General features: G+C 67.4%; 103 protein-coding genes and 5 pseudogenes (2 of these 108 running past the window's edge). 68 read left to right on the top strand and 40 right to left on the bottom strand.

Annotated elements, in window-relative coordinates; all coding sequences use genetic code 11:
• The 3 genes in view from ABID97_RS10460 to ABID97_RS10450 are tightly spaced (at most 35 nt apart) and all read right to left on the bottom strand, a layout consistent with a single transcriptional unit that may run on beyond the window.
• Positions 1–931: the 5' portion of a PDR/VanB family oxidoreductase gene (locus tag ABID97_RS10460; protein ID WP_354398430.1), read on the bottom strand. Its footprint begins 56 nt before the window's first position; 931 of the gene's 987 nt are visible here — the first part of the coding sequence; it begins with the start codon at positions 929–931; its stop codon lies beyond the left edge, outside the window.
• Positions 932–966: 35 nt separating this feature from the next.
• Positions 967–1,743: a GntR family transcriptional regulator gene (locus tag ABID97_RS10455; RefSeq protein ID WP_354398429.1), complete on the bottom strand. Its 777-nt coding sequence runs from the start codon at positions 1,741–1,743 to the stop codon at positions 967–969.
• The gene (locus ABID97_RS10450) at positions 1,740–2,846 is read right to left on the bottom strand and encodes an aromatic ring-hydroxylating dioxygenase subunit alpha (RefSeq protein ID WP_354398428.1); all 1,107 of its coding nucleotides are present in this window, start codon (positions 2,844–2,846) and stop codon (positions 1,740–1,742) included. The genes ABID97_RS10455 and ABID97_RS10450 overlap by 4 nt, the downstream gene beginning before the upstream one ends.
• A gap of 144 nt (positions 2,847–2,990) precedes the next feature.
• Here ABID97_RS10450 and ABID97_RS10445 point away from each other — a divergent pair, with 144 nt between their 5' ends.
• The 3 genes from ABID97_RS10445 to ABID97_RS10435 are packed head-to-tail and all read left to right on the top strand — an operon-like array spanning position 2,991 to position 6,238.
• Positions 2,991–4,112 carry a 5-methyltetrahydropteroyltriglutamate--homocysteine S-methyltransferase gene (locus ABID97_RS10445; protein WP_354398427.1) on the top strand — a complete coding sequence of 374 codons (1,122 nt, stop codon included), beginning with the start codon at positions 2,991–2,993 and terminating at the stop codon, positions 4,110–4,112.
• A gap of 27 nt (positions 4,113–4,139) precedes the next feature.
• Positions 4,140–4,817, top strand: a complete 678-nt coding sequence (locus tag ABID97_RS10440) for a glutathione S-transferase family protein (RefSeq protein ID WP_354398426.1) — start codon at positions 4,140–4,142, stop codon at positions 4,815–4,817.
• A gap of 41 nt (positions 4,818–4,858) precedes the next feature.
• The gene (locus tag ABID97_RS10435) at positions 4,859–6,238 is read left to right on the top strand and encodes a phospholipase D-like domain-containing protein (RefSeq protein WP_354398425.1); all 1,380 of its coding nucleotides are present in this window, start codon (positions 4,859–4,861) and stop codon (positions 6,236–6,238) included.
• Here ABID97_RS10435 and ABID97_RS10430 read toward each other — a convergent pair.
• The gene (locus tag ABID97_RS10430; RefSeq protein ID WP_354398424.1) at positions 6,216–6,941 is read right to left on the bottom strand and encodes a TetR/AcrR family transcriptional regulator; all 726 of its coding nucleotides are present in this window, start codon (positions 6,939–6,941) and stop codon (positions 6,216–6,218) included. The two genes, ABID97_RS10435 and ABID97_RS10430, sit on opposite strands and share 23 nt — an antisense overlap.
• A gap of 102 nt (positions 6,942–7,043) precedes the next feature.
• Here ABID97_RS10430 and ABID97_RS10425 point away from each other — a divergent pair, with 102 nt between their 5' ends.
• The 5 genes and pseudogenes from ABID97_RS10425 to ABID97_RS10405 form a co-directional block, all read left to right on the top strand.
• Positions 7,044–8,063, top strand: a complete 1,020-nt coding sequence (locus ABID97_RS10425; protein WP_354398423.1) for an HlyD family secretion protein — start codon at positions 7,044–7,046, stop codon at positions 8,061–8,063.
• Positions 8,063–9,862, top strand: a complete 1,800-nt coding sequence (locus ABID97_RS10420; RefSeq protein ID WP_354398422.1) for an ATP-binding cassette domain-containing protein — start codon at positions 8,063–8,065, stop codon at positions 9,860–9,862. The genes ABID97_RS10425 and ABID97_RS10420 overlap by 1 nt, the downstream gene beginning before the upstream one ends.
• A complete protein-coding gene (locus tag ABID97_RS10415; protein WP_354398421.1) occupies positions 9,859–10,998 on the top strand; it encodes an ABC transporter permease in 1,140 nt (379 codons plus the stop codon). The genes ABID97_RS10420 and ABID97_RS10415 overlap by 4 nt, the downstream gene beginning before the upstream one ends.
• 13 nt (positions 10,999–11,011) lie before the next feature.
• Positions 11,012–12,130: an ABC transporter permease gene (locus ABID97_RS10410; protein WP_354398420.1), complete on the top strand. Its 1,119-nt coding sequence runs from the start codon at positions 11,012–11,014 to the stop codon at positions 12,128–12,130.
• Between the two features lie 15 nt (positions 12,131–12,145).
• A pseudogene (locus ABID97_RS10405) lies at positions 12,146–13,585 on the top strand (efflux transporter outer membrane subunit); the annotation flags it as partial.
• Positions 13,586–13,678: 93 nt separating this feature from the next.
• Here the strand turns inward: ABID97_RS10405 and ABID97_RS10400 are convergent.
• A complete protein-coding gene (locus ABID97_RS10400; protein WP_354398419.1) occupies positions 13,679–14,731 on the bottom strand; it encodes an ROK family protein in 1,053 nt (350 codons plus the stop codon).
• Between the two features lie 111 nt (positions 14,732–14,842).
• Here ABID97_RS10400 and ABID97_RS10395 point away from each other — a divergent pair, with 111 nt between their 5' ends.
• Positions 14,843–16,390: an ABC transporter permease/substrate-binding protein gene (locus ABID97_RS10395; protein WP_354398418.1), complete on the top strand. Its 1,548-nt coding sequence runs from the start codon at positions 14,843–14,845 to the stop codon at positions 16,388–16,390.
• 49 nt (positions 16,391–16,439) lie between these two features.
• Here the strand turns inward: ABID97_RS10395 and ABID97_RS10390 are convergent.
• Positions 16,440–17,252 (bottom strand): annotated as a pseudogene (locus ABID97_RS10390) (LysR family transcriptional regulator); the annotation flags it as partial.
• A 100-nt stretch (positions 17,253–17,352) separates the two neighbouring features.
• Between ABID97_RS10390 and ABID97_RS10385 the strand changes: the two are divergent.
• Entirely contained in the window at positions 17,353–18,588 is a 1,236-nt protein-coding gene (locus ABID97_RS10385; RefSeq protein ID WP_354398417.1) for an MFS transporter, read from the top strand.
• Between the two features lie 39 nt (positions 18,589–18,627).
• Here the strand turns inward: ABID97_RS10385 and ABID97_RS10380 are convergent, their stop codons facing one another.
• From ABID97_RS10380 to ABID97_RS10355, 6 genes are all read right to left on the bottom strand, one after another.
• Positions 18,628–20,064 (bottom strand): aldehyde dehydrogenase family protein, encoded by a 1,437-nt coding sequence (locus tag ABID97_RS10380; RefSeq protein WP_354398344.1) that lies wholly within the window; start codon positions 20,062–20,064, stop codon positions 18,628–18,630.
• An 88-nt stretch (positions 20,065–20,152) separates the two neighbouring features.
• Positions 20,153–21,511: a glucarate dehydratase gene (gene gudD / locus ABID97_RS10375; RefSeq protein WP_354398416.1), complete on the bottom strand. Its 1,359-nt coding sequence runs from the start codon at positions 21,509–21,511 to the stop codon at positions 20,153–20,155.
• Between the two features lie 25 nt (positions 21,512–21,536).
• The gene (locus ABID97_RS10370) at positions 21,537–21,986 is read right to left on the bottom strand and encodes a nuclear transport factor 2 family protein (RefSeq protein ID WP_354398415.1); all 450 of its coding nucleotides are present in this window, start codon (positions 21,984–21,986) and stop codon (positions 21,537–21,539) included.
• Between the two features lie 40 nt (positions 21,987–22,026).
• On the bottom strand, positions 22,027–22,938 hold the full coding sequence (gene kdgD / locus ABID97_RS10365; RefSeq protein WP_354398414.1) for a 5-dehydro-4-deoxyglucarate dehydratase: 912 nt from the start codon (positions 22,936–22,938) through the stop codon (positions 22,027–22,029).
• A gap of 76 nt (positions 22,939–23,014) precedes the next feature.
• Entirely contained in the window at positions 23,015–23,989 is a 975-nt protein-coding gene (locus ABID97_RS10360) for a Bug family tripartite tricarboxylate transporter substrate binding protein (protein WP_354398413.1), read from the bottom strand.
• Between the two features lie 81 nt (positions 23,990–24,070).
• The gene (locus ABID97_RS10355) at positions 24,071–24,886 is read right to left on the bottom strand and encodes a FadR/GntR family transcriptional regulator (RefSeq protein ID WP_354401727.1); all 816 of its coding nucleotides are present in this window, start codon (positions 24,884–24,886) and stop codon (positions 24,071–24,073) included.
• A 209-nt stretch (positions 24,887–25,095) separates the two neighbouring features.
• Between ABID97_RS10355 and ABID97_RS10350 the strand changes: the two genes are divergently transcribed.
• From ABID97_RS10350 to ABID97_RS10260, 19 genes and pseudogenes are all read left to right on the top strand, one after another.
• Positions 25,096–25,926 (top strand): NAD-dependent epimerase/dehydratase family protein, encoded by an 831-nt coding sequence (locus ABID97_RS10350; protein ID WP_354398412.1) that lies wholly within the window; start codon positions 25,096–25,098, stop codon positions 25,924–25,926.
• Between the two features lie 8 nt (positions 25,927–25,934).
• Entirely contained in the window at positions 25,935–26,834 is a 900-nt protein-coding gene (locus ABID97_RS10345) for an SMP-30/gluconolactonase/LRE family protein (protein ID WP_354398411.1), read from the top strand.
• Positions 26,835–26,869: 35 nt separating this feature from the next.
• A complete protein-coding gene (locus ABID97_RS10340; protein WP_354398410.1) occupies positions 26,870–27,838 on the top strand; it encodes a TRAP transporter substrate-binding protein in 969 nt (322 codons plus the stop codon).
• Between the two features lie 201 nt (positions 27,839–28,039).
• Positions 28,040–28,486, top strand: a complete 447-nt coding sequence (locus tag ABID97_RS10335) for a TRAP transporter small permease (RefSeq protein WP_354401726.1) — start codon at positions 28,040–28,042, stop codon at positions 28,484–28,486.
• Positions 28,477–29,775 carry a TRAP transporter large permease gene (locus tag ABID97_RS10330; protein ID WP_354398409.1) on the top strand — a complete coding sequence of 433 codons (1,299 nt, stop codon included), beginning with the start codon at positions 28,477–28,479 and terminating at the stop codon, positions 29,773–29,775. The genes ABID97_RS10335 and ABID97_RS10330 overlap by 10 nt, the downstream gene beginning before the upstream one ends.
• A gap of 32 nt (positions 29,776–29,807) precedes the next feature.
• A complete protein-coding gene (gene garD, locus ABID97_RS10325; protein WP_354398408.1) occupies positions 29,808–31,415 on the top strand; it encodes a galactarate dehydratase in 1,608 nt (535 codons plus the stop codon).
• Between the two features lie 17 nt (positions 31,416–31,432).
• The gene (locus ABID97_RS10320; protein WP_354398407.1) at positions 31,433–32,194 is read left to right on the top strand and encodes an SDR family NAD(P)-dependent oxidoreductase; all 762 of its coding nucleotides are present in this window, start codon (positions 31,433–31,435) and stop codon (positions 32,192–32,194) included.
• A gap of 68 nt (positions 32,195–32,262) precedes the next feature.
• A complete protein-coding gene (locus ABID97_RS10315; RefSeq protein ID WP_354398406.1) occupies positions 32,263–33,249 on the top strand; it encodes a Bug family tripartite tricarboxylate transporter substrate binding protein in 987 nt (328 codons plus the stop codon).
• 62 nt (positions 33,250–33,311) lie between these two features.
• Positions 33,312–34,376, top strand: a complete 1,065-nt coding sequence (locus tag ABID97_RS10310; protein ID WP_354401724.1) for a lactonase family protein — start codon at positions 33,312–33,314, stop codon at positions 34,374–34,376.
• Between the two features lie 37 nt (positions 34,377–34,413).
• Positions 34,414–35,406, top strand: coding sequence for a Bug family tripartite tricarboxylate transporter substrate binding protein (locus ABID97_RS10305; RefSeq protein WP_354398405.1), 993 nt, complete (start codon positions 34,414–34,416; stop codon positions 35,404–35,406).
• Between the two features lie 142 nt (positions 35,407–35,548).
• Positions 35,549–36,400, top strand: a complete 852-nt coding sequence (gene asd / locus ABID97_RS10300) for an archaetidylserine decarboxylase (RefSeq protein ID WP_354398404.1) — start codon at positions 35,549–35,551, stop codon at positions 36,398–36,400.
• Positions 36,401–36,530: 130 nt separating this feature from the next.
• Positions 36,531–36,995 carry a winged helix-turn-helix transcriptional regulator gene (locus ABID97_RS10295; RefSeq protein WP_354398403.1) on the top strand — a complete coding sequence of 155 codons (465 nt, stop codon included), beginning with the start codon at positions 36,531–36,533 and terminating at the stop codon, positions 36,993–36,995.
• A 95-nt stretch (positions 36,996–37,090) separates the two neighbouring features.
• Complete coding sequence (locus tag ABID97_RS10290) at positions 37,091–37,441, top strand: FKBP-type peptidyl-prolyl cis-trans isomerase (RefSeq protein WP_012746856.1); 351 nt, start codon at positions 37,091–37,093, stop codon at positions 37,439–37,441.
• A gap of 227 nt (positions 37,442–37,668) precedes the next feature.
• Positions 37,669–38,244, top strand: coding sequence for a nucleotide exchange factor GrpE (gene grpE, locus ABID97_RS10285; RefSeq protein ID WP_354398402.1), 576 nt, complete (start codon positions 37,669–37,671; stop codon positions 38,242–38,244).
• A 118-nt stretch (positions 38,245–38,362) separates the two neighbouring features.
• The gene (dnaK, locus tag ABID97_RS10280) at positions 38,363–40,300 is read left to right on the top strand and encodes a molecular chaperone DnaK (RefSeq protein WP_354398401.1); all 1,938 of its coding nucleotides are present in this window, start codon (positions 38,363–38,365) and stop codon (positions 40,298–40,300) included.
• 97 nt (positions 40,301–40,397) lie between these two features.
• Positions 40,398–41,534 carry a molecular chaperone DnaJ gene (gene dnaJ / locus ABID97_RS10275; RefSeq protein ID WP_354398400.1) on the top strand — a complete coding sequence of 379 codons (1,137 nt, stop codon included), beginning with the start codon at positions 40,398–40,400 and terminating at the stop codon, positions 41,532–41,534.
• Between the two features lie 679 nt (positions 41,535–42,213).
• Positions 42,214–44,136: a PrkA family serine protein kinase gene (locus ABID97_RS10270; protein ID WP_307580975.1), complete on the top strand. Its 1,923-nt coding sequence runs from the start codon at positions 42,214–42,216 to the stop codon at positions 44,134–44,136.
• 63 nt (positions 44,137–44,199) lie between these two features.
• On the top strand, positions 44,200–45,492 hold the full coding sequence (locus tag ABID97_RS10265; protein ID WP_354398399.1) for a YeaH/YhbH family protein: 1,293 nt from the start codon (positions 44,200–44,202) through the stop codon (positions 45,490–45,492).
• Positions 45,489–47,028 (top strand): annotated as a pseudogene (locus ABID97_RS10260) (SpoVR family protein). The gene ABID97_RS10265 and the pseudogene ABID97_RS10260 overlap by 4 nt, the downstream one beginning before the upstream one ends.
• Before the next feature lie 37 nt (positions 47,029–47,065).
• Here the strand turns inward: ABID97_RS10260 and aroQ are convergent.
• Positions 47,066–47,506 (bottom strand): type II 3-dehydroquinate dehydratase, encoded by a 441-nt coding sequence (gene aroQ / locus ABID97_RS10255; protein WP_354401723.1) that lies wholly within the window; start codon positions 47,504–47,506, stop codon positions 47,066–47,068.
• Between the two features lie 71 nt (positions 47,507–47,577).
• Between aroQ and ABID97_RS10250 the strand changes: the two genes are divergently transcribed.
• From ABID97_RS10250 to ABID97_RS10205, 10 genes are read left to right on the top strand one after another with little or no spacing between them, the layout of a single operon-like run.
• Complete coding sequence (locus ABID97_RS10250) at positions 47,578–48,270, top strand: Rieske 2Fe-2S domain-containing protein (protein WP_354398398.1); 693 nt, start codon at positions 47,578–47,580, stop codon at positions 48,268–48,270.
• A gap of 18 nt (positions 48,271–48,288) precedes the next feature.
• Positions 48,289–49,152, top strand: a complete 864-nt coding sequence (locus tag ABID97_RS10245) for an aromatic ring-hydroxylating dioxygenase subunit alpha (protein WP_354398397.1) — start codon at positions 48,289–48,291, stop codon at positions 49,150–49,152.
• The gene (locus ABID97_RS10240; RefSeq protein ID WP_354398396.1) at positions 49,149–49,787 is read left to right on the top strand and encodes a glutathione S-transferase family protein; all 639 of its coding nucleotides are present in this window, start codon (positions 49,149–49,151) and stop codon (positions 49,785–49,787) included. Before ABID97_RS10245 ends, ABID97_RS10240 begins: the two co-directional genes overlap by 4 nt.
• Before the next feature lie 50 nt (positions 49,788–49,837).
• Positions 49,838–50,944 (top strand): S-(hydroxymethyl)glutathione dehydrogenase/class III alcohol dehydrogenase, encoded by a 1,107-nt coding sequence (locus ABID97_RS10235; protein WP_354398395.1) that lies wholly within the window; start codon positions 49,838–49,840, stop codon positions 50,942–50,944.
• Between the two features lie 20 nt (positions 50,945–50,964).
• Positions 50,965–51,891: an alpha/beta fold hydrolase gene (locus tag ABID97_RS10230; protein WP_354398394.1), complete on the top strand. Its 927-nt coding sequence runs from the start codon at positions 50,965–50,967 to the stop codon at positions 51,889–51,891.
• On the top strand, positions 51,888–52,763 hold the full coding sequence (fghA, locus tag ABID97_RS10225) for an S-formylglutathione hydrolase (RefSeq protein ID WP_354398393.1): 876 nt from the start codon (positions 51,888–51,890) through the stop codon (positions 52,761–52,763). The genes ABID97_RS10230 and fghA overlap by 4 nt, the downstream gene beginning before the upstream one ends.
• Positions 52,764–52,799: 36 nt before the next feature.
• On the top strand, positions 52,800–53,303 hold the full coding sequence (locus ABID97_RS10220; protein WP_354398392.1) for a GNAT family N-acetyltransferase: 504 nt from the start codon (positions 52,800–52,802) through the stop codon (positions 53,301–53,303).
• A 21-nt stretch (positions 53,304–53,324) separates the two neighbouring features.
• Positions 53,325–53,714 (top strand): VOC family protein, encoded by a 390-nt coding sequence (locus ABID97_RS10215; protein WP_354398391.1) that lies wholly within the window; start codon positions 53,325–53,327, stop codon positions 53,712–53,714.
• A 12-nt stretch (positions 53,715–53,726) separates the two neighbouring features.
• A complete protein-coding gene (locus ABID97_RS10210; protein WP_354398390.1) occupies positions 53,727–54,140 on the top strand; it encodes a TfoX/Sxy family protein in 414 nt (137 codons plus the stop codon).
• The gene (locus tag ABID97_RS10205; RefSeq protein ID WP_354398389.1) at positions 54,137–54,748 is read left to right on the top strand and encodes a 3'-5' exonuclease; all 612 of its coding nucleotides are present in this window, start codon (positions 54,137–54,139) and stop codon (positions 54,746–54,748) included. The genes ABID97_RS10210 and ABID97_RS10205 overlap by 4 nt, the downstream gene beginning before the upstream one ends.
• Positions 54,749–54,763: 15 nt before the next feature.
• Here ABID97_RS10205 and ABID97_RS10200 read toward each other — a convergent pair whose 3' ends face one another.
• The gene (locus ABID97_RS10200; protein WP_354398388.1) at positions 54,764–55,492 is read right to left on the bottom strand and encodes an alpha/beta fold hydrolase; all 729 of its coding nucleotides are present in this window, start codon (positions 55,490–55,492) and stop codon (positions 54,764–54,766) included.
• A gap of 120 nt (positions 55,493–55,612) precedes the next feature.
• Positions 55,613–56,602 carry an AraC-like ligand-binding domain-containing protein gene (locus ABID97_RS10195; RefSeq protein WP_503012762.1) on the bottom strand — a complete coding sequence of 330 codons (990 nt, stop codon included), beginning with the start codon at positions 56,600–56,602 and terminating at the stop codon, positions 55,613–55,615.
• Between the two features lie 118 nt (positions 56,603–56,720).
• Between ABID97_RS10195 and gnd the strand changes: the two genes are divergently transcribed.
• The gene (gene gnd / locus ABID97_RS10190) at positions 56,721–58,145 is read left to right on the top strand and encodes a decarboxylating NADP(+)-dependent phosphogluconate dehydrogenase (RefSeq protein WP_354398386.1); all 1,425 of its coding nucleotides are present in this window, start codon (positions 56,721–56,723) and stop codon (positions 58,143–58,145) included.
• Between the two features lie 12 nt (positions 58,146–58,157).
• Here the strand turns inward: gnd and ABID97_RS10185 are convergent, their stop codons facing one another.
• Positions 58,158–58,664, bottom strand: a complete 507-nt coding sequence (locus ABID97_RS10185; RefSeq protein ID WP_354398385.1) for a gluconokinase — start codon at positions 58,662–58,664, stop codon at positions 58,158–58,160.
• Positions 58,665–58,774: 110 nt separating this feature from the next.
• Between ABID97_RS10185 and ABID97_RS10180 the strand changes: the two genes are divergently transcribed.
• Genes ABID97_RS10180 through ABID97_RS10170 form a run of 3 tightly spaced genes read left to right on the top strand, consistent with a single transcriptional unit; the run spans position 58,775 to position 64,738 of the window.
• Positions 58,775–61,993: an efflux RND transporter permease subunit gene (locus ABID97_RS10180; RefSeq protein ID WP_354398384.1), complete on the top strand. Its 3,219-nt coding sequence runs from the start codon at positions 58,775–58,777 to the stop codon at positions 61,991–61,993.
• Between the two features lie 4 nt (positions 61,994–61,997).
• A complete protein-coding gene (locus ABID97_RS10175; RefSeq protein WP_354398383.1) occupies positions 61,998–63,254 on the top strand; it encodes an efflux RND transporter periplasmic adaptor subunit in 1,257 nt (418 codons plus the stop codon).
• A 35-nt stretch (positions 63,255–63,289) separates the two neighbouring features.
• On the top strand, positions 63,290–64,738 hold the full coding sequence (locus ABID97_RS10170) for an efflux transporter outer membrane subunit (protein WP_354401721.1): 1,449 nt from the start codon (positions 63,290–63,292) through the stop codon (positions 64,736–64,738).
• Here ABID97_RS10170 and ABID97_RS10165 read toward each other — a convergent pair.
• Positions 64,689–65,783, bottom strand: a complete 1,095-nt coding sequence (locus tag ABID97_RS10165) for a PA0069 family radical SAM protein (RefSeq protein WP_354398382.1) — start codon at positions 65,781–65,783, stop codon at positions 64,689–64,691. The two genes, ABID97_RS10170 and ABID97_RS10165, sit on opposite strands and share 50 nt — an antisense overlap.
• Before the next feature lie 121 nt (positions 65,784–65,904).
• Between ABID97_RS10165 and ABID97_RS10160 the strand changes: the two genes are divergently transcribed.
• From ABID97_RS10160 to ABID97_RS10135, 6 genes are read left to right on the top strand one after another with little or no spacing between them, the layout of a single operon-like run.
• The gene (locus ABID97_RS10160) at positions 65,905–66,492 is read left to right on the top strand and encodes a GbsR/MarR family transcriptional regulator (protein ID WP_354398381.1); all 588 of its coding nucleotides are present in this window, start codon (positions 65,905–65,907) and stop codon (positions 66,490–66,492) included.
• Positions 66,493–66,551: 59 nt separating this feature from the next.
• Complete coding sequence (locus ABID97_RS10155) at positions 66,552–66,974, top strand: thiol-disulfide oxidoreductase DCC family protein (protein ID WP_354398380.1); 423 nt, start codon at positions 66,552–66,554, stop codon at positions 66,972–66,974.
• 12 nt (positions 66,975–66,986) lie between these two features.
• Complete coding sequence (locus ABID97_RS10150; protein ID WP_354398379.1) at positions 66,987–67,952, top strand: SAM-dependent methyltransferase; 966 nt, start codon at positions 66,987–66,989, stop codon at positions 67,950–67,952.
• A 42-nt stretch (positions 67,953–67,994) separates the two neighbouring features.
• The gene (locus ABID97_RS10145) at positions 67,995–69,041 is read left to right on the top strand and encodes an SRPBCC family protein (RefSeq protein WP_354398378.1); all 1,047 of its coding nucleotides are present in this window, start codon (positions 67,995–67,997) and stop codon (positions 69,039–69,041) included.
• Positions 69,038–69,658 carry a DUF4166 domain-containing protein gene (locus tag ABID97_RS10140; protein WP_354398377.1) on the top strand — a complete coding sequence of 207 codons (621 nt, stop codon included), beginning with the start codon at positions 69,038–69,040 and terminating at the stop codon, positions 69,656–69,658. Before ABID97_RS10145 ends, ABID97_RS10140 begins: the two co-directional genes overlap by 4 nt.
• A gap of 4 nt (positions 69,659–69,662) precedes the next feature.
• Positions 69,663–70,010 (top strand): DOPA 4,5-dioxygenase family protein, encoded by a 348-nt coding sequence (locus tag ABID97_RS10135; RefSeq protein WP_354398376.1) that lies wholly within the window; start codon positions 69,663–69,665, stop codon positions 70,008–70,010.
• A 26-nt stretch (positions 70,011–70,036) separates the two neighbouring features.
• Here the strand turns inward: ABID97_RS10135 and ABID97_RS10130 are convergent, their stop codons facing one another.
• Positions 70,037–70,693, bottom strand: coding sequence for a glutathione S-transferase (locus tag ABID97_RS10130; protein ID WP_354398375.1), 657 nt, complete (start codon positions 70,691–70,693; stop codon positions 70,037–70,039).
• Between the two features lie 103 nt (positions 70,694–70,796).
• Here ABID97_RS10130 and ABID97_RS10125 point away from each other — a divergent pair, with 103 nt between their 5' ends.
• Complete coding sequence (locus ABID97_RS10125) at positions 70,797–72,014, top strand: polyhydroxyalkanoate depolymerase (protein WP_354398374.1); 1,218 nt, start codon at positions 70,797–70,799, stop codon at positions 72,012–72,014.
• Between the two features lie 15 nt (positions 72,015–72,029).
• Here the strand turns inward: ABID97_RS10125 and ABID97_RS10120 are convergent, their stop codons facing one another.
• On the bottom strand, positions 72,030–72,989 hold the full coding sequence (locus ABID97_RS10120) for a LysR family transcriptional regulator (RefSeq protein ID WP_354398373.1): 960 nt from the start codon (positions 72,987–72,989) through the stop codon (positions 72,030–72,032).
• A gap of 84 nt (positions 72,990–73,073) precedes the next feature.
• Between ABID97_RS10120 and add the strand changes: the two genes are divergently transcribed.
• Positions 73,074–74,165: an adenosine deaminase gene (gene add, locus ABID97_RS10115; RefSeq protein WP_354398372.1), complete on the top strand. Its 1,092-nt coding sequence runs from the start codon at positions 73,074–73,076 to the stop codon at positions 74,163–74,165.
• An 8-nt stretch (positions 74,166–74,173) separates the two neighbouring features.
• Positions 74,174–75,154: a Bug family tripartite tricarboxylate transporter substrate binding protein gene (locus ABID97_RS10110; RefSeq protein WP_354398371.1), complete on the top strand. Its 981-nt coding sequence runs from the start codon at positions 74,174–74,176 to the stop codon at positions 75,152–75,154.
• Between the two features lie 31 nt (positions 75,155–75,185).
• Here ABID97_RS10110 and ABID97_RS10105 read toward each other — a convergent pair whose 3' ends face one another.
• Positions 75,186–75,626, bottom strand: coding sequence for a CBS domain-containing protein (locus ABID97_RS10105; RefSeq protein WP_354398370.1), 441 nt, complete (start codon positions 75,624–75,626; stop codon positions 75,186–75,188).
• Positions 75,627–75,769: 143 nt separating this feature from the next.
• Between ABID97_RS10105 and ABID97_RS10100 the strand changes: the two genes are divergently transcribed.
• Both ABID97_RS10100 and ABID97_RS10095 read left to right on the top strand, forming a co-directional pair.
• Positions 75,770–77,080 carry an O-acetylhomoserine aminocarboxypropyltransferase gene (locus tag ABID97_RS10100; RefSeq protein ID WP_354398369.1) on the top strand — a complete coding sequence of 437 codons (1,311 nt, stop codon included), beginning with the start codon at positions 75,770–75,772 and terminating at the stop codon, positions 77,078–77,080.
• A 238-nt stretch (positions 77,081–77,318) separates the two neighbouring features.
• Positions 77,319–78,131 carry an alpha/beta fold hydrolase gene (locus tag ABID97_RS10095; RefSeq protein WP_354398368.1) on the top strand — a complete coding sequence of 271 codons (813 nt, stop codon included), beginning with the start codon at positions 77,319–77,321 and terminating at the stop codon, positions 78,129–78,131.
• A gap of 12 nt (positions 78,132–78,143) precedes the next feature.
• On the opposite strand, the gene ABID97_RS10090 is transcribed toward ABID97_RS10095, so the two are convergent.
• On the bottom strand, positions 78,144–79,136 hold the full coding sequence (locus ABID97_RS10090; RefSeq protein ID WP_354398367.1) for a Bug family tripartite tricarboxylate transporter substrate binding protein: 993 nt from the start codon (positions 79,134–79,136) through the stop codon (positions 78,144–78,146).
• 24 nt (positions 79,137–79,160) lie between these two features.
• Complete coding sequence (locus tag ABID97_RS10085; RefSeq protein WP_354398366.1) at positions 79,161–80,579, bottom strand: M20 family metallopeptidase; 1,419 nt, start codon at positions 80,577–80,579, stop codon at positions 79,161–79,163.
• A 108-nt stretch (positions 80,580–80,687) separates the two neighbouring features.
• Here ABID97_RS10085 and ABID97_RS10080 point away from each other — a divergent pair, with 108 nt between their 5' ends.
• Positions 80,688–81,632, top strand: a complete 945-nt coding sequence (locus ABID97_RS10080) for a LysR family transcriptional regulator (protein ID WP_354398365.1) — start codon at positions 80,688–80,690, stop codon at positions 81,630–81,632.
• 17 nt (positions 81,633–81,649) lie between these two features.
• Here ABID97_RS10080 and ABID97_RS10075 read toward each other — a convergent pair whose 3' ends face one another.
• Both ABID97_RS10075 and ABID97_RS10070 read right to left on the bottom strand, forming a co-directional pair.
• Positions 81,650–82,033 carry a thioredoxin family protein gene (locus tag ABID97_RS10075; RefSeq protein WP_354398364.1) on the bottom strand — a complete coding sequence of 128 codons (384 nt, stop codon included), beginning with the start codon at positions 82,031–82,033 and terminating at the stop codon, positions 81,650–81,652.
• A 199-nt stretch (positions 82,034–82,232) separates the two neighbouring features.
• Complete coding sequence (locus ABID97_RS10070; RefSeq protein ID WP_354398363.1) at positions 82,233–83,444, bottom strand: YihY family inner membrane protein; 1,212 nt, start codon at positions 83,442–83,444, stop codon at positions 82,233–82,235.
• 64 nt (positions 83,445–83,508) lie between these two features.
• Between ABID97_RS10070 and ABID97_RS10065 the strand changes: the two genes are divergently transcribed.
• Positions 83,509–83,916 (top strand): DUF2069 domain-containing protein, encoded by a 408-nt coding sequence (locus tag ABID97_RS10065; protein WP_354398362.1) that lies wholly within the window; start codon positions 83,509–83,511, stop codon positions 83,914–83,916.
• A 5-nt stretch (positions 83,917–83,921) separates the two neighbouring features.
• On the top strand, positions 83,922–85,349 hold the full coding sequence (locus tag ABID97_RS10060; protein ID WP_354398361.1) for an FAD-binding oxidoreductase: 1,428 nt from the start codon (positions 83,922–83,924) through the stop codon (positions 85,347–85,349).
• On the opposite strand, the gene ABID97_RS10055 is transcribed toward ABID97_RS10060, so the two are convergent.
• The 3 genes from ABID97_RS10055 to nthA are packed head-to-tail and all read right to left on the bottom strand — an operon-like array spanning position 85,346 to position 87,017.
• Complete coding sequence (locus ABID97_RS10055) at positions 85,346–85,720, bottom strand: nitrile hydratase accessory protein (RefSeq protein ID WP_354398360.1); 375 nt, start codon at positions 85,718–85,720, stop codon at positions 85,346–85,348. The two genes, ABID97_RS10060 and ABID97_RS10055, sit on opposite strands and share 4 nt — an antisense overlap.
• The gene (gene nthB / locus ABID97_RS10050; RefSeq protein ID WP_354398359.1) at positions 85,717–86,382 is read right to left on the bottom strand and encodes a nitrile hydratase subunit beta; all 666 of its coding nucleotides are present in this window, start codon (positions 86,380–86,382) and stop codon (positions 85,717–85,719) included. Before nthB ends, ABID97_RS10055 begins: the two co-directional genes overlap by 4 nt.
• Positions 86,379–87,017, bottom strand: a complete 639-nt coding sequence (nthA, locus tag ABID97_RS10045) for a nitrile hydratase subunit alpha (protein ID WP_354398358.1) — start codon at positions 87,015–87,017, stop codon at positions 86,379–86,381. The genes nthB and nthA overlap by 4 nt, the downstream gene beginning before the upstream one ends.
• 36 nt (positions 87,018–87,053) lie before the next feature.
• Here nthA and ABID97_RS10040 point away from each other — a divergent pair, with 36 nt between their 5' ends.
• From ABID97_RS10040 to ABID97_RS10030, 3 genes are all read left to right on the top strand, one after another.
• A complete protein-coding gene (locus ABID97_RS10040; protein ID WP_354398357.1) occupies positions 87,054–87,893 on the top strand; it encodes a thymidylate synthase in 840 nt (279 codons plus the stop codon).
• A 16-nt stretch (positions 87,894–87,909) separates the two neighbouring features.
• Entirely contained in the window at positions 87,910–88,437 is a 528-nt protein-coding gene (locus ABID97_RS10035) for a dihydrofolate reductase (protein ID WP_354398356.1), read from the top strand.
• Positions 88,438–88,633: 196 nt separating this feature from the next.
• On the top strand, positions 88,634–88,876 hold the full coding sequence (locus ABID97_RS10030) for a hypothetical protein (protein WP_354398355.1): 243 nt from the start codon (positions 88,634–88,636) through the stop codon (positions 88,874–88,876).
• Between the two features lie 7 nt (positions 88,877–88,883).
• Here the strand turns inward: ABID97_RS10030 and ligD are convergent.
• The 8 genes and pseudogenes from ligD to ABID97_RS09990 all read right to left on the bottom strand — a co-directional run bounded on the left by ligD (position 88,884) and on the right by ABID97_RS09990 (position 98,178).
• Positions 88,884–91,476: pseudogene (ligD, locus tag ABID97_RS10025) on the bottom strand (DNA ligase D).
• Entirely contained in the window at positions 91,455–92,471 is a 1,017-nt protein-coding gene (locus ABID97_RS10020) for a lysylphosphatidylglycerol synthase domain-containing protein (RefSeq protein WP_354398354.1), read from the bottom strand. The pseudogene ligD and the gene ABID97_RS10020 overlap by 22 nt, the downstream one beginning before the upstream one ends.
• The gene (locus ABID97_RS10015; RefSeq protein ID WP_354398353.1) at positions 92,468–94,018 is read right to left on the bottom strand and encodes a hybrid sensor histidine kinase/response regulator; all 1,551 of its coding nucleotides are present in this window, start codon (positions 94,016–94,018) and stop codon (positions 92,468–92,470) included. The genes ABID97_RS10020 and ABID97_RS10015 overlap by 4 nt, the downstream gene beginning before the upstream one ends.
• The gene (locus tag ABID97_RS10010) at positions 94,015–95,514 is read right to left on the bottom strand and encodes an ATPase domain-containing protein (protein ID WP_354398352.1); all 1,500 of its coding nucleotides are present in this window, start codon (positions 95,512–95,514) and stop codon (positions 94,015–94,017) included. The genes ABID97_RS10015 and ABID97_RS10010 overlap by 4 nt, the downstream gene beginning before the upstream one ends.
• 197 nt (positions 95,515–95,711) lie before the next feature.
• Positions 95,712–95,897: a hypothetical protein gene (locus tag ABID97_RS10005; protein WP_354398351.1), complete on the bottom strand. Its 186-nt coding sequence runs from the start codon at positions 95,895–95,897 to the stop codon at positions 95,712–95,714.
• Between the two features lie 76 nt (positions 95,898–95,973).
• Positions 95,974–96,918 carry a cation diffusion facilitator family transporter gene (locus tag ABID97_RS10000; RefSeq protein WP_354398350.1) on the bottom strand — a complete coding sequence of 315 codons (945 nt, stop codon included), beginning with the start codon at positions 96,916–96,918 and terminating at the stop codon, positions 95,974–95,976.
• A 42-nt stretch (positions 96,919–96,960) separates the two neighbouring features.
• On the bottom strand, positions 96,961–97,137 hold the full coding sequence (locus ABID97_RS09995) for a DUF3606 domain-containing protein (protein WP_354398349.1): 177 nt from the start codon (positions 97,135–97,137) through the stop codon (positions 96,961–96,963).
• Between the two features lie 90 nt (positions 97,138–97,227).
• Complete coding sequence (locus ABID97_RS09990) at positions 97,228–98,178, bottom strand: LysR family transcriptional regulator (protein WP_354398348.1); 951 nt, start codon at positions 98,176–98,178, stop codon at positions 97,228–97,230.
• 111 nt (positions 98,179–98,289) lie between these two features.
• On the opposite strand from ABID97_RS09990, the gene ABID97_RS09985 reads away from it, so the two are divergent.
• The 8 genes and pseudogenes from ABID97_RS09985 (at position 98,290) to ABID97_RS09950 (ending at position 106,899) form a co-directional block, all read left to right on the top strand.
• Positions 98,290–99,255 (top strand): Bug family tripartite tricarboxylate transporter substrate binding protein, encoded by a 966-nt coding sequence (locus tag ABID97_RS09985; protein WP_503012761.1) that lies wholly within the window; start codon positions 98,290–98,292, stop codon positions 99,253–99,255.
• Positions 99,256–99,264: 9 nt separating this feature from the next.
• Positions 99,265–100,315: pseudogene (locus tag ABID97_RS09980) on the top strand (4-hydroxythreonine-4-phosphate dehydrogenase PdxA).
• A gap of 38 nt (positions 100,316–100,353) precedes the next feature.
• On the top strand, positions 100,354–101,526 hold the full coding sequence (locus tag ABID97_RS09975; RefSeq protein ID WP_354398347.1) for an L-rhamnonate dehydratase: 1,173 nt from the start codon (positions 100,354–100,356) through the stop codon (positions 101,524–101,526).
• Between the two features lie 13 nt (positions 101,527–101,539).
• Positions 101,540–103,081 (top strand): UxaA family hydrolase, encoded by a 1,542-nt coding sequence (locus tag ABID97_RS09970; RefSeq protein WP_354398346.1) that lies wholly within the window; start codon positions 101,540–101,542, stop codon positions 103,079–103,081.
• A gap of 20 nt (positions 103,082–103,101) precedes the next feature.
• Positions 103,102–104,031 (top strand): dihydrodipicolinate synthase family protein, encoded by a 930-nt coding sequence (locus ABID97_RS09965; protein ID WP_354398345.1) that lies wholly within the window; start codon positions 103,102–103,104, stop codon positions 104,029–104,031.
• Between the two features lie 14 nt (positions 104,032–104,045).
• Positions 104,046–105,482: an aldehyde dehydrogenase family protein gene (locus tag ABID97_RS09960; RefSeq protein WP_354398344.1), complete on the top strand. Its 1,437-nt coding sequence runs from the start codon at positions 104,046–104,048 to the stop codon at positions 105,480–105,482.
• A gap of 116 nt (positions 105,483–105,598) precedes the next feature.
• The gene (gene xth, locus ABID97_RS09955) at positions 105,599–106,384 is read left to right on the top strand and encodes an exodeoxyribonuclease III (RefSeq protein WP_354398343.1); all 786 of its coding nucleotides are present in this window, start codon (positions 105,599–105,601) and stop codon (positions 106,382–106,384) included.
• 14 nt (positions 106,385–106,398) lie between these two features.
• Entirely contained in the window at positions 106,399–106,899 is a 501-nt protein-coding gene (locus tag ABID97_RS09950; protein ID WP_354398342.1) for a hypothetical protein, read from the top strand.
• A 30-nt stretch (positions 106,900–106,929) separates the two neighbouring features.
• Here ABID97_RS09950 and ntrC read toward each other — a convergent pair whose 3' ends face one another.
• The 5 genes from ntrC to ABID97_RS09925 form a co-directional block, all read right to left on the bottom strand.
• Entirely contained in the window at positions 106,930–108,459 is a 1,530-nt protein-coding gene (gene ntrC / locus ABID97_RS09945) for a nitrogen regulation protein NR(I) (RefSeq protein WP_354398341.1), read from the bottom strand.
• Between the two features lie 23 nt (positions 108,460–108,482).
• A complete protein-coding gene (glnL, locus tag ABID97_RS09940; RefSeq protein ID WP_354398340.1) occupies positions 108,483–109,562 on the bottom strand; it encodes a nitrogen regulation protein NR(II) in 1,080 nt (359 codons plus the stop codon).
• Between the two features lie 3 nt (positions 109,563–109,565).
• Entirely contained in the window at positions 109,566–110,069 is a 504-nt protein-coding gene (locus ABID97_RS09935) for a hypothetical protein (RefSeq protein WP_354398339.1), read from the bottom strand.
• Between the two features lie 133 nt (positions 110,070–110,202).
• Positions 110,203–111,618, bottom strand: coding sequence for a type I glutamate--ammonia ligase (gene glnA / locus ABID97_RS09930; protein WP_012746775.1), 1,416 nt, complete (start codon positions 111,616–111,618; stop codon positions 110,203–110,205).
• 140 nt (positions 111,619–111,758) lie between these two features.
• Positions 111,759–111,884, bottom strand: the final stretch of a protein-coding gene (locus tag ABID97_RS09925; protein WP_354398338.1) for a competence/damage-inducible protein A. It continues 681 nt past the right edge of the window; 126 of the gene's 807 nt are visible here — the last part of the coding sequence; its start codon lies off the right edge, out of view; its stop codon occupies positions 111,759–111,761.

The raw sequence follows: 111,884 nt of genomic DNA, 5'->3' as shown, positions 1-111,884 counted from the left end.
CGCAGGCGCAGATGCGGGTGCCCGCCTCTTTCTCGTGCGCGCCCAGGAACACGTCGCGGTGATCCAGTTCGCCCTCCACCGCCAGCACGTCCATGGCGCACAGGCCGCATTCGCCGCGCTTGCAGTCGGAGAGCGTTTGTACGCCGGCGGCTTCGAGCGCTTCGAGCAAAGTGCAATCCGCCGGCACGGTGATCGCCAGGCCATGCCGGGGAATGCGCACTGTGAAGGCCTGCGTCGGAAGCCGGCCGCTGCTGCCGAAGGTCTCGAAGCGCAGGTCGGCCGGGGCGCGGCCCGCCGCCTGCCAGGCGCGCTTGACGGCTTCGAGCATCGGCACCGGACCGCAGGTGTAGAGCTGCCCCCCCGGAGGCAGGGCCGCGATGGCGGCCGCGAAGTCGATCGGCGCCGCGCCCTCGTGCACCTCGACCTGGCCGCCCAATGCGTCGCGCAACTTTTCGAGGTAGGCGAGTTCGCCCGCATGGCGCGCGCCGTAGAGCATCCTCACCGGCACGCCGCTGCGCCGTGCGTGATCGCCCAGGCGCTGGGCCATCATCACGAGCGGCGTGATGCCGATGCCGCCGGCCACCAGCAGGTACCCGGGCGCCGAGAGGTCCAGCGCAAAGTGGTTCTGCGGCGCGCCCACCTGCAGCCGGTCGCCCACGGCCAGGCGCCACATGGCGAGCGAGCCGCCGCGGCCATCGTCGAGCCGCTTGACCGCAATGCGCCAGCACTGGCCGTCGCCCTCCCCCACCAGCGAGTACGAGCGCGTCTGCAGCTTGCCATGGCCCGCCATCACCTGCACCTGCAGATGCGAGCCGGGCTCGTACGTGGCGGCAAAGCCCGTCTCGGGCCGCAGCTCGAACTCGCGCACCGTGGGTGTGACGTCGCGCAGCGCAACGACCTGCGCCTGCATCCATTGGAGATCGTTTTTCATCGGGAAGAGAACCAGCGGAAAGGGAAACCGGCCGCTCAGCCGCGGCGGCGGATCAGCTGCACGCCGGGCAGAGGCCGCTGCTCGGCGCCGCCGGGCATGCCGTGCAGCGCATCGCGCAGGTTGCGCCGCGCAATGCGGCTGTGCTCGCGCATCAGCGCCTCGGCGCGCGAGCCTTCGCCGGCCTCGATCGCGTCGAGCACCTGCAGGTGCTGGTCTTGCGCAATCACGAGCATGTCGCGCGCGGCGGGCGAGTTGGCCTGCACGACGACGAAGCCCGACGGCGAAGCGAACGGCAGGTTGACCACGCGCTCGAGCTGCTGCGCGATGACCGGGCTGGCCGCCATCTCGCACAGCAGTGCATGGAACTTCTCGTTGTGCGTCACGTAGCGCGAAAAAGCCGCGTCGTCGAGCGCGGGTTCGCGCAGCAGCTCGTCGATGCGCGCCAGGCAGGCGCGCGCCTCGCGCAGCACCACCGGCGGGGCGCCGCGCTCGGCTGCGAGACGCGCCACCAGGCCCTCGAGCGTGCCGCGCAGTTCGATGGCGTCGGCCACGTCGCGCTCGGAAAAGGTTCGCACCGCATAGCCGCCGTTGGGCAGCGCCTCGAGCAGGCCTTCCTGTTCCAGCCGCATCAGCGCGCTGCGCACCGGCGTGCGCGAGACTCCGAGCTGTTCGGAGATGGCCACTTCAGCAATGCGCGCACCGCCCGGCAGCTCGCCGGCCAGGATCATTTCGCGCAAGCGCAGCTGCGCCTTCACCGCCTGCGAGCTGCCGCCGTCGCCAGGCTCGATGGGGGATACGGCCGCGGTTTTCATGCCGTCTGCGTTCCCGCGGGGCGGATCGGAATCGCGGCGCGCGCGGGTGTTTCCTTCTCGATCATGCGGTCGATCAGGCGGCGCGCCCACATCGAGCCGGCGTCGATGTTGAGGTTGTAGAACTGGTGGCCGGGACGCTCGTCCATGGCTTTCTGCTGCGCCTCGAGCACGATCTCGTCCTCGCGGAAGATGCCGGCCACGCCTTCGCGCAGCTCGTGCGTGAGGCGCTGCTCGCCCAGGCAGTAGTTGCGCGCGAAGGCCCAGAAATAAAGGCAGGTCTTGTCGGTCTCGGGCGTGATGGTGTTGAGCACGTAGCCGTTCACGCCCTTGCTGCGGTCGCCGGGGTTGCCGTCCTTCGGCACCGCGCCGCTGCCCGCCTCGGCCACACCCACGTCGATGTTCACCGTGCACGGCCCTTCGAAGCGGATGATCTGCCAGCGGTCCACCTTGCCGATGTAGCCGCGCGCATGGCGGATCTGGCCGCCCCAGAACGGCGGCGGGTCGATGTTTTCCATCCAGCGCGTCACGGTGGCCGAGCGGTCGCCGTGGGTGGCGACAAAGGGGGCCTCGGCGACTTCGCGGCTGCCGATCGACGAACCGTGCACGAAGGTCTCGTGCGTCAGGTCCATGAGGTTGTCGACCACCAGCCGGTAGTCGCAGGCCACGCGGATCATCTTGCCGTCGCCGGCCCAGGCCGGGTCGTCGTTCCAGTGCATGTCGGGCACCAGCGCGGGGTCGGCCTTGGCCGGATCGCCGGGCCAGATCCAGATGAAGCGATGCTTCTCGACCACCGGGAAACTGCGCACGCAGGCCGAGGGATTGAGCGTCTCCTGGCTCGGCATGTGGGTGCATCGGCCCTGGCTGTTGTAGACCAGGCCGTGGTAGCCGCAGACCAGCTCGTCGCTTTCGAGGCGGCCGAGCGAGAGCGGCATCAGCCGATGCCAGCAGGCGTCTTCGAGCGCGGCCACCTGCCCGTCGGTGCGCCGGTACAGCACCAGCTTTTCGTTGCAGATCGTGCGCGGCAGCAGCGCATGACGCACTTCGACGTCGTAGGCGGCGGCATACCAGGCATTCAATGGAAAGGCGTTCGCGGGCGTTTTCATGGATACGCAATGTATACATAAACAAAGAAAATTCCACAGAATACACAGATATCAAGGGTAAACACTGACTTATGTGTATACACGCAAGATGGTTTCCAAGGCGATACGATGATCGACTCGTTTTCAGACACGACGGAGATTCCCATGTCCCAGCACGCCGCCCTGCCCGCCCGCTACGACCACGTCGGCAGCTTCTTGCGCCCCAAATACCTGCTCGAGGCGCGTGAGCAGAAAGCCAAGGGCGAGATCACGCCCGAGCAGTTGCGCAAGGTCGAAGACCAGGCCATCACCGAGATCGTCCGGTTCCAGGAAGACATCGGGCTGAAGAGCATCACCGACGGCGAGTTCCGCCGCACGTATTTCCACATCGACTTTCTCGACCAGCTCGGCGGCGTGAAGACCGACATCCCGGTCACCATCCGCAGGCCCGACGGCACCGAGGAACTCGCGCCGCCTGCCATGCGCGTGATCGACAAGGTGCGCCACGTCAAGGACATCCAGCTGGCGGACTTCCAGTACCTGAAGAGCCAGGTCTCGGCGGGCCGCACGCCCAAGGTGACGATTCCCTCGCCGACGATGCTGCACTTCCGCGGCGGCCGCGCAGGCATCAGCAAGGACGCGTATCCCGAACTCGACCCGGTGTTCTACGACGACGTGGCCAAGGCCTATGGCGACGAACTGCGCTCGCTGGCCGCGGCGGGATGCACCTACGTGCAGATGGACGACACCAATCTGGCCTACCTGTGCGACGAGCACATGCGCGAGGCGGCCCGCAAGCGCGGCGACGACCCGAACGAACTGCCGCACCGCTATGCCGCCTTCATCAACAAGGTGGTGGCGCAGAAGCCGCCGGGCATGCTGCTGGCCATGCACCTGTGCCGCGGCAACTTCAAGAGCACGCATGCCGCGGCCGGCAACTACGAGCCGGTGGCCGAGGCGCTCCTGAAGGAGATGGACCTGGACGCCTACTTCATGGAATACGACGACGCCCGCTCGGGCGACTTCAAGCCGCTGCGCTACCTGCCCAAGGGCAAGACCGTGGTGCTGGGCCTCGTGACCACCAAGTTCGGCCAGATGGAAGACAAGGACGAACTCAAGCGCCGCATCGAGGATGCCGCCAAGTACGCCCCGATCGAACAGCTCGCGCTGTCGCCGCAATGCGGCTTCTCGAGCACGGTGCACGGCAACAACATCGCGGTGGAAGCGCAGCGCAACAAGCTGCGCCTCGTGGTCGAGACGGCGCAGGAGGTCTGGGGCTCGACCTGACGCGCCATTTCTGGTGAAGTCGGGGGCATGACGAAGACCGCTACAAAAATCTACTCAGGCCCCCTCAGCATGTTCGGCGCGAAGGTGCAGATCGCCGCGCTCGAGAAAGGCATCGACTTCGACCTCGTCATGGTGCCGTTCACCAAGGACGACGCCTACGAGCCCAAGCACCCCGAGGTGCTGCGCGTGAGCCCGGTGAAGCAGCAGGTCCCGGTGCTGGTCGACGACGAAGTCGAACTGTTCGACTCCACGCAGATCTTCGAGTACCTCGAAGACCGCTACCCCGCGCCCGCGCTGTGGCCCCGGGGCGTTGCCGAACGGGCCCGCGCGCGGCAGCTCGAGCAGAAGTCGGACGAGGTCTTCTTCCCGAACGTGATCCGGCTCTTCGGCCTGCAGCACGACATGCAGAGCGCGCCCGCGGTGGCGGCCTGCGCCGCGTGCGCCCGCTACTACGACGAGATGGAAAGCCTGCTGGCCGCGCGCGAGTACCTGGCCGGACCCTACTCCTTCGCGGACATCGCCTTCTACATGGCCTGCATCTTCGCCGACCGAAAGGGTGCGCGGATGACGCCGGCCACGCCGCGCCTCGTGGCCTGGCGCGGCCGCATGGGCGAGCGGGACGCCGTGCGTACGGTGGTCGAGCCGATGATGCAGTTCCTGGCCTCCGAAGGGCGCGACGTGGCCTCGTTCCTGGTGCCGCGCTGACCGCTGGCGGCAACCCGCGGATCCTCAGGCATCATTGCCGCATGCCGAACACGCGACTCGACTGGCTGCCTTCACCCTCACAGCATTTTCTTGTCGTCACCTTCGCGCTGCTGGTCTACATACTGACCACGCGCGCGCGCCGCGAGCAGCGCGCGCCCACCACGGCCATTGCGTGGGTCATGGGGCTGGTGCTCATGCCCTACGTCATCCTGCCGATCTACCTGCTCTTCGGCCAGCGCAAGCTGCGCCCGGCCGGTTCTCCGCGGCCGCCGCGCTCGGTGCCGCCGGGCCACTGGGCGGCCGACCTGATCGAGAGCTTCGGCCTTGCGCCGCCGGGGCGCTGCGCGATCCGCCTGCATGCCGATGGCGAGGCAGCGCGCGAGGCGCTGTGGCAGGTGATCGACGGTGCGCGCGAGCGCATCGACGTGTGCACCTTCATCATCGGCGACGACGCGCTGGGCCGCGCAATCATCGCGCGGCTGGCGGAGCGTGCGCGCGAGGGCATCAAGGTGCGCGTGCTGCTCGATGGCTTCGGCGCGCTGACGCTGCCGCGCCGCCACTTCGAAGTGCTGTGCGCGGCGGGCGGCGAGGTCGCGGTGTTCCGCCCCTTCTTCAGCCTGCGCCGCATCGGGCCGCGCAACCTGCGCAACCACCGCAAGTTCACCATCGCGGACGACGGCTGGCTGTGGTCGGGCGGGCGCAACCTGGCGGGCGAATACTTCACCGGCAACGACAGGTACCCTGAAGCCTGGCGCGATCTTTCCTTCGACCTGCGCGGCAGCGTGGCCGCGGCCGCGGCGCGCCAGTTCGACCACGACTGGAGCTCGGTGCGCGGGCGCAAGGCGCGCGCCATCACGGCCGACGACATCGATGAAAGCACGGACGGCGCCATGGCGCAGTTCCTGCCGAGCGGCCCCGACCAGACCGAGGACACGGCCCACGCGCTGCTGATCGACGCCTGCTTCCGGGCCGAGCACCGGGTGCTCGCGATCACGCCCTACTTCGTGCCCGGCGACGGCTTGCGCGATGCGCTGCGGCTGGCCGCGCGGCGCGGCGTGGAAGTGACCATCGCCATCCCCGCGCAGTCGAACCACCGGCTGGCCGACTTCGTGCGCACGCGCGCCATGCGCGACCTGGCGCGCGCGGGCGTGAGCTTTCGCATGCTGCCCTTCATGGCGCACGCCAAGGCCGTGGTGGTCGACGACGAGCTGGCCATGTGCGGCTCCATCAACCTGGACCTGCGCAGCCTGCTGCTCAACCACGAGGCGGCGGTGGTGTTCTACGGCCCGCGCGAGATCGACTGGCTGGCCGAGTGGATCGGCACCACGGCTTCCGCCGGCGAGCCCTACCGCGCGCGGCGCCCGGGCCTGCTGCGCGACGTGGCCGAAGGGCTGCTGCTCACCGTCGCTTTCCAGCTGTAGGGCGCGCGGCGGCCTTGGCCTCCTTTGCCATGGCGTCGAGTCCGGCGAAGACATAGCGCATCAGGTCGTCCGCGAGGCCTTCGGCATTCTTCAGCGCCGGGAGCACCTCGCTGCGCAGGTTCCTGGGCGCCACCGTCATCACGATGCACGGGAGCACCACGAACAGCATGGCGCGCTGCACCGAGGGATGGTCGTCCGGCAGGTCCATGATGCCGCCGATCAAGCCTCGGATCAGCTTGGCCTTGGGCAACACCGCCTGACGGATCATCACCGGCAGGGCCGGCGACGGCGAGAGCGCCTCGCGCAGCACGACGCGGAATCCCCAGGGCGCCTTGGGCTGGCTGCCCATCTCGATCAGGTGCGTGAGAAATGCGCGCAGCTTGAGCCGCGGATCGGCCGCGGCGCTGGCCAGGCTGACCAGCTCGTCGATGCTCACGAGCTGGCGGTGCGCCTCGATCAGCACGGCCTCGTAGAGCCCGTCCCTGCTGCCGAAGTGGTAGTTCACGGCCGCCATGTTGGTGCCCGCGCGGGTGCAGATTTCCTTGCTGGTGCTCTCGGCAAAGCCGCGCTCCGCGAACAGCTGGCCGGCGGTTTCCAGGATGTGCAGGCGCGTGGTGCTGCCGTCGGGCCGGGAGGTGCGGGGAATGCGCGCCGCAGCCGGGCGCGGGGCGGGAGAAGGAGTGCTGGAAGAACGGGAAGCCATGGCCCGAGATTAATCGAATTGAAAAAATACTTCAAATTCAAATTTGAATTTGATAAGATCCGGGCCTCTCCCGATCTGGAACCCGGCAGGAGCCCGCCTCTCATGAACAAGAAACCCCTCATTGCCGCCGCCGTCCTGGTGCTGGCCGCCGCCGCAGGTGGCTGGTGGTACGCGCATCGTTCGGCCGAGCCGTCCAGCCAGCTCGTGCTGTACGGCAACGTCGACCTGCGCCAGGTCTCGCTGGCCTTCAACGCCAACGAGCGCGTCGCCGAACTCGCGGTGCGCGAGGGTGACCGTGTGCGGGCCGGGCAGCTGCTCGGAAGGCTGGACACCCGGTCGCTCGCGCTGCGCGTGGCGCAGTCGCAGGCGCGCATCGGCGTGCAGGAGCAGGCGCTGCTGCGCCTGAAGACCGGCAGCCGCCCCGAGGAACTCGCGCAGGCCGGCGCCCAGGTGGCCGCGGCGCAGGCCGATGCCGACCTTGCGCAGCAGCAGCTCGCGCGCCTGCAGTCCATCGGCCAGACCACCGCCGGCCGCGCCGTGAGCCAGCAGGACCTGGACAGCGCCCAGGCCCGCCGCAAGGTGGCGCTGGCGCAGCTGGACAACGTGCGCAGGGCGCAGCAGCTCGCCGTCGCCGGCCCGCGCAAGGAAGACATCGCGCAGGCGCAGGCCCAGCTCGAATCCGCGCGCGCCGACCTCGCGCTCATGAACCACCAGCTGGCCGAGGCCGAGCTCAAGGCCCCCATCGACGCCGTGGTGCGCGCCCGCCTGCTCGAGCCCGGCGACATGGCTTCTCCGCAGCGCCCGGCCTTCACGCTCGCGATCACCGATCCCAAGTGGGTGCGCGCCTATGTGGCCGAGCCCGACCTCGGCCGCGTCCAACCCGGCCAGGAAGCCCGCGTGACCACCGACAGCCAGCCCGGCCAGCCGATCATGGGCAAGGTGGGCTACATCTCGTCGGTGGCCGAGTTCACGCCCAAGACGGTGCAGACCGAGGAGCTGCGCAGCAGCCTGGTCTACGAGATCCGCGTCATGGTCGACGACAGGGAAGACCGCCTGCGGCTCGGCATGCCGGCCACCGTGCGGCTGCAGCTCGCCGCCCCCGCATCCACCGGCAAGCCCTGATGCATGCCACCGGGCCCGCCGTGGCCGCCCGCTCCCTGCACAAGCGCTTCGTCGCCAAGGCCTCGAAGCAGGTGGTGCGCGCACTCGGCGGCGTGTCGCTCGACGTGGCGGCAGGCACGCTCACCGCGCTGGTCGGACCCGACGGCGCGGGCAAGACCACGCTGCTGCGCCTCATGGCCGGCCTGATGCGCGCCGACGAGGGCGAACTGCGCGTGCTCGGCATCGACGTGTCCGCCGACCCTCAAGCGGTGCAGGACCGCATCAGCTACATGCCCCAGCGCTTCGGGCTCTATGAAGACCTGAGCGTGCAGGAGAACCTCGACCTCTACGCCGACCTGCACGGGGTTTCTGCCGGAAAACGCCGCGAGCGCTATGCGCGCCTGATGGAAATGACCGACCTCGGCCGCTTCACCGCTCGTCCGGCGGGCAAACTCTCCGGCGGCATGAAGCAGAAACTCGGCCTGGCCTGCGCGCTGGTGCGTTCGCCCGACCTGCTGCTGCTCGACGAGCCCACGGTGGGCGTCGATCCGCTCTCGCGGCGCGAGCTCTGGCAGATCGTGCAGCAGCTGGTCGACGACGAAAAGCTCTCGGTCATCGTGAGCACCGCATACCTCGACGAAGCCGAGCGCTGCAGCCAGGTGTTCGTGCTGCAGGAAGGCCAGTTGATCGCCGAGGGCACGCCAGCCGAGATCCGTGGCCGCGCGGAGGGCCTGTGCTTCGTCGCCACGCCGCCGGCCGGCGAGGCGCCGCGTTGGATGCAGGCCCGCCTGCTCGACGCGCACCAGGACATCGTCGACGCCGTGCCGCACGGCGGCGAGGTGCACTTCATCCGCCGCCAGGGCGCGACCGACGCGGCGCTTGCCGCACTGCTGGCGGGCGCACGCGCCGAGCCGGTGCCGCCTCGCCTCGAAGACGGTTTCATGATGCTGCTGCGCACGCAGCGGGGTGCTCCCACAGACATGGCGCCGGCCGCGCCCCCGGGCCCTGCAACTGCCAAGGGACAGCCCGGTGAAATCGTCATCGAGGTGAAAGACCTGGTGCGCCGATTCGGCGATTTCGTGGCCGTGGCGAGCACCAGCTTTTCGGTGCGGCGCGGCGAGATCTTCGGCCTGCTCGGCCCCAACGGCGCGGGCAAGACCACCACCTTCCGCATGCTCTGCGGACTGCTGCCTGCGAGCGGCGGACAGCTGCGCGTGGCCGGCGTCGACCTGCGCCATGCCCGCGCGCAAGCCCGCCAGCGCATCGGCTACGTGTCGCAGAAGTTCGCGCTCTACGGCAACCTCACGGTGCGCGAGAACCTCTCGTTCTTCGGCGGCGCCTACGGGCTGCGCGGAGACAGGCTGCGCGAACGCATGGACACCGTGCTGAGGCAGTTCGACCTGGGACGTGAACTCGACGCGCCCAGCGGACAGCTGCCCGGCGGCTACAAGCAGCGCCTGGCGATGGCGACCGGCCTGCTGCACGAGCCCGAGATCCTGTTCCTGGACGAGCCGACCAGCGGCGCCGACCCGCTGGCGCGGCGCGAGTTCTGGCGCCGCATCACGGCGCTGGCCGAAGGCGGCACCACCATCGTCATCACGACGCACTTCATGGAAGAGGCCGAATACTGCGACCGCATCGTGATCCAGGATGCGGGCAAGGTACTGGCCATCGGCACGCCGCGTGAAGTGCGCCTGCAGGCGCTCGACGGAGAGGAAGGCGAAAGGCGCATCGACATGGAACAGGCCTTCATCGGCATCGTCGAGAAGGCGCGCACGCAAGGCAGGAAATCCTCGACGCAAGCAAAGGCCGTGCAATGAACGCGAAATTCTGGTTGCGGCTGGTCTCGCTCACGCGCAAGGAATTCCGCCAGCTGCTGCGCGACCGCAGCAACCTGGCCATCGGCATCCTGCTGCCGATGGTGCTGATCCTGATCTTCGGCTACGGCATGTCGCTCGACGTGAAGAACGCGCCGGTGGGGGTGGTGCTCGAAGACCCCTCGCCCACGGCGCACGAAGCCATTGCGGGCCTGCAGCTCTCGCCGACCATCGCGCCCGTGCTGCTGGCCTCCATGCACGACGCCGAGGCCCTGATGCGGGAACGCAAGATCGACGGCATCGTGCGCGTGCCCTCCGATTTCAGCCGTTCGCTCGCTGCGGGCAACGCGCGCGTGCAGCTCATCGTTCACGGGGCGGACGCCGGGCGCGCGTCCATCATCCAGGCTTATGTGAGCGGCGCCCTCGCGCAGGCGGCCGTGCGCCGGGCCGATCGCGGCGGCAGGGCCGGCGGCGCGGACGCTCCCGCAACGGGCCGCGTGACCGTGGAGCAGCGCATGTGGTTCAACGCCGCGAACACCAGCACCTGGTACCTCGTGCCAGGTCTCATCGTGCTGATCATGACCCTGGTCGGCGCCTTTCTCACCGCGCTGGTCATGGCCCGCGAATGGGAGCGCGGCACGCTCGAGGCGTTGTTCGTCACGCCGGTGCGGCCGGTGGAAATACTGCTGGCCAAGATCATTCCGTACTTCGCGGTCGGCATGCTGGGTCTGGCGCTGTGCCTTCTGGCTGCGCGCTTTCTCTTTGCAGTGCCGATGCACGGCTCGCTGCTCGTGGTGGTGCTCAGCTCGATGCTCTACCTGATCGTGGCGGTGAGCCTGGGATTGGTGATCTCGTCGGTCACGCGCAACCAGTTCCTTGCCAGCCAGGTGGCACTGATCGCGACCTTCATGCCGTCGATGATGCTGTCGGGCTTCCTGTTCGACCTGCGCAACGTGCCCACCGCCGTGCGCGTGATCGGCCACGTGCTGCCGGCCACCTATTTCATGGACCTGATCAAGACGCTGTTCCTTGCGGGCGACGTCTGGCCGCTGATCTGGCGCAACTGCGCGATCCTGACCGCCTATGCGGTGGGGCTGCTTTTGCTGGCCCGCGCCGTCACGCGCAAGAGCCTCGACTGAAGGACCCGCTGCCATGACCGACTTCCTGCTGCGCATCGCGAACCTCTGCCGGAAAGAGCTGCTCGCCATCTTCAAGGATCCGGCAAGCCGCGTGATCCTGTTCGTGCCGGCCATCATGCAGAGCCTGATCTTCGGCTACGGCGCCACCTACGACCTCTCGAACGTGCCCTATGCGTTGCTCGACCAGAGCCGCACGGGCGCATCGACCGAACTCATCGCACACCTGGACAGCACCGGCGTCTTCCATCGCGTGGCCACGCTGCGCACGCAGGCCGACATCCGCGAGGTGATCGACACCGAAGAGGCGCTGCTGGTGATCCAGATTGCGCCCAACTTCGAGCAGCAGCTCAGCGCGGGCCAGCCCGCGGCCGTCCAGCTGATCCTGGATGCGCGCAACTCCAACACCGCAGGTTCTGCGGCCGGCTACGTGAGCGCGGTGGTCGAGCGGTACAACGCCGAGCTGCGCACGCGCGCCGGCGCGCCGCCGAACCCGCTCACCATCGAGTCGCGTGCCTGGTTCAACCCAAACCTCGAAACACGGTGGAACCTGCTGCCCGGCCTGATCGCGGCGCTCAGCATGCTGCAGACGCTGCTGCTCACCGCGCTCTCGGTGGCACGCGAGCGCGAGCAAGGCACCTTCGACCAGCTGCTGGTCACGCCGATGTCGCCGCTCGAAATCATGATCGGCAAGGCACTGCCGCCGGTGCTGGTCGGCCTTGCGCAATCGACGCTCATCCTGCTGGTGGCGCTGTTCTGGTTCGGCATTCCGATGGCGGGCTCGCTGGCCACGCTCTACACCGGGCTGGTCTTCTTCACCGTGGCCAGCGTGGGCATCGGCCTGTCGATCTCCGCGGTGTCGGCCAACATGCAGCAGGCCATGCTCTACACCTTCGTGCTGCTGATGCCGATGATGCTGCTGTCGGGCCTGACCACGCCGGTGCGCAACATGCCGCAGGTGCTGCAGTCGATCACCATGGCCAACCCGCTGCGCTTTGCCATCGACCTGGTGCAGCGCGTGTACCTGGAGGGCGTGGGCCTGGGCACGGTGTGGCACGACCTCGTTCCGCTTTCCATCATCGCCATCGTCACGCTGCCGCTGGCAGCCTGGCTGTTTCGCCATCGCCTGGCCTGAACCCCGGAGCTTCCCATGCCTGCCTCACGCCTCCTCGTTTCCTGTTCCGCGCTCATGCTCCTTCTCGCCGGTTGTGCCGTGGGGCCGGACCACCGGCCTGCGCAAGCGCCGGCGCCGGCGGATTGGTCTGCAGGGCACGGCGGCTCGCCGGCACTGCTCGGGCCCGAGCGGAATGCCGCGCCCGTGGGCACCCCGTCCGGCGACTGGAAAGCCTTCGGCGATCCGCTGCTCGACCGCCTGCTCGCGCTATCGCTGCAGGCCAACCATGACCTCCAGACCGCCGCGCTGCGCTTTGCGCAAAGCCGCGTCCAGCGCACCGCGGCGGCATCGCAGCAGGGACCGCAGCTCGGCGCCAGCGGCGGCATCAACCGGCAGCGGCAAAGCGAAACCGGCGCCGCCACACGCATGATCGATGCGCTGGGTTCGTCGGTGGCCAACCGCGACCAGCTGATCCGCAATCTGAGCGAGCCCTACAACCTCTACCAGGCCGGCTTCGATGCATCATGGGAAATCGACCTGTGGGGCCGCGTGCGGCGCAGCATCGAGGCCGCCGATGCGGACTCCGGCGCCTCGGCCGCGTTGTTGCGGCAGGCGCAGCAGAGCGTGCAGGCCGAGGTGGCGCGCAGCTACTTCGAGTTGCGCGGCGCGCAGCGCGAGCTGCGGCTGGCGCGCGCCGACGTCGCGGCCGCGGCCGAAGCGCTCGAGCTGGTGCAGGCCCGTGCCGACGGCGGCCTGGTGGCCGACCTCGACCCCACGCGCCAGCGCACGCAGCTGGCCGAGCTCAAGGCGCGCCTTCCGATGCTGTTGCAGCAGGAAGCGCAGGCCATGAACCAGATCACGCTGCTGGCCGGCGCGTTGCCGGGCGCGCTGAACGCCGAACTCGCCGAGCCGCCTTCGGACGGAACGATCGACACGCGCCAGGCGCTGGCCGCGCCGCAACTGCCCGACCTCGCCCTCGGGCTGCCTTCGGACCTCGTGCGCCGTCGCCCCGACATTGCCGCAGCGGAGGCGCAACTGCATGCCGCCACCGCCCGCATCGGCGTGGCCGTGGCCGACCTCTACCCGCGCGTGACGCTCGGTGCGGGCTTCGGCTTCGAATCGGCCGGCAGCGAGCGGTTCGGCGAATGGGGCAGCCGCCAATGGCACGTCGGCCCTTCGATCAGCCTGCCGATCTTCGACCACGGACGTCGCCGCAGCACCGTGACCCTGCGCGAGCTGCAGCAGCAGGAGGCCGCGGTGGCTTTCCAGCAGGCGGTGCTCAAGGCGTGGCACGAGATCGATTCGGCGCTGAGCGCCTACACGGCCGAGCGCCAGCGCCATGCGGAGCTGGTCGAGCGCGAGCGCAACAGCCGCGACGCGCTCACGCTGGCGCATGCGCGCTATGCGAACGGGCTGACGGATTTCGGCGTCGAGCTCGACGCCCGCCGCACGCTGCTGCAGGCGCGGCGCGACCAGGTGCAGAGCGCGAGCCGCATGGCGGTCGGCCTGGTGGCAATCTACAAGGCGCTCGGCGGTGCCGCGCCGTCCGGGGCCGCCGCGGCACCGGGGCTAGAAGGTGTTGGTGAAGCTCGCGTTGCCAAGGCCGGTGCCGATGGTCAGCACGCCCCAGTGCGAAACATCGCGCATGAACGGCAGCTCGCTCAGGCCCTGCACCACCGCGTCGTTGTGCATGAGGATCAGCGTCGGGCCGGAGCCGATCATCGGCATGCGCTGCCACAGCGCGCTGGGCAGGTGGAACGCGCGGCTCTGCCAGTCACCCGGCAGGTTCTGCGTGCCGCGCTCGATCGAACCGTCCTTGCGGATCAGGCCCGGGCATGCAATGCCGATGAAGGGCGCCAGGCTGATGTCCTTGCGCTCGCAATAGCGGACCATGTCCTCCAGCATCAGCGCGATCCGCTCGACCATGTCGGTGCGGTTCGGGCCGTCGTCCGCATGGCGCCATTTCTCGCGCCGCACCACCCTGGCCAGCGACAGGTCCGACGCCTTGCGCCGGCGAGTCTTGACGATGCCGCAACGCACGTTGGTGCCGCCGATGTCCACGGCCAGGATGGCGTCGTGCTTTTTCAGCATGTCCTTCGGCGTGAGGTGGACCCAGCCGATCAGGCCGCCGTCGTCGACGTCGTGCGAGAGCCGGCCGAGCTGCACGTGCACGCCCATGTCCTCGAGGATGGCCGCGGTCTGAAGGATGGCGCGCTCGCCCACGTCGCTTTCGATGAAACCGCCGCCCACCACGATGCGCTCCACCTTCTTCCATGAGGGCTGCCGCGTGAAACGCTGGATCACGAAGGCCAGTTCCTCGGCGAATTCCTCGATGGCGCCGTGCATCAGGTCGCCCGCGTCCGAGGGCTCGCGCAGCACGCGGTCCAGCTGCTTCTTGCTGAGGTCGCGCGAATGTTGCTTGCCCAGCGGATCGGTGCCGGTCTTGCGGCGGCGCTTGCGCCAGCGTTCGAGCAATTCCCTGAACGCCGTCTGGCTGGCCTGGTCGCCGACAAAGCCGTCCTTGTCGCGCAGCTGCAGGCTGTAGCCCTCCACCCTGAGGCCCGGAAGTTCGCGCAGGCCGTGCACGTCGGGGTCTGGCTGGCGCTCGGGTTTCTTCTTCATGGCGGCAATGATGGGTGAGATCTCATCCACGAAGCATCGGTAGCCCGCACCAGGGGTTGTAGGAGATTGGCGGGTGCGCCCACGGGGGCGATGTCTATACACTGGCCCCCGATGCACCTGCCCCATCGCATCCTTCGCAGCGCCCTGCTGCTGCTCACCCTGGCCTGGCTCGGCGCCGCGGCATCGGCGCAACCCGGCGAGGGCACGCTGCGCGTCGGGTCCAAGCGCTTCACCGAGTCGTACATCCTGGCCGAGCTGCTGGCGCAGACGGCAGCGCCGCACACCCCGTCGCCGCCCGTGCTGCGGCAGGGGCTGGGCAACACCGCCATCGTCTACGAAGCGCTGCGCTCGGGTGCGATCGACCTTTATGCCGAATACACCGGCACCATCGCCCTCGAGATCCTCAAGGGTTCGCCGGCGGAGACGCGCGAGGCGATGAATGCGGCGCTGGCGCCGCTGGGCCTGGGGGTGGCCATTCCGCTCGGCTTCAATGACGGCTATGCGCTGGCGGTGCGGGCGGCGGATGCCGAACGCCTCGGCCTGCGCACGCTCAGCGACCTGGCCAGGCACCCCGAACTCAAGCTCGGCCTCTCGAACGAGTTCATCGGCCGCGCCGACGGCTGGAAGGGCCTGGCCGCGCGCTACGGCTTCACGCAGGCGCCGACCGGCCTCGACCACGGCCTGGCCTATGAAGCCATGGCCGCGAAGCAGATCGATGCGATCGACATCTACACCACCGATGCCAAGATCGACCACCTCGGCCTGCGCGTGCTGGAAGACGACAGGAAGTACTTTCCCCGTTATGACGCCGTGGTGCTTTACCGGCTCGACCTGCCGGCGCGGCTGCCGAAGGCATGGGCCGCGCTGCAGGCGCTCGAAGGCCGCATCGACGAAAAAGCGATGATCGCGATGAATGCGCGCGCCGAGTTGCAAAGCGTGCCCTTCGACGCGATTGCGCGCGACTTCCTGGCCAACGCGGGTGGCAAGGCGCAGCCCCGGGAACCGAGGCGGGGGTTCGCAGCCAAGCTGTTCGGCCCCGATCTCTGGCAGCTCGCACGGCAGCATCTGCTGCTGGTGGTGGTGTCGGTGGGCATTGCGATCCTGCTCGGCGTGCCGCTCGCGATCCTCGTGTTTGCGCACGTGCGGCTGCGCGCGCTGGTGCTCGGCATCGCCAGCATCCTGCAGACCGTGCCGTCGCTCGCATTGCTGGCGGTGCTGATCTCGCTGCTCGGCGCGATCGGTGCGCTGCCCGCGCTGATTGCGCTCACGCTCTATTCGCTGCTGCCGATCATGCGCAACACGGTGACCGGCCTGGCCGAAGTGCCGAACGGGCTGCGCATGGCCGGCACTGCCCTGGGCATGACGCCGCCGCAAAGCCTTCGGCTGGTGCTGCTGCCGCTGGCGCTCCCCACGCTGCTGGCGGGAGTGCGGACCGCCACGGCCATTGCCATCGGCACCGCGACCATCGCGGCCTTCATCGGGGCCGGAGGCTTCGGCGAGCGCATCGTGACGGGGCTGGCGCTCAACGACCGCGAGCTGCTGCTGGCGGGCGCGCTGCCGGCCGCGGCGCTGGCGCTGTTGAGCGAGGGGATCTTCGAACTGCTCGAGATGCTGTTGCGCCGCCGCCGGACAGCGCCGCCGTCTGCACTTCCGCAATGAGGCAGTCGCGCAGCAGCGTGGCGCCGGCGCCGAGCGCCTGGTCGGCGCGGTGGCAGAAGTACGACGGCTGTTCCGTTCCGCCGCCGGGTCCGATGCGGCTCACCGGCAGCCGCACCAGCGTGCCGGCGGCCAGGTCGCCGGCCACCAGCCATGCCGGCATCTTTCCCCATCCGAGGCCGGTGCGCAGCAGTTCGAGCTTGATGTACATGTCGGTCACGCGCCAGGTCGCGGGCGAGAGCACGTCGATGTCGTAGCCCTGGCTCAGCATGCTCGGGTCTTCCACCACGATCTGCACCTGCTCCGCCAGGGCGGCATCCAGGCCCGCGCCGCCTTGCCGCCCTGCATGCGCCGAGAGCGCATGCGACGGCGCGGCGACGGCCACCGTATGAAGCTGCATCAGGAATTCGCGGCTGATCTTTTCATCGGCATGGCCGAAGGCCGCAACCGCGAGATCGCATCGCCCCGAGGTCAGCGCATCGATGGTGCCGCCCATCGAGCTGTATTCGATGCGTATCGCGATGTCCGGATACACCGCATGCATCCCGCGCAGGGCATTGGCCACCATGGCCGGCGGAAAGAGCGTGTCCACCGCCAGTGCCAGCCCGAGTTCGATGCCCTGCTCCAGCCCGTGCGCACGCGAGCGCAAGGCCTCGACCTTCGACAGGATGACCCTCACGTCGCCCAGCAGCGCCTTGCCCGTGGGCGTGAGCACCGGCTTGTGGCCCGAGCGGTCGAAAAGCCGCACCTGCAGCTGCTCTTCCAGGTTCGCGATGGCATGGCTCACGGCCGATTGCACGCGGTGCAGCCGGGCGGCGCCGGCGCGAAAGCTCCCGGCGTCCGCCACCGCGACGAACATCTGCATCTGGCTCAGTGTGAGGATGTCCAGCATGATCACTTCAATCGATTGGGTCGGTCGATATTATTCGCTTTCATCGATCGGGCATCCGCCGCAAAGTGGCGGCATGCAAAAGCAATTCGAAATGGCCGGCGCGCCGTCCTCGGCGCCGTCCCTCCCCCCTTCCTCGACGCACTGGTGCGGCGTGGCGCTGGTCGTTGCCGCCGGCGTGGCCGCTTCCCTTCAGGTCGGCAAGGTCGCCATCGCGGTGCCGCAGTTGCGCGCGGACTTCGGCCTCGATCTCTCGATGGTCGGATGGCTGATGGCGATGTTCTCGCTGCTGGGCGTGATTGGCGCCGTGCCTGTCGGCGCATGGGTCGCGCGTGCCGGCGACAGGCGCCTGTTGGTGGCCGGCCTGTTGGCCATAGCCATGGGCAGTGCGGCCGGCGCCATCGCGAACGGCGTTGCGGTGCTGCTGGCCAGCCGCATCGTCGAAGGCCTGGGTTTCGTGCTGATCACCATTGCCGGTCCCTCGGTGCTGCGGCGCATGGTTGCGCCGGGCGGCAAGGACCTGGCCTTCGCGATCTGGAGCTGCTTCATGCCCGCGGGGATTGCGATGGCGCTGTTCAGCGGCTCGCTGCTCGAAGAGTGGCGAGGCTTCTGGCTCGGCAATGCCGCGCTTTCCGCAGTGCTCGCGATGCTGTTGGCAATGGGCGTTCCGCGCGGCCCGCTCGGCCGCGAGGCGCTCGTGTCGTGGCGCGGCATGGCGCGCGACGCAGCCGCCACGCTGAAAGCCGGTGCGCCGGCGCTGATCTCGGCGTCGTTCGTGGTCTACAGCCTGCAGTTCTTCGCGCTCTTCAGCTTCCTGCCGGTGCTGCTGATCGAGCGCATGGGCGTGGGGACGGCGATGGCCGGATCGCTGAGTGCGGTGGCCTGCTGCGTCAACGTGGCGGGCAATCTGGTGGCCGGCGTGCTGCTCGGGCGCGGCGCGCCGCGCTGGCTGCTGGCGGCGTCCGCAAGCGCCTTGATGGGCCTCGCGGCGCTCGGCATCTTCCTGCCGGTGCTGGGTGCGGTGCCGGCCTTTGCGCTGTGCCTGGCGTTTTCGGGCGCGGGCGGCCTGCTGCCGGCGACGCTGATCGGCACCTCCGCCCTCGTGGCGCCGAGCGAGCGGCTGGCACCGATGTCGATGGGGCTGCTCATGCTGGGGAGCAACCTGGGCCAGATGATCGGCCCGGTGGTGGTCGGGGGCGCGGTGGACGCGGCGGGCTGGCCCGCGGCGGCCGCCATCGTTGCGGTGGCGGGCGTGTGCGGCGTGCTGCTCGCACTGGGGCTGCGGCGCTCGCTGGCGCGCAGGGTTCGCTGAAACGAACGGCCGGGCGCGGCGCGCCCGGCCAGCAGAACATCAAGCCAGCGTATAAGCCGTCTTCACCGTGGTGAAGAACTCCTGCGCATACTTGCCCTGCTCCCGCGGCCCGTAGCTCGAACCCTTGCGCCCGCCGAACGGCACGTGATAGTCCACCCCCGCCGTGGGCAGGTTCACCATCACCATGCCCGCCTGGCTGTGGCGCTTGAAGTGCGTCGCATGCTTCAGGCTCGTGGTCGCGATCCCTGCCGACAGGCCGAACTCCGTGTCGTTGGCCGTGGCCAGCGCTTCTTCATAGTCCTTCACCCGGATCACGCTCGCCACCGGCCCGAAGATCTCCTCCTTGTTGATGCGCATCGCCGCGGCCGATTCGCTGAAAAGCGCCGGCGACATGTAGTAGCCGTCCGTCTCCAGCTTCAGCAGCTCGCCGCCCGCGGCCAGCGTGGCCCCTTCGCCCCGGCCGATGGCCACGTACTCCAGGTCCTGGTCCAGCTGCGACCTGGACGACACCGGCCCGATGTCCGTGCCCTGCGCCAGCGCATCGCCCACCTTGATCCTGGCCATGCGCGTCTTCATCGCCTCGATGAACTTCGGATAGATGCCCTCGGTCACGATCAGCCGGCTGGACGCCGTGCAGCGCTGGCCGGTGGAGTAGAAGGCGCTTTGCACGCTCAGCTCCACCGCCTGGGCCAGGTCGGCGTCGTCCAGGATCACCTGCGGGTTCTTGCCGCCCATCTCCAGCTGCACCTTCTTGTGGTTGGTGACGCACTGCACGGCGATGTTGCGCCCCACGCCCACGGAACCCGTGAAGCTGATGGCGTGGATGCCAGGATGCTCGACCAGGGCGTTGCCGATGACGCTGCCGCGGCCCATCACCAGGTTGAACACGCCCGCGGGGATGCCCGAGCGGTGGATGATCTCGGACAAGGCCCAGGCGCAGCCGGGCACGAGGTCCGCGGGCTTCAGGACCACGCAGTTGCCGAAGGCCAGGGCCGGGGCGATCTTCCAGGCCGGAATGGCGATGGGGAAGTTCCACGGGGTGATGAGGCCCACCACGCCCACGGGCTCGCGGGTGATCTCCACGCCGATGTGGGGGCGCACCGAGGGCAGCAGTTCGCCCGACAGGCGCAGGCACTCGCCGGCGAAGAACTTGAAGATCTGGCCGGCGCGGGTGGCTTCGCCGATGCCTTCGGCGCGCGTCTTGCCTTCTTCGCGCGCAAGCAGGGTGCCCAGTTCTTCCTTGCGCGCGAGGATCTCGGTGCCGATCTTGTCCAGGGCGTCGGAGCGCGCCTGGATGCTGCCGGTGGCCCAGGCGGGGAAGGCGGCAGTGGCGGCGGCCACGGCGGCTTGGACGTCGGCGGCGCTGCCCTGGGCGTAGTGGCCCAGCACGTCGCCAAGGTTGCTGGGGTTGACGTTGGGGCTGTAGCTGGCGCCGGCGCGCCATTCGCCGTTGATCAGGTTGTCGTGGTTTTGCACTGATATTCCTTGCTGCTCGATGGAAAGAAAGAAGCCGGAGCACTGCGTGTCCGGCTGCGGAAAATCGAAACGTGAAGAGACTAAACCTTCAACGGACCATGCAGGGTTTCTTGTTGTCGAAAGTCCATCCGGGGATCAGGTATTGCATGGCCTGCGCGTCGTTGCGCGCGCCGAGGCCGTGCTTCAGGTACAGCTGGTGCGCCTTCTCGACCTCGTCCATGTCGAGCTCCACGCCCAGTCCGCCGCGCGTGGGCACCTTCACGTAGCCGCCTTCGATCTGCAGCGGTGCCTTCGTGAGGCGTTGGCCGTCCTGCCAGATCCAGTGCGTGTCGATGGCCGTGACCTTGCCCGGCGCCGCGGCCGCCACGTGCGTGAACATCGCCAACGACACATCGAAGTGGTTGTTGGAGTGCGATCCCCAGGTCAGGCCCCAGGCCTGGCACAGCTGCGCCACGCGCACCGAGCCCTGCATCGTCCAGAAGTGCGGATCGGCCAGCGGAATGTCGACCGATTGCAGCGAGAGGCTGTGCACCATCTCGCGCCAATCGGTGGCCACCATGTTGGTGGCCGTCGGCAGGCCCGTGGCGCGCCGGAACTCGGCCATCACCTCGCGGCCGGAGAACACGCCTTCGGCGCCGCAGGGGTCTTCGGCATAGGCCATCACGCCATGCAGGTCGCGGCACAGGCGGATCGCGTCGGCCAGCAGCCAGCCGCCATTCGGATCCAGCGTGACGCGCGCGTCCGGAAAGCGCTCGTGCAGCGCGCGGATGGCCTCGACCTCTTCCTCGCCGCGCAGCACGCCGCCCTTGAGCTTGAAGTCGGTGAAGCCGTAGCGCGCATGCGTGGCCTCGGCCAGCCGCACGATGGCTTCGGGCGTCATCGCTTCTTCATGGCGCAGGCGGAACCAGTCGTTGTCCGCACCGGGATCGGTCTCGTACGGCAGATCGGTCTTGTTGCGGTCGCCCACGTAGAACAGGTAGCCCAGCATCTGCACCGCGTCGCGCTGCTGGCCTTCGCCCAGCAATGCGGCCACCGGCACTTCGAGGTGCTGGCCCAGCAGGTCGAGCAGCGCCGCCTCGACGGCCGTGACCGCATGGATGGTCACGCGCAGGTCGAAGGTCTGCTGGCCCCGGCCGCCGCTGTCGCGGTTGGCGAAGGCACTGCGCATGCTGTTGAGCACCGCGTGGTGCTTGCCCAGGGGCTGGCCCACGATGAGGTCGCGCGCATCCTCCAGGGTCTGGCGGATCTTCTCGCCGCCCGGCACTTCGCCGACGCCGGTGTGGCCCGCGCTGTCGGTCAGGATCAGCAGGTTGCGCGTGAAGAACGGGCCGTGCGCGCCGCTCAGGTTCATCAGCATGCTGTCGTGGCCCGCGACGGGAACCACGCGCATGCCGGTGACGACCGGCGCGCCGGAGACGGAGGAAGTGGAGGCGGATGAAAGTGTCATTTGCGCGAACCTGGAGATGCAGTGGCTAGATTCTCACGGCCTGGCGGGCCAGCAGCTTCCAGTCGCCGCCCTGCTTCTGCCAGATGCCGAGAATCTTCAGCGCCACCTTGCCGGGCTTGCCCGAATCGAGCGTGTCGGCCGCGAGCGTGTGGCGCACGATGGCCGTCTGGCCGTCCACCACCTTGACGGTCTGCTCGGTGATCGTGATGGACACGAAGTCCGACCTGCCGGCCACCAGGTCCGCGATGAAGCTGGCCTTGGTGTCGACCTTGCCGCCCGAATGGCCGTAGCTCAGGTCGTCGGACACCAGTGCGCCCAGGGCGGCCGGTGTCGGGTCGATCATCGCGATGCGCAGGCGCTCGGCGGCCGCGGCCACCGCCGGCTCGGCCGAAGCGCCACCGCTGGCCGGAACCATCGCGCAGCCGCTGAACAGGACCGCCGAGGCGGCGATGAGAAGAAGCTTTTTCATGAGCATGCCGTGTTGTCTCCGTTGTTGTTGCTGGTGGCAGGTGCGGTTACTGCGGGCCGAGCGCGTCGATCAGCACCTTGAGCTGTTCCATCTCGGCAGGCTTCAGGTCGGTCAGCGGCGCGCGCACCGGGCCGGCATCGTGGCCGACGATCTTGGCGCCGGCCTTGACGATGCTCACGGCGTAGCCCGGCGTGCGGTTGCGCAGCTCGAGGTAGGGCATGAAGAAGTTCTTCAGCAGCCGATGCTGGGTGGCCATGTCGTCGTCGCGCACGGCTTCGTAGAACTGCACCGCGGTCTTCGGGATGAAGTTGAACACGGCCGACGAGTACACCGGCGTGCCGAGGGCCTTGTAGGCCGCTGCATAGACCTCGGCCGTGGGCAGGCCGCCCAGGTAGGCGAAGCGGTCGCCCATCTTCTGGTAGATGGCGACCATGGCTTCGATGTCGCCGACGCCGTCCTTGAAGCCGACGAGGTTCGGATTGCGCTCGGCCAGGCCGGCCAGCGTGTCGGGTTTGAGGCGGCTGGCGGCGCGGTTGTAGACGATGACGCCGAACTTCACGCTCTTGCACACCGCTTCCACGTGCGCGGCCAGGCCTTCCTGGCCGGCTTCTGTGAGGTAGTGCGGCAGCAGCAGGATGCCGTGCGCGCCGGCCTTCTCGGCCGCCTGTGCGCACTGGATCGCGAAGCGCGTCGGGCCGCCGGCGCCGGCAATGATCGGCACCACGCCGCGGCAGGTGTCGACCGCGCTCTGGATGATGCCGGGGTACTCGTCGCCGGTGAGCGAGAAGAATTCACCCGTGCCGCCGGCCGCGAACAGCGCGCTGGCGCCATAGGGCGCGAGCCATTCGAGACGCTTCTCGTAGCCCTTGCGGTTGAAATCGCCGTTCGCGTCGAAGTCGGTCAACGGGAACGAGAGCAGGCCGGAGCCCATGATGGATTTAAGTTCTTGAGGGTTCATCGAGGCACCAATGGACAAGTGGGTTGAAGGGGAGAAATGATCTGATTTGAAATGCGCGAAGACGACGGAGAGCTTCTTAATCCAGCTTGATGCCGGCATCTGCCACTACCTTGGCCCAGCGTGCGCGTTCCTTGCTGAAGAACTGCTCTTCCTCGGCCGGCGCCATGGTCACCACTTCGGCACCCTGCCCTGCAAGGCGCGAGCGGATGTCGGCGGCGCGAATGACGGTGATGAGTTCCTTGTTGAGGCGCTGCACGATCGCATCGGGCGTGCCCTTGGCAACCCTGATGCCCTGCCAGGTGCCCGACTCGAACCCCGGAACGCCCTGCTCCGCGATGGTGGGCACGTTGCCGATAAGCGGCATGCGCGTCGACTTGGAAACGCCGAGCACCTTGAGCTTGCCGCTTTGCACGTGCGGCAAGGTGGCCAGCATGCCGTTCATGAGAATCTGGGTCTGGCCGGCAACCGTGTCTTGCACCGCCTGCACGCCGCCCTTGTAGGGCACGTATTGCCAGCGTGCGCCGCTGGCGCGCTCGAGCGCCACGCCGGCAAGGTGCGGCGCGCTGCCCGTGGCGGTGACGGCGAAATTGATTTCCGACTTCTTCGACAGCGCGATCAGTTCCTTCAGGCTGTTGGCCTGGACCGACGGATGCACCACCAGCAGGTGCGGCGAATAGGCCAGCATCGTCACGCCGCGCAGGTCTTTCGAAGGATCGAAAGGCAGGCGCGTGTAGACCGAGGGGCTGATGGCCAGCGCGCCGACGTCGCACAGCAGCAGCGTGTAGCCATCGGGCTTGGACTTGGCGACGAAATCGGCGCCGAGGTTGCCGTTGGCGCCCGGCTTGTTCTCGACGATGACCGGCTGGCCGAGCGCTTCCGACAGCGGCTGGCTGATGGAGCGCGCGATGATGTCGGACGAACCGCCCGGCGGGTACGGCACCACGATGCGCAGCGGCTTGGTGGGCCAGGCGTCGGCGGCATGCACACCGCCGGCGGCCAGCACGCCGCCGCCCAGGGCGCCGAGCATCAGGTCACGTCGTTTCAAGCTCATTCAGGTCTCCTGCAGGGTTGTGTTGTCAGTCATCGTACAACTACAGATGACGCTTGTCCAGCGTCGCACCCGAAATTTCTCTCAGGTGGTTGCGGGCGGCGTCTTGGCGGCGGCCTGCTGGGCCGCTTCCTGCGCCAGGCGCAGCCGCTCGCGGCTGTTGGTCAGGTGGATGCGCATGGCCGCGCGGGCCGACTCCGGATCGCGGCGCGCGATGGCCGCATAGATCTCTTCATGCTCCCGGTTCACGCGGCTCAGGTATTCACCGCGCCGGTCGTAGTTGCGAATGGCCGTGATGCGCGTGCGCGGAATGATCGTGGTGCCCAGGTGGCTCATGATGTCCGCGAAATACGGGTTGCCGGTGGCCTGGGCGATCTGCAGGTGAAAGCGGAAATCGGGCGCCACGGTGTCCCCCGCTACCGCCACGTTGCGCTCGAAATCGTCGAGCGCCTGGCGCATGGCCAGCAGGTTCTCTTCAGTGCGGCGCGTGGCGGCCAGCCCGGCGGACTCGGTCTCCAGGCTGATGCGCAGCTCCAGCACGGCCAGCACGTCCACCGAGGTGGCGATGTCGGCCGAATCGAGCCGGAACATGCCCGCCGCGCGCGGCTGCAGCACGAAGGTGCCGACGCCATGGTGCGTTTCGACCAGCCCGGCGGCCTGCAGCTTCGACAGCGCCTCGCGCACCACCGTGCGGCTCACGCCGAAGGTTTTCATGATGGCCGATTCGGTGGGCAGCTTGTCGCCCGGGCGCAGCGACTGGGAGCGGATCTTCTCGCCCAGGTCTTCCACCAGGCCATGGGCGAGACCGCGCGGACGCGGGCGTCCCACGAAGGAGCCGCCGCCTCCGACTTCGGTTGACGCGCCAGAAATTGAGGGATTACCCGTAGCCGTTTGGACCATGGTCACGATAATAATCCCCTCTTAGTTGTACGACAACAGATAACTTATCACTTTAAACCTTCGCCAGTGCTGTTCTATCCGCCGGCCGGTTATTTGGACCGCCGCCGGTCGGACGACTCCCCTGCCCCGACGAGGCCGCCTCGGGTCCGCGGGCCGGCTGGTGCAGGTGGGCCTCCAGCGCGCCAGAACCAACCATTGAACGCTCACATATGTCGACGACTCCACAAGCCTCGCACAACAAGCTCCATCGGATTCTCCTGACCGGCGCGGCCGGCGGCCTGGGCAAGGTGCTGCGCGAACGCCTGCGCCCCTATGCCGCGATCCTGCGCCTTTCCGACATCGCCGCGCTCGCGCCTTCCGAGGGCGCGCACGAGGAGGTGGTGCCTTGCAACCTGTCCGACAAGGCCGCGGTCCATGCGCTGGTCGAGGGCTGCGACGCCATCGTGCACCTTGGCGGCGTCTCGGTCGAGCGCCCGTTCGAGGAAATCCTCGAAGCCAACATCAAGGGCGTGTTCCACATCTATGAAGCCGCCCGCCGCCATGGCGTGAAGCGCGTGGTGTTCGCAAGCTCGAACCACGTGATCGGCTTCTACAAGCAGGACGAGCGGCTCGATGCCGCCGTGCCGCGCCGCCCCGACGGCTACTACGGCCTGTCCAAGTCGTTCGGCGAAGACGTCGCGCAGTTCTACTACGACCGCTATGGCATCGAGACGGTGAGCATCCGCATCGGCTCCTCGTTCCCCGAGCCGCTCAACCGCCGGATGATGAGCACCTGGCTCAGCTACCGCGACCTCACCACGCTGATGGAGAAGTCGATCTTCACGCCGGACGTGAAGCACACCGTCGTCTACGGCATGTCGGCCAATCGCGACCTGTGGTGGGACAACAGCGCGGCGGCGCACCTGGGCTTCGTGCCGCAAGACAGCTCCGAAGTGTTCCGCGACAAGGTCGAGGCCCAGCCTCCCGTGGCGCCGACCGATCCCAACGCCATCTACCAGGGCGGCGCGTTCACGGCGCAGGGCCCGTTCGGCGACCAATGACCACCGGCATGCAGGCCGAACTCGTCCTCGATGTGCAGTGCGCGACCGGCGAAAGCCCGGTCTGGCGCGCCGAAGAGCAGGCGCTCTACTGGGTCGACATTCCGGCACGGCAACTGCACCGCTGGCACGCCGCCACGGGCGCGCACCGCTCGTGGACCGGCGACGAGATGCTGGCCTGCATCGCGCCGCGCGCGGGCCACCCGGGCGAATGGATCGCGGGCATGGAAAGCGGCCTCTTCGCCATCGCCACGCGCGACGACGGCACGCTGGCCGCAAGCCCGGTCGCCGGCGCTGTCCATGCGGAGCGCGGCATGCGCTTCAACGACGGCCGCTGCGACCGGCAGGGCCGCTTCTGGGCCGGCACCATGCAGATGGACATGGCGGCAGCCCACGAGGTCGGCCGCGTCTACCGCTACCAGGGCGACGTCAACGCGGAGGTCGCGCTGCGCGCGCAGTTCGACCGCATGATCGTTCCGAACGGCCTCGCCTTCAGCCCCGACGGCAAGACCATGTACCTCTCGGATTCGCACCCGGCGGTGCAGACCATCTGGGCTTTCGACTACGACACCGATACCGGTACGCCGCACGGCCGGCGCGTGTTCGTCGACATGAAGCCGCTGCCGGGACGCCCCGACGGCGCAGCCGTCGATGCCGACGGCTGCTACTGGATCTGCGGCAACGACGCCGGGCTCGTGCACCGCTTCACGCCGGACGGGCGGCTCGACCGTTCGCTGGCCGTGCCGGTGAAGAAGCCCGCGATGTGCGCCTTTGGCGGTCCGACGCTCGACACGCTCTACGTGACCTCGATCCGCCCCGGCGGCGACCTGTCCGACCAGCCGCTGGCGGGCGGCGTCTTTGCGCTGCGCCCGGGTGTCCAGGGGCTGCCGGAACCCGAATGCCGTTTCTGATTGCTTTCAACCACCAACCCCCAAGAGGAAGACAAATGAAATACACCCGCCACCTCATCGCGCTGGCCGTCGGCGCCCTGGCCATGGCAGCGAATGCGGTCGAGTTCCGTTCGGCCGACGTGCACAACAGCGACGACTACCCCACGGTCGCAGCCGTCAAGCACATGAGCGAACTGCTGGAGAAGCGCAGCAACGGCAAGTACAAGATCAAGGTGTTCAACAAGAGCGCGCTCGGCAGCGAGAAAGAAACGCTCGACCAGGTGAAGATCGGCGCGCTCGAGATGAACCGCGTCAACATCAGCGCCCTGAATTCGATCTGCCCCAAGACGCTGGTGCCGACGATGCCCTTCCTGTTCGACTCGATCGCGCACATGCGCAAGTCGCTCGACGGCCCCATCGGCGAAGAGATCCTCAAGGGCTGCGAGCATGAAGGCCTGGTCGGCCTGGCCTTCTACGACAGCGGCGCGCGTTCGATCTACGCCAAGAAGCCGGTCAAGACGCTGGCCGATGCCAAGGGCCTCAAGATCCGCGTGCAGCAGTCCGACCTGTGGGTTGCGCTGGTGAGCGCCATGGGCGCCAACGCCACGCCGATGCCCGCCGGCGAAGTGTTCACCGCGCTCAAGACCGGCCTCATCGACGCAGCTGAAAACAACATTCCTTCGTACGACGGCTTCAAGCACTACGAAGCGGTGAAGTTCTATTCGCGCACCGAGCACTCGATGGCGCCTGAAATGCTGGTGATGTCGAAGGCCGTCTACGACAAGCTGCCCAAGGCCGACCAGGACCTGTTCCGCGCCACGGCCAAGGAATCGGTCGCGTTCCAGCGCAAGAAGTGGGACGAGCAGGAAGCCAAGTCGCTCGAAGTGGTGACCAAGGGCGGCGCCCAGATCGTTGCCGACGTCGACAAGGCATCGTTCCGCTCGGCCATGACCCCGGTGTACACGAAGTTCATCTCGACGCCCGATCTGCAGCGCCTCGTCAAGGCCGTTCAGGACAACAAGTAACGCGCCCCGGCCCTCCCGCTTCCGGGGAGGGCCCTTTCACCCAAATTCAGGGAAATTCCCATGACTCTTACCGTCCCCGCGGTAGACACGATGGCGACCGGCGTGCCGGTCGAACTCGAAGACCTGGTCGATCCGCACGGACGCCCGCCGTCCGACCACGCGTATTCGCGCTTTTGCGCGTTCCTGTCCAAGGCCAGCCTGATGCTCGCCGTGGCGATGCTCATCACCATCATCGTGTGCGTCCAATACCAGGTGGTCGGCCGCTATGTGTTCAACGACACGCCGACCTGGGCCGAAGGGCTCGCGCTGCAGCTGGTGCTGTATGTCACCGCGCTGGGCGTTGCCGTGGGCGTGCGCGATGCGGGCCACATCGGGCTCGATTCGCTGGTGGTGCTGCTTCCCGAATCGCTGCGCCTGAAGATCGAGATCCTGATTCATGCACTGGTCGCGCTCTTCGGCGGGATCATGACCTGGAGCGGCTGGGTCTGGACCACGCTCAAGTGGAGCGACATCAAGCCCATGATGGGCATTCCGGTGGGGCTCGACTACCTGGCGCTCGTGATCGCGGGCCTCCTGATCGTGCTTTTTTCGATTGAACATATCGTCGCCCTGCTGCGCGATGAAGAAGTGGTGCCCGCGTGGAACTGACTGTCCTCTCCCTCGTTTTCCTGGTGCTGCTGGTGCTGGGCGTGCCGGTCGCGTTCTCGATCGGCCTGGCCTCGGTCGCCACCGTGCTCTATGCGGGCCTGCCCGTTGCGGTGGTGTTCCAGAAGATGGTCGGCGGCATGCAGATCTTCTCGTTCCTGGCGATCCCGTTCTTCGTGTTCGCCGGGGAGCTGATGCTCTACGGCGGTATCGCCCAGCGCATCGTGCGCTTTGCCAACAGCCTGGTGGGCCACGTGCGCGGCGGCCTCGGCATGAGCAACGTGATCGGCTGCACGCTGTTCGGCGGCGTGGCCGGCTCTCCGGTGGCCGACGTCTCGGCCATGGGCTCGGTGATGATCCCGCTGATGAAGAAGGAAGGCTACGACGCCGACTACGCCGTCAACGTGACGACGCACGCGGCCCTGGTGGGCGCACTGATGCCCACGTCGCACAACCTGATCATCTTCACGCTCGCAACCACCGGCATCGCATCGGTCAGCGTGCTGAGCCTGATTCTCGCGGGCCTGATTCCCGCGCTGATCCTCACGCTGTGCAACCTGGGCGCGGCCTACTACGTGGCCATCCGCCGCGGCTACCCGATTCGCGGCGCGTTTCCCGGCTGGGGCGAAGTGCTCGCGGCCTTCATCGGCGCGCTGCCGGGCCTGATGATCGTGGCGATCATCCTCGTGGGCATCCTGTCGGGCGTGTTCACCGCCACCGAGTCGGCCGCGACGGCGGTGCTCTGGGCCCTGGGCGTGACCGTGTTCGTCTACCGCTCGCTCAGCCGCAAGGACTTCTTCAAGGCCTGCGCCAAGGCTTGCAAGACGACCGGCGTGGTGCTGCTGCTGATCGGAATCTCGTCGGCCTTCGGCTACTTCATGGCGCTGTACGAAGTGCCGCAGAAGACCGGCGAGCTCATGACCAGCGTCTCGAGCGATCCGTGGGTCATCTTCCTGATGATCAACGTGCTGCTGTTCGTGCTCGGCACCTTCCTGGACATGGCCGCGACGATCCTGATCTGCACGCCCATCTTCCTGCCCATCGCGATGCAGTTCGGCATGAGCCCGGTGCAGTTCGGCATCGTCATGCTGATCAATTGCGCCCTGGGCCTCAACACGCCGCCGGTGGGCACCACGCAGTTCATAGGCTGTGCGATCGGAGGGGTATCGGTCGGGCAGGTGATGCGGTCGATCTGGCCGTTCTATGGTGCCCTCTTGATCTGCCTGATGCTCGTGACCTACGTTCCGGCGTTCTCGATGTGGCTGCCGGACCTCGTCAACGCGGTCAAGTGACGGCAAACACAAGCAACGTGGAGTTCGTTTCGATGGCCGACTCATCAGTGTCCCCTTCCTCCGCAGTGCGCCCGCCGCACCGCATCCACATGCACGCGGCGGACAACGTCGCCATCGTGGCCAACGATGGCGGCCTGAAGGCCGGCGCCGCCTTTGCCGACGGCCTGGTGCTGGTCGACAACGTGCCGCAGGGCCACAAGGTCGCGCTGGCCGACCTGGCCGAAGGCGATGCGGTCGTGCGCTACAACGTGGTGATCGGCTATGCGCTGAAGGCCATTCCGCGCGGCAGCTGGGTGCACGAGCGCCTGCTCCGGATGCCCGCGGCGCGCGAGCTCGAAGGCCTGCCCATCGCCACCGTGAAGCCGCCCGCGCAACCGCCGCTGGAGGGCTACACCTTCGAGGGCTATCGCAACCTCGACGGATCGGTGGGCACGCGCAACATCCTCGCGATCACGCAGACGGTGCAGTGCGTGGCGGGCGTGGTCGATTTCGCGGTGCAGCGGATCAAGGCCGAGCTGCTGCCCAAGTACCCCCACGTCGACGATGTGGTGGGCCTGTCGCACAGCTACGGCTGCGGCGTGGCCATCGACGCGCCCGACGCGGTCATCCCGATCCGCACGCTGCGCAACATCAGCCTCAACCCGAACTTCGGCGGCGAGGTGATGGTCATCAGCCTGGGCTGCGAAAAGCTGCAGCCCGAGCGCCTGCTGCCGCCGGGCAGCATTGCGCTGGTGGACGAGCGCAACGTGGCCGACATCGGCGAGACGGCCAATGCCAGGCTCGACGTGGTGTGCCTGCAGGACGACGCGCACGTGGGCTTCATGTCGATGATCGATTCGATCATGCGGCAGGCCGAGGAGCACCTGGAGCGGCTCAATGCGCGGCGGCGCGAGACCGTGCCCGCGAGCGAGCTGGTGGTGGGCGTGCAGTGCGGCGGCAGCGATGCCTTCTCGGGCGTCACGGCCAACCCGGCCGTGGGCTTTTGCACCGACCTGCTGGTGCGCGCCGGCGCCACCGTGATGTTCTCGGAAGTGACCGAGGTGCGCGACGGCATCGACCAGCTCACTTCGCGCGCCACCACGCCCGAGGTGGCCGAAGCCATGATCCGCGAGATGGCCTGGTACGACGCCTACCTGGACCGCGGCCGCGTCGACCGCAGCGCCAACACCACGCCGGGCAACAAGAAGGGCGGGCTCTCCAACATCGTCGAGAAAGCCATGGGCTCGATCGTCAAGAGCGGCAGCGCGCCGATCTCCGGCGTGGTCCCGCCGGGCGAGAAAGCCCGGCAGAAGGGCCTGCTCTATACCGCCACGCCAGCCAGCGATTTCATCTGCGGCACGCTGCAGCTGGCCGCGGGCATGACCCTGCATGTGTTCACCACCGGGCGCGGCACGCCCTATGGCCTGGCCGAGGTGCCGGTGATCAAGGTCGCAACGCGCAGCGACCTGGCGCGCCGCTGGCATGACCTGATGGACGTGAACGCGGGCCGCATCGCCGACGGCGATGCCACCATCGAGGACGTGGGCTGGGAGATGTTCCGCCTGATGCTCGACGTGGCCAGCGGCAGGAAGAAAACCTGGGCCGAGCAGTGGAAGCTTCACAACGCACTGGTGCTGTTCAACCCGGCTCCCGTGACCTGACCCCGAAAGGAAACACCATGGAAGATCTCAAGGGCAAGACCGCACTCGTCACCGGTGCCAGCACCGGCATCGGCGCCGCGGTGGCCATTGCATTCGCGGCGCGCGGCATGCGCGTGGCGGTGCACTACAACAGCTCGGCCGACGCCGCCAACCAGGTCGTCGAGACCATCCGCGCGGCCGGCGGCGACGCCTTCGCGCTCCAGGCCGACGTGCGCGACACGGCCGCGATCCGCGAATGCGTCAAGCAGACCGCGTCGCGCTTCGGCCGCATCGACGTGCTGGTGAACAACGCCGGCAGCCTGGTGAAGCGGGTGCCGATCGCCGAGTTCGACGACGCGCTGTTCGACGAGGTGATGCACATCAACGCGCGTTCCGTGCTCGCGTTTGCGCGCGAGGTGGTTCCGGTGATGCGCGGCCACGGCGGCGGCAACATCATCAACGTGACCTCGGTCGCGGCACGCACCGGCGGCGGACCGGGCGCCTACCTCTACGCGGGCTCCAAGGGTTTCGTGAGCACCGCCACGCACGGGCTCGCCAGGGAACTCGTGGGCGACAAGATCCGTGTGAACGCGGTGGCGCCCGGCGTGATCCAGACGCCGTTCCAGGACCGCTTCTCGACGCCCGCGATGCTCGAATCGTTCCGCGCCGGCATCCCGATGGCGCGCATCGGCACCCCGGACGAATGCGTGGGCGCCTTCCTCTATCTCGCCTCGGAGCAGCTTTCGGGCTATGTCACGGGCCAGGTGATCGAGGTGAACGGCGGACAGTACATGCCCTGACGGGAGACAGCCGTCCAGCCTCCTTCCGAGGCTCGCGGAATCAAGATCAACAACGGAGACGACAACCAATGAAAAGAAGCAGATTCGTTCGCGCCCTGGCCGCCATGTCGGCAACCGCGAGCCTCTCGTTCGGATATGCGGCAGTGGCCGCCGCGCAAGGCAATGGCAGCAGCTTCCCGACCCATGCCATCGAGCTCCTGGTGCCCTACCAGCCCGGCGGCGGCACCGACGGCCTGGCGCGCGCCTTTTCCGAAGCGAGCCGCAAGCACATCTCGCAGAGCATCGTGATCGTCAACCGACCTGGCGCCGGTGGCGCCATCGGGTGGAACGAGGTGATCAACTCCCGGCCCGACGGCTACAAGCTTGCGGTGCTCACGGTGGAGCTTCTGACGCTGCCGCACCTGGGCCTGGCCAAGTTCAACTACGACGACTTCCAGCCGATCGCGCAGCTCAACGCAGACCCGGCCGCGATCACCGTCAAGGCCGACGCACCGTGGAACACGATCGAGGAATTCCTGGCGGCGGCAAGGAAGTCGCCCGAGGGCGTGCGCGTGGGCAATTCTGGCAACGGCTCGATCTGGCACCTGGCCGCGGCGGCGCTGGAAGACAAGACCGGCACCCGGTTCGGCCACATCCCGTTCCAGGGCGCCGCGCCCGCGGTGCTGGCGCTGCTGGGCGGGCACATCGAGGCGGTGGCGGTGAGCCCGGCCGAAGTGACCACGCATGTCCAGTCCGGCAAGCTCAAGGTGCTGATGGTCATGGCCGACAAGCGCGTGAAAGGCTTCGACAACGTGCCCACCGCCAAGGAGCGCGGCATCGACCTGTCGATCGGCACCTGGCGCGGCCTCGGCGCTCCCAAGAACACGCCGCCCGAAGTCATGGCCAGGCTGCGCGAGATCACCGCCAAGACGGCGGCCGAACCGCTGATGCATGAAGTGATGGACAAGCAGAACCTCGGCTACGTCTACACCGACGGCGCGGTGTTCAAGGAAACGCTGGCCAAGGACAACGCCTATTTCAAGGCGCTGATCGCCAAGCTGAACATCAAGCCATGAACCGGCACACCTCCATGATCCACCCCGCCCGCATCTCCTTGCGCACCCGCCTGCCGCGCGCCATGATCCGCGGCGCCGCCGCGCTGCTGTCCCTGGCTGCCATCGGCCACGCGGCCGCGGCCACCTGGGTCTACGTGTCCAACGCGGACAGCCAGGAGATCTCGGTGCTCGAACTGGACCGCGCCCAGGGCGTGCTCAAGCCGGTGCAGACGCTCAACGTCGGCGGCACCGTGATGCCCATGGCGGTGAGCCCCGACAAGCGCGTGCTGTACGCGGCGCTTCGTTCGCAGCCGTTCCGCGTGGTCTCGATGTCGATCGACGCCGCCACGGGCAAGCTGCAGAAGCTCGGCGAAGCGCCGCTGGCCGACAGCATGGCCAACATCGACCTCGATGCGAGCGGCAAGTGGCTCTTCGCGGCCTCCTACCAGGGCGGCAAGATCTCGGTCAACGCCATCGGCAAGGACGGCGCGGTGGGCCCGATCCAGCAACTGGTGCAGACCGGGCCGAATGCGCACGCGATCCACGCGGATGCCAGCAACCGCTTCGTGCTGGCCACCAGCCTGGGCGCCGACAACGTGTCCAGCTGGCGCTTCGATGCGGAGAAGGGGCTGCTGTCGGCCAACGATCCGGCGCTGACCACGAGCACGCCCAAATCGGGGCCGCGCCACTTCGTGTGGGACAAGGCCCAGCGCCGCGTCTACCTGCTGAACGAGCTTGATGCGAGCTTGCAGGTGTACGCCTGGGACGCCGCGCGCGGCACGCTCAAGCTCGAGCAGAGCACCACCGCGCTGCCGCCGGGATTCACGGGCAAGCCCTGGGCGGCCGACCTGCACCTGACGCCCGATGGGCGCTTCCTGTATGCCTCGGAGCGCACGTCGAGCACGCTCGCCGCGTTCAAGGTGGATGCCGCCACCGGGCAGCTGCAGCCGCTCGGCAACACACCGACCGAGAAAGGCCCGCGCGGCTTTGCGATCGACCCGAGCGGCCGCTACCTGATTGCCGCCGGCCAGGAATCGCACGGCATTTCGCTCTACGCCATCGACCCCGCGACCGGCGCACTCGGCAAGCCGTCGCGCACCGATGCGGGCAAGAACCCGAACTGGATCGAGATCGTCGACACACCGTGACGATTCCCTCAAGCACATCATCAAAGGAGATACTGCAATGCAACGCCGCACACTGATCCGAACCGCCCTCGCCTCTTCGCTGGCCGCGGGCCTGCCCGCATTCGCGCAAGGCCCCGGCAACTGGCCCACGGGCAAGGCCATCACCTACCTCGTGCCGTTTCCCGCAGGCGGCACCACCGACGTGCTGGCGCGCCTGATCGGCCAGAAGCTCGGCACCGTGCTGGGCACGAGCGTGATCATCGACAACAAGGGCGGTGCCGGCGGCAGCGTCGGCTCCGAGATCGGCGCGCGCGCGGCGCCCGACGGCTTCACGATGGTGGGCGGCACCATCAGCTCGCACGCGATCAACATCAGCCTGTACCCGAAGCTCGGCTACGACCCGCAAAAGTCGTTTGCGCCCGTCACGCTCATCGGCACCAACCCGCTGGTGCTGGTGGTGAACCAGGCCAGCCCCTACAAGACGCTGAAGGACGTGCTGGAAGCCAGCAAGACCAAGTCGGGCGGACTCTCGTCGGCATCGGCCGGCACGGGCACTTCGCAGCACCTGTCGCTCGAATTGCTGGCGTTCAAGTCGGGCGTGAAGTTCACGCACATTCCGTACAAGGGCAGCGGCCCGGCGATCCAGGACGTGATCGGCGGCCAGGTCGACATGATGTTCGACACCACCGTGGTGGCCGGCCCGCACGTGCAGAGCGGCAAGCTGCGCGCCATCGCGGTGACCTCGGCCAAGCGCCTGGCATCGATGCCCGACGTGCCCACGGTCGCGGAATCCGGCATCGCGGGCCTGCAGGATTTCGAGGTGCTGTCGTGGCAGGCGATCTTCGTGCCTGCAGGGACGCCGGCGCCCATCGTCGACCGGCTGCACACCGAGATCCGCAAGATCCTCGCAACGCCCGAGATGCAGGAAAAGCTCAAGGGCTTCGGCATGGAGCCGGCCGACCTGAGCACGGCAAAGATCGCGGCCTTCCAGAAGGCCGAGGTCGACAAGTGGGCCCAGGTGATCAAGGCGGCCGGCATCAAGGCGGACTGAGCCCGGCTGCGTGCCTGCCGAGGGGCGCCGTGGCGCGGACGAAGAGGGCTCCATCCAAGGGAAGCTTCCTACGTCCGGCCGCGCGGCCCCTTTATAGAATGCCCCTCCGATCCGCATTCCAGGCTTTACCGGCCTTTCACCCGTGTCCGACCGCTCAGCCGTACTGCACCAATACCTGTTTCCGAAGCAGGCCCTGACGAACTTCGCCGGCTGGGTCGCAGGCAAGGAACGCGGCGCCGTCACCACGTGGATCATCCGGCGCTTCGTGGCCAAGTACGGCGTCGACATGGACGAGGCGCTCGAATCGGACATCCACCACTACAAGAGCTTCAACCAGTTTTTCACGCGCGCGCTCAAGCCCGGCGTGCGGCCCCTCGCACAGGCCGACCTCGTGTGCCCGGTGGACGGGGCCATCAGCCAGTTCGGCCCCATCGAGGGCCACCAGATCTTCCAGGCCAAGGGCCACAACTACACGACCACCGCGCTGGTCGGCGGCGACGCGGCGCTTGCGAACCAGTTCGCGCACGGCAGCTTCGCGACGTTGTACCTGAGCCCGAGGGACTACCACCGCATCCACATGCCTTGCGACGGGCGGCTGCTGCGCATGATCTACGTGCCCGGCGACCTGTTCTCGGTGAATCCGGCCACCGCGCGCGGCGTGCCCGGCCTGTTCGCGCGCAACGAGCGCGTGGTCTGCGTCTTCGAATCGGCGCGCGGGCCCTTCGTGCTGGTGCTGGTGGGGGCCACCATCGTCGGCAGCATGGCGACCGTGTGGCACGGCGTGGTCAATCCGCCGCGCGGCGGCGAGCTGCGAGAGTGGCACTACGGCGACCAGCAGGTCGTGATCAGGAAAGGCGAGGAGATGGGGCGGTTCCTGCTCGGGTCCACCGTCGTCATGCTGTTTCCGCCGCCCGCGCTGGCCTTCAATCCGCAATGGTCGCCCACCCGCGCGGTGCGCTTGGGCGAGGCCATGGCCAATTTCGGCAAATTGTGAAGCTTTGTCTCAGGGGCCCCGTGCAGCATGCACCCGTAGCTATAAAACTAGTAGCATCGTGATCCCTGCGCTATAGTCGCCGGCCAACGAGCCCCACAAGCAGGCCACCAGCCCCGAGGAGATGAAGTCGATGAGCATCAAGGAAAACGCAGCCGTCAGCCAGCTGCTCGCGCTTCTCGAGGCCCGCTACGCGATGAGAGTGCTCTGGGCCTTGCGCGATGGCCATGCCCAGACGTTCCGCCTGCTGCAGGACAGCGTCGGCAGCATCACCCCCAATACGCTGAACACCCGCATCAAGGAGCTGCGCGAGGCCGGCCTCGTCGGCCACGGGGGCGACGGCTACAGCCTCACCGTCAGCGGGCAGGACCTGCTCAAGCGGCTGTCCGACCTGCAGGCCTTCGCGGGCAAGTGGCAGCTGGGACAGGTCAAGAAGGCTGCGGCGCCGGCAACGGCGCCATCTTCCACGCCTTCTGCTTCTGCTTCGATGCCGCCATCGCCAGCCGCGGCGCAAGCCCCGGCACCGGCGGCCCCCTCCGTTTCATCGTCCTCTCCTGCGGCACCGTCTTCCAGCCCGCCCCTGGACACAGGCAATTGAGCAGGTCGGCGGGCGGGGCCCGGAGCGTCGGTAAACTTCGCGCCTTCGGTCTGCTTATCCATTCATCCATTTCATAGACGCAAGGAGCGTTCGACATGCCAACCACTCCCTCCGGCCTGCAATACGAAGACACCACCGTGGGCGACGGCGCCGAAGCCAAGGCCGGCCAGCACGTGCATGTGCACTACACCGGCTGGCTCTACAACGACGGCGTTCAAGGCGCCAAGTTCGACTCGAGCCGTGACCGCAACGATCCATTCGCTTTCTCGCTGGGCGCCGGCCAGGTCATCAAGGGCTGGGACGAAGGCGTTGCCGGCATGAAGATCGGCGGCAAGCGCACGCTGATCATTCCCGCATCCCTCGGCTATGGCGCACGCGGCGCCGGCGGCGTGATCCCCCCGAACGCCACGCTGAAGTTCGACGTCGAACTCCTCGACGCGCACTGAGCAAGCTCGCCCCCAGGCTGCGCGGCACTTCGTGTCCGCTTCGCCAACCCCTGCCGGGGGCGACACCAGCGGCCCGGCAAAGCCGGTTCCGCGGTGTCTCCGGTGAAATTCACTTCACCCCCGTCGTCGCGGCCACTCAGGCCGCATTTTTTCGCTTGAAAAGCCCCCGAGCAGCCCCAAGTGGCTGGCTATCGCTTGTTTCCCGGCGCAGGCCGGTTCTTTGAAAAATGTCTGACCCGCAACAATCCGCACAGAATTCCCAAATGCTGCAAGGCGAGCCAAGCCCCGAAGAACTGGAAGCCGCGCAGGCTGCCAACGAAGCCGAGGCACAAGACGCCCTGGCCGCGGCCCAAGGCGAGCTTGCCGCTCTGCAAGCCAAGAACGCCGAACTGGCCGACCAATATCTTCGTGCCCAGGCCGACGTGCAGAACGCCCGCCGCCGCGCCGACGACGAGATCACCAAGGCCCGCAAGTTCGCGGTCGAGGCCTTTGCCGAGAGCCTGCTGCCCGTGACGGACAGCCTCGAAGCCGGCCTGGCCATCCAGGATGCAACCCCCGAGCAGATTCGCGAAGGCGCCGAAGCCACGCTGCGCCAGCTCAAGAGCGCGCTCGAACGCAACAAGGTGATCGAAGTGGCCCCAGCCCCCGGCACCAAATTCGACCCGCACCAGCACCAGGCCATCTCGGTGGTGCCCGCGCCCGAGCAGGAACCCAACACCGTGGTGAGCGTGCTCCAGAAGGGCTACACCATCAACGAGCGCGTGCTGCGCCCGGCGCTGGTCACGGTCAGCGCGCCCAAGTAGTCGAGCGCGCAACCGCACACAAGATTCCCACAGGAAATCCCCGCTTCATACCTTGAATCGCGCCGGGTTATCCACAAGTTCATAACAACATATTTTTCAGGCTTTCAGGAGTAAGAACATGGCAAAGATCATCGGCATCGACCTCGGCACCACCAACTCGTGCGTGTCGATCATGGAAGGCAACACCACGCGTGTGATCGAGAACTCGGAAGGTGCGCGCACCACGCCGTCGATCGTCGCCTACCAGGAAGACGGCGAAGTGCTGGTCGGCGCCTCGGCCAAGCGCCAGGCCGTGACCAACCCCCGGAACACGCTGTACGCGATCAAGCGCCTGATCGGCCGCAAGTTCGAAGAGAAAGAAGTCCAGAAGGACATCGACCTGATGCCCTACACCATCGCCAAGGCCGACAACGGCGACGCATGGGTGGAAGTGCGCGGCAAGAAGATCGCTCCCCAGCAGGTCAGCGCCGACATTCTTCGCAAGATGAAGAAGACTGCCGAAGACTATCTCGGCGAGCCCGTGACCGAAGCCGTGATCACGGTTCCGGCCTACTTCAACGACGCCCAGCGCCAGGCCACCAAGGACGCCGGCCGCATCGCGGGCCTGGACGTGAAGCGCATCATCAACGAGCCGACCGCCGCGGCGCTGGCCTTCGGCCTCGACAAGCAGGACAAGGCCGACCGCAAGATCGCCGTGTATGACCTCGGCGGCGGCACCTTCGACATCTCGATCATCGAGATTGCCGACGTGGACGGCGAGAAGCAGTTCGAAGTGCTGTCGACCAACGGCGACACCTTCCTGGGTGGCGAAGACTTCGACCAGCGCATCATCGACTACATCATTGCCGAGTTCAAGAAAGAGCAAGGCGTCGACCTGAGCAAGGACGTGCTCGCGCTGCAGCGCCTGAAGGAAGCCGCCGAGAAGGCCAAGATCGAGCTGTCGAACGGCGCGCAGACCGACATCAACCTGCCGTACATCACGGCCGATGCGACGGGTCCGAAGCACCTGAACATCAAGCTCACCCGGGCCAAGCTCGAGAGCCTGGTCGACGAGCTGGTCGAGCGCACCATTGCGCCCTGCCGCCTGGCCATCAAGGACGCGGGCATCAGCGTGTCCGACATCAACGACGTGATCCTGGTCGGCGGCATGACCCGCATGCCCAAGGTGCAGGAAAAGGTGAAGGCCTTCTTCGGCAAGGAACCGCGCAAGGACGTGAACCCCGACGAGGCCGTGGCCGTCGGCGCCGCCATCCAGGGCCAGGTGCTCTCGGGCGACCGCAAGGACGTGCTGCTGCTGGACGTGACCCCGCTGTCGCTGGGCATCGAGACCATGGGCGGCGTGATGACCAAGATGATCACGAAGAACACCACGATCCCGACGAAGTTCGCGCAGACCTTCTCCACCGCCGAAGACAACCAGCCGGCCGTGACCATCAAGGTGTTCCAGGGCGAGCGGGACCTCGCCGCGGGCAACAAGCTGCTCGGCGAGTTCAACCTCGAAGGCATTCCGCCGGCATCGCGCGGCACGCCGCAGATCGAGGTGAGCTTCGACATCGACGCCAACGGCATCCTGCACGTGGGCGCCAAGGACAAGGGCACCGGCAAGGAAAACAAGATCACCATCAAGGCGAACTCGGGCCTCTCGGAAGAAGAGATCCAGAAGATGGTGAAGGACGCCGAGATCAATGCCGCCGACGACAAGAAGAAGCTCGAGATCGTGCAGGCCCGCAACCAGGGTGAAGCCATGGTCCACAGCGTGAAGAAGTCGCTGGGCGAACACGGCGCGAGCCTGGACGCCGGCGAGAAGGAAAAGATCGAGGCCGCGATCAAGGACCTGGAAGAAGCCCTGAAGGGCGAGGACAAGGCCACGATCGAGGACAAGACCAACACGCTGATGACCGCAAGCCAGAAGCTCGGCGAGAAGATGTACGCCGACGCGCAGGCCGCGGCAGGCACCGCCGGCGGCGCGGGTGCCGCGGCTGGCCCGGAAGCTGCGAGTGCACCGGCCGACGACAACGTGGTCGACGCCGAAGTCAAGGAAGTCAAGAAGGGCTGATCCTCGGCCCTTCCTACAAGGCTGGATCACCTGAGCGGGTGCTCCAGCCTTTCTCGCTTCAAGTTACGGCTTCCCGCCCGCCCCGACAGAACCTGCCATGGCCACAAAACGCGACTACTACGAAACCCTCGGCGTCCCCAAGAACGCGAGCGAGGAGGAGATCAAGAAGGCTTATCGCAAGCTTGCGATGAAGCACCACCCGGACCGCAACCACGGCGACACCAGCAAGGATGCCGAAGCCAAGTTCAAGGAGGTCAAGGAAGCCTACGAAATGCTGTCCGACGGGCAGAAACGCGCGGCCTACGACCAGTACGGCCACGCCGGCGTCGACCCGAACATGCGCGGCGGCCCGGGCGCCGATGGCTTCGGCGGCTTTGCCGAGGCCTTCGGCGACATCTTCGGCGACGTGTTCGGCGGCGGCCGTGGCCGCACCAGCGGCGGGCGCCAGGTGTTTCGCGGCAGCGACCTGAGCTACGCGATGGAGATCACGCTGGAAGAAGCGGCCGACGGCAAGGAAGCGCAGATCCGCATCCCGAGCTGGGACGACTGCGGCACCTGCCACGGCTCCGGCGCCAAACCCGGCACCAAGCCCATAACCTGCACAACCTGTCACGGTGCCGGCGCAGTGCAGATGCGCCAGGGCTTCTTCAGCGTGCAACAGACCTGCCCCACCTGCCACGGCAGCGGCAAGATCATTCCCGAGCCCTGCACCACCTGCCATGGCCAGGGAAAGATCAAGAACAACAAGACGCTCGAGGTCAAGATCCCGGCCGGCATCGACGACGGCATGCGCATCCGCAGCACCGGCAACGGCGAGCCCGGCACCAATGGCGGCCCGCCCGGGGACCTCTACATCGAGATCCGCATCAAGAAGCATGAGTTGTTCGAGCGCGACGGCGACGACCTGCACTGCGTGGTGCCCGTCAGCATGACCACCGCCGCCTTGGGCGGCGAGATCAGCGTGCCCACGCTCAAGGGCGCCGCGGCCATCGACATCCCCGATGGCACCCAGAGCGGCAAGCAGTTCCGCCTGCGCGGCAAGGGCATCAAGGGCGTGCGCTCGAGCTATCCGGGCGACCTGTACTGCCACGTGCGCGTCGAGACACCGGTCAAGCTCACCGAGCACCAGCGCAAGCTGCTGAAAGACCTGGACGAGTCGCTCAAGAAGGGCGGGGACAAGCACAGCCCGACCGACAAGGGATGGCTCGACAAGGCCAAGGAATTCTTCAGCTGAGCCTTCAGCTGAGCAACAGGCCGGCCCCACGCACCTGATGCCGCCGGCGCAGCACGCTGCGCCGGCCGCTTCCCTCCCCGCCCGCACTGCCCACCCTCGCGCACGCGAACGGTGCCCACCGACCTTGTTCGGTGCCACGCACCAAGGCAGTTCCTTCCCCCCGGAAACACGCTGACCACGCCTTGGCGCGCTTTCCCACGCCCACATGCGCGACATGCCCATCAAAAGATGGCGCGGGGATTGCTTTTATATATTTTTCGATTGAGCAATAAACCTAAACAGGATGCGGCGCGTTATTGGTATGTAACCGTTTTGGGCCGCATGAGGCTCTTTAGGAGGTGCTTTCGCCGGAAAAGATGCAATGGCTGCATATGCCGATCGCCATAGGTATTTTCACTGGACGGAAGGGTCGCGCGAAGTTCGGTTGCCGAACCCTGAAATTTAGCTGGAATTGCCAAATGCTGCGGGTTTTCCTCGGAAACTTTACTCGGCACTGTGGTTCTCATTTAACAAAGAATTTTCCGGGTGCACTCTTTGCTTTATGCTGTTTGTGAAGATGTGATTAAGGGAGTTTTCCACGGCTTGCAGCCATGGGCGGGCACACCTTTAAAAAGTTGCGACGCATTTGGCTGCAGGCTTTCGGGGCCACTGAACCCGCAGACCTGATGGAGGCGTGACCATGGATGTGATCAGCAACTTTGCCGCCCGTTACGAGCGCACCCGCGAGGAGGTCCTGTCGCTGCAGGACTACCTGGATATCTGCAAACGCGATCCCACAGCGTATGCCACTGCTTCCGAGCGGATGCTCAAGGCCATCGGCGAACCCGAGCTGGTCGACACGCGCAACGATTCCCGGCTGTCGCGGATCTTCGCGAACAAGGTCATCAAGATCTACCCGGCGTTCAAGGAGTTCTACGGCATGGAGGACGCCATCGAGCAGGTGGTGTCGTACTTCAGGCATGCCGCGCAGGGACTCGAGGAGAAAAAGCAGATCCTCTACCTGCTCGGACCCGTCGGCGGCGGCAAGAGCTCGATCGCCGAGCGCCTGAAGCAGCTCATGGAGCACGTGCCGTTCTATGCGATCCAGGGCTCGCCGGTCAACGAAACGCCTCTGGGCCTGTTCGACGCCGTCGAGGACGGCGAGATCCTCGAGAAGGAATACGGCATCCCCCGCCGTTACCTGAACCGCATTCTTTCCCCTTGGGCCGTCAAGCGGCTCGAGGAGTACGGCGGCGACATTCGCCAGTTCAAGGTGGTCAAGCGCTATCCGTCGGTGCTGCGGCAGATCGCGGTCGCCAAGACCGAGCCCGGCGACGAGAACAACCAGGACATCTCCTCGCTGGTGGGCAAGATCGACATCCGCAAGCTAGAGACCTACGCGCAGGACGATCCCGACGCCTATGCCTACTCGGGTGGCCTGTGCCTGGCCAACCAGGGCCTGCTGGAATTCGTGGAAATGTTCAAGGCACCCATCAAGGTGCTGCACCCGCTGCTCACGGCCACCCAGGAAGGCAACTTCAAGGGCACCGAAGGCTTCGGCGCCATTCCGTTCGACGGCATCGTGCTGGCGCACAGCAACGAGAGCGAATGGAAGGCGTTCCGCAACAACAAGAACAACGAGGCTTTCCTCGACCGGATCTACATCGTCAAGGTGCCCTACTGCCTGCGCGCCTCGGAAGAAATCAAGATCTACGAGAAGCTGGTGCGCAACTCATCGCTGGCCAAGGCGCCCTGCGCGCCCGGCACGCTGCGCATGATGGCCCAGCTGTCGGTGCTCACGCGCCTGAAGGAACCCGAGAACTCCAGCATCTACAGCAAGATGCAGGTCTACGACGGCGAGAACCTCAAGGACACCGACCCCAAGGCCAAGTCGATCCAGGAGTACCGTGACTACGCCGGGGTCGACGAAGGCATGAGCGGCGTCTCCACGCGCTTCGCCTTCAAGATCATCTCCAAGGTGTTCAACTTCGACAGCTCCGAGGTGGCGGCCAACCCGGTGCACCTGATGTACGTGCTCGAGCAGCAGATCGAGCGCGAGCAGTTTCCGCCGGAAACCGAGCAGAAATACATCAGCTACATCAAGGAGCTGCTGGCGCCGCGCTATGCCGAGTTCATCGGCAAGGAGATCCAGACCGCCTACCTGGAGAGCTACAGCGAATACGGCCAGAACATCTTCGACCGCTACGTCACCTACGCCGACTACTGGATCCAGGACCAGGAGTTCCGCGACGTAGACACCGGCGAGGTGTTCGACCGCGCCTCGCTCAACGCCGAACTCGAGAAGATCGAGCGGCCCGCGGGCATCGGCAATCCGAAGGACTTCCGCAACGAGATCGTCAACTTCGTGCTGCGTGCGCGTGCCGGCAATGCCGGGCGCAACCCCGCATGGACCAGCTACGAGAAGCTGCGGGCCGTCATCGAGAAGAAGATGTTCTCCAACACCGAGGAACTCCTGCCGGTGATCAGCTTCAACACCAAGAGCAGCGCCGACGAGCAGAAGAAGCACGAAGATTTCGTCACCCGCATGGTCGAGAAGGGCTATACGGCCAAGCAGGTGCGTCTGCTCTGCGAGTGGTACCTGCGGGTGCGCAAGAGTTCGTAGCGACAGTTCATAGCGGCGAGGCGAAGGCTTCGCCCCCTTTTTGCAAGGAGCTTTGACATCATCGTGGCCATCCTGCAGCAGATCATCGACCGCCGGCTTTCGGGCAAGAACAAGTCCATTGGCAACCGCGAGCGCTTTCTCCGGCGCTACAAGGGGCAGATCCAGGAGGCCGTGCGGCGTGCGGTCAGCGGGCGCAACATCCGCGAACTCGAGCAAGGCGAAGATGTCACCCTGCCGCGCCACGACGTGTCCGAGCCCGTGTTCGGCCATGCGCGCGGCGGCGATCGCGAGTACGTGCACCCGGGCAACCAGGAGTACCTCAAGGGCGACCGCATCGCGCGGCCCGAGGGGCAGGCCGGCGGCGGCTCGGGCAGCGGCGAGGCCGGGGACGGCGGCGAGGGCGAGGACGACTTCGTCTTTCGCCTCACGCGCGAGGAATTCATGCGCGTCTTCTTCGACGACCTGGCGCTGCCGCATCTCATCCGCACGCAGATCGCCGAGGTGCCCGAATGGAAGAGCCACCGGGCTGGTTTCACGAGCGACGGCTCTCCCAACAACCTGCACGTGGTGCGCTCGATGCGCGGTGCCCTGGCCCGGCGAATTGCGCTCGGCGGCGAGCCGCGCAAGGAACTCAAGCGCCTCGAAGCCCACCTGCTGCACCTGCAGTCGCATCCGCAGGCCACGCAAGGACTCATCAAGAACGAGATCCGCGAAACCGAGGAGCGGATCGAAGAGATGCGCCGCACCATGCGGCACGTGCCCTACATCGATCCCATCGACCTGCGCTACCGCAACCGCGTGAAGACCCCGGTGCCCAGCGCCAAGGCCGTGATGTTCTGCCTCATGGACGTGTCGGGTTCGATGGACGAGGCGCGCAAGGACATGGCCAAGCGCTTCTTCATGCTGCTGTACATGTTCCTCACGCGCCACTACGAGCGCATCGACCTCGTGTTCCTGCGCCACCATACGCAGGCGCAGGAAGTGACCGAGGAAGAATTCTTCCACGCCACGGAAACCGGGGGCACCGTGGTGTCGAGCGCGCTGGTGCTCATGGACGAGATCATCAAGGCACGCTACCCGAGCGGCGAATGGAACGTGTACGGCGCGCAGGCCAGCGACGGCGACAACTGGCACCAGGACAGCGGACGCTGCCGCGAACTGCTGGTCGACCACATCCTGCCCGTGGTGCGCTACTACGCGTACGTGCAGGTCGCCGAAACCGAGCAGAACCTCTGGCAGGAATATGCGCAGCTGCAGGGCATACAGCCCAACTTCGCGATGCGCAAGGTGTCGGACGCGCGGGACATCTACCCCGTGTTCCGCGACCTCTTCAAGAAGGAAGGGGTGCCCGCATGACGACCTTCGACCACCCTCCGCTGGAACGCCTGGAGCGCCTGCCGAGCCCTTCGGACTGGACCTTCGACCTCATCGAGACCTACCACACCGAGATCGCGAAGACGGCCAGGGGCTTCGGGCTCGATGTGTATCCGAACCAGCTCGAGGTGATCACCGCCGAGCAGATGATGGACGCCTATGCGAGCGTCGGCATGCCCATGATCTACAGGCATTGGTCGTACGGCAAGCAGTTCATTGCCACCGAGAAGAACTACCGCCGCGGCCACATGGGACTGGCCTACGAGATCGTCATCAACTCCGACCCCTGCATTGCCTACCTGATGGAAGAAAACACCATGGCCATGCAGGCCCTGGTGATCGCGCATGCGGCCTACGGCCACAACAGCTTCTTCAAGGGCAACTACCTGTTCCGGATGTGGACCGATGCCTCGTCCATCATCGACTACCTGGTGTACGCGCGCCACTACATTGCCGAATGCGAGGAACGCCACGGCGTCGACGCCGTCGAGCAGCTGCTCGACTCCTGCCATGCGCTGATGAACTACGGCGTCGACCGCTACCGCCGGCCGCAGAAGCGGTCGCTCGCGCGCGAAGGCGCACAGCGCGCCGAACGCGAGCGCCACATGCAGCAGCAGGTCAATGACCTCTGGCGCACCCTGCCCCGCAAGAGCGAGCAAGCCACGGAAGTCCGACGCGTCCCGCCGCTTTCCTTCCGAACCGCAGGAGAACCTGCTCTATTTCTTCGAGAAGAATGCCGCGCTGCTCGAACCCTGGCAGCGCGAGGTGGTGCGCATCGTGCGCAAGATCGCGCAGTATTTCTATCCGCAGCGCCAGACGCAGGTCATGAACGAGGGCTGGGCCACGTTCTGGCACTACACCCTGCTCAACACCATGTACGACCGCGGCCAGCTTGCCGACGGCTTCATGATGGAATGGCTCAGTTCGCACACCGGCGTGATCTTCCAGCCGCCGGTCGGACACCGTGCCTACAGTGGCATCAACCCCTACGCGCTCGGCTTCTCGATGTTCACCGAGCTGCGGCGCGTGTGCGAAAACCCGACCGAGGAAGACCGGCGCTGGTTCCCCGATTTCGCCGGCACCGACTGGGTCAAGACGCTCGACTACGCGATGCGCAACTTCAAGGACGAGAGCTTTGTGGGCCAGTTCCTGAGCCCCAAGACCATGCGCGATTTCAGGCTGTTCGCGATCCGCGACCACCAGAGCGAACCCGAGCTCGAGGTGTCCGCCATTCACGACGACAGCGGCTATCACGCGCTGAGAGAATCGCTGTCACGCCAGTACGACATCGGCAGCAGGGAGCCCGACATCCAGGTGTGGAATGTCAACATGCGCGGCGATCGGGCCTTGACGCTGCGCCACACGCAGCGCAACAACCTGCCGCTGCACGACGATGCGGAAGAAGTGCTGAAGCACGTGGCGCGGCTGTGGGGCTTCGACGTTCATCTGGAAAGCGTCGATGCGCACGGCCATATCACCCGCAGCTGGAAGGCCGCCGCTCCCAAGCAGAACGACTGACCCGCTGATGGCGGGTGTTCGCAGGGGCGTCGAGCCCTCAGGGCACCAGTGCGGCGATCGCCAGTGCGTAGCCTTTGACGCCGAGCCCCACGATGATGCCGCGCGCGGCGGGCGAAATGTAAGAGCGGTGGCGAAACTCCTCGCGCGCGTGCACGTTCGAGATGTGCAGCTCGATCAGCGGCACGCTCGCGCCCTTGATCGCGTCGTGCAGCGCAATCGATGTGTGCGTGTAGGCGCCCGGGTTCATCACCACCCCGAGCATGCTGCCTGCGGCCACCTCGCGGCCCGCCTCCTGGATCCAGTCGATCAGCACGCCTTCGTGGTTCGACTGGCGGCATTCGATCTCCACGCCGTGCTTTGCACCCGCCGCGGCGCACAGGCGCTCGACGTCGGTCAGCGTGTCGCGTCCGTATTGCTCTGGCTCGCGCGTGCCGAGCAGGTTGAGATTGGGGCCGTTGAGGACGAGTATTTTCATGATGATGGCGTCGAAGCGAGCCGCCATTATGGGCGAGCGCCCTGCCAGCGACTTGCGATAAGGTAACGCGCATCATGAGCGCAGACAGCAGCACAGACAGCAGCATTTCGACCTGGCATCCGGTGGCACGCTCGGCCGGGCTGCGCCCCGGCGCCAACATCGCCGCCGGCTTTGCGCAAGGCCAGGAAATCGCGCTCTGGCGCTCGGCCGACGGCACGGTGCAGGCGTGGGAAAACCGCTGCCCGCACCGCAGCGTGCGCCTCACGCTGGGGCGCGTGGTGGAAAACCGCCTCGCCTGTGCGTACCACGGCTGGCAGTACGCCGCGGGCAGCGGCCAGTGCATGCGCATTCCTGCGCACCCCGACATGACCCCGCCCGCCGTCTGCGCGAAGACCTTCAGCGCCATCGAGGCGGCCGGCATGCTGTGGGTCAATCTTGCGGATGCGGCGCCGCCATCCGCTCCGGCGCTCGACGATGCCGTGCCGCCGGGCTGGACCTTCTGCCGCACGCTCTCGGTGCGCGCCGATGCAGCCGGCGTGCGCGACGCGCTCGCGAGCCGGGGTTTCGCGCCGGATGCGTCGTCTCCCGCCCTCCGCGGCGCGCTCGGGCAGGTGGACACCGCGGCGCTGGTGCTCGATGCGCAACCCCGGCTGGCTTTCATCCACCTCTGGACCGCGGCCGCGCTGGGCTCCGAAGCGATGAAGGCGCTGCACATCGCCGCGCGCGTGCTGCGCGGCGAGATCGAGGCATCGCAGCCGTCAGCCTGACGGAAAAAAAAGAACTTCATGCCCTTCAACACCGACGACCCCAACATGCTCGACGACTGGCTGGTCGCCGGCCCCGCCGCCGCATTGGCCGGCACCAGCGACACAGCGCCCCGCCCCGTGCGGCTGCTCGGCGAAACGCTTCACCTGTGGCGCGATGCGTCCGGAAAGCCGCAATGCCGCCTGGGCTCGCAGGTTCTGGCGGTCCAGTCGCGCCACGGCTATCTCTGGGTCTGCCCCGGCGGCAAGCCGGCCAGGCCGCTGTTCGACTTTCCGGAATACGGCGAAGCCGGGCGCCGCACCGTCGATTGCGGCGGCATCGGCGTGGCCGTGTCGCGCCTGCGCGTGATCGAGAACTTTCTCGACATGGCGCACTTCCCCTTCGTGCACGGCGGCATTCTGGGCCAGGTGCCGCACACCGAGGTGGCCCGCTACCAGGTGCAGGTCGATCCCGCCACGCGCGAGATCTGGGCCACCGATTGCCGCTTCTGGCAACCGCGCGCCTCGGCCGCCCATGGCAGCGGCAGCGAGGTGATCTACAAGTACCGGGTGATGCAGCCGCTCACCGCCATGCTCTACAAGTCGAGCTCGCGCGACGGCGCACTCGACGCCATCGGCCTGTTCCTGCAACCGCTGGACGACGAGCATGTGATCGCCCACACGCTCCTGGCCTGCTACGACGACACGTCGACCGATGCCGAGCTCATTGCGTTCCAGCAGGCGATCTTCGGGCAGGACAAGCCGATCCTGGAGAACCATGCCTTCAAGCGCATGCCGCTCGAAGGCCGCGCCGAGACGCCGACGCGCGGCGACACCTCTTCGGTCACCTACCGGCGCTGGCTGCGCGAACGTGGCATGCGCTTCGGCGTGAGGCCGGCGGCATGATCCGGCTCTACGACTACGCGCTGTCGGGCAACTGCTTCAAGGTGCGGCAGATGCTCGCCTGGCTCGACCTCGCCTACCAGAGCGTGCCGGTCGACTTCCATCCGGGGCGGGAGCACAAGTCGGCCGCGTTCCTGGCGCAGGTCAATCCGCTCGGCCAGCTGCCGGTGATCGACGACGACGGCTTCGTGCTGCGCGATGCGCAGGCCATCCTCGTGTACCTCGCGGGCAAATACGACACCCAGGCCCGCTGGTACCCCGCCGATCCGCCACTGCGCGGCCAGGTCGCGATGTGGCTTGCCACGGCCGAAGAGATCACCCGCACGGCCTCGGCGGCGCGGCTGCACGATGTTTTCGGCTACGAGGCCATTGATGTCCAGGCCTGCCGCCGCGGTGCGCATGAGGTCTTTCGACTGCTCGACGATCACCTGGCCGAACGCGCCAGCGACGGCTTCCAGTGGCTGGCCGGGCCGCACGCCACCGTGGCCGATCTCGCCTGCTTTCCCTACGTGGCGCTGGCCGGCGAAGGCGGAATACCGCTCGACGCATACCCGGCCTTGCGAAGCTGGGCCTGGGACTTTCGCCACCTGCCCGGCTTTGTCGGAATGTCGGGTATCTTTGCCGCCAGCCCCGCATGAACGCGGCCTGGGTATCCTTGCCTGCCACCTTCCTCTTTGCCTGAATCCCCATGAAAACCAAAGCTGCCGTCGCCTGGAAATCCGGAGACCCCCTCACCATCGAAACCGTCGACCTCGAAGGCCCCAAGTTCGGCGAGGTGCTGGTCGAGATCAAGGCCACCGGCATCTGCCACACCGACTACTACACCCTCTCGGGCGCCGACCCGGAAGGCATCTTCCCGGCCATCCTCGGCCATGAAGGCGCCGGCATCGTGGTCGACGTGGGCCCCGGCGTCACCACCCTGAAAAAGGGCGACCACGTCATTCCGCTCTACACGCCCGAATGCCGCCAGTGCAAGTTCTGCCTCTCGCGCAAGACCAATCTCTGCCAGCTGATCCGCGGCACGCAGGGCAAGGGCCTGATGCCCGATGCCACTTCGCGCTTCAGCCTGGACGGCAAGCCCATCTTCCACTACATGGGCACCAGCACGTTCAGCAACTACACCGTCGCGCCCGAGATCTCGCTGGCCAAGATCCGCGAGGACGCGCCCTTCGACAAGGTCTGCTACATCGGCTGCGGCGTGACCACCGGTATCGGCGCGGTGATCTTCACGGCCAAGGTGGAAGCCGGCGCCAACGTGGTGGTGTTCGGCCTCGGCGGCATCGGCCTCAATGTGATCCAGGGCGCCAGGATGGTGGGCGCCGACAAGATCATCGGCGTCGACCTGAACCCCGAACGCGAGGCCATGGCGCGCAAGTTCGGCATGACGCACTTCCTCAATCCGAAGGAGCACGAGAACATCGTCGATGCGATCGTCCAGCTGACCGACGGCGGCGCCGACTACAGCTTCGAGTGCATCGGCAACACCAAGGTGATGCGCCAGGCGCTCGAATGCACGCACAAGGGCTGGGGCCGCAGCATCATCATCGGCGTGGCCGAAGCCGGTGCGGAAATCAGCACGCGGCCGTTCCAGCTGGTCACCGGCCGCAAGTGGGAAGGCTCGGCCTTCGGCGGCGCCCGCGGGCGCACCGACGTGCCCAAGATCGTCGACTGGTACATGGAAGGCAAGATCAACATCGACGACCTGATCACGCACACCATGCCGCTGGAAGACATCAACAAGGGCTTCGACCTGATGAAGCGCGGCGAGTCGATACGCGGCGTGGTGCTCTACTGAGCTCGCAGGGAGCGCCCGCCATGAACCGCATGGAGCCCTTGCGCCAGATCGAGGCGGGCGTTCTCGAGATCGCCTACCACGAGTCTGGCCCCTCTGACGGCCCGCCCGTTGTGCTGATGCACGGCTTCCCCTACGACATCCACGCCTACGCCGAGGTGGCGCCGATGCTCGCCGGCCAGGGCTGCCGCGTCATCGTGCCTTGCCTGCGCGGCTACGGCGCCACGCGCTTCCTCCGCGAAGCCACGCCGCGCTCGGGTGAACAGGCCGCACTCGGCGCCGACCTGCTCGCGCTGCTCGATGCGCTGGCCATTCCGCGCGCGGTGCTCGCAGGCTACGACTGGGGCGGCCGCGCTGCCTGCGTCGTGGCGGCGCTGTGGCCCGAGCGTTGTGCGGGGCTGGTCTCGTTCAACAGCTACAACATCCAGGACATCGCCCACGCGATGGTGCCCGACACGCCCGCCAACGAGCACAGCCTCTGGTACCAGTACTACTTCCACAGCGAGCGCGGCCGTGCCGGGCTGGCGAAAGACCGCAAGGCGCTCACCCGCCTGCTGTGGCAGCTCTGGTCGCCGACCTGGAAGTTCGACGACGCCACCTTCGAGCGCAGCGCGGCGGCCTTCGACCATCCCGATTTCGTCGAGGTGGTGATCCACTCGTACCGCCACCGCTTCGGGCTCGTGGCCGGCGACCCGGCGTATGCCGGCATCGAGCGCCGCCTGGCCGCGCAGCCTGCGATATCGGTGCCCGCCATCACATTCGACGGCCTCGACGACGGCGTGCGGCCGCCCGCCGACGCATCGGCCCACGCGCACCGCTTCAGCGGGCCGCGCTCGCACCGGCTGGTGCCCGGCGTCGGCCACAACATGCCGCAGGAGGCACCGCGCATCTTTGCCGACGCCGTGCTCGAACTGGTTCCCGCGCTTCACAACGACAAGACCGCACGATGACCGACTTTCTCAAGACCCTTTCCGAGCACCACGCCTTCGGCGGCGTGCAAGGCTTCTACGAGCACGCCTCGCACGAAATCGGCCTGCCGATGCGCTTCTCGGTGTACCTGCCGCCGCAGGCTGCCAACGCCCGCGTGCCCGCCCTGCTCTACCTTGCGGGGCTGACCTGCAACGAGGAAACCTTCGCAGTGAAGGCCGGCGCCCAGCGCATGGCCGCCAGCCTGGGCCTCGCGCTGATCGCGCCCGACACCAGCCCGCGCGGCAGCGCCGTCGAAAGCCTGCCCGGCGCCACCGCCAGCTACGACTTCGGCATTGGCGCGGGCTTCTATCTCGACGCCACCGAAGCCCCGTGGTCCGCCCACTGGCGCATGGAAAGCTGGATCGTGCATGAGCTGCTGCCCTTCGCCGCGCGGCACTTCGCCATCGACGACCAGCGGCTGGGCATCTGCGGCCATTCGATGGGCGGCCATGGCGCGCTCACGCTCGCGATGCGGCACCCGGGGCGCTTCAGGTCGCTGTCGGCCTTTGCCCCCATCTGCGCGCCCACACAGTGCCCGTGGGGCGAGAAGGCGTTCGCCGGCTACCTGGGCGAGCCGGGGGGCGACCGCGCGCAATGGCTTGCGCACGACGCCAGCGCGCTCATGAAATCGCAAACCGCCGCGCCCTACCCGCAAGGCATCCTGATCGACCAGGGCCTGGGCGACAAATTCCTTGCCGAGCAGCTGTACCCGGAAGCCTTCGAGGCCGCCTGCTTTGCCGCCGGCCAGCCGCTCACGCTGCGCAGGCACGCGAGCTACGACCACGGCTACTACTTCGTCCAGAGCTTCATGGCGGACCACATCGCCCACCATGCACAAACGCTGAACGGCTGATCGACCTCCGCGCAGGGCCGCCGTATCATGGAGCGCATGTCCGCAGCACAGATTCCTGCCTTCCATTTGCGCTCACGCGACGGCGCCGCCGAAGAGAACCTGGTGCTCGCCGGCATCTGGCGCCGGGCCTGGATCGCGGCCAATCGCAGGGCCACGGTGATCGAGCCGATCACGCACTGGCTCAGGCGCGTCCAGACCGAGTTCGTGCCGCCCGCCGACGTCGTGCTGGCCGAGCGCGAAGGCCAGGTGCTCGCATTCATGGTGATGCTGGCGCGGCGCGAATATGTGGCGCAGCTCTTCGTCGAGCCTCACCTGCGCAACCAGGGCCTCGGGCAGGCGCTGCTCGACGAAGCCAGCGTGCGCATGCCCTTCGGCTGGAAACTGCACGTGGCCACGAGCAACACCGCGGCGCAACGCTTCTACGAGCGCTACGGCCTGGTGCGCGGCACCATCGACCGGCACCCCTCGAGCGGGCGCGAACGGGTGGCCTACCATTGGTATCCGCAGAGCCCGCCGCGCCAGCCTCGACGCATCGGCTGAGCTCTTTCTTTCTCGTCTCTCATGCGCATCGACCACATCGCCCTCTGGACCACCGACCTCGAACGCTGCAAGCGTTTCTACATCGACTATTTCGGCGCCACGCCCGGCGAGGGCTACGTCAATCCCGCGAAGGGCTTCGCTTCCTGCTTCCTGAGCCTGGGCGACGGGGCCCGCATCGAAGCCATGACCACTCGCACGCTCTCGCCCGTGCCCGCCGAACCCGGCGCACAGCGCATGGGATGGACCCACCTGGCGATCAGCGTGGGTTCCGATGCGGCGGTCGATGCGCTCACGCAGCGCCTTGAGGCCGACGGCTACCCGCTCGTCGACGGGCCGCGCCGCACCGGCGACGGCTACTACGAGAGCGTGGTGCTCGATCCCGACGGCAACCGCATCGAGATCACCGCATGAGCCGCTTGCGCGATGAGTGAATTCGTCGACAGCCTGCACGAGATCTTCGAGCGCTTCGGCCGCATCGAGCCGCGGCGCATGTTCGGCGGCCACGGCATCTTCCACGAAGGCCGGATGATCGCCATCGTCTTGAAAGACACGCTCTACCTCAAGTCGGACGCCGAAAGCGCCGAGCATTTCGACAAGCAGAACCTGCCGCCCTTCACCTACGAACGCAACGGCAAGACGATGCCCATGTCGTACCGTCAAGCGCCCGCCGATCTCTTCGAGGACCGCGAGGAAGCCGCCCTCTGGGGCCGCCGCGCCTACGAGGCGGCACTGCGCTCCGGCCAGCCACCCAGGAAGAAACCCGCAAGGAAAACTGCAGTGAAGAAAGCCGCAGTCAAGAAAGCTCCAGTGAAGAAAAAGAAAGCAGCCTCCCCTTGAGCGACGACACCCTCGCCTTGCCGCCCCTTCCCGAGCGCGAGCAGATCGCTCTGCTCGACGCCTTCGAAGGCCTGGGGCTGAAGGACATCGTAGTCGTTTCCACGCTGGCCGAGGCCGAGCATGCGGCCACCGTGCTGCTGGCCGCCGGCGTTGCGGGCTTCGACACCGAATCCAAGCCCACCTTCGCCAAGAACGAAGTGTCCGGCGGCCCGCACGTGGTGCAGTTTTCCACGCGCGAAACCGCTTGGCTCTTTCAGTTGCACCGCACCGAATGCAACCCGGTGGTGGCGGCGCTGATCGCGTCGACCGAGCTCAGGAAGGTCGGCTTCGGCCTGTCGACCGACCTCACCCTGATACGCAACCGCCTGAACATCGAGCCCAAGGCGGTGTTCGACATCGACAGCGAATTCCGCCGTCGGGGCTACCGCAAATCGGTGGGCGTGAAGGCGGCCGTGGCGCTGGTGTTCAACCGGCGCTTCGTCAAGTCGCGCAAGGCGACCACGTCGAACTGGGCCAACAAGCAACTCACCGAAGCGCAGATCCGCTATGCGGCCAACGATGCCTATGCGTCGATCCGCGTGTTCGATGCGCTGTTCGCCCAGGCCTGACGCTGCCGACGGGCCCTAGTCCCGCCCCGCCTCCAGGATCGCCTGCGCGAGCCGCTTCGGGTTCGAGAAGAACATCTCGTGGCTGCCCGGGCACTCCACCAGCCTGAACAGGCCGAGCCGTTCCGACAGGCGCGGATGCCACGGCAGGCTGTGCGGCAAGGCCGTGTCCTGCTGGCAGTTGACGTAGGACTTGCCGATCTGCAGCGCTGCCAGCGGCTCGCGCAGGCGGATCTTGTCGGTGAAGGTACGGTAGGGATGCGGATTCAGCTTCTCGTAGCTCGCCTGCGCCAAGGGCAGGTCGGCGTCGTTGATGAAGGCCTCGCGCCAGATCGGGAACGGAAGGGTCACCGCGTTTTTGTTGGCTGCGGCTACCGCATCGAACATCCCGACGTAGTGCGGCGGCACCATGTCGTTGAGCGATTCGCCGTCCAGCGGCACGAACGCGTTGACGTAGACCAGGCGCCTGAGTCGTTGCGCGATGCGGTCCGCCACGCCCGAGATCACCATCCCGCCATAGCTGTGGCCCACCAGGCGAACCTCCGCCAAGTCCTTGTCCTCGATGAAGCGCACGGCCGATTCGATCGCATCCGCAAGGCCGGTGCGCGAGCGGTCGTCGCTGGCGCGGTTGCCCGCGAGCGTGGGGCAATGCACCACGTGGCCGGCTTCGCGCAGGCCGGCGGCCACGGCCTCCATCTCGGCCCCGGTGTGCCAGGCGCCATGGATCAGAACATAGGTATCGGACATGCGTGTTTCCTTCTGGGGCGTCGTTGAATGCCGAGGACTTTAGGGAACATGGGCCTGAACGAATGGCCGCAAGCTGCCACCCCGATGGCCGCTTTGCGCCTCTTGCGCAGCCGATGCCTCTCAGCGCTGGCGCCGCAGGGCACCCGGGGTCAGGCCCAAGTGCCGGCGGCACTGCCGGATGAAGTGCGATGCGTCGGTGAAGCCGACGCGGAATCCGATCTCCGCGATGCCCAGGCGATCGAAGCGCGGGTCGCCGAGCATGCGGCGCGCCACCTGCATGCGAAAGCCGGCCAGCGCGGCCGCGAAAGTGGTCGCTCCTTCGCCGAGGCTGCGGTGCAGGCTGCGTTCCGAGATGCCCAGTCCACCCGCCACGCCGGCCGCCGTGAGGCCCGGCTCGGCATGGCGTTCGTGCGTGGCGTCGAGCACGCGGCGGCGCAGCGCGGCGCGGGCGCTTTCGCCGGGCGCGGCCGGGCCGCCCGTGTCGCCAGCGGTGCCGGCGGCCAAGGCGAGCAGCCCGCCAAGCTGGTCGGCCAGCAACGCCGCGGGCAGCGGCGGCGCCAACACGCTCTCGGGCGACAGCTGCTGGGCAAAGCCGCTCAGCACGCGGCCCCAGCCCGACTGCCCGTCGATGCGCCGCGCCACCTGGCTGCCGGCATCGGGGAGCCAGGATTCGACCCAGGCCGTGGGCAGTTCGAACGACAGCGTATCGGCGGACTGGAGCAGATGGAATTCATAGCAGCGCCGCGAATCGACCAGCACCACGTCGCCCGGCAGCATGCGCGCCGATCGGCCGTCCTGCACGGCGACCCAGGGCGAATCGGTCTTGCACAGCAGGTAGTAGTAGTTGCTGCGGCTGTGCGCGATGGCGCGGCGCGTGCGGTACACGTCCTGCGCACTGCCGCGCACCCGGTTCACGCCGATGGCGCCGAGCGGCGCCGATTCGAGCGTGGCGCCGAAGCTGCCGCCAAGACGACTGGTCACGTCCATTTCGAGAAAGCCTTCGCAGACGGCGCCGATCCAGTAGTCGAGCCGCTGCGGCGGCGGCACGGCGTCGGTGGACCAGGTGTGGACCACGGGCGCGTGGGCCATGGGCGAGGCGTTTCCATTCATCGCGCCAACATACCCAAGCCACGCGCACTTGCCAAGCGGGTATAGACGCCCTCCCGTGGCAGCGCCCGGACGCCCCCGGCACAATGCCCGTCACATCCATGCAGACGAAAGAAGGGCCATGAGCAACGACAAAAGCGATTTCGGATTGATCGGCCTGGCCGTGATGGGCCAGAACCTGGTGCTGAACGTGGAAAGCCGCGGCTTCCAGGTCAGCGTGTACAACCGCACCGAAGCCACCACCGAAGCGTTCCTGGCAGAAAACCCCGGCAAGAAGCTGGTCGGCGCCACCACCCTCGAGGAGTTCGTCCAGAGCCTCGCCAGGCCGCGCAAGATCCAGATCATGGTGAAGGCGGGCGCGCCGGTCGACCAGGTCATCGAGCAGCTGATTCCGCTGCTCGACAAGGACGACATCGTGATCGACGGCGGCAACAGCCTGTATACCGACACCGAACGCCGCGATGCCTACCTTGCGGGCAAGGGCCTGCGCTTCATCGGCGCGGGCGTGTCGGGCGGCGAGGAAGGCGCGCGCAAGGGCCCGTCGATCATGCCGGGCGGGCCGCTGTCCACCTGGGAGGTGATGAAGCCGATCTTCGAGAGCATCGCGGCCAAGGTGGACGGCGAGCCCTGCGTGATCCACATCGGCCCCGGCGGCGCGGGCCACTTCGTGAAGATGGTGCACAACGGCATCGAGTACGGCGACATGCAGCTGATCTGCGAGGCCTACAGCCTGTTCAAGGCCGCCGGGTTCAGCACCGACGAGACGGCCTCGGTGTTCAACGAATGGAACGAAGGCGAGCTGCAGAGCTACCTGATCCAGATCACCGCCAAGGCGCTCGAACAGAAAGACCCGGAAACCGGGAAGCCGATCGTCGAACTCATCCTCGACAAGGCGGGCCAGAAAGGCACCGGCCAGTGGACGCTGATGAACGCGGCCGAGAACGCGGTGGTCATCAGCACCATCAACGCGGCGGTCGAGGCACGCGTGCTGTCCTCGCAGAAGAAGGCGCGCGTGGCGGCCAGCAAGGTGTTGCAGGGGCCCAAGATCGAACTCTCGCTCGACAAGAAGGCGCTGGTGGCCAAGGTGCACGACGCGCTCTATGCGTCGAAGGTGATCAGCTACACGCAGGGCTTCGACCTGATCCAGACCATGGGCGAAAAGAAGGGCTGGAAGCTCGATCTGAGCGGCATCGCGTCCATCTGGCGCGGCGGCTGCATCATTCGCGCGCGCTTCCTGAACCGCATCACCGATGCCTACCGCACCGATCCGGCACTCGGCAACCTGATGCTCGACCCTTTCTTCAAGGACCTGCTCAATCGTACCCAGCAGAGCTGGCGCGAGGTGGTGGCGCTGGCGGTGGGCAATGGCATTCCGGTGCCGGCGTTCAGCGCGTCGCTCGCCTACTACGACAGCTACCGCACCGAGCGGCTGCCGGCCAACCTGCTGCAGGCGCAGCGCGACTTCTTCGGCGCCCATACGTACGAGCGCACCGACAAGCCCGAAGGCCAGTTCTTCCACACCCACTGGCCCGAAGTGATCGGCTGACGCCGGGGCGGGTCAGCCCGCCGGCAGCCACGCCTTCACTTGCGCGACCAGCTGCCCGAGCGGCGCGGTCGCGTCGACGGCCACCACCCCCACTTCGCCGACCGGCGACTCCAGCGTCGCGAACTGGTTGGCCACGAGGCTCGCCGGGAACATGTGCTCGCCGGCGCCCGCCCGCGCGGCCACGCGGCGCTCGGCCTCCGCGCGCTCGATGTCCATGAACACGAAGCGCAAGCCCGGCACGGCCGCGCGCAGCTGGTCGCGGTAGCTGCGCTTGAGTGCCGAGCAGGTCAGCACCGCGCCCAGCGACGCGTCGGCCAGCGTGTGCCCGAGCGTCGCAAGCCAGCCCGAACGGTCCGCGTCGGTCAGCGCGATGCCCTGGCTCATCTTCTGGACGTTGGCGGACGGATGGAAGTCGTCGCCCTCGATCAGCGGCAGCTCGAATCCGACCGCCAGCGCCGCGGCGAGGCTCGATTTGCCGCAGCCCGAAACACCCATCACCACCAGCCATAGCCCACTCATACGTACCCCTTTTGGTGCAACCACGGGGCAATCCCCGTGCATCAGCCGTACTTAAATCTACTTCCTTATGATGCGACACCTTTTACCGCCGGAAGCAAAGAGTCTCGCCCATGGTCCAGCTCGCATTGCGCCGCCCCTACACCTTCATCGTCATGGCGATGCTGATCGTGCTGGCCACGCCGTTCGTGCTGGCACGGATGGCGACCGACATCTTCCCGGAAATCAACATCCCGGTGGTCAGCGTCATCTGGAACTACACCGGACTGCCGGCGCAGGAGATGGGACAGCGCATCTCGGGCCAGGTCGAGCGCGGGCTGACCACCACGGTCAGCGACATCGAGCATATCGAGTCCCAGTCGCTCGCGGGCGTGTCGATCATCAAGGTGTTCTTCCAGCCCACGGCCAACATCGAGATGGCGATCTCGCAGGTGGTGGCCTCCATGCAGGCCCAGGTGCGCCAGCTGCCGCCCGGCATCACGCCGCCACTGGTGATCAAGTACTCGGCCTCCAGCGTGCCGGTGGTGCAGCTCGCGCTGTCCAGCCCCACGCGCTCCGAGAATTCGCTCTTCGATGCCACGGTGAACCAGCTGCGGCCGCAGCTCATCACCGTGCCGGGTGCGGCCATTCCCTTTCCCTACGGCGGCAAGAACCGGCTGATCTCGGTCGACCTGGACACCCAGGCGCTGCAGGCGCGCGGGCTCACGCCGGCCGACGTGGTGAACGCGGTCAACACGCAGAACCTGATCCTGCCCTCTGGCACCGCCAAGTTCGGCGCCACCGAGTACAGCGTGCGCATGAACGGCTCGCCCGATGCGGTGGCCGGCCTCAACGACCTGCCGGTGCGCACGGTGAACGGCGCCACCACCTACCTGCGCGACGTGGCCTATGTGCGCGACGGCTTCTCGCCGCAGACCAACATCGTGCGGCAGGACGGCGTGCGCGGCGTGCTGCTGTCGGTGCTGAAGAACGGCGGCGCCTCCACGCTGGACATCGTCGCGAACATCCGCGCCATGCTGCCGGTGGCCGCGCAGACCATGCCGCAGGACATCAGGATCACGCCGCTGTTCGACCAGTCGGTGTTCGTGAAGGCGGCGGTCAAGGGCGTGGTGTTCGAGGCCATCCTGGCGGCGGCGCTCACGGCGGCGATGGTGCTGCTTTTCCTGGGCAACTGGCGCAGCACGCTGATCATCGCGCTCACCATTCCGCTGTCGATCCTGGCCTCGATCCTGGTCTTGTATTCGCTCGGTGAAACGCTCAACCTCATGACGCTCGGCGGGCTCGCGCTCTCGGTGGGCATCCTGGTGGACCAGGCGATCGTGACCATCGAGAACATCGAGCGCCACCTGCACATGGGCACGCCGCTGAAAGAAGCCATCGAGGTCGGCGCGGGCGAGATCGGCAATGCAGCCTTCGTTTCCACGCTGTGCATCTGCATCGTGTTCGTGCCGATGTTCTTTCTCTCGGGCGTGGCGCGCTTCCTGTTCGTGCCGCTGGCCGAAGCGGTGGTGTTCGCCATGCTGGCCTCCTACCTGCTCTCTCGCACGCTGGTGCCCACGCTGGTGATGCTGCTGATGGGCGGCGCGCAGGCCGGGCAACCGGCGGCCGAAACCAGGCCCAGCGTACTCCAGCGCGTCTACCGCAGCTTCGACCGCCGCTTCGAGCGCGTGCGCCGCGCCTACACGCTGCTGCTGTCGGTGGTGCTGTCCAGGCGCGGCGGCTTCATCGGCCTCTTCCTCGGCTTCTGCCTGCTGTCGTGCCTGCTGTATCCGGTGCTGGGCCGCGATTTCTTCCCGACCGTGGACGCGGGCCAGATCCGCCTGCACGTGCGCGCGCCCACCGGCACCCGCATCGAGGAAACCGCGCGCCTCACCGACCGGGTCGAAGCCGCCATCCGCGAGCTGGTGCCGGCCGACCAGCTCGAGACCATCCTCGACAACCTGGGCATTCCCAACAGCGGCATCAACCTTTCGTACAGCAATGCCGGCACCATCGGCACCTTCGACGCCGAACTGCTGCTTTCGCTGAAAGAGGGGCACCGGCCGACCGAAGAGTTCGTCTCCCTGCTGCGCGCCGAACTGCCCAGGCGCTTTCCGGGCATCGAGTTCTTCTTCCAGCCCGCGGACATCGTCACGCAGATTCTCAACTTCGGCCTGCCCGCCGCCATCGACGTGCAGTTCAGCGGCGCCGACATGGCCGGCAATGCGGCCCGCGCGGCCGAGCTCACCAAGGCCATCAGGCAGATTCCCGGTGCGGTCGATGCCCACGTGCACCAGCGGCTCGATGCGCCCAGCCTCAGCCTGCAGATGGACCGCTCGCGGCTGCAGCAATACGGCCTCACCGCGGCCAACGTGGGGCAGAACGTGCTGATCGCGCTCTCGGGCAGCTCGCAGACGGCGCCCGCCTTCTGGCTCAACCCGCAGAACGGCGTGGTCTACAGCATTGCCGTGCAGACGCCGCAATACAACATCGACTCGCTCGATTCGCTGCTCAACATTCCGGTGGGCACCGGCGCCGCGGCAACCGCGGGCGGCGCCTCGCAGCAACTGCTGGGCAACCTCGTCGATGCGCAGGCGGCGCGGCAGCCGGCCGTGATGTCGCGCTACAACATCGCGCCGGTGATCGACGTCTACGTGAGCGTGCAGGGCACCGACCTCGCGAGCGTCGCCTCCAAGGTGCAGGTGCTGGTCGACGAAATGCGGCCGAAGCTTTCGCGCGGCAGCCAGGTCACCATCCGCGGCCAGGTGCAGACGATGCAGTCGTCGTTCATCGGGCTCGGCGTGGGGCTGGCCATGGCCATCGTGCTGGTGTACCTGCTGATCGTGGTCACCTTCCAGTCGTGGCTCGACGCGGCCATCATCATCACCGCCCTGCCCGCGGCGCTGGCCGGCATCGCATGGATGCTGTTCATCACCGGCACGACGCTCAGCGTGCCCGCGCTCACCGGCGCGATCATGACCATGGGCGTGGCGACGGCCAACTCGATCCTGCTGGTGTCGTTCGCGCGCGAGCGGCTCCAGGCCGGCATCCCACCGCTGTCGGCCGCGCTCGAAGGCGGCGCCACGCGGATCCGGCCGGTGCTGATGACGGCGCTGGCCATGATCATCGGCATGATCCCGATGGCGCTCGGGCTCGGCGAAGGCGCCGAGCAGAACGCGCCGCTCGGCCGCGCGGTGATCGGCGGCCTGCTCTTTGCCACGGTGTCGACATTGTTTTTCGTGCCCGCCGTGTTCGCGGGAGTGCACAGTCGGCTTGCGCACCGCAAGGCAGCGCGCGAGCAGGCACACGATGCGGCGCCAACCGACGCGGGCCCTGCGCCCCAGGAGAACTGATTCCATGACGGAGCAACGCCATTCGGCATTGGCCATCCATCCCATCGCGGCCGAAGAGGGCGAAGGCGAGCTGCTGCGGCGGCGGCAGATCGTGAAGCGCACGCGCTGGCTGGTGGTCATCGTGCTTGTCTTGCTGGCGCTCGGCGCGGCGCGCACGGTGATCGTGCGCATGGCCAATGCGCGTGCGCTCGAGGCCGGCACCGCCGAACGTGCCAAGCTGCATGTGCAGACGGCCCTGCCGCGCACGCCCACCGCCGGCCAGACGCTGGCGCTGCCCGGCACGCTGCAGGGCTTCGTGCAATCGCCGATCTCGGCACGGGCCAGCGGCTATCTCAAGCGCTGGACCCGGGACATCGGCAGTCGCGTCGAAAAGGGCGAGCTGCTGGCGGAGATCGAAACCCCCGAGATCGACCAGCAGCTGTCGCAGGCGATCGCGGCGCGCGCGCAGGCCGCTTCAGGCCTGGAACTCGCGAAGAGCACGGCCGAGCGCTGGGAAAACCTGCGCAAAAAGGACGTGGTCTCGCAGCAGGACCTGGACGAGCGCCGCAGCGCCGTGGCGCAGGCCACCTCGAACGTCGCGGCGGCCGATGCCAATGTGCAGCGGCTGCGCCAGACCGAAGGCTTCAAGCGCATCGTGGCGCCGTTCGCGGGCGTGATCACGCGCCGCAACGTCGACGTGGGCGACCTCATCGATGCGGGTGCGGGCGGCGGCGCCGGACGCGCGCTCTTTATGCTGGCCCAGACCGATCCGCTGCGCGTGTACATCAACGTGCCGCAGGCCTATGCACAGCTGGTCAAGGCCGGCCAGCCGGTGGTGGTGACGCAGGCCGAACTGCGCGGCCAGCGCTTCAACGGCGAGGTGGCGCGCACCTCGGGCTCGATCGACGCCACCACGCGGATGATGCAGGTGGAGGTGTCGCTGCCCAACCGCGACGGCGCGCTGCTGCCGGGTGCCTACGTGCAGGTCTCGCTGCCGCTGGCCGCGGCCCGGACGCTCACCGTGCCGGCCAACGCGCTGCTGTTTCGCGCTGAAGGTACGCGCATCGCGGTGGTCGATGCAGAAGGCCGTATCCAGCTGCGTCCCGTCACGCTGGGCCGCAACTACGGCGAGAACGTCGAACTGGTCGAAGGCATCGGCGGCAACGACCGCATGGTGCTCAACCCCTCCGATTCCCTGGCCGAGGGCGACGTGGTGACGGTCGCGCCCGATGCACCGGCGCCCGCACAGGCCAAGCCGCCCGCGCGAAAGGAACCGGCGTGAAACTGCGCCCATTCGCTGCTGCCCTGGCCGCGGCAATGCTGGCCGCGGGTTGCGCGGTCGGCCCCGACTACAAGGCACCCGCAACGCCGCTGCCCGTGAGCTGGAAGCTCGAGGCGCCCTGGCGCCAGGCCGCACCGGACGACAGCGCCGACAAGGGCCCATGGTGGAAACGCTTCGGCGATGCGCAGCTCGATGCGCTGCAGGAGCAGGCGCTGGCCGGCAGCCCGACGCTGGCCGTGGCCAACGCGCGGCTGGCCCAGGCGCGCGCCACGGTGTCGGCCAGTTCGGCCAGCCAGTTTCCGCAGCTCGGGCTCGGCACCCGCGCATCGCGCCTCAAGATTTCCGCCAACCGGCCGCTCACCAACTATGCGACCGCCAATTCGTCGACGGTGCAGAACGACTTCGCGCTGTCGCTCAACGCCAGCTACGAACTCGACCTGGCGGGCCGCGTGCAGCGCAGCGTCGAAGGCGCCACCGCCTCGGCCGAACAATCGGCCGCCGACCTCGAGAACACCCGGCTCGTGCTCACCGCCGACGTGGCGAACAACTATTTCAACCTGCGCTCGACCGACATCGAACTCGACGTGCTCTCGCGCTCCATTGCGCTGCAGCGGCGCGCGCTCGAACTGGTCACGGCGCGGCATGAGCTGGGCGCGGTGTCGGGCCTCGACGTGGCGCAGCAGCAGGCGCTGCTCGACACCACGCTGACGCAGGTCGACGTGCTGAAGAAGCAGCGTGCGCAGTACGAGCACGCACTGGCCACCCTCACGGGCACGCCGGCGCCGAGCTTCGCGCTGGCCGCGGACCTGCGCGAGATCAGGCCGCCGGCGGTGCCGCTGGGCGTGCCGTCCGAGATGCTGCAGCGCCGGCCCGACGTGGCCTCGGCCGAGCGCGCGATGGCCGCGGCCAATGCGCAGATCGGCGTGGCCACCGCGGCCTTCTACCCGAGCTTCATCATCTCGCCGACCGTGGGTGTGGACAGCCGCATGATCGAGACGCTGTTCAACGGGCCGAGCCTGCTGTGGTCGGTGGGCGTGTCGGCCACGCAGGTGCTGTTCGACGGTGGCCGGGTGCGCGCGAACGTCGACTTTGCCAAGGCCGGCTACGACGCCACCGTGGGCAACTACCGCCGCACGGTGCTCACCGCCATGCAGGAGGTGGAAGACGGCATCACCGGACTTGCCGCGCTCGACCGCGCGACCACCCAGGCGCAGGCCGCGGTTGGGGCGGCGCGCCGCGTGCTCGACATGGCCACGAGCCGCTACGAAGGCGGTGCCTCGACCTACCTGGACGTGATCACCGCCCAGCAGTCGCTGCTCACCGTGGAGCGCCAGGCCTCGCAGCTGCAGGGCCAGCGCCTGCTGACCTCGGTGTTCCTGGTGAAGGCGCTCGGCGGCGACTGGTGCGGCGCCGGTGCCTCTACCCCCAGCGACCCTAGAACAGGCTGCCCTGCCCCGATGCGCCAGGCGGCCGGAACGCGCTGAGGTCGAGTTCGATGCGCTCGCGGTTGAAGCCGATGCGGTTGGCCGCCTTCTCGAAGCGCTGGCGGATCAGGTCGGCCCACAGGCCCGTGCCCTTCATGCGCGTGGCGAAGTCGGCGTCGTAGTCCTTGCCGCCGCGCATCTCGTGGATGCGCGCCATGATGCGGTCCGCACGCTGCGGATAGTGCAGCGCGAGCCATTCCTTGAAGAGCGGCGCCACCTCCCACGGCAGCCGGATCACGGTGTAGAACGCGCTGCGCGCACCGGCTTCCCAGGCGGCTTCGAGCACCTGTTCCATGTCTTCGTTCACGAAGGGAATCTGCGGCGCCACGCTCACGCCCACCGGCACGCCGGCTTCGGCCAGGGTGCGGATGGTGCGCAGCCGACGGTGCGGCGCGGCGGCGCGCGGCTCCAGCTTGCGGGCCAGGTCGCCGTCCAGCGTGGTCACCGTGATGTACACGGCCGCCAGGCGCTCGGCGGCCATGGGTGCGATCAGGTCCAGGTCGCGCTCCACCGCGCTCGACTTGGTGACCAGCGCGAACGGATGGCGTGTCTCCTTCAGCAGCTCGATCACCGAACGCGTGAGCCGCAGATCGCGCTCGATGGGCTGGTAGCAGTCGGTGGCCGTACCGATGGCGACGTGGCTCGGCTTGTAGCCCTTGCGGCCGAACTCGGTGCGCAGCACCTCGACGATGTTGCGCTTGGCGATGAGCTTGGTCTCGAAGTCGAGCCCCGGCGACAAATTGAGATAGCTGTGCGTGGGCCGCGCAAAACAATAGATGCAGCCGTGCTCGCAGCCGCGGTACGGGTTGAGCGACCGGTCGAAGGACACGTCGGGCGAGTCGTTTTCGTTCAGCACCGACTTCACGTCTTCGAAGCGCACTTCGGTGGCGAGCGGTTGCAGGTCCTCCGCCTCGGCTGCGCCTTCTTCGAGCGTGCCCCAGCCGTCGTCGAAGGCGTTGCGCTCGTCGCGCGTAAAGCGGTGGGCCAGGCGCGTGGCGGCGCCGCGGCCCTTGATGGCATGGAGGGGAATGTAGGCGGCCGGCATGGCGGGTCCTTTCACGTCGAAAATACTGGATATAAATACAGTATCCTCCTTGGACTGGGGACGCAAACGAAATTTGTATTTCTCTCTTGACAGAAATTTCTGGAATCTTAGACTCAGGCCCATGGAACTCACCGACATCCAACGCAAGTTCGTTCTTCACTGGGGTGAAATGGGCTCGATGTGGGGCGTCAACCGCACGGTGTCGCAAATCCATGCGCTGCTGTTCGTGCGCGGCAAGCCCATGCACGCCGAAGAGCTCTCCGAGACGCTCGGCGTGGCGCGTTCCAACGTGAGCAACAGCCTCAAGGAACTGCAGGCGTGGAACCTCGTGCGGGTCACGCACATCCTCGGCGACCGGCGCGATTATTTCGAAACCAGCGTCGACGTGTGGGAGCTGTTCCGCACCGTGGTGCGCGAGCGCAAGGAACGCGAGTTCGATCCCACCGTCCGCATGCTGCGCGAAATTGTCGCCAGCCCCGATTTCCAGAAGGAGCCCGCCGATGCGCAAGACCGCATCCGCTCCACCATGGACCTGATGGGCAAGCTGGCCACCTGGGCCGACGAGATGCTGCGGCTTTCACCGGGCACGCTCGACAAGGTGCTGACGCTGGGCGCCAGCGTGCAGAAGTTCGTGCGCGGAGATGCCGTCCCGGCCCCCAGGAAAGACGGCGATGCCGATGCCCACCATGCCAGCCTGCCGATGATCTGAGGCTCCTTTTTTTTGCCCAACTATTTCTGTTTTAACAGAAATAACGAAAACAACTCCGAATGATTGCCGTTGCTTACCCCCTCACCGTCTACTTCGATGCGACCTGCGTGCTCTGCACGGCAGAGATGAGCGCCATGAAGGCACGCGATGCCGCAGCCCGGCTGGACCTTGTGGACTGCTCGCCCGCGGGGTTCAACGCGGGGCCGGCACCGCGCGAAGCACTCATGGCGGCCATCCACGCGGTCGATGCCGCAGGCCAGGTGTTTGTCGGCGTGCCGGCCATCCGCGCCTGCCGCGACGCGGTCGGCCTGCCGAGCGGCAGCTTCCTGCTCGACCTGCCCTGGATCGCGCCGATGGCCGACCGCGCCTATGCGGTGCTTGCGCACAACCGCTACCGGCTGCCGCGTTGGCTCGTGGCCCTCGTGGCCGGCAAGGCGGCGCGGTCGTCCCGCACCTGCGCCGGCGGCAACTGCCGGATCTGAAAAGGAGTTCTCATGCCGAATGTCTTCGAGCCCGACCTTCTCGTGCACCGAACCGCCGGTGCGCCCACGGCCGATGCCCAACCCAATGCTGCCCCGCCGGTCAGCAAGGCCGACACGCAGGACTACTTCACCGAAGTCGCGGACGACTACCGCGCATGGAGTCCCAGCTACAACATGCATTTCGGCTTCTGGCGGCTCGGGCTCAACCCGTTCCGGCGCGAGGGCATGCTGGTGGAAATGAACCGCGCGGTAGGTCGTGCGCTGCAGCTCGGCGAGCCCGGGAACGCAAAGAAGAGCCCGCATCGCCGCTGCGTCGTCGACCTGGGCTGTGGCGCCGGCGCCACCGCGCGCACGCTGGTGCGCGACGACCCCTCGCTGTATGCAGTCACGGTCACCAACGTGCCGGTGCAGAACCGCATTGCGCAACGGCTCGACGCGGGCGCCGGCGTGGCCGACCGCATGGCCCACCTCGAAGCCGACTACACGCGCACCGGCCTGCCCACCGCACAGGCCGACGGCGCCTGGGCCCTCGAAAGCGCCTGCTACGCGAGCGGCACGGCCAAGGCCGATTTCGCGCGGGAGGCGGCCCGCCTGCTGAAGCCCGGCGCGCGGCTCGTGGTGATCGACGGCTTCCTGCTGCAGCGCGAGCCCGGCCGCGCCGCCGGCTGGCTGCACCGCCTGTGGGCCGACAGCTGGGCCGTCCCCACGCTGGCCGTGCGCGGCGATTTTGTCGACGCATTGCAGGCGAGCGGATTCGAACAGATCGAGGTGCGGTCGCTGCGCTGGCGCGTGGCGCCCAGCGCGCTGCACATTCCGGCGCTTGCCACGCGCTTTGCGCTGGCCGAACTCTGGAAGGCGCGCGGCCGGCTAAGCCCGTGGCGCCGCAAGCACATCGTCGCGAGCTATTGCGCCCTGGTGCTGGGCCTTTTCTGGCGCGACTTCGACTACTGCATGGTGACCGCGAAGCGCAGCGGCTGATTGCGCCGGACCCAGAACAACACACGAGGAGGAGAAAATTCCATGAGCACAGAACCGCCGGAAGCCGGCTCCCAGGAACTGGCCGCCCGCCCCGCCGGTGGCACACCGTTGCGCGACACACGCGTCCCCCACATGCCCTTTGCGTGGGTCTCGCCGCTGCTCGCCGGCGCAGCGGCAGCCCTGGTGCTGCGCATCGCCTTCGGCGGCCTGCCGGGCCAGCGCTACTCCGCAATGCTGGGTTCCTTCGTCTTCCTGGCGCCGGCGGTGTGCGGCGCGGTCACGGTGTACATGGCCGAGCGCATCAAGCGGCGCGGCTGGGGCTACTACGTTTGCGTGCCGTGGGTCTCGACCGCGCTGTTCGTCCTCGGCACGCTGCTGGTCTACATCGAGGGAATCATCTGCGCCATCGTCATCGTGCCCCTGTTCAGCGTCATGGGAAGCCTCGGCGGCCTTGCGATGGGCATCGTCTGCCGCATCACCCATTGGCCGAAGCCTGCGCTCTACGGCTTCGCAGTGCTGCCGCTGGTGCTGGGCGCCATAGAGCCGCACTGGCCCAACCCTGACCAGATCTCGCGCACCTCGCGCACGCTCTTCATTGCCGCGCCTGCCGAGCGCGTGTGGCATGAGCTCAACGATGCGCGCGACATCCGCCCGAGCGAAGTCGGTGATGCCTGGGCCTACCGCATCGGCGTTCCGATGCCGGTGGCGGGCGTGACCGAAGACACGCCTGAAGGCCGCGTGCGCAAGGTGCAATGGCAGAAGAACGTGCACTTCGAGGAGATCGTCACCGAGTGGCGGCCGCTGCAGCGCGTGAGCTGGCGCTACCGCTTTTCGCCCGACTCGTTTCCCGCCGGCGCGCTGGACGACCACGTGGTCATCGGCGGACACTATTTCGACCTGCGCGACTCGGCCTACACGCTCACGCCGCGCGAAGGCGGCACGGAACTCCGCATCGACGTTTCGTGGCGCGTGAGCACGCGCTTCAACTGGTATGCCGACCGCGTCGCGCAATTTCTGCTGGGCGACTTCTCCGAGCACATCCTGCGCTTCTACAAGGCGCGCAGCGAAAGCGCCGCGGCGGTCGCATGAAAGACCTGCGGCCCGTCTTCCAGCAGGTGCTCGGCCCTGCCTGGGACCAGCTGGGCGGCGTGATCCGCCGGCACTACACGATGGCCCCGTTCTCGAACGCCCATGTGTGCGTACGCGGCACGATGGACGAGGTGCATCACGCGCCTTGGGCGCGCGTGCTGATGCCGGTGGGGCGGCTGTTCGGCGCGCTCGTACCCTTCACCGGCGCGGGCGTTCCCATCGAGGTGCACTACCGCTGCAGCCCCGGCGACGCGGGCCTGTACTGGGACCGCATCTTCAGCTTCGAGGGCCGCGCACCGTTCCACTTTCGCTCGCACATGGCGCATGCGCCGGCGGGCGGCAGCGAGGTGATCGAGTACGTGCGCTTCGGCATCGGCATGCGCCTGGCCGTGAGCGCGGAAGACGGCGCCCTGGTGTTCCGCGATCTCGGCTACGTCTGGCGCATCGGCGGGCTGCACCTGCCGCTGCCGCTCGGCCTCTTGATGGGCACCGCCTATGTGGAGGAGCGGCCCGACCCGGAGGACGCCGATCGCTTCACCATGAAGATGGTGCTGCGCCACCGCTGGTTCGGCGACGTGTTCCGCTACAGCGGGCGCTTCCGGTTGGGTTCACAATGACCGCATGCCGCGCCGCCCCGAGAACCTCTATTCGCAATACCACGCCCACGTCTACTTCGGCCCCGCCACGCTGGCCGAGGCCAGGCAACTGTGCGAGCAGGCGGGCCGGGAACTGATGGTGGTGGTGGGCCGGGTGCACGAGCGGCTGGTCGGCCCGCACACGCACTGGAGCTGCCAGCTGGCTTTCGACGCGGCCGAGTTCGACCAGGTCATCGGATGGCTGGAGGCCCATCGCAACGGGCTGGACATCTTCGTGCACGGCGTCACGGGCGACGACTTTGCCGACCACACGGCGCATGCGATGTGGCTCGGCGAGGAACGCCCGCTCGACCTGCGCATGTTCCGGCACTAGCCAGCATTGCCGAAGCCCGCGCCGGCTCAGAACTCCGCATCGAGCTCGTCGATCTCCTCGGGCTCTTCCTTCGCGGCGGCCACCCACTCGCGCATGGCGGGCAGTTCCATCACGCGCTTGCAGTACGCCGTGCAGACGCTGTCGAGCGGCACGTCGTAGCTCAGAAAGCGCGTGACCACCGGCGCATACATCGCATCGGCCATGCCCGGCAGCTTGCCGAAGAGAAAAGGCCCGCCGTAGGTCTTGAGGCATTCGCGCCAGATGGCGACGACGCGGTCGATGTCGGCCTGCGCGCGCGACCATATCTTGAAGCCGGGAAACCGGGCCTTGATGTTCATCGGCAAGGCGCCGCGCATCGAGGCAAAGCCCGAATGCATTTCGCCGCAGATGGCGCGGCAGTGCGCGCGCGCCTGGATGTCCGCGGGCAGCAGCGCGCCCTTCGGCTTGATCTCGTTCAGGTATTCGCCGATGGCCAGCGTGTCCCACACCTTGACGCTGCCGTGCTGGAGCGAGGGCACCAGCATGGAGGAAGACAAGAGCAGCATCTCGGCCTTCATGGCCGGATCGTCGGGCGGGATGATCTTCTCGGCGAACTCGAGCCCGGCCAGCCTGCACATCAGCCAGCCCCGCAGCGCCCAGGCGCCGTAGTTCTTGCTGCTGATCGTGAGAACGGGTTTGGCCATCGTGGATCTCCTTGACGGGCTTGCTGGCTTGCTGCCGGTTGGCTCCCAAGGCCGTGCAAGGGCTGTGCCACCGCTTGGCCCGCAACTTGCCTGTACTACTTTCATGTTGTACCGGGCCTACCAGAACCAAGCCGACCTGCTCTCGCCCTCCCGGCTCGCAGCCCAGTACCTCGGCCAGGCCCTCTGGAAGGACGGCACCGACCGCACCATGATGAGGCGCATGGCCGCGCAGTTCGATGTGTTTTCGCGCATGCGGCTGACCCATTCGCGTCCCGACTACGCCATCGCCAGCGTGCCGGTCGACGGCGTGGAAACCGCGGTGCACGAGGAAAAGACGCTGGTCTCGCCCTTCGGCACGCTGCTGCATTTCCGCAAGGAGACGAAGGCCGTGCACCCGCCCGTGCTGCTGGTCGCACCACTGTCGGGCCATTTCGCGACGCTGCTGCGCGAAACCGTGCGCACGCTGCTGCGCGACCACGACGTGTACCTGACCGACTGGCACAACGCGCGCGACGTGCCGCTGTGGCATGGCGGCTTCAGCCTGGACGACTACACGCTGCAGCTGATCGGGTTTCTCGAAGCTGTCGGTCCCGGCGCGCACATGGTCGCGGTGTGCCAGCCCTGCGTGTCCGCGCTGGCCGCCACGGCGCTGATGGCCGAGGACGACAACCCCGCCACGCCGCGCAGCCTCACGCTCATGGCCGGTCCGGTCGATTGCCGCGTCAACCCGACGGGGGTCAATGAGCTCGCCAACAGCAAGCCCATCGAGTGGTTCCGCCGCAACCTCATCAGCCACGTGCCGTGGCCGCATGCCGGGATGATGCGGCGCGTTTACCCGGGCTTCCTTCAGCTGGCGGCCTTCCTGAGCATGAACCCCGAGCGCCACAAGAAGCAGTTCCAGGACATGGTCCGCCACCTGGTCGAGGGCGACATCGAGAAGGCCCGCACCATCGGCCTTTTCTACGACGAATACCTGGCGGTGAACGACCTGCCGGCGGAGTTCTATTTGGAGACCGTGGAACGCGTGTTCCAGACCTACGACCTGCCGCGCGGCGTGCTCACGGTCAAGGGCCGCACGGTAAACCCGGCAGCCATCCGCCGCACCGCCCTGCTCACGGTGGAAGGCGAGCGCGACGACATCTGCTCGGTCGGGCAGACGGTGGCGGCGCAAGACCTCTGCACCGGCATCCGGCCCTACCTCAAGGTTCATCACCTGCAGGCCGGCGTCGGGCACTATGGCGTTTTCAGCGGCAGCAAGTGGAACACGCAGATCTACCCGCGCCTGCGCGAGACCATCCACGCCGCGGCCGAGTTGCACTGAACCGGCCGTGCGGCTTCATCGCCGGCTGCGCCTTGCCTTGTTGGCGGCCACCCGCCGCGCCGGAGATTCGCCCGCTTGCGGAAGCCGCTCACGCAGGAACGCGATCAGCGCCTGTGCCGCCACGTTGCGCATCGGCCCCGGCAGGTAGGCGAGCACCACGCGCCGCTCGATGCGCGGCTTCAAAAGCGGCAGCACCACCAGGTCGGGGTCGCGCAACGACGAGGTGTAGAGCCGCGGCATCAGCCCCAGCGCCTGGCCGCTGCGCACCAGCGCATAGAGCGTTTCGGAATAGCTCACGCGATAGGGCTCGGCGCCCTGCTCGAATTGCGCGCGCGCCGGGTTGCCGAGCGCCGGCATGCTGCCGCTTTCGAACAGCACCAGCCGCTCCTTGCCGATGGCCTCCCAGCTGGCATCGCCGGCCGCGGCCAGCGCATGGCCGCGCCGCACCACCAGCACCAGCGGATCGCGGAACAGGTCGATGCAGGCCAGGCCGCCCGGCGGTTCGGTGATGGCCGCCACCGCCATGTCGAGCTGCCCGCTGCGCAGTTCGGCCAGCAACACCGTCGACGGCGCGTCGCGCCAGGCGATCTCGACCTCGCGCTTGCCGGCCTCGAGAAATTCGGCGGCCGCGGCGGTCACGCGCGCGCTGGCCGACGGGATCACGCCCACGCGCACGAAGGCCCGGCCGCGCTGCACGGTGCTCTCGATGTCGCGCAGCGCCACCTCGAAGGTGTTGACCAGGAAATCGGTGCGCGCGAGCACCTCGGCGCCCACCGGCGTCAGTTCCAGCCGGTGGGTGGAACGGGTCAGCAGTTCGGCCCCCAGCAGTTTTTCCACCTGCTTGATGGCATTGCTGAGCGCCGGCTGGGTGATGGCCAGGCGGCGCGCCGCGCGGCCGAAGTGCCCTTCTTCCACCAGCACCGAGAAGAACTGAAGCTGGCGCAGGGTGAGCGCCCGAAGCGGCAAGGAGGCCATGGCGTTCCCGTTATCAATCCAGTGAATCGAATTATAGAAATTCAAAATTTTGCTTATGGCACGCAGCTGCCTAGACTGGACGGCATGACTCGCCCCATCCTGCCGCCGCTCACGCTGGAATCGATGCTGCATGCCATGCCGAAAGTCGAGCTGCACTGCCACCTGTTCGGCACGGTGCGCCATGAGACCTTCAAGCAGCTCAACCACCGTGCCGGTTCGCCGCTCGCGGCCGAGGAGATCGAGGGCTTCTATACACGCGGAGAAAAACCGGTCGGCGTGCTGCGTGTGCTGCGCGCACTCGATGCACAGCTGGTGCGCGGCCCCGACGACCTCTATCGGCTGACGCGCGAATACCTCGAGGACGCGGCGGCCCACAACGTGCGCCATGCCGAGTTCTTCTGGAACCCGACCGGCACGGTGCACGGCTCGGGCATTTCGTATCCCATGGCGCAGGGCGCGATCGTCCGCGCCATCCAGGACGCGCAGCAGGCATTCGGCATCGCCGGCCGGCTCATCGCCGCGATCGACCGCGAGGCGAGCCCCGAAGCCGCCGTGGAAATGGTGGAGTGGGTCAAGGCCCACCGCTGCGACGAGGTGATCGGCATCGGCATCGACTACCGCGAGGTCGACCGGCCGCCCGAACTGTTTGCGAAGGCCTACGCCGAGGCACGCCGCGCGGGGCTCAAGGCCACGGCGCATGCGGGCGAGTTCGGCATGCCATGGACCAACGTGCGCACCGCGCTCGACGTGCTGCAGGTGAACCGCATCGACCACGGCTACACGGTGGTCGACCAGCCCGAGTTCGCGCGCCAGTGCGCCGAACGCGGCGTGATCTTCACCGTGGTGCCCACCAACTCGTACTACCTGCGCACGCTGCCCCCGGAGCGCTGGGCGCTCGACCACCCGATCCGCCGCATGCCCGCGCTGGGCCTCCGCATCCACCCCAACACCGACGACCCGACGCTGCACAAGGTCACGCCCACAGCGGCCTGGCTGATGATGGCGCGCGACTTCGGCTTCGGGCTGGACGACCTGCGCGGCTTCATGCACAACGGCCTGGACGGTGCGTGGATCGACGACACGCAGCGACGCGCGTGGCGCACGCAGTGGAGCCACGAATTCGACACGCTGCGCGCACGCCTTGCGCCAGAGCCGCTTCCCGCCAAACAGGAATGACCCACGCCATGAACCACTCCCGCCGCCTTCTACTTGCCGCGACCTTTTGTACGGCATTGCCCTCCGTGGCACTCGCGCAGGGCGCATGGCCCGGCGCCCGGCCGATCACGCTGATCGTTCCCTACACCGCCGGCGGCAGCGTGGACGTCAACGCCCGCCTCATCGCGACCCGGCTGGGAGAGCGGCTGAAGCAGTCGGTCGTCATCGAGAACGTGAGCGGTGCGGGCGGCGCCATCGGCGTGGCCAAGGCCGTGAACGCGGCGCCGGACGGCTACACGCTGGTGGTCGGGCCCGACAGCGCCATCGCCATCGGTCGGCTGGTCAACCCCTCGGCCTTCAAGTTCGATCCGCTGAAGGACCTGGCGCCGGTCGGCATGCTGAACACCGCGCCCATGGTGCTGGTGGCGCGCCCCGGCCTCGAGGCGCACAGCTACGCCGACTTCGTGAAGCTCGCCAAGGCCAAGCCCGGCGCCTACAACTACGCCACCTCGGGCGTGGGCACGGTGCTGCAATTGGCCATGGAGCTTTTGAAGCAGCGCAGCGGCATCTTCGTGACCCACGTGCCTTACCGGGGCGGAGCGCAGATTGCCACGGACGTGATCGGCAACCAGGTGGACCTGGCGATGCTGGTCAGCACCAGCGCCATTCCGCACGTGAACGGCAACCGCCTGAAGGCGCTGGGCGTCACCGGCGGCCAGCGCCTCGCCGCGCTGGCGAACGTGCCGACCTTCAACGAGATGCCCGGCCTCAAGGGCTACGACATGGTGAGCTGGACCGGCATCTTCGCCCCCGCCAGGACCCCGCCCGCGGTCGTCGCCAGGCTCAACCAGGAATTGAATGCCGTGCTTGCCGAGGAGCCGGTGCGCAGCAAGCTGACCGAACAAGGTGCCCTGCCCGGGAGCGGCACGCCGGAGCAATTCGGGCAGTTCGTACAGGCCGAATACGCGCGCAATCAGAAGATCGTGCAGTCGGCCAACATCAAGGAATGAAGAAACCGCCGAGCGCTGCCGCGCGGCCCGGCTATTGTTCTTCGGGCCAGTCGCGGATGTAGGCCTTGAGCATCTTGTTCTCGAAGTTCTGGCTGTCCACCACCGCCTTGGCCACGTCGTAGAAGCTGATCACGCCCATCAGCATGCGCTTGTCCATCACGGGCATGTAGCGCGCGTGGCGCTCCAGCATGATGCGGCGGATCTCGTCGAGGTCGGTTTCCAGGGTGCAGGTGACGGGTGCGTCGTCCATGGCCTTGCGCACCAGCGTGCCGCCCACCTGGCCGTCGTTGTCGACAATGGCCAGGATCACTTCCCGGAAGGTGAGCATGCCGACCAGGTCGCCGTGTTCCATGACCACCAGGGAGCCGATGTCCTTTTCCGCCATGGTCTTGACTGCTTCGGCCAGCGGGTCGTCAGGCGTGATGGTGAAGAGCGTGTTGCCCTTGACGCGAAGGATGTCGCTGACTTTCATCGTGTGCTCCTCTCGGGAATCGTTCTCGGCGGCGGTGCCGATTTGAATATAGCCCACAATCGGCGCCGACTCCCACGCCCATGTTGCGCGCGCATGATTAGCAGACGTAACGGGGCATTGCGAACGAACCCAGAAAGGTCTCCATGCCCGGCTATTCCGACCCCGGATTCGACACCCTGGCGCTGCACGCCGGCGCCGCACCCGACCCCGCCACCGGCGCGCGCGCGGTGCCTATCCATCTCACCACCTCTTTCGTCTTCGAGTCGAGCGACCACGCGGCTGCGCTCTTCAACCTCGAGCGCGCGGGCCACGTCTATTCGCGCATCAGCAACCCGACCAATGCGGTGCTCGAGCAGCGCGTGGCGGCACTCGAAGGCGGCATCGGCGCCATCGCCACCGCCAGCGGCCAGGCCGCGCTGCACCTGTCGGTCGCCACGCTCATGGGCGCCGGCTCCCACATCGTGGCGAGCACCGCGCTCTACGGCGGCTCGCAGAACCTGCTGCACTACACCATGCGGCGCTTCGGCATCGACACCACCTTCGTCAAGCCAGGCGACCTGGACGGCTGGAAGGCCGCGATCCGCCCCGAGACCAAGCTGCTGTTCGGCGAAACCGTGGGCAACCCGGGGCTCGACGTGCTCGACATTCCGGCGGTGAGCGACATTGCCCATGCCGCGGGCGTGCCGCTGCTGGTCGATTCCACCCTCACATCGCCCTACCTCATCAAGCCCTTCGACCACGGCGCGGACCTGGTCTACCACTCGGCCACCAAGTTCCTCTCGGGCCACGGCACGGTGATCGGGGGCGTGGTGGTGGATGGCGGCAGTTTCGACTGGGAAAAATCGGGCAAGTTCGCCGAGCTCACGCAGGCCTACGACGGCTTCCACAACATGGTCTTCAGCGAGGAAAGCACCGTGGGTGCGTTCCTGCTGCGCGCCCGGCGCGAAGGCCTGCGCGACTTCGGTGCATCGATGAGTCCGCACACCGCGTGGCTGATCCTGCAGGGCATCGAGACGCTGCCGCTTCGCATGGAGCGGCACATCGACAACACGCAGAAGGTGGTCGAGTTTCTCGCGACTCATCCGTTCGTGTCGCGCGTGGGGCATCCGCTCATCGAATCGCATCCGAGCCACGCGCTGGCGCAAAAGCTGTTGCGCCACGGCGCGCGCGGCGCCGGCGCGGTGTTCAGCTTCGACATCAAGGGCAGCCGCGCGCAGGGCAAGGCGTTCATCGAGGCGCTCAAGCTCTTCAGCCACCTGGCCAACGTGGGCGACTGCCGCAGCCTCGTGATCCACCCGGCCAGCACCACGCACTTCCGCATGACCGACGAGGCGTTGGCGGGCGCGGGCATTTCCCAAGGGACGATTCGTCTCTCGATTGGGCTCGAGGACCCGGCCGACCTGATCGACGACTTGAAGCGTGCGCTGAAGGCTGCTGAAAAGGCGGGAGCGTAGGAATGACAACTGGCTTTTTTGTTCGTCGTGTCCTGGGTCATTCAGGGCGCGCTCCCGCCGACGGGGTACCTTTCTCCGCGAATGTCCCCCGGCCTGCGGCCTCCTCCTTTATTTCGCTGCGCAAGGCACCCCGCCAGCGGGAGCGTTGGTCAGAGCACCTGTCGATCAGCCAGTACCACAGCCGCGGCCTGTGCACGCGCCCTGAACTGCAGCAACACAACGCACGGCGGAGCAAGACATGAACTACAAAGTCAACGGCCACACCACCTACTGCTACACCGGCGGCAAGACCTTCGACGCCGACAAGCCGACCGTGGTCTTCATCCACGGCGTGCTCAACGACCACAGCGTGTGGATTCTCCAGAGCCGCTGGTTCGCCAACCACGGCTGGAACGTGCTCGCGGTCGACCTGCCCGGCCACTGCAAGAGCGAAGGGACGCCGCCTGCGAGCGTGGAAGATGCGGCGCAGTTCGTCATCGCGCTGCTCGACGCGGCCGGCGTGCAGAAGGCTGCGCTCGTGGGCCACAGCTTCGGCTCGCTGATCGCACTCGAGGCCGCCTCGCGCGCACCCGGGCGGGTCACTCACCTGGCCCTGGTGGGCACGGCCTATCCGATGACCGTGTCGCCCGCGCTGCTCGATGGGGCGCTCAACGATCCGCAGCGTGCCATCACGATGGTCAACACCTTCTCGCATTCGCTGCTCGCGCCGCCGCCGTCGGCGCTGGGTCCGGGTACCTGGCTCTATGGCAGCTCGCGCGCACTCATGCGCCGCGTGCTCGCGAGCAATCGCGACGCCAATGTGTTCCACATCGGCTTCAAGGCCTGCAACGACTACGCCAATGGCGAAAAGGCCATCGAGGCCGTGCAGTGCCCCGTGCTCTTCCTGCTCGGCGATGCGGACCAGATGACGCCGCCGCGTGCCACCAAGGCGCTGGCCGGCAAGGCGAAGCAGGCCAAGGTGGTGACCGTGCATGCAGGCCACTCGCTGATGAACGAGGCGCCCGACGAAGTGCTGTTCGCGCTGCGCGACTTCGTCGGAACGCCTGCCTGAGCCTACCGCTGGCTATTCCGCCGCAATGCCGGCGCGATGCGCCAGCGCGCGGTAGCGCGAGATCTCGCCCTCCATCTGGCTGCGGAACGTCGCGCCGCCGATGGCGACCGGCTCCATGCCCTGTGCGCGCAGCTGAGATTGCAGGGCGGGGTTTCCCATCGTCGCCGTGACTGCGCGTGACAGCTTCTCGAGGACCGGTGCCGGCGTGCGCGCAGGCGCCGCAAAGCCGTACCAGGCATCGAAGGTGGCATCGGGGAGACCCTGCTCGGCGAGGGTGCGCACTTCGGGCAGCATGCTGGAGCGCGTCGCACCCACGATGCCCAGCGCGCGCAGCTTGCCCGAGCGCACGTGCGGCGCCACGGCCGCCACGGTGTCGATGCCGATTTCGATCTCGCCGCCGATCACCGCCATCGATCCCTGGCTGCTGCCCTTGTACGGAATGTCCTGCAGCTGGATGCCGGCGGCCAGCGCGAGCAACTCGCCCGCAAGGTGCGGTCCCGATCCCGCGCCGAAGGTCGCGTAGCGGATGCTCTTGGGCTTGGCCTTGGCGGCGGCGACGAGTTCGTGCAGCGAGCGCCACGGCGTTCCCGCACCCACCACCAGCACCAGCGGCGTGCGCGCCACGATGGCAATGGGCGCGAGATCGCGCACGGGGTCGTAGGGCAGCCGGGCGCGCAGCGCGGGGTTCACGCTGTAGCTGGTCGAGCCCGAGAGCAGCAGCGTGTAGCCGTCGGGCGCGGCCTTGGCGACCGCGTCGGTGCCGATGATGGTGGAGGCGCCGGGCTTGTTGTCGATGACCACGGGCTGGCCGAGCTTCTCCGAGAGGGCCTGCCCCATCGCCCGCGCGACGATGTCGGTGCCGCCGCCGGGCGGAAAGGGCACGACCAGTTTGACGGGCCTGTCGGGCCAGTTGCCTTGCGCGAGCACGGGCGCATGGAAGGCGACGAGTGCCGAAGCGCAAGCCAGCAGGCCGCCAAGGCGGTGGAAGAGAGCAGCAGTTTTCATGGGTTCGTCCGGGAAGAGAAGGGATCAGGCGGCGGCGTGCTGCGGTTTTCCAATGGTCCATGGCGCGAGTCCGGGCTCGCCCAAGTCCCAATAAAGGCCTGCCATGATCTGCAGGCCTTCGCGCGCCAGCGGCGCCAGCAGGTGTTCGTTGGGTGCGTGCTGCGCGCAGGCCGGGTACGAATGCGGCACCCACAGCGTGGGCAGGCCCAGCAGGTCGGCAAACACGTCGTTGGGCAGCGAGCCCGCGAGGTTGGGCAGCAGGTCGACGCGCTGGCCGCTGCTTTGCTCGATGGAGTGGCGGGCCCAGGCGACCCACGGGTTCTCCACGTCGAGCCGCGTGGCGGCGCCTTCGAGCGTGACCTGCACGTCCACGTGGCCGAAATCGTGCGCATCGAGGTGCTCACGCACGATCTTCGCCAGTTCGCGCCACGGCGTGCCGACCACGAAGCGCAGCTGGCAATGCGCCACTGCGTCGGACGGAATCGCATTCACCGGCCGCTGCGGCGATCCCGCGCCGAGTGCGAGCACCTCGATGGTGTTCCACGCCACCAGCCGCTCGGCCGGGCTCATGCCCGGCTCGCCCCAGCCTTCGTCGAGCGCGGGATCGTCGGCGCCGCCGCCGATCGCGATGTCGGCCAGCGCCTCGCGCACGCCTTGGGGAATGGACGCCGGCCGCAAGGCCTCGACCAGGATGCGCCCGCGCGCATCCACCAGCGAAGCCACCGCGTGGCTCAGCACCGTGCCCGGGTTCGCGAGCACGCCGCCCCAGTTGCCCGAGTGGTAGCCCCGCGACCGTGCGCGCATCCGCAGGCTGAAGTTGACGGCGCCGCGCGATCCGAGGAACAGCGTGGGCCGTGCGGCGCTCACGCGCGGTCCGTCGCTGGCGATGAACAGGTCGGCGCCGAGCTTGTCGCGCTGCTGCTCGCACACCGCGTGCAGGCCCGGCGACGCGGCCTCTTCGCCGGTCTCGATGAGCCAGGTGATGTTGTAGCCCAGGCGCCCGCCCCGCGCCTGCAGCGCCGCGGCCAGGCCACCGAGCGCGATGGTGTGCTGGCCCTTGTTGTCGGCCGTGCCGCGGCCGTACCAGCGGTCGCCGCGCTGTGTGAGTGTCCAGGGGCCGAGGCCCTCGTCCCACTGCGCGTCCTGTCCGCTCACCACGTCGCCGTGGCCATAACTCAACACGGTGGGCAACGCGGGGTCTTCGATGCGTCGCGCAATCAGGAACGGCCCGCCGCCGGCCACCGGGTTCTCGACGATGTCGCACGCGAAACCCATGGCGGAAAGCGGCGGCACCAGTTCGTCGCTCAGGTAGGCGCCGAGCGCGGGCGTCGCGGCGCCGGTGTCGCTCTCGGTGCGGAACGCGACGCGCCGCTGCAGGTCGGCAAAGAAGCCGCCATCGTCGAAATAGGCGGCGGCAGCGGCAAGGCTCTGGGTACGTGGCATGAAGGGTTTTCCTGTTCCAGCGGGTGCAGCAAGTAAAAGGCCTGGCGGGCAATGCTTCCAGCATCGTTTTTGCAAGCTACCATTGCCTCCAAGGCAAGGCTCGATTCCATGACACCCCCGCTCCTGAGCATTCCGATGCGCCATTTCCTCGAAGTGGCGCGCAGCGGCTCGGTCAGCCAGGCCGCGGCGCGGCTGTTCGTGGCCTCTTCGGCGGTCAGCCGTCAGATCGCGAAGCTGGAGGACAGCCTCGGCACGCCGCTGTTCGAGCGCCATGCCCGCGGCATGGCGCTCACCGCGGCCGGCGAGCGGCTCGCGGCGCACCTGCGCAATGCGCAGCTCGACATCGAGCAGGTCATCGAGCAGGTGCGCGACCTCGGCGGCCGCAGCGCCCACCGCATCCGCATGGCCTGCACCGAGGGCTTCGCCGCGCATTTCATGCCGCAGGTCATGCGCGGTTTCGAATCGGCGCATCCGGGCACGCAGCTCGAACTCCACGTGGGGTCGCCCGACGGCGTGAGCGCGCTGCTCGCACGCGGCGAGGCCGACATCGCCCTCAAGTACGTGGTGGCGCCCGAGCCCGGCCTCACGATCGAGCACTCCGCCAACGCACCGGTGTTCGCGGTGCTGCGCCCCGACCATCCGCTGGCGCGGCAACGCGTGGTGTCGGTGGCGGACGCGGTGCGCTATCCGCTGGCGGTGGGCGACAAGGGTGTGACGGCGCGGCAGCTGTTCGACCAGGCCTGCAGCCTGCAGGGCCTGCAGTACCGCGCCATCTTCGTCAGCAACTTCTCGTCGGTGCTGCTGCCCCTGTTGCGCACGCCGGACGTGATGCTGTCGGGCCACCTTACGGTGACGCACCTCATCGACGCGGGCACGGTGGTGGCACGCCCCTTTGCCGAGGCGCCGCTGCAGCAGCGGCAACTGCAGGTGCTGGCGCTCGAGGGCCGCACGCTCACGCCGCTCGCGCAAGCGTTCGTCCGGCACCTGGTGGCTGCCATCGTCAGCGGGGGACGGCGCAAGCTGGGCCGCGCGCGCTCCAGCGCGTCAACGTGAGGTCAGTGCGCGTGAGGTCAGAGCGCGAAGTCGGCCGGGCGCTTGTCGAGCACCGCGAGCAGCAGGTCGACGTCCAGGCTGGAAGCCTCTGGCGCCTGCAGCGCGCCGAGCATGCGCGAGAGCGTCTCGGCATGCGGCAGCAGCGGGCCCAGGAAGCGGGTGCCGTCGGCACCGGCGATCAGCAGCGTGGGAAAAGTCTCCACGTCGAAGGCATCGGCAATCTCGGCGTGGTCTTCGATGTCGACCCAGGCAAAGCGGAACTGCGGATGCGCACGTGCCACCTGCTCGAGGAGCGGCCGGTAGTCGCGGCAGGTCCCGCACCACTCGGCGCACAGGCATACCACCCACGGCGCATCGCGGGCCGGCTCGGCGGAATCGGGGGCGGCGGGAAGAGCGCTCAAGGCTGGTGCGGTGAAGGTGTGAATGCAAAGCCGCAGGGGTGCGGCGCGGAGGTCGTGGCCATTATGGACAAAGCGCCCCGGGCGGCCAGGAGACCCTCGCAATGAACACCACGACTGCCCCGGAATCTGCCGTCGATCCGCGCCGTTTCAAGAGCTTTGCGACGCTCCACTGGCTCGAACGGGTCGAGATCGGTTGCTATCAGATCAATAGCACATCGCCCAGCCGCAGGGAGTGCAGCGGGCCTTTCTGCCACAGGTCTTCGAGCGGCTCCGCGCGCGGCATCAGCAACTCCCTGAGCAGCGGCTCGATGGGCGTGGACGGGTCGGCCAGCAGCACGTAGCGCGGGTCCTCGTCGTCGGTTTCTTCGGCCAGCGGCGCGATCCAGTCGATGGCCACCAGGGTCTCGAGCACGGGCACCAGCTGCAGCGTGTCGACCCGCATCCGCGTGACCAGTTCGGCGGCGCCCATGCCCTTGGCCGGCGTGGCGCGCGCCCGGGCCAGGTGCTGCAGCACTTCCATGGCCAGTTGCAGCGGCCAGCCGGCACGCCCGCCGCGGCGTGCGACGCCGGTCAGGAGGCTCGGCAGGTAGGCCGCGATGACGGCGCCCAGCAGCACGATGACCCAGGCCACGTAGATCCAGATCAGCAGGATCGGCACCGTGGCGAACGCACCGTAGAGCACCGAATAGGTCGGCACCAGGCTCAGGTAGTAGCCCAGCACGCGCTTGGCGATCTCGATGGCCGCCGCCACGAAGATGCCGCCCGCCCAGGCGTGCGCCCAGCGCACGTTGGTATTTGGCACGTAGTGGTAGAGCGAGGCCATGCCGCCTGCGAGCAGCACGATCTCGAAGGTGTCGAAGAAGAGCTTGAGGATGCTGCCGCCCACCACGTCGCGCGAGGCGGCAAACACATACGAGGTGGTCGAGAGGCTCACGCCCAGGATCAGCGGGCCGAGCGTGATGGCCGCCCAGTAGATCAGCACGCGCTGCGCGAACGGCCGCGGTGAGCGCACGCGCCAGATGTTGTTGAGCGTCTTGTCGATGGTGAGGATCAGCGCAATGGCGGTGATCAGCAGCACCACCAGCCCCGCGATGCCCAGGCCGCCGGCCTTGCTGGAAAACTGGTTCAGGTAGCCCAGCACCTGGCGCGCGATATTGTCCGGAATCAGGCTTTCGATGAGCCAGCGCTGCAGCCCGCCTTGCAGCTTGGCGAACATCGGGAACACGGTGAAGAGCGCCAGCGCCACCGTGAAGAACGGCACCATGGCAATGGTGGTGGTGAAGGTGAGGCTGCTGGCCGTGAGCCCGAGCCGGTCTTCGCGGAAGCGCTCGCCCAGCACGGCCGCGGTGTCGCCCCACGGAAAGCGCGAAAGATCCCTCCACAGCTGCTGACGATTCATGGCCGGTATCATAAGAACCCGAACCCTCTCCCAGACTCCGCACGCTTCGTGCCGCCGGTTCCGCGGTGTTCCATCCATGCAAACCATCACGCCGCACGCCTCTTCTTCCGTCAGCGCCACCCGCTGGCTTGCCGTGGGCAGCCTCGTGGGCCTCATCGTGCTGGGCCTGGCGTGGGAGTTGTGGCTGGCGCCGCTTCGGCCCGGCGGCTCGCTGCTGGCGCTCAAGGTGCTGCCGCTCGTCATTCCGCTTGCGGGGCTCTACAAGAACCGCATGTACACCTACCGCTGGGTCAGCCTGATGATCTGGCTCTATTTCACCGAGGGCGTGGTGCGCGCCTGGAGCGACACCAACGGCGTGGGCCAGTTGCTCGCCCTGGCCGAGGTGCTGCTGTGCCTTGCGCTCTTCACCGCCTGCGCAATGCACGTCCGGCTGCGCCTGCGCAACGCCAAGGCGGCCCGCCAACTGGAGGCTTCGACCCAATGACGCCAATGACGACTTCTTCTCCCCTGATCGACCAGCTGCGCGCCATCGTGGGGGCGCAGCACGTGCTGAACGAAGGCGACCTCACGGCCTACGAACAGGACTGGCGCAAGCGCGCACGCGGCAAGTCGCTGGCGGTGGTGCGCCCTGCCAATACGCAACAGGTGGCCGACGTGGTCAAGGCCTGTGCCGCGGCCGGAACGGCCATCGTGCCGCAGGGCGGGAACACCGGCCTGGCCGTCGGCTCCATCCCGGACGACAGCGGCACGCAGGTGGTGCTGAGCCTGCAGCGGCTGAACGCCATCCGCACCGTCGATGCCGCCAACCTCACGATGACGGTAGAAGCCGGCTGCATCCTGCAGACGCTCCAGGAGACGGCAGAGAAGCAGGGCTACCTGTTTCCGCTCAGCCTGGCCGCAGAAGGCAGCTGCACCATCGGCGGCAACCTGGCGACCAACGCGGGCGGCACGCAGGTGGTCCGCTACGGCAACACGCGCGAGCTGTGCCTGGGCCTCGAAGTCGTCACGCCGCAGGGCGAGATCTGGGAAGGCACCAGCGGCCTTCGCAAGGACAACACCGGCTACGACCTGCGCGACCTGATGATCGGCAGCGAAGGCACGCTGGGCATCATCACCGCCGCGACGATGAAGCTCTACCCGCTGCCTGCCGCGCAACTCACGGCGTGGGCCGCGGTGCCCTCGCTCGACCATGCAGTCACGCTGCTGGGCTTGGCGCACAAGCACCTGGGCTCGGGACTCACGGGCTTCGAAGTGATGGGCAGGTTTGCCTTGAGCCTGGTCGACAAGCACATGCCGCAGCTGCGCGTGCCCTTCATCGGCGACGAGGCGGTGCCCTACTGCGTGCTGCTCGAGAACTCCGACAACGAATCGGAAGACCATGCGCGCGCACGCTTCGAGGCGCTGCTAGAAACCGCCTTCGAAGACGGCTGCGTGACCGATGCGGTGGTGGCCGAGAACCTCGCGCAGGCGCACCAGCTCTGGCACATCCGCGAGAGCATCCCGCTCGCGCAAGCCGAAGAGGGCTTGAACATCAAGCACGACATCTCGATTCCCGTCTCCAGCATCCCCGCCTTCGTGGCCGAAACCGATGCATTGCTGGCACGCGAGATCGCCGGCGTGCGGCTGGTGAACTTCGGCCACCTGGGCGACGGCAACCTGCACTACAACGTGCAGGCGCCCGAGAACATCGACACCAGGGCCTTCCTGAAGAACGAGGAAGAGCGCATCAACACGCTGGTGTACGACGCGGTCGAGAAGTTCGGCGGCTCGTTCTCGGCCGAGCATGGCGTGGGGTCGCTCAAGGTCGACAAGCTCGAGAAGCACAAGTCGCCGGTGGCGCTGGAGATGATGCGTGCGATCAAGCGCGGGCTCGATCCGAAGAACATCCTCAATCCCGGGCGGGTGATCCGCGTCTAGAAGGAAAAGTCCTCTCGGCGCAACTCGATCGGCTGGCCGTGCGGTGTGCGATCGGCCGCGTGGTCCCAGGCGTAGCGGTAGCGTGCGAGTTCGTCGCCCGAGCTCGCACCCTTGCGGGCCACGAGGCCTTCGAGCGCGGCGAGCCAATGCCGGTAGTAGGTGTCGCCTGCATCGGGATCTCCCGCGGCTTGCGCGGCGGCGATCTGCGCCGCAAGCGCCTCGGCCCACTCGACCCAGGTGAACAGGCCGCGCTCGTGCAGCGCGAGCGTCATCGCGAAGGCCTGCGCTTCCCACGGCTCGCGGAACACCGGGCCGTCGGCATCGCGGGGCATGCCGGGTGCAAGCGCCAGCGGTGGCAGGTCGGTCCTCATGCGGCGGGCTCCAGGTAGCTTTCCCACGCATCGACCGACACCGAGAGGTTCTGTCGCGGCGCCGCATCGCCCCAGAGCTCGGCTTCCTCGAAGACCACGGTGTAGAGCCATTGCGGCTGTTCGCCGAGGCCCTGTGCATTCGCGTCGGCGAACACATGCGCGCCGTGGACATGTTCGATGGTGCCGCGCCTGCCCTTCACATAGCCCGGCAACCGCGTGTGATGGTCGGCCTTGCCGATGTGCATCCGCACGGCCTGCCCCACGGCAAAGCGCGCGGGGCCCGGCGCGGCGCGCTCGGTGGGCGCGCCCCTGGCGAGCACCGCGGGCACGTTGCCGGCCTGCAGCACACGCGCGACCGGCGCGGCCGGATGGCGCATCTCGCCGGACGCGATCTCGTCGGGAAAAACCTGCCCGCGTTGCAGCATCAACTGCTCGAGCGCCGCGAGCCAGACCTGGTAGTAGCTCAGGTCGCGGTAGTTCGGCAGCGTCTCGCGCATGGCGCGGCTCGCATCGATGTTCCAGGAGCCGGTGGCGCCCATCGCCAGCGTGAGGGCCAGCGCGCGCGGCTCCCAGCTGGCGTGGAAGAGTTCGCCTTCGGGCTCGGGCGTGACCGGGCCGTAGCCCGCTTGGCCGCCGAGGTCGGCATGCGTGACGTAGCTCATGCGACGCTCCTCGCGGTCGGCGCGTCGGCAAGCCGCGTGCCGATCATCGAATCGCGCGAAACCAGGGTGGCGAGTTCGTCCTCGCTCCACGCCTCGGTGCCCGCGGGCCTCTGGGGAATCACGAGGTAGCGCACCTCGGCGGTCGAATCCCAGACGCGGATGCGCGTCGACTCGGGCAGCGCGGTGCCGAAATCGGCCAGCACACCGCGCGGATCCTTCACGGCGCGGGAACGGTACGGCGCGCTCTTGTACCAGGTGGGCGGCAGGCCGAGCACCGGCCAGGGGTAGCAGCTGCACAGGGTGCAGACGACCATGTGGTGCTGGTCATCGGTGTTTTCCACCGCCACCATGTGCTCGCCCTGGCGGCCGGTGTAGCCTAGCGAGGCGATGGCGGCCGTGGCATCGGCCATCAGCCAATCGTGGAAGGTCTGGTCGACCCAGGCCCGCGCCACCACCCTGGCCCCGTTGCGCGGGCCGATGCGGGTCTGGTAGGTGTCGATCAGCGCGTCGAGCGCGGCCGGATCGATGTAGCCTTTCTGCGTGAGCACGCTTTCCAGGGCGCGAACACGCAGGTCCATTTCGCCGAGTTCGCTGTGGTCGTCGGAGTGTTCGTGGGAGTGGTCATGGCCGGTCATCGGCCAATGCTAGCGCCGCCCCGTAAAATTCCCAACATGACCTTGCCCGCCCGCCCCGTCCGCTCCCAGTACGAAGACTTCATGCGCCACGTGGACACCCATGGCGTCTTCAAGAGCGACCGCACCGGCACCGGCACCAAGAGCGTGTTCGGCCACCAGATGCGCTTCGACCTGAACGAAGGCTTTCCGCTGGTGACCACGAAGAAGGTGCACCTCAAATCCATCATCCAGGAGCTGCTGTGGTTCCTCACAGGCTCCAGCAACAACAACTGGCTCAAGGAGCGCGGCGTCACCATCTGGGATGAATGGGCGCGCGAAGACGGCGACCTGGGCCCGGTGTACGGCGTGCAATGGCGCAGCTGGCCCACGCCCGACGGCGGCCACATCGACCAGATCTCCGAGGTCATCAAGACCCTGAAGACCAACCCCGATTCGCGCCGCATCATCGTGAGCGCATGGAACGTGGCCGAGCTCTCGAAGATGGCGCTCATGCCGTGCCACGCGTTCTTCCAGTTCTACGTGGCGCCGCCGCAGGCGCCGGGCGAGCGCGGCAAGCTCAGCTGCCAGCTCTACCAGCGCAGTGCCGACATCTTCCTGGGCGTGCCCTTCAACATCGCTAGCTATGCGCTGCTCACGCACATGGTGGCGCAGCAATGCGACCTCGACGTGGGCGACTTCATCTGGACCGGCGGCGACTGCCACATCTACAGCAACCATGCCGAGCAGGTGGCGCTGCAGCTGAGCCGCACGCCCTACCCGTATCCCACGCTGCGCATCAAGCGCAAGCCGGCGTCGATCTTCGACTACCAGTACGAAGACTTCGAAGTGCTCGACTACCAGCACCACGAGGCCATCAAGGCCCCGGTGGCGGTGTGAGCGGAGCGTCTGCCCCATGACCTCGCCGCGCATCAGCCTCATCTTCGCCCGCGCGGCCAACGGCGTGATCGGCGCGAATGGCACCATGCCCTGGCACCTGCCCGAAGACCTCGCGCACTTCAAGCGGCAGACCGGCACGGCGCCCGTCATCATGGGCCGCAAGACCTGGGACTCGCTGCCGCCGCGCTTCCGCCCGCTTCCGGGCCGGCGCAACATCGTCATCACGCGGCGGGACGACTGGAGCGTCGAAGGGGCGCAGCGCGCCGGCAGCCTGCAGGAGGCCCTCTCGCTCTGCGAGGAATCGCAGGCGCCTGAGGTGTGGGTCATCGGCGGCGCGCAGATCTATGCCGAAGCCGAGCCGCTGGCACGGCAGGCGGTCGTGACCGAGATCGCGCGCGACTATGACGGCGACGCCTATGCACCCGAGCTCTCGCCTTCCGAATGGCGCGAGACGCAGCGCGAATCGCATGTCTCGGCGAAGGAAGGCCTGCAGTTCAGCTTCGTGACCTTCGAACGCGTCGCCGGGCCTGCGCCGAAGCGCTGAACAGCGGCGTTTTCAAGCCTGCCGCGGCTGGGTACCGGTAACCTCGAAAGCACGATCCGCCTGCGCGTTTTCAACGCGCCGCAGGGCCAAAACACATTGATACAAATACGGCCGGTTTGTGCAGTGCGATGACTCACCACGGCCATGAATTTCTCCGCAAAATGCTCGTCCACCCATCTAGACAAGGAGACGGCTCATGTCCATGGAGTTTCTTCGGGTCATCGCCGAACAGAGATTGCCATACGTCATCCACACGCCCGCCGACATCGACCGGCTGCGCGTGCTGCGGGCCGCAGAGCTGGTGACTGCATTCATTCCCCCCTCCGCCACCCACACGCCCGACGATCGCGCGATCCGTCATCTGGCCCAGGTGGAATCCATCACCGCCAAGGGCAAGCTGGCACTGAACAAAGCCACTTCGGCCTTCATCGAACTCTGACCAGGCCTCAGCGCCCTTTGCGCGCGCCGGCTGCCTCGAAGCCCAGTCTCTTCATCGCCGCGCCCGGGCTCGTCGCGGCCTTTGCATAGCCGGCCCATGGCGCGTTGCCGCGATCGAGCCGGGAGTGGATGTTTCGCAGCGTCCACTGCGCGCCGCTCGTGAGCGCCGGAACCTCCCCCCACTCCACAGGCACCGACACGCCCATTCCGGGCCGCGCGCGCACCGACCAGGCGCAGACGGTGGTCGCGCCGAAACCATTGCGCAGGTAGTCGATGAAGATGCGCCCGACGCGGTTGCCCCGGCCCGCTCTTCGCCACGAACATCTGCGGCAGGGTGCGGGCCATGTGGCGCACGATGGCTTCCGAAAAATCCTTCACCGCGTCCCAGTCGTTCTGCCGCTTCAGCGGCACCACCACATGCAGGCCCTTGCCCCCGCTGGTCTTGCAGAAGGACGGCAGGCCGAGTTCGTCGAGCACCACGCGCATCAGTTCGGCGGCCTGCTGCACCATCGGCCAGCCGACGCCCTCGCCCGGATCGAGGTCGAAGGTCATGCGGTCGGGCTTTCCGATCAGCGTCTTCAGGCCGTTCCAGGTGTGGAACTCGATGACGTTCATCTGGGCCGCGCTCAAGAGGCCGAGCGGGCCCGCGACCTCGATCAGCGCGGGATGCGCCGGCCACAGCGCGGGATCGAGCTGCCGCACGCCCGCCATCTGGCCCTCCTCCAGATGCTTCTGGAAGAAGAGCTGGCCCTGGATGCCCTGCGGCGCGCGCACGAAAGACACCGGCCGGGCCTTGAGGTGCTCCATCATCAGCGGCGCCACCAGGCCATAGAAGCGGACCACCTCCACCTTCGTGATGCCGGTGGATTTGTCGACCACGCGGTCGGCGTTCGAGACCTTGAAGTTGGCGGGCATCGTGGCAGCGGCCGCGGGTGCGCTTTCGGCCTGGGCTTCGGGCTCGCGATCGGCACCGGTCTGGTGGACCGGCTTCTCGCGGATGATGGCCTTGGCCGGCTTGTCGGTGCGCAGGCTGTGAAACACCGGATGGCGCACATGGCCGTCCTTGGTCCACTCCGAAAAGCTGACTTCGGCCAGCAGCGCGGGCTTGACCCAATGCGCGAGCCGGTCGTTCTCCGTCGGGTTCCTGAACGGCCGCTTGTCGATGCCCAGCGGCTGAAGACGTTTGAGCATCTCGACGAGCATGCGATCGTTGAAGCCCGTGCCGACCTTGCCTGCGTAGATGAGTTCGCCCTTGGCGTCGTGCACGCCGAGCAGCAGCGCCCCGATGCCCACGCGCGAGCCCTTGGGATCGGTGTAGCCGCCGATGACGAACTCCTGCCGGAACGAGCACTTGAGCTTGATCCAGTCGGGCGAGCGCCTCGACACATAGGCGCTGTTCTTTCTCTTGCCGATGACGCCCTCGAGCCCGATCTTGCACGCCGAGGCGACGATGTCTTCGGGCGGCGCGTCGAAGATTCCGCTGAAGCGGATTTCCGGCGGCGCCTTGGCAAGCAGCGTCTCCAGCAGCGCGCGCCGCTCGACCAGCGGCACGCGCGTGAGGTCGAAGCCGCCGTAGTACGGCAGGTCGAAAAGAAAGTAGACGATGTTGCGTGTCTTGTGGCTGTCGAAGGCGTTCTGCAGCGCCTGGAAGTCGGTGCTGCCAGACTCGTTGAGCACCACCACTTCACCGTCGAGCCAGCCCGGCTTGAGCTTCATGCGCTCGATGGCGCTCACCAGGTGCGGCATGCGGTCGCTCCAGTCGTGGCCGTTGCGCGTGAACAGCTGCACGCCTTTCGCGTCGACACGGGCGAGCAGCCGGTAGCCGTCGAACTTGATCTCGTAGAACCAGTTCTGCGGGTCGGGCGGCGGGCCGTCGACCAGCGTGGCGAGCAGCGGCGACAGGCTGGCAGGCATGGCGGCCTTCACCGCCTCCGCGGGCATGTCGCCCTTGCCCGTCTTGCCCGTCCTGGCCGCCTTGGCCGCCTTGCCGCGCTTTGCCGGGGAAGCCGCCGCCGGTGCAGTGGCAGCCGGCCCCTCCGGCATCGGGAGCTGGGCCACGCTGTCCGGGAACTGGTCGACCACGCTGAACTCGGCCGCGGCACGCGCATAGCCGTCGTGCTCCTTGATCAGCAGCCACGCATCCTGCTTGCCGTCGTCCTTCTTGCCATGCATGCGCACCAGTGCCCACTTGCCGCGCAGCTTGTGGCCGTGCAGCTCGAACTTCAGGTGCCCTTCCTTGTAGCCCTTGCGCGCGTCGCCGATCGGAATCCAGGTGCCCTTGTCCCAGATGATCACCTTGCCGGCGCCGTATTGCTTCGGCGGAATCTCGCCCTCGAACTGGTTGTAGGAGATCGGGTGGTCCTCCACGTGCACGGCCATGCGCTTGTCGTGCGTGTCGTAGCTCGGGCCCTTGGGCACCGCCCAGCTTTTCATCGCGCCATCGAGCTCGATGCGGAAGTCGTAGTGCAGGCGCGTCGCCCAGTGCTTCTGCACCACGAACTGCAGCGTGCCGGGCGCCGACGACCCGCCTTCCTCCGGCTCGGGCGTGACGCCGAAGTTGCGCTTCTCCTTGTAGCGCTTCAGCGGGTTTGCGCGCGCCATGGTGTGTCGGCCTCCGAGCCGCCTTGCGGATGGCTGGCGGCATAGCGTTCGAGAAGCAGGTAGAGCACGATGCCGCCGCCCAGCGGAAGCAGGTAGTAGAGCGCGCGGTAGGCCAGCACGGCACCCATCAGCGCACCCTGGCGCACGCTGCCCGAGAGCAGCGCCAGGTACACCGCCTCCAGAACGCCGAGCCCGGCCGGGATCGGCGTCATCACGCCGACGATGGAGGCCGCCAGCAGAACGCTCAGCGTGGTCGTGTAGGGCACCTGACGGCCGAGCAGCAGGTACATGGCGCTGCCCATCAACGCCCAGTTGGTGGTGGAGAGCGCGAGCTGCACGAGCGCCAGCCGGGCCGAAGGAAGCTTCACCCGGCGCCCTCGCACCTGCCATTGCCGGCCGCGCGAAAAGGCGCAAGCCACCACATAGGCGGCGGCAAGCAGAATCATCAGCACGCCGAGCGCGCGCAGCGCGTCCGCACCGATGCTCGCCTGGCGCGGCGGCGTGATGGCGCCGGCCGCGAACAGCCCGCCGGCCAGGAGACCGTAGCCGAGCCAGTTGGTCGCCAGGCTGACCCCCACGACCTGCGCCACCGTGGCCTCGTCGAGACCGGCACGCGCATAGAGCCGCGCGCGCATCGCGATGCCGCCGACCAGCGAACCCAGGTTGAGATTGAAGGCATAGCTCGTCACGGCGATGGCCCAGGTGCGCCAGCGCGGCACCCCGTGGCGGGTGTGCCGCCGGCCGATCAGGTCGTAGCAGCCGTAGAGCGCGTGGCTCCCGGTCGCAATGCCCAGCACGCCCAGCAGCAGCGTGGCGGGATAGCGCTGCAGCGCCTCCCATGCGCCCGCCCAATCGACCTTGTGCGCGTGCGACAGCAGGAGCCCGAGCACCGCGATGGCGACCAGCGGCAGCAACCATCGCCGGCTGCGCCGCCAGAGCGATGGCTTGCGGGCCGACCGGGCCGCCGCCGATAGCGTGCTCGCATCGTGGTTCATGGGACGCCCTGCAGCATCGAGATCAGCGCCGCCAGGTCGAGCGGCTTGAGCAAGTGGTGATCGAAGCCCGCCCTGGCGATGCGCTCCTTGTCGCCGCGTTGCCCCCAGCCGGTCAGTGCGACGAGCACCAGGCCGCCGAGCGCGGGGTCGGCGCGCAGCTTCTCGGCCAGCTCGCACCCGTCCATGCCAGGCATGCCGATGTCCAGGATCGCCAGCCCGGGCACGGGGCCGTCGGCGATCGTGCGCAGCGCCGCGGCGCCGCTGTAGGCCACGCGGGTGGTCGCGCCGAGCGAGCGCAGCAGATCGCTGAGCGCATCGGCCGCATCCCGGTTGTCGTCGACGATCAGCACCGACCCGGGCAGCGATGCGGGCCACCCGCGGACGGCCGGCAATGGCGCCTGCGGCTTGCCGGGCCCGAGCCGCGAGAGCGGCAGGCGCACGCAGAACACCGCGCCGCAACCCAGCCCTTCGCTGCGGGCCTCGACGCTTCCGCCATGCAGCTCGACCAGGCTCTTCACCAGGGTCAGGCCGATACCGAGCCCCCCTTGCGCCGCCTTCGAGGTGCCGCTCACCTGCACGAACATCTCGAAGATCGAGTTCAGCATGTCGGGCGCGATGCCGGTGCCGTTGTCCCAGACCTCGATCAAGGCCTCATGGCCTTGCTCGCGCGCGACGATGCGGATCGCCCCGCCGGGCGCGGTGTACTTCGCGGCGTTGTTCAGCAGGTTCGAGAAGACCTGCGTCAGGCGCACGCCGTCGCCCCGCACCACCAGCGGCTGGCTGCACAGGTCCACGCTCAATGTGTGGTTCGCGCCTTCGAGCAAGGGCCGGCTCAGTTCGATGGCGTCCTTGATCACCGATTCGAGCGCCACCGCCTCCATGCGCAACTCGATCTTTCCGCGCGTGATGCGGGAGACTTCCATCAGGTCGTTGACGAGCCGCACCATGTGGTCGATCTGCCGCCCCATGAGCTCGTAGTAGCGATGGGCTTCCGCGGGCTCGTGCGGCTTGCGCATCAGGAGCGTCAGCGCGGTGCTCATCGGCGCGAGCGGGTTGCGCAGTTCATGCGCCAGGGTGGCAAGGAACTCCGTCTTGCGCTGGTCCGACTCGCGCAGGCCGTCCAGCAGGCCGCGCAGCTGGTACTGCCGGTTGCGTGCGCGCAGCACGGTGCGCACCGTGCTGATCAGCGATGCCACGCGCATCGGGCGCTCGATCACGGTCACATTCGCGAGCCGGTCCATGGCCGCGGCAATGATGGGCGAATCGGCGCCCTGGCGCGCCAGGATGAGCACCGGCAGATCGGACCAGGGCGGCTGCGAACCCAGCGCGTCGGTCAGCGTGGACACCGCGGGGTCGGACAGCACTTCCTCCGCCAGCATGATGGCGCCGGCGCCTTGCTCGAGCGCGCGCACCAGTTCGCACAGCGTGGAGCAGGTGTGCGTGGTGACCTGCGCGCGGGCCAGCACGGCGCTTGCCATGAAAGCGTCCCTGGAGGTCGCGGTGCGCAACAGGATGCGCTGCTCGACGGGAGCGGGCAGCGCGCTCACGATGCGGGCTGCACGCCATCGATGGGAATCGGTATGCCCGTCAGGATGCCTCTGAAGTTGCGCAGCGGCTCGCCGATGTGGAGCCCCGTGGAAGTCATGGAGAAGTCGCGGATGGTCCGCTCGTGCGCGCCGCCGCGCTTCTTCAGGACCGAGATCGCCTGGCGCACTTCGCCGTCGAGTTCGAAGTAGCGAAGCAGCACCACGGCATCCGCCAGATAGCTTGCATCCACGGGCGTCTGCATCTGCATGCCGATGAGGCCGTGTTGCGCGCCCACCAGCAGCGTGGCGACGCCGGCCTGCCCCAGATAGGACAAGAGCTCGTGCAACTGCGCGATCAGGAAGCGCTCGTCCGGCATGGCATTGAGGTAGCCGTTCAGGCTGTCGATCACCACCACCGCCGCACCCGCCTCCACCACCGCGAGCCGGATCAGGTGCACGAACTCGCCCGGGGACAGCTCGGCCGGGTCGACCTGCCGCACCGTGATGCGGCCCGCCTCGATGTGCGGCGCGAGGTCCATGCCCATGCTCTCGCAGCGTGTGCGCAGGGTATGGATGCTCTCGTCGAAGACAAAGAGGGCGGCGCATTCGCCGCGCTGCGCCGCTGCCAGCGCGAACTGCACCGCGACCGTCGATTTGCCGGTGCCCGGCGCGCCCACGAACAACGTGCTCGTGCCCCTCTCGATGCCGCCGCCCAGCAAGGCGTCGAGCGATTCGATACCGCTGGGAATGCGCACCTGGGTGATGGCCGCCGAGTGCTCGGCCGCCACCAGGCGCGGAAACACGCACAGCCCGCCCCGGTCGATGCGGTAGTCGTGATAGCCGCCGCGAAACTTCTGTCCCCGGTACTTGCTGACGACGAGGCGGCGCCGCGCGGCGCCGTAGTCGGAGCTGATCTGCTCCAGGCGCAGCACGGCGTGGGCGATGCTCTGCACCTGCAGGTCGTGCTTCATGGCGGTCATGTCGTCGAGCAGCAGCACCGTGCACTGCCGGCCCGCAAAGAACTGCTTGAGCGCCAGGATCTGGCGCCGGTAGCGCAGCGAGCTGCCGGCCAGAAGGCGCAGCTCGGACAGCGAATCGAACACCACGCGCGACGGCTTGAGCACATCGACGTCCGACAGGATCCTCAACGTCGTCTCGCTGAGTTCGACCTCGGAGGGGTGGAACATGGTGTATTGCTCGTCGGGCGCGAGCGCGGCTTCCGTCGGAAGCATCTCGCGCACATCGATGCCGCTCAGGTCCCACCCATGGGACTGCGCCACGCCGGCAAGCTCCTGCGCCGTTTCCGACAGCGTGACGTACAGCACCGATTCGCCCCGCTTCGCTCCTTCGATGAGGAATTGAAGCGCGATGGTGGTCTTGCCGGCCCCCGGCGTGCCCTCGACCAGGTACAGGCGGTTGGCCGTGAGGCCGCCGCCGAGAACATCGTCCAGTCCCGGGACGCCCACCTTCATCAGGCTTTCCTGCATGGCCGACTCGGCCGTGCCGTCGAGTTTCATTCTTTCCTCCGTCGTAGGGGCAGGCATTTCCTTCCGCCCCGTTCTGCCTTCTGTGCCTTCGTTTTTCCGCAGCCGGCAACTCCCCGTACCGGAGAACCGCTCCGCGCCAGAGGATTTTTATCGACGCCGGCTGCGCGCGGTTGTAGGGCATTGCCGTTCTTCCCCAGAAGACAAAGCCACCGCGCCGGCACCGCGGGTCAGGACTTCCCGGGCGTCTTGCGCTCGGCGTCGCCGCGGTCCTGGAGCTTGTCGTTGCGGACCTTCTTCATCATTTCTTCGCCCTCCTTGTCGGTTCCGTCCAGGGGCACGGAATCCTCCTGGGTGAGTTCGGGTTCATCGGGGGAGCGCTTGCCGGACGGCGGGCGTTGCGAAGAGGTGTTCATCTGCAATCTCCTGAGTGAACGCCGATGGTGGCGGGGGCGCCCCGGCAAGGCGCTCAGGCAAAGGCGGCAGTCGCGGTCAGCGGACGCCGACGCGACCGAAGGCTGGCACCGAGCCGTCGACCGGCGCTTCGCTCGCTTCGATGAAAAGCCGCCTGATCATCGGGAACCGCGCGCGCACCTGCCGTTCGATGGCACCGATGGCCTCGGCCGCGTCGCCGGTGGCCGTGCCCTCCTTGAAATTCAGGTCGACGATCACCAGCACCTCGTCGGGCCCCATGTACATCGACAGCACGTGCCCCACATCGCGCACGCTGGGCTGCGCCATCGCAAGGCTGCGGATTGCCCGCGCGGTCTCGGGCCGGATGCCTTCGCCGATCAGCAGCCCGCGCGCCTGGCTGATCAGCAGCACCGCCACGCCGGCCAAGAGGAGCCCGATCACCACCGAGGCCGCGCCGTCGAGCGCCGGCAGGTCGAACCGGTGACTCAGGTAGATGCCGAGCGCCGCCACGGCCAACCCGGCCAGCGCGGCGGAATCTTCCGCCAGCACGGTGTAGGTGGTGGGATCCTTGCTCTGCTCGAGCGCGCGCCAGAACGGCGCGCCGCGCGCCTGGGCGCGGAACTGCCGCAGCGCCACGAGGAAACTCGCACCCTCGAACAACGCCGCCAGCGCCAGCACCACGTAGTTCCAGGTGGGGTCCTGCATCGGCTCGGGATGGCGCATGTGCTGGATGCCTTCGTAGAAGGACACGCCGCCGCCGAGCCCGAAGATGAGCACCGCGACGATCAGGCTCCAGAAGTACAGCTCCTTGCCGTGGCCGAAGGGGTGCTCGGCAGTCGCGGGACGCTGGCTCAGCCGGATGCCGACCAGCAGCAGGACGCCGTTGAAGGTGTCCACCGCGGAGTGGATGCCTTCCGACAGCATGGCCGAACTGCCGGTGATGCCAGCCACCACGAACTTGGTCGCGGCAATGGCCACGTTGGCCGCAATGGCGCCGTAGATCGCAAGCTTCGACTCAGCCATCAGCGGGTGCGGCCGCGCGCGACCTCCCGCGCGCTTTCGGCGTCAGGGCAGGCCAAGGTAGACCCGCAGGTCGTCCTTGATGGTGCCGGCGGACGCCACGGCCATGCGCAGCCGCGCCTCGCTGACGCCAAACCACTTCCAGTAGTCGACCTCTTTCAGGTCGGTGATGTCGATTCGCTCTTCATCTTGCGGAATGCGGATCTCCATGTCGTCCGGCATCGGGGTCTCCAGGTGGTGGGGAGACAGCAGTTTGGCGGGGGCAACAGGCCTTCGGGACGGACGGTTGCCAGCGTGGATGCAGGACAAGTTCTACACGCGTGCCGCCTTGGGCCTGGCGTGCACCAGTTCCAGGAAATGCTCCGCCGGCTTGGTCAGCGGGCGGTCCTTGCGCACGAGGCTGCCGTAAGCCTCGAGCTTCTGGCGGATGCGGTATTGCACGATGTGCAGCAGCCCGTGCTCGGCATCGCGGCGCGCCATGGCTTCGGGTACCACCGCGATCATCTGCGAACGGCGGATCAGGTTGATGGTGGTCAGGATGGAGCCGGTCTCGATCAGCCCCTTGGGCAGGGTCGCGTGATGGTCGCGGAACTCGTGCTCGAGCAGGTCGCGCATCGGGCTGCCGGCCGGCTGCAGTATCCACGGGTAGTCCAGCAGCATCTCGAACTCCACCTTGCGCTTGCGCGCCAGCGGATGGTCATTGCCGACCACCACCGCGAGCCCCTCGTCCTCGATGGCCCTGAACACGCAGTCGAAGCCCGGCTGGCTGACCAGCCGGCCGATGACCACTTCGAGCACACCTTCGCGCAGTTGCGCCAGCAGGCGGTCGCTGGTGTCCACCGCGATCTCCACCGACAGCAGCGGGAACAGCGCCTTGAGGCCCAGCAGCGCCTCTGTCAGGTGCCCCGGGGAGGCGGCCATGATGCTGCCGACGGAGAACTTGCCCGCGCTGCCCAGCCGCAGTTCGCCGAGTTCGCGGTTGAGCGCCTCCATGCTGCCGCGGATGCTGCGGAAATAGCCGGTCACGCGCTCGCCGGCCGGGTTGAGCTGCAAGCCCCGGCCGACCCGGTCGAACAGCGACTGCCCGAGGGCGCTTTCGAGCTCGTGAAGCATCTTGGTGGCCGCCGGCTGCGTCAGCCCGAGCTGCCCTGCGGCGGCACGAAGAGTGCGGCGGTCCTCGATGGCGAGGATGAGTGCGATCTGCCGCATGCGCAGCCGGTTGAGCAGCTGCGGCGTGGTGTCCTGCTTGTCGATGGAGCCCATTTTTTGATCACTTCCGGTTATTGATCGATCAAGAGCTTTCAGTTTACGAGGATCAATCGCCTGCCTACGATTGGCCCTGAGGATATTGAAAGAACAGTCGGAGACAAGCAGATGAAAAGAACGCTCATGGCCGCCGCGGCGGCAGGGCTGCTGGCATTTGGAGCCGGCATTGCACAGGCGCAGGATTGGCCGACGCGCCCCATCAAGGTCCTGGTCGGCTCGGCGCCGGGCGGCGGCACCGATGCCATGGCCCGTGCCGTGGCCGACCGGCTCGGCCCCCTGCTCAAGCAAGCGGTGGTGGTCGACAACCGCCCGGGCGCATCGAACACGCTCGCGGTGGACGCCACCGCCAAGTCCACCGACGGCCACACGATGGTGATGGGCGTGGTCACGGCCCATGCGATTGCGCCCCACCTGCTCAAGCTCAACTACGACAGCAACCGCGACCTGGTGCCGGTGGCCTTCGTGGGCGCGGTGCCCAACGTGCTGGTGGTGAGCAACAGCGTGCCGGCAGACTCGGTGCAGGCGCTGGTCAAGCTTGCGAAGCACGAGCCGGGCAAGCTCAACTACGCCACCAGCGGCGCGGGCAGCACGCAGCACATCGCGGCCGAGATGTTCAAGGATGCAGCCGGCATCGATCTCGTCCACGTGCCGTACAAGGGCAGCGGCCCGGCGCTGATCGACCTCGTCGGCGGGCAGGTGCAGTTGAGCTTCGACACCATGCCTTCGGTGATCGGCCAGATCCGCAACAACAAGGTCCGCGCTCTGGCCGTGACCACGGCAAAGCGCAACCCGCAACTGCCCAACGTGCCGACCCTTGCCGAAGCCGGCGTGCCGAACATCGAGATGAGCGCCTGGTACGGCATCTACATGCCGGCCGCAACGCCCAAGGCCGTGCAGGCCAGGGTGCACGACGCCGTGAACCAGGTGCTTGCCATGCCCGAGACAAAGACCCGCCTCGACGCCATCGGCGCCGAGATCACGCCGATGACTCAGGCGCAGTTCGCGCAGTTCCACGCCGCCGAATACAAGCGGTTCGGCGACGTCATCAAGAAGAACCACATCAAGCTGGACTAGGCCCACCCGATGAACAAGCAATCCCTCCCCGTCGTCGCCCTCACGCTCGGCGACCCCGCCGGCATCGGCCCCGAGCTGATCGCGCGGCTCCTGGCCCGGCCCGGCATCACGGTCGAAACGAACATCGTGCTGGTCGGCGACCCCTGGCTCTGGGAAGACGGCCAGCGCATCGCGGGCCTTTCGGTCGCCACCGACGAGGTGAAGACACTGGCCGAGGTACGCGGCCGCGGGGACACCGCGCGCCCCGCCTTCCTGGCGGTACAGAGCATCGATCCGGCGCTGGTGGAGCGCGGCGTGGCCGCGGCGCCGGCCGGACGCGCGGTGCTGAAGGTGCTCGACCGGTGCATGGACGCGACGCTCGCCGGCGAGGTCGATGCGATCTGCTTCGCACCGCTCAACAAGCAGGCCATGAAGATCGGGCGGCATGCAGCATGAAGACGAGCTGCACCACTTCGCGGATCACCTGGGCGTGACCGGCTACTTCTGCGAGTTCAACACGCTCGGCGAACTCTGGACCTCGCGCATCTCGTCGCACGTGCCGCTGAAGGAGGTGGCCGGCTACCTGAGCGTGGAGCGCATCGAGCAGGCGGCCGAGCTGATCTACCGCTCGCTGCTGGCCAATGGCGTGGCCGAGCCCAAGGTCGCGATCGCGGCCTTCAACCCGCACGGCGGCGACGGCGGCGTGTGCGGGCGCGAAGAGGTCGAGATCATCGCGCCGGCCGTCAAGGCGCTGCAGGCGCGCAGCTGGCCCACCGCATCGCCTTTCCACGGTCCGTTTCCGGCCGACACCATCTTTCTCAAGGCCCAGGCCGGCGAGTACCAGGCGATCGTGACGATGTACCACGACCAGGGCCAGATCGCGATCAAGCTGTTGGGCTTCAGCCGCGGCGTCACGGTGCAGGGCGGGCTGCCGATTCCGATCACCACGCCCGCGCACGGCACCGCCTACGACATCGCCGGCCAGGGCAAGGCCAGCGCCGAAGCCATGTGGCAGGCGTTCCGCATCGCGAGCCGCATGGGCGCCGCGCGCCTTCTCGGCAAGGCTGCGCTCGCGGCCTGACCCCAGCATTCACCACCGACTCAGAAAGATACGAGAAGATGAAGATCAAATCCGTGCGCGCCCGTGTTTTCGAGTGGAAGGGCAAGACCGTTCCGCCGCAGGGCAACTTCTGCTCCAACGCGATGGACCTGCTGTACGCACCGCAGGAAACCATGAGCACCTTCCGCTTCCATTCGTGGACCGTGGTCGAGATCGAGACCGACGACGGCATCGTGGGCCTGGGCAACGTGGCGCTCGCGCCGGCGATTGCCAAGGCGATCATCGACCAGTACCTGGCGCCGCTGGTCGTCGGCCAGGACCCGTGGGACTACGAGTACCTGTGGCAGCGCATGTACCGCGCCACGCATGCCTGGGGCCGCAAGGGCGTGACGATGGCGGCCATCTCGGCGGTCGATCTCGCGATCTGGGACATCCTGGGCAAGTCGGTCGACAAGCCGGTGTTCAAGCTGCTCGGCGGCCGCACCAAGGAAAAGATTCCCTGCTACTACTCGAAGCTCTATCGCACCGACCTGAAAGAAATGCAGGCCGAAGCCCAGAAGTTTCTCGACCAGGGCTTCACCGCGTTCAAGATGCGTTTCGGCTACGGCCCCGCGCACCTGCAGAAGGGCGTGGCGGAAAACCTCAAGTCCGTGGAGGCGGTGCGCGAAGTCATCGGCTACGACAACGACCTGATGCTCGAGTGCTACATGGGATGGAACCTCGAGTACGCCAAGCGCATGCTGCCCAAGCTCGAGAAGTTCGAGCCGCGCTGGCTCGAGGAGCCCGTGATCGCCGACGACATCGACGGCTATGCCGAGCTGAACCAGCTCACCGGCATCCCGATCTCGGGCGGCGAGCACGAGTTCTCGCTCTACGGTTTCAAGCAGCTGCTGGACCGCAAGGCGGTGTCGGTGGTGCAGTACGACACCAACCGCGTGGGCGGCATCACCGCGGCGCACAAGATCAACGCCCTGTGCGAGGCCTACAGCGTGCCGGTCATTCCGCATGCGGGCCAGATGCACAACTACCACCTGACGATGAGCACGCTGGCCTCGCCGATGAGCGAGTACTTCCCGATGCACGACGTCGAGGTGGGAAACGAACTGTTCTATTACATCTTCGACGGAGAGCCGGTGGCCGAGAACGGCTTCCTGCAGCTGGACGACAACAAGCCGGGCCTGGGCCTCACGCTGAAGACCGAGTTCCTCAAGGACTTCAACATCGTCGAGTGACGGTGCAATGCCCATGTCCCCGCCCCCCTCCCACGCCCGCGTGATCCGGCTGCATGCCGATGACGATGTGGTGATCTCGCTCGACCAGCTGGTCGCGGGAACGCACCTCGGCAGCGAAGGCGTGGCCGTGGCCGGGCTCATTCCGCCGGGCCACAAGATGGCGACGCGCGCCATCGCGCCGGGCGATGCGGTGCGCCGCTATGGGCAGATCATCGGCTTTGCGAGCCGCCCGATCCGCGCCGGCCAGCATGTGCACACGCACAACCTCGCGATGGGCGACTTCACGCGCGACCACGCGCACGCGGCCGATGCACGCCCCACGGTGCACGCCGCCGAGCCCGCGACCTTCGAGGGCATCGTGCGCGAAGACGGCCGCGTCGCGACGCGCAACTACATCGGCATCCTGACCTCGGTGAACTGCTCGGCCACGGTGGCGCGCGCCATTGCCGACCGCTTCAGGCGCGACATCCATCCCGAGATGCTGGCGCCGTTCCCGAACATCGATGGCGTGGTGGCGCTCACGCACGGCGCGGGCTGCGCAGTCGATCCCGAAGGCGAAGGCCTGGCGATCCTGCGGCGCACGCTGGGCGGCTACGCCTGCCATCCCAACTTTGCGAGCGTGCTGGTCATCGGCCTGGGCTGCGAAACCAACCAGGTGTCCACGCTGCTGGCGACGCAAGGCCTGGCGGACAGCGCGCGCCTGCAGAGCTTCACGATCCAGGACACCGGCGGCACCACGCGCACCATTGCACGCGGCATCGAGCTGATCCAGCAGATGCTGCCAGAGGCCGATGCCGTGAAGCGGCAGACCGTGCCCGCGAGCCACCTGGTCGTCGGCCTCCAGTGCGGCGGCTCCGACGGCTACTCCGGCATCTCGGCCAATCCGGTGCTCGGCGCGGCGGTCGACCTGCTGGTGGCGCACGGCGGCACGGCCATCCTGTCGGAAACGCCGGAGATCTACGGCGCCGAGCACCTGCTCACGCGCCGCGCGCAAACGCCCGAGGTCGGCCGCAAGCTGGTCGATCGGATCCGCTGGTGGGAGGCCTACTGCGCGCGCAACGGTGCAGCAATGGACAACAATCCCTCGGCGGGCAACAAGGCGGGCGGCCTGACCACGGTGCTCGAGAAGTCGCTGGGCGGCATTGCCAAGGCGGGTTCGACCAACCTCGTGGACGTGTACGAGTACGCGCAACCGGTGCGCGCACGCGGCCTGGTGTTCATGGACACGCCCGGCTACGACCCGATCTCGGCCACGGGCCAGGTGGCGGGCGGCGCCAACCTCATCTGCTTCACGACGGGGCGCGGCTCGGCCTATGGATGCGCGCCCTCGCCTTCTTTCAAGCTCGCGACGAACACCGCGCTGTGGGAGCGGCAATCGGACGACATGGACCTCAACTGCGGCGAGGTGCTCGACGGCACGCGCAGCATCGGGGAACTCGGCGAGCGGCTGTTCCGCATGCTGCTGGACACCGCCTCGGGCCAGCCCTCGCGCAGCGAACGCCACGGCTACGGCCAGCAGGAGTTCGTGCCTTGGCAAATCAGCGTGGTCACCTGACCCGCATTTTTTCATCACACATGACAACCACTCGCCCTGCCCGCTTCCGCGGCATCTTCCCCGTCGTTCCGACGCCATTCACCGAAATCGGCGAGCTCGACCTGGCAAGCCAGAAGCGCTGCGTCGACTTCATGATCGACGCGGGCTCCGACGGCCTCTGCATCCTGGCCAATTTCTCGGAGCAATTCCTGCTGTCGGACGACGAACGCGAGGTGCTCACGCGCACCGTGCTCGAACACGTGGCGGGCCGCGTGCCGGTGATCGTGACCACCACGCACTTCAGCACCACCGTGTGCGCCGAACGCAGCCGCCGCGCAGAGGCCATGGGCGCGGCCATGCTGATGGTGATGCCGCCCTATCACGGCGCCACCTTCCGTGTGCCAGAGCCGCAGATCCACGACTTCTATGCGCGCCTGTCGGACGCGGTGGACATTCCCATCATGGTGCAGGATGCGCCGGCAGCCGGCACGCCGCTGTCGGCCGCGTTCCTCGCGAAGATGGCGCGCGAGATCGAGAACGTCGCCTACTTCAAGATCGAAACGGCCGGTGCCGCATCGAAACTGCGCGAGCTGATCCGCCTCGGCGGCGACGCGGTCGAGGGCCCGTGGGATGGCGAAGAGGCCATCACGCTGCTGCCCGACCTGGACGCCGGCGCCACCGGTTCGATGACCGGCGGCGGCTACCCCGACGGCATCCGCCCGATCATCGAGGCACACCGCGCCGGCAACCGTGACCTGGCCTTTGCGCTCTACCAGCGCTGGCTGCCGCTGATCAATCACGAGAACCGCCAGTCGGGCTTCCTCGCGGCCAAGGCGCTGATGAAGGAAGGCGGCGTCGTCGCCTGCGAAGCGCCGCGCCATCCCTGGCCCACGATGCACCCGGAGACCCGCAAGGGCCTGATCGAGACCGCGCGGCGGCTCGACCCGCTGGTGCTGCGCTGGGCGCGATGAACAAAGGACACCCCATGCAAAACCACGACAACCTGATCAACGGCGAATGGCGCGCCGGCGCCAGCTACAGCCCCAACGTCAACCCCAGCAACCTTGGCGACGTGCTGGGCCACTACGCCCAGGGCAGCGCCGCCGACGTCCAAGCCGCCGTGGCCGCCGCCACTGCCGCCTTCCCCGCCTGGGCCACCGGCAGCATCCAGGCGCGCTCCGACGCCCTGGACAAGATCGGCACCGAGATCCTCGCGCGCAAGGAAGAACTGGGCACCCTGCTGGCCCGCGAAGAAGGCAAGACGCGCGCCGAAGGCATCGGCGAAGCCACCCGCGCCGGCCAGATCTTCAAGTTCTTCGCCGGCGAGTGCCTGCGCCTGTCGGGCGAACTGCTGCCCTCGGTGCGCCCCCACATCGGCGTGGAGATCACCCGCGAGCCCGTGGGCGTGGTCGGCCTCATCACCCCGTGGAACTTCCCCATCGCCATTCCGGCCTGGAAGATCGCCCCGGCCCTGGCCTTCGGCAACTGCGTGGTGCTGAAGCCCGCGGACCTCGTGCCCGGCTGCGCCTGGGCCTTGTCCGAGATCATCCACCGCTCGGGCATCCCCGCGGGCGTGTTCAACCTGGTGATGGGCCGCGGCAGCGTCATCGGCAACGCCCTGGTCGAGCACCCCGGCATCCACGCCATCAGCTTCACCGGCTCCGTGGGCGTGGGGCGCAACATCGCCGTGCAGTGCGTGACCAACCACAAGAAGGTGCAGCTGGAGATGGGCGGCAAGAACCCGCAGGTGATCCTGGACGACGCCGACCTGGCCCAGGCGGTGGAGCTGAGCGTGCAAAGCGCCTTCTACTCCACCGGCCAGCGCTGCACGGCGTCCAGCCGGCTGATCGTGACCGAGGGCATCTATCCGAAGTTCATCGAGGCGATGAAGACGCGCATGGCCAGGATCAAGGTGGGCGATGCGCTGGCGCAGGGCACGGACATCGGGCCGGTGTCGTCCAGGTCGCAGCTGGACCAGGACCTGGAGTACGTGGCCATCGGCCGGGGCGAAGGGGCCACGCTGGCCGCGGGCGGCGAGCTGCTGAAGCTGGAGACGGACGGCTACTACATGTCGCCGGCGCTTTTCAGCGAATCGGCCGCGGCGATGCGCATCAACAAGGAGGAGATCTTCGGGCCGGTCGCGAGCGTGATCCGGGTGAAGGACTATGAAGAGGCGCTGGCCACGGCCAACGACACGGAGTTCGGCCTGTCGGCGGGGATCGCGACCACGAGCCTGAAGCATGCGACGCACTTCAAGCGCCACAGCCAGGCGGGCATGGTGATGGTGAACCTGCCCACGGCGGGGGTGGACTATCACGTGCCGTTCGGCGGGCGCAAGGGTTCGAGCTACGGGCCGCGGGAGCAGGGCAAGTATGCGCAGGAGTTCTTCACCACGGTGAAGACGGCTTATACGCTGGCTTGATCCTCCGAAAAGTGCACGCTTCGCCAGCCTGCCTGGCGCCCGTGTAACCAGGCTTTTCGACTGGTTTTGCTAAGCTGGCGTCCCTTTGCGGCCGATAGCCACCACTTCGCATCTTCATGAAAATTGCCACCTGGAACGTCAACTCCCTCACCGCGCGCCTGCAGCACGTGCTCGACTGGCTGATCGCCAACCCGGTCGACGTGCTGTGCCTGCAGGAACTCAAGATGAGCGACGACAAGTTTCCCCTCGACGTGCTCAAGTCGGCGGGCTACGAGGCGGCGGTGTTCGGCCAGAAAACCTACAACGGCGTCGCCATCCTGAGCCTGGCGCCGATGCGCGACGTGGTGAAGAACATCGGCGGCTTCACCGACGACCAGTCGCGCGTGATTGCCGCCACCATCGAAACACCGTCGGGTCCGCTGCGGGTCGTGAACGGCTACTTCGTCAACGGCCAGGCGCCCGGCACCGAGAAGTTCGAATACAAGATGGGCTGGCTGCGCGCCTTGCGCGAGTGGCTGCGCGCCGAAATGGCGGCGCACCCGAACCTGGTGCTCGTGGGCGATTTCAACATCACGCCGGAAGACCGCGACAGCTATGACCCGATCGGCCTGGCCGAAACCATCCACCACACCACCGAAGAGCGCGAGCAATTCAAGGCGCTGTTGCAGCTCGGGCTGGTCGACAGTTTCCGCCTCTTCGAGCAGCCTGAGAAAAGCTACTCGTGGTGGGACTACCGGATGCTCGGCTACCAGAAGAACCGCGGCCTGCGGATCGATCACATCCTGGTGAGCGAGCCGCTGGTGCCGCGCGCCAAAGGCTGCATCATCGACCGCTTGCCGCGCAAGTGGGAAAAGCCAAGCGACCACGCTCCCGTGGTACTCGACCTCGATCAAACCGTCTGATGACCATGATGAACATGCGCGCACTTGCAATCCTTGCCGCGGCGATGGCGCTCGCCGGCTGTTCGGCGTTCAAGCCGGCGGAAAAGACCGACAGCGGCAAGGCGGCAACCTCGGCCCCCGACGAAGTGGCCAGCCCCCGGTCCGAAGTCCCGACCGTTCGCCTGATCACCGCGCAGACACCGGCCGTGCGGGCCTACCGCAAGACCGGGGCGCGCCAGATCTACAACGCCTATCCGCAGCGCATCTACAAGGGGAAGATCCCCCCGCTCGTCTACGCGGTGGTGGTGGTGGAGACCGACCTGGACGCCAACGGCAACGTGAAGAACGTGACGTTCAGCCGCGTGCCGAGCCATGCACCCGAGGTGCCTCCGAAGATCGCGGAGCTCATCAAGGCGGCATCGCCGCTCCCCAGCCCGGGACGCCTGGGCGGCCACACGTACGTGGACACCTGGCTCTGGGACAAGAGCGGAAACTTCCAGCTGGACTCGCTCACGCTCGGCCAGCGAAGCAGATAACAGCTCGCCCCCAGTCCGCACGCCGCGGCACTACTCGATACCCAGTTCCTGGATCTTCCGGGTGATGGTGTTGCGGCCGATGCCCAGCTTCTGGGCGGCTTCGATGCGGCGGCCGCGGGTGTTGGCCAGGGCGGTGAGGATCAGGCGCGATTCGAAGCGGCGTGAGAGCACGTCCCAGACGTCGGTGCGGCCAGCTGCGAGCAGGGCCTGGGCCTCGACTTCGAGGCCGCTCTCCCAGCTGCTTGCGCCGACGAGGCCTTCGGCGGGTTCCGAAGGGGCACCGGCCGGGAGTGTTTCGCGCTCCGGGCTCGACGGTGAAAACTGCGGCGCGGCTTGCACAGGCATTGCCGCACCGGTCGCGTCCGCGGCCTGGGCCTGGGCGCCGGCTGCCGCGGCCATGACTTCGGGCGGCAGGTCCTTGGCTTCGATGAGTTGCGCCGGGGCCATGACGGTGAGCCAATGGCAGATGTTCTCCAGCTGGCGCACGTTGCCCGGAAAGCCGAACGCCGCGAGCCTGGCCAATGCGGCATCGGAAATGCGCTTGGGTTCGACGCCGAGCTGGCGCGCGCTCACCTGCAGGAAGTGGCGCGTGAGCGCAGGCACGTCCTCGCCGCGTTCGCGCAGGGCCGGCAGGCGCAGGCGGATCACATTGAGGCGGTGGAACAAGTCCTCGCGGAAGCCGCCGAGCTTGACGCGCTGCTCCAGGTCCTGGTGCGTGGCCGCGATGACGCGCACGTTGGCCTTGACCGAGTTGTGGCCGCCCACGCGGTAGAAATGCCCGTCGCTCAGCACGCGCAAGAGGCGCGTCTGGAGATCGAACGGCATGTCGCCGATTTCGTCCAGAAAGAGCGTGCCACCCTCGGCCTGCTCGAAGCGGCCGCGCCGCATGGTCTGGGCGCCGGTGAAGGCGCCGCGCTCGTGGCCGAACAGTTCGCTCTCGAGCAGGTCCTTGGGAATGGCCGCGGTATTGATGGCCACGAAGGGACCGTTGGCACGCGGCGAATGCTTGTGCAGCGCGCGTGCCACCAGCTCCTTGCCCGAGCCCGATTCGCCGGTGATGAGCACCGTGACGTTGCTTTGCGAGAGCCGGCCGATGGCGCGGAACACGTCCTGCATGGCGGGCGCCTGGCCGAGCATTTCCGGCGCGGCGACCATGCGCTCCTCGGCCACTTCCTCGCGCTGGCTTTCGTCGACGGCGCGGCGGATGAGCTCGACCGCGCGCGGCAGGTCGAAGGGCTTGGGCAGGTATTCGAAGGCGCCGCCCTGGAACGCGGACACGGCGCTGTCCAGGTCGGAGAAGGCCGTCATGATGATGACCGGCAGGCCCGGGTGCTTGGCCTTGATCTTGTCGAGCAGGTCGAGCCCGGAACCGCCGGGCATGCGGATGTCGCTCACCAGGACCTGGGGGCCCTGCTGATCGTCGTCTTCGGCGAGCTCGAGGGCCGCGAGCACCTCGCGCGTGTTGGTGAAACTGCGCGTGGGCAAGTCTTCGCGCAGCAAGGCCTTCTCGAGCACGAAGCGGATCGATTGGTCGTCATCAACTATCCAGATCGGCTTCATGCATCTCCTTGTTGCCGTGGCTGCTAGGGCAGCGGTATCAATATCTTGAAATCGGTCCGGCCCGGGACGCTGTCGCACTCGATCACGCCGTGATGCTGTTGCACAAAGGTTTGTGCGAGCGTCAATCCCAGCCCCGTCCCGCCTTCCCGCCCCGATACGAGCGGATAGAAGATGCGGTCCTTGATCGTGTCCGGCACACCCGGTCCATTGTCGATGACATGCAATTCCAGTGCCAATCGATACCACTGCTTGTTGAATATGACCTGCCGGGCGATGCGCGTCCTGAAAGTGATCTGCGCATCGCCCGCCGCGCGGCGCTCGGCCAGGGCCTGCGCGGCGTTGTGCACGATGTTGAGGGTGGCCTGGATGAGTTGCTCGCGGTCGCCGCGGAACTCGGGAATCGACGGATCGAAATCGCGCTCGATGTGCAGGTCGCGCGGAAATTCCGCGAGGATGACCGAGCGCACGCGTTCGCACACCTCATGGATGTTGACGTCGCCCACCACGTGCGGGCGCCGGTGCGGTGCCAGCAGCCGGTCGACGAGCGTCTGCAGCCGGTCGGCTTCGTGGATGATGACTTGCGTGTACTCGATGAGGTCGCGCGACTCGACCTCCATCTGCAGCAACTGCGCCGCGCCGCGAATGCCGCCCAGCGGGTTCTTGATTTCGTGCGCAAGGTTGCGGATGAGTTCCTTGTTGGCCTGCGCCTGGTCGAGCAGGCGTTCTTCACGGTCCTGGCGCACCTGCTGCTCCAGCGGCGACATCTCGATGATGAGTTCGCCCGCCTTGTCGCCCTGCGCCAGCGTGACCTGGACCGGCATCAGTTCGTGGTTGACGCGGCGCAGGAACGCCTCGTAGCGCAGCGTGGCGAAGTCGTTGCTGCGTGCACCGTCAATGGCGGTGCGCAGCACTTGCGGCTCATGGAAGCAGGCTCCGAACTGTGAGCCTTCGAGCGTGCGGCGCGAGGTGCCCAGCGCGTCTTCGAGTGCCGCGTTGGCAAACAGCACCGAGCCGTTGGTGCTGACGACCGCGATGAGCGTGGACAGCAGGTCGAAGGACTGAAAGCGCAGGCCGGCGCCAGTCGCCTTCTTCCCGAACACCATGGCTTACTGCCTGGCCGGGAGGCGGCCGAGTTCGCGGCGGATGCCTGCGATGTCGCTCTCGTTGCGCGCCAGCTCGGCCTTCATCTCGGCCACGCGATCGAGGTATTTCTGGTAGTTGCGGCCTTCGCTGCCCTGCTTCTCGGGCTCGCCGTTGTTGAACTCCTTCTGCAGCTCGGCCTGGCGGGCCTCGGCCTTCTTGAGTTCGGACTCGAGCACCGAGCGGGCTTCGCCATCGCGGGCGCGCTGGTCGACACCCTCCACGCGCGGGCTGCCAGCCGGCGTGCGCGCAGCAGCCTGCCCGGAACCGCTGCTCGCGGAACCGCCGCCCGAAGGCTTGGTGCCCTGCACGACGGTGACGTTGCCGCCTTCCAGGACCTTGCAGCCCTTTTGCTGCGCGACGGTCGCGTTGTTTGTGTATTCATTGCCGCAGCGCCACACGCGCTCCTGGGAGAGCGCGGGCAAGGCAGCGAGCGATGCAGCCAGAAAAATCAGTGAGGCAATCTTCATGAATATCGGTGGTGGCGCGTCAAAGGTGCATTTTCCCGCAATTCGACCGTGTTGGTGACAAGATGTTCCGCACCAACGAAAAAGGACGGCCGAAGCCGTCCTTTTGTCTTGATTCCCCCTCAGGGGTTCGCCCTTAGAGCGAGTAGTACATGTCGAATTCCACCGGGTGGGTCGCCATGCGGAAGCGCGTGACTTCCTGCATCTTCAACTCGATGTAAGCGTCGATGTAGGCATCGGTGAACACGCCGCCCTTGGTCAGGAACGCACGGTCCTTGTCGAGGTATTCCAGGGCCTGGTCGAGGCTGTGGCACACGGTCGGGATCAGCGCGTCTTCTTCCGGCGGCAGGTGGTACAGGTCCTTGCTGGCGGCTTCGCCCGGATGGATCTTGTTCTCCACGCCGTCGAGGCCGGCCATCAGCAGTGCGGCAAAGCCGAGGTACGGGTTCATCAGCGGATCGGGGAAGCGTGCTTCGACACGGCGGCCCTTCGGGTTGGCCACGAACGGGATGCGGATCGAGGCCGAACGGTTCTTGGCCGAGTAGGCCAGCTTCACCGGGGCTTCGAAGCCGGGCACCAGGCGCTTGTAGCTGTTGGTGCCGGGGTTCGTGATGGCGTTCAGGGCACGGGCGTGCTTGATGATGCCGCCGATGTAGTGCAGCGCGAAGTCCGACAGGCCTGCATAGCCGTCGCCGGCGAACAGGTTCTTGCCGTCCTTCCAGACCGACTGGTGCACGTGCATGCCGGAGCCGTTGTCGCCGACGATGGGCTTGGGCATGAAGGTGGCGGTCTTGCCGTAGGCGTGGGCCACGTTGTGGATCACGTACTTCTGCAGCTGGACCCAGTCGGCGCGCTGGACCAGCGTGCTGAACTTGGTGCCGAGTTCCATCTGGCCGGCGTTGGCCACTTCATGGTGATGCACTTCGACCGGGATGCCGAGCGATTCGAGCACCAGGCACATCTCGGAGCGCATGTCCTGAAAGCTGTCGACCGGGGGCACCGGGAAGTAGCCGCCCTTGACCGCCGGACGGTGGCCCGTGTTGCCGTGCTCGTATTCCTTGTCGGTGTTCCACGAGGCTTCTTCGGAGTCGATCTTGACGAAGCAGCCCGACATGTCGTTCTTCCAGCGGACGCCGTCGAAGACGAAGAATTCGGGTTCCGGACCGAAGTAGGCGGTGTCGCCGAGGCCCGATGCCTTCATGTACGCCTCGGCGCGCTTGGCGAGCGAACGCGGATCGCGCTCGTAGGCCTTGCCGTCGGCGGGATCGATCACGTCGCAGGTCAGGATCAGCGTCGTTTCTTCGAAGAAGGGGTCGATGTTGGCGGTGTTGGGGTCGGGCATGAGCTGCATGTCCGAAGCTTCGATTCCCTTCCAGCCAGCGATGGACGAGCCGTCGAACGCGTGGCCCGAGGTGAATTTGTCTTCATCGAAAGCCGAGACGGGCACGGTCACGTGCTGCTCTTTGCCGCGGGTGTCGGTGAAGCGGAAGTCGATGAACTTGACCTCGTTTTCCTTGACGAGCTTGAGTACATCGGCGACGGTCTTTGCCATCAGTTTCTCCTGAGTTGGATGGTGGTTAGGAATACAGGGACGAGGGATGCAGTTTCTGTGCCATTGTCGCCCGTTCGGAACTGGCTCCGGCGCGGGCGGCAAACCCCAAAAAAAGGCGTGGAATCACTGTTTTGGTGCATTCAAGAGGGCCGCACCAATTCCGGGCCAAGCCTCGCATCATAGGCGTGCAGGCCCTCGATCAGCTGCGCATAGGCGGCGTCGAGCCGGGCGGCATCCCCCTTGACACCGAGCTCGATGTGCCGGCC

Origin of the sequence: Variovorax sp. OAS795, from assembly GCF_040546685.1 — a bacterium.
Classification (GTDB): domain Bacteria; phylum Pseudomonadota; class Gammaproteobacteria; order Burkholderiales; family Burkholderiaceae_C; genus Variovorax.
The sequence above is the reverse complement of the archived record's forward strand: the minus strand, read 5'-3'. Positions and strand labels throughout refer to the sequence as shown.

What these genes read in the sequence shown, in the direction of transcription:
- ABID97_RS10360 (WP_354398413.1), bottom strand. Translation starts at nt 23,989, where the DNA reads ATGAGCTTGAAACGACGTGACCTGATGCTCGGCGCCCTGGGCGGCGGC.
- ABID97_RS10175 (WP_354398383.1), top strand. Translation starts at nt 61,998, where the DNA reads ATGACGGAGCAACGCCATTCGGCATTGGCCATCCATCCCATCGCGGCC.
- ABID97_RS10410 (WP_354398420.1), top strand. Translation starts at nt 11,012, where the DNA reads ATGACCGACTTCCTGCTGCGCATCGCGAACCTCTGCCGGAAAGAGCTG.
- ABID97_RS10455 (WP_354398429.1), bottom strand. Translation starts at nt 1,743, where the DNA reads ATGAAAACCGCGGCCGTATCCCCCATCGAGCCTGGCGACGGCGGCAGC.
- ABID97_RS10310 (WP_354401724.1), top strand. Translation starts at nt 33,312, where the DNA reads ATGATCCGCGGCGCCGCCGCGCTGCTGTCCCTGGCTGCCATCGGCCAC.
- ABID97_RS10335 (WP_354401726.1), top strand. Translation starts at nt 28,040, where the DNA reads ATGCTCGCCGTGGCGATGCTCATCACCATCATCGTGTGCGTCCAATAC.
- ABID97_RS10400 (WP_354398419.1), bottom strand. Translation starts at nt 14,731, where the DNA reads ATGAAGAAGAAACCCGAGCGCCAGCCAGACCCCGACGTGCACGGCCTG.
- ABID97_RS10200 (WP_354398388.1), bottom strand. Translation starts at nt 55,492, where the DNA reads ATGTCCGATACCTATGTTCTGATCCATGGCGCCTGGCACACCGGGGCC.
- ABID97_RS09970 (WP_354398346.1), top strand. Translation starts at nt 101,540, where the DNA reads ATGTCCCCGCCCCCCTCCCACGCCCGCGTGATCCGGCTGCATGCCGAT.
- garD (WP_354398408.1), top strand. Translation starts at nt 29,808, where the DNA reads ATGGCCGACTCATCAGTGTCCCCTTCCTCCGCAGTGCGCCCGCCGCAC.
- ABID97_RS10430 (WP_354398424.1), bottom strand. Translation starts at nt 6,941, where the DNA reads ATGGCTTCCCGTTCTTCCAGCACTCCTTCTCCCGCCCCGCGCCCGGCT.
- ABID97_RS10235 (WP_354398395.1), top strand. Translation starts at nt 49,838, where the DNA reads ATGAAAACCAAAGCTGCCGTCGCCTGGAAATCCGGAGACCCCCTCACC.
- ABID97_RS10035 (WP_354398356.1), top strand. Translation starts at nt 87,910, where the DNA reads ATGACCTCGCCGCGCATCAGCCTCATCTTCGCCCGCGCGGCCAACGGC.
- ABID97_RS10010 (WP_354398352.1), bottom strand. Translation starts at nt 95,514, where the DNA reads ATGAAACTCGACGGCACGGCCGAGTCGGCCATGCAGGAAAGCCTGATG.
- add (WP_354398372.1), top strand. Translation starts at nt 73,074, where the DNA reads ATGACTCGCCCCATCCTGCCGCCGCTCACGCTGGAATCGATGCTGCAT.
- ABID97_RS09935 (WP_354398339.1), bottom strand. Translation starts at nt 110,069, where the DNA reads ATGAAGATTGCCTCACTGATTTTTCTGGCTGCATCGCTCGCTGCCTTG.
- dnaK (WP_354398401.1), top strand. Translation starts at nt 38,363, where the DNA reads ATGGCAAAGATCATCGGCATCGACCTCGGCACCACCAACTCGTGCGTG.
- gudD (WP_354398416.1), bottom strand. Translation starts at nt 21,511, where the DNA reads ATGACACTTTCATCCGCCTCCACTTCCTCCGTCTCCGGCGCGCCGGTC.
- ABID97_RS10060 (WP_354398361.1), top strand. Translation starts at nt 83,922, where the DNA reads ATGACGACTTCTTCTCCCCTGATCGACCAGCTGCGCGCCATCGTGGGG.
- ABID97_RS09975 (WP_354398347.1), top strand. Translation starts at nt 100,354, where the DNA reads ATGAAGATCAAATCCGTGCGCGCCCGTGTTTTCGAGTGGAAGGGCAAG.
- ABID97_RS10125 (WP_354398374.1), top strand. Translation starts at nt 70,797, where the DNA reads ATGTTGTACCGGGCCTACCAGAACCAAGCCGACCTGCTCTCGCCCTCC.
- ABID97_RS10210 (WP_354398390.1), top strand. Translation starts at nt 53,727, where the DNA reads ATGAGTGAATTCGTCGACAGCCTGCACGAGATCTTCGAGCGCTTCGGC.
- ABID97_RS10100 (WP_354398369.1), top strand. Translation starts at nt 75,770, where the DNA reads ATGCCCGGCTATTCCGACCCCGGATTCGACACCCTGGCGCTGCACGCC.
- ABID97_RS10195 (WP_503012762.1), bottom strand. Translation starts at nt 56,602, where the DNA reads ATGAATGGAAACGCCTCGCCCATGGCCCACGCGCCCGTGGTCCACACC.
- ABID97_RS10435 (WP_354398425.1), top strand. Translation starts at nt 4,859, where the DNA reads ATGCCGAACACGCGACTCGACTGGCTGCCTTCACCCTCACAGCATTTT.
- ABID97_RS09985 (WP_503012761.1), top strand. Translation starts at nt 98,290, where the DNA reads ATGAAAAGAACGCTCATGGCCGCCGCGGCGGCAGGGCTGCTGGCATTT.
- ABID97_RS10320 (WP_354398407.1), top strand. Translation starts at nt 31,433, where the DNA reads ATGGAAGATCTCAAGGGCAAGACCGCACTCGTCACCGGTGCCAGCACC.
- nthA (WP_354398358.1), bottom strand. Translation starts at nt 87,017, where the DNA reads ATGACCGGCCATGACCACTCCCACGAACACTCCGACGACCACAGCGAA.
- ABID97_RS10170 (WP_354401721.1), top strand. Translation starts at nt 63,290, where the DNA reads ATGCTGGCCGCGGGTTGCGCGGTCGGCCCCGACTACAAGGCACCCGCA.
- ABID97_RS10350 (WP_354398412.1), top strand. Translation starts at nt 25,096, where the DNA reads ATGTCGACGACTCCACAAGCCTCGCACAACAAGCTCCATCGGATTCTC.
- ABID97_RS10150 (WP_354398379.1), top strand. Translation starts at nt 66,987, where the DNA reads ATGCCGAATGTCTTCGAGCCCGACCTTCTCGTGCACCGAACCGCCGGT.
- ABID97_RS09960 (WP_354398344.1), top strand. Translation starts at nt 104,046, where the DNA reads ATGCAAAACCACGACAACCTGATCAACGGCGAATGGCGCGCCGGCGCC.
- ABID97_RS09950 (WP_354398342.1), top strand. Translation starts at nt 106,399, where the DNA reads ATGCGCGCACTTGCAATCCTTGCCGCGGCGATGGCGCTCGCCGGCTGT.
- ABID97_RS10085 (WP_354398366.1), bottom strand. Translation starts at nt 80,579, where the DNA reads ATGCCACGTACCCAGAGCCTTGCCGCTGCCGCCGCCTATTTCGACGAT.
- glnL (WP_354398340.1), bottom strand. Translation starts at nt 109,562, where the DNA reads ATGGTGTTCGGGAAGAAGGCGACTGGCGCCGGCCTGCGCTTTCAGTCC.
- ABID97_RS10425 (WP_354398423.1), top strand. Translation starts at nt 7,044, where the DNA reads ATGAACAAGAAACCCCTCATTGCCGCCGCCGTCCTGGTGCTGGCCGCC.
- nthB (WP_354398359.1), bottom strand. Translation starts at nt 86,382, where the DNA reads ATGAGCTACGTCACGCATGCCGACCTCGGCGGCCAAGCGGGCTACGGC.
- ABID97_RS10290 (WP_012746856.1), top strand. Translation starts at nt 37,091, where the DNA reads ATGCCAACCACTCCCTCCGGCCTGCAATACGAAGACACCACCGTGGGC.
- ABID97_RS10000 (WP_354398350.1), bottom strand. Translation starts at nt 96,918, where the DNA reads ATGGCTGAGTCGAAGCTTGCGATCTACGGCGCCATTGCGGCCAACGTG.
- dnaJ (WP_354398400.1), top strand. Translation starts at nt 40,398, where the DNA reads ATGGCCACAAAACGCGACTACTACGAAACCCTCGGCGTCCCCAAGAAC.
- ABID97_RS10250 (WP_354398398.1), top strand. Translation starts at nt 47,578, where the DNA reads ATGAGCGCAGACAGCAGCACAGACAGCAGCATTTCGACCTGGCATCCG.
- ABID97_RS10240 (WP_354398396.1), top strand. Translation starts at nt 49,149, where the DNA reads ATGATCCGGCTCTACGACTACGCGCTGTCGGGCAACTGCTTCAAGGTG.
- ABID97_RS10105 (WP_354398370.1), bottom strand. Translation starts at nt 75,626, where the DNA reads ATGAAAGTCAGCGACATCCTTCGCGTCAAGGGCAACACGCTCTTCACC.
- ABID97_RS10185 (WP_354398385.1), bottom strand. Translation starts at nt 58,664, where the DNA reads ATGAGTGGGCTATGGCTGGTGGTGATGGGTGTTTCGGGCTGCGGCAAA.
- grpE (WP_354398402.1), top strand. Translation starts at nt 37,669, where the DNA reads ATGTCTGACCCGCAACAATCCGCACAGAATTCCCAAATGCTGCAAGGC.
- ABID97_RS10005 (WP_354398351.1), bottom strand. Translation starts at nt 95,897, where the DNA reads ATGAACACCTCTTCGCAACGCCCGCCGTCCGGCAAGCGCTCCCCCGAT.
- ABID97_RS10055 (WP_354398360.1), bottom strand. Translation starts at nt 85,720, where the DNA reads ATGAGGACCGACCTGCCACCGCTGGCGCTTGCACCCGGCATGCCCCGC.
- ABID97_RS10445 (WP_354398427.1), top strand. Translation starts at nt 2,991, where the DNA reads ATGTCCCAGCACGCCGCCCTGCCCGCCCGCTACGACCACGTCGGCAGC.
- ABID97_RS10155 (WP_354398380.1), top strand. Translation starts at nt 66,552, where the DNA reads ATGATTGCCGTTGCTTACCCCCTCACCGTCTACTTCGATGCGACCTGC.
- kdgD (WP_354398414.1), bottom strand. Translation starts at nt 22,938, where the DNA reads ATGAACCCTCAAGAACTTAAATCCATCATGGGCTCCGGCCTGCTCTCG.
- ABID97_RS10165 (WP_354398382.1), bottom strand. Translation starts at nt 65,783, where the DNA reads ATGCCGGCCGCCTACATTCCCCTCCATGCCATCAAGGGCCGCGGCGCC.
- gnd (WP_354398386.1), top strand. Translation starts at nt 56,721, where the DNA reads ATGAGCAACGACAAAAGCGATTTCGGATTGATCGGCCTGGCCGTGATG.
- ABID97_RS10215 (WP_354398391.1), top strand. Translation starts at nt 53,325, where the DNA reads ATGCGCATCGACCACATCGCCCTCTGGACCACCGACCTCGAACGCTGC.
- ABID97_RS10450 (WP_354398428.1), bottom strand. Translation starts at nt 2,846, where the DNA reads ATGAAAACGCCCGCGAACGCCTTTCCATTGAATGCCTGGTATGCCGCC.
- ABID97_RS10370 (WP_354398415.1), bottom strand. Translation starts at nt 21,986, where the DNA reads ATGCTCATGAAAAAGCTTCTTCTCATCGCCGCCTCGGCGGTCCTGTTC.
- ABID97_RS10230 (WP_354398394.1), top strand. Translation starts at nt 50,965, where the DNA reads ATGAACCGCATGGAGCCCTTGCGCCAGATCGAGGCGGGCGTTCTCGAG.
- ABID97_RS10030 (WP_354398355.1), top strand. Translation starts at nt 88,634, where the DNA reads ATGTCCATGGAGTTTCTTCGGGTCATCGCCGAACAGAGATTGCCATAC.
- ABID97_RS10220 (WP_354398392.1), top strand. Translation starts at nt 52,800, where the DNA reads ATGTCCGCAGCACAGATTCCTGCCTTCCATTTGCGCTCACGCGACGGC.
- ABID97_RS10135 (WP_354398376.1), top strand. Translation starts at nt 69,663, where the DNA reads ATGCCGCGCCGCCCCGAGAACCTCTATTCGCAATACCACGCCCACGTC.
- ABID97_RS10020 (WP_354398354.1), bottom strand. Translation starts at nt 92,471, where the DNA reads ATGAACCACGATGCGAGCACGCTATCGGCGGCGGCCCGGTCGGCCCGC.
- ABID97_RS10440 (WP_354398426.1), top strand. Translation starts at nt 4,140, where the DNA reads ATGACGAAGACCGCTACAAAAATCTACTCAGGCCCCCTCAGCATGTTC.
- ABID97_RS10145 (WP_354398378.1), top strand. Translation starts at nt 67,995, where the DNA reads ATGAGCACAGAACCGCCGGAAGCCGGCTCCCAGGAACTGGCCGCCCGC.
- ABID97_RS10315 (WP_354398406.1), top strand. Translation starts at nt 32,263, where the DNA reads ATGAAAAGAAGCAGATTCGTTCGCGCCCTGGCCGCCATGTCGGCAACC.
- ABID97_RS10345 (WP_354398411.1), top strand. Translation starts at nt 25,935, where the DNA reads ATGCAGGCCGAACTCGTCCTCGATGTGCAGTGCGCGACCGGCGAAAGC.
- ABID97_RS09995 (WP_354398349.1), bottom strand. Translation starts at nt 97,137, where the DNA reads ATGCCGGACGACATGGAGATCCGCATTCCGCAAGATGAAGAGCGAATC.
- glnA (WP_012746775.1), bottom strand. Translation starts at nt 111,618, where the DNA reads ATGGCAAAGACCGTCGCCGATGTACTCAAGCTCGTCAAGGAAAACGAG.
- ABID97_RS10040 (WP_354398357.1), top strand. Translation starts at nt 87,054, where the DNA reads ATGACCTTGCCCGCCCGCCCCGTCCGCTCCCAGTACGAAGACTTCATG.
- ABID97_RS10180 (WP_354398384.1), top strand. Translation starts at nt 58,775, where the DNA reads ATGGTCCAGCTCGCATTGCGCCGCCCCTACACCTTCATCGTCATGGCG.
- ABID97_RS10340 (WP_354398410.1), top strand. Translation starts at nt 26,870, where the DNA reads ATGAAATACACCCGCCACCTCATCGCGCTGGCCGTCGGCGCCCTGGCC.
- ABID97_RS10065 (WP_354398362.1), top strand. Translation starts at nt 83,509, where the DNA reads ATGCAAACCATCACGCCGCACGCCTCTTCTTCCGTCAGCGCCACCCGC.
- xth (WP_354398343.1), top strand. Translation starts at nt 105,599, where the DNA reads ATGAAAATTGCCACCTGGAACGTCAACTCCCTCACCGCGCGCCTGCAG.
- ABID97_RS10070 (WP_354398363.1), bottom strand. Translation starts at nt 83,444, where the DNA reads ATGATACCGGCCATGAATCGTCAGCAGCTGTGGAGGGATCTTTCGCGC.
- ABID97_RS10110 (WP_354398371.1), top strand. Translation starts at nt 74,174, where the DNA reads ATGAACCACTCCCGCCGCCTTCTACTTGCCGCGACCTTTTGTACGGCA.
- ABID97_RS10355 (WP_354401727.1), bottom strand. Translation starts at nt 24,886, where the DNA reads ATGGTCCAAACGGCTACGGGTAATCCCTCAATTTCTGGCGCGTCAACC.
- ABID97_RS10295 (WP_354398403.1), top strand. Translation starts at nt 36,531, where the DNA reads ATGAGCATCAAGGAAAACGCAGCCGTCAGCCAGCTGCTCGCGCTTCTC.
- ABID97_RS10420 (WP_354398422.1), top strand. Translation starts at nt 8,063, where the DNA reads ATGCATGCCACCGGGCCCGCCGTGGCCGCCCGCTCCCTGCACAAGCGC.
- ABID97_RS09965 (WP_354398345.1), top strand. Translation starts at nt 103,102, where the DNA reads ATGACAACCACTCGCCCTGCCCGCTTCCGCGGCATCTTCCCCGTCGTT.
- ABID97_RS10140 (WP_354398377.1), top strand. Translation starts at nt 69,038, where the DNA reads ATGAAAGACCTGCGGCCCGTCTTCCAGCAGGTGCTCGGCCCTGCCTGG.
- ABID97_RS10270 (WP_307580975.1), top strand. Translation starts at nt 42,214, where the DNA reads ATGGATGTGATCAGCAACTTTGCCGCCCGTTACGAGCGCACCCGCGAG.
- ntrC (WP_354398341.1), bottom strand. Translation starts at nt 108,459, where the DNA reads ATGAAGCCGATCTGGATAGTTGATGACGACCAATCGATCCGCTTCGTG.
- ABID97_RS10385 (WP_354398417.1), top strand. Translation starts at nt 17,353, where the DNA reads ATGCAAAAGCAATTCGAAATGGCCGGCGCGCCGTCCTCGGCGCCGTCC.
- ABID97_RS10245 (WP_354398397.1), top strand. Translation starts at nt 48,289, where the DNA reads ATGCCCTTCAACACCGACGACCCCAACATGCTCGACGACTGGCTGGTC.
- ABID97_RS10395 (WP_354398418.1), top strand. Translation starts at nt 14,843, where the DNA reads ATGCACCTGCCCCATCGCATCCTTCGCAGCGCCCTGCTGCTGCTCACC.
- ABID97_RS10160 (WP_354398381.1), top strand. Translation starts at nt 65,905, where the DNA reads ATGGAACTCACCGACATCCAACGCAAGTTCGTTCTTCACTGGGGTGAA.
- ABID97_RS10090 (WP_354398367.1), bottom strand. Translation starts at nt 79,136, where the DNA reads ATGAAAACTGCTGCTCTCTTCCACCGCCTTGGCGGCCTGCTGGCTTGC.
- ABID97_RS10080 (WP_354398365.1), top strand. Translation starts at nt 80,688, where the DNA reads ATGACACCCCCGCTCCTGAGCATTCCGATGCGCCATTTCCTCGAAGTG.
- ABID97_RS10130 (WP_354398375.1), bottom strand. Translation starts at nt 70,693, where the DNA reads ATGGCCAAACCCGTTCTCACGATCAGCAGCAAGAACTACGGCGCCTGG.
- fghA (WP_354398393.1), top strand. Translation starts at nt 51,888, where the DNA reads ATGACCGACTTTCTCAAGACCCTTTCCGAGCACCACGCCTTCGGCGGC.
- ABID97_RS10095 (WP_354398368.1), top strand. Translation starts at nt 77,319, where the DNA reads ATGAACTACAAAGTCAACGGCCACACCACCTACTGCTACACCGGCGGC.
- ABID97_RS09990 (WP_354398348.1), bottom strand. Translation starts at nt 98,178, where the DNA reads ATGGGCTCCATCGACAAGCAGGACACCACGCCGCAGCTGCTCAACCGG.
- ABID97_RS10415 (WP_354398421.1), top strand. Translation starts at nt 9,859, where the DNA reads ATGAACGCGAAATTCTGGTTGCGGCTGGTCTCGCTCACGCGCAAGGAA.
- ABID97_RS10120 (WP_354398373.1), bottom strand. Translation starts at nt 72,989, where the DNA reads ATGGCCTCCTTGCCGCTTCGGGCGCTCACCCTGCGCCAGCTTCAGTTC.
- ABID97_RS10305 (WP_354398405.1), top strand. Translation starts at nt 34,414, where the DNA reads ATGCAACGCCGCACACTGATCCGAACCGCCCTCGCCTCTTCGCTGGCC.